Source organism: Acetobacter okinawensis JCM 25146 (genome assembly GCF_000613865.1).
Taxonomy (GTDB): Bacteria; Pseudomonadota; Alphaproteobacteria; order Acetobacterales; family Acetobacteraceae; genus Acetobacter; species Acetobacter okinawensis.
On sequence record NZ_BAJU01000001.1, the window covers coordinates 1 to 115,343 of the forward strand.

Below are 115,343 nucleotides of genomic sequence, written 5' to 3' on the forward strand. Positions count from 1 at the left end.
CCAGAGCCAGAGCCAGAGCCAGAGCCAGAGCCAGAGCCAGAGCCAGAGCCAGAGCCAGAGCCAGAGCCAGAGCCGACTGTTGCTGAAGTGACAGCCGTGCGGGAGGCTGTTGTGGCGCACCCCGCCTCACCCGTAGTGGCTCTGGCTCCGGAGGAGGAGGTGGTTCCCCCCGTATTGGCATCGACCACCACCATGGCCAGTGTAACTCAACCACAAGTGGAAAGCCCGGAGGCGGGTGTACCCCCTCTGGCTGTGCATATTGCCCGTCCCGCTTATCTGCGCACGTCCGGCTCGTTCCTGCAAAGCGTTGTGGCGGGTGGGGTGCGCAAGCTTGCTGCTACAGACGTGCGGGCTCTGCTTGTGAGCGAGCGGTTCTGGCGTGGTGTGTGGGTTGTAAGCCTTGTACTGGCTGTTCTGGTCGTATTGGGGGCGTGGCACTGGTGGGCAGCAGTTGTGCAGGCATGGCCCGCTGCGGCCCGGCTCCACCAGCCGGGGTAATAGGCCGTTTATCCCCCTTTTGTATTCAGGCGGGGGATTACGGTGTCAGTCAGTTAAAGCTTTCGGCCAACCAGCATGGCCAGCGTGGCGCCAGCCGCAGCTACGGCCATAAGCCCCAGACCATCGTAGATCAGCCCGCTGGCTGTCAGTTCATGTCCGGCCAGAGTAATCTGTTCGGGAATGGCATTGGCAACGCTGGCAATAGCGTCATGAGCCTGCGGATCGGCCGATGCGGTGCTGCGGGTCAGGGTTTTGACCAGCGCTGGCAGCGCTGCCCATGCGGCACCCGCAATCAGCAGCAGGGGAGCAAACAGTTCCGCCATCTGCTGGACAAAGTAGAAAACAAAGTAACAGACCGCCCCTATGGCCGTTTGCAGCAGCCGTAACCCGGCAGGGGCTCCCACGGCCCTGCGTGAGGACATGGCAATGGGTTGCTGGGAGGCGGGTAAGGGTGTGCGCGTGTCCATGAACCTGTGTTCCTTCAGGTAATCCGAGGCGGAAATATCAGCCAGTCCGCTATCAGGGCAGAGTGTCGAGAGTAAAGCTTGCTCTTTATACCGTTCTTGCGTGTGTCTTGCCACCATGCTTGCCGGAGGGCAGATACCGGGTGGCTGTGGCGGTAACGCATTCGAGAGCAGACGGGGGCTGTTTTTGTTTGGTATGCCTTTTATAACCGTATGAAGTTAAAGAAGGATGGGCCTTGGGCGTCCAGCTAGAGGCATAATTTATGGATTTTCTTTCCTGCACCATCCTGTTCGCGGGGGTGGATGCCGCGTGCGAACAACGTCTGGTGGCGGAACTGGATAAACGGGGGCTGAGTGGGCGCATAGCCGCAGATGGCCGCACCGTTTTTGCCGGGTTTGATAGTGAACTCCCCAATCTTCTGGTTGTGCAGGACCCCCTGCCAGATATGTCCGCCGCACAGCTATGCCAGCGCCTGCGCCTGACATCGGCCACGCGGGGCATACCTGTGGTTGTGCTGGTCAGCCAGCATGACGCGGTACAGGAGCAGGAAATTCTTGAGCGCGGGGCGGACGCCTGTTTTTGCGTCACCGATGACCCGGTTTTTCTGATCTTCAGGATATGCGCCCTGCTGCGTGAATTTGGGGATGAAACAGCCGAGCGGGAAGGTGCGGTCTTCCGCCAGCCGCGCGTATCTGTTGTGACTGCGCCGGGCGGTATTTTATGGGCATGGCCCGATGGGGCGAGCGTTGGCAAAACCCCTCGCATTGTCAAAATGCTACGCCATAATGGCGAGGACGCAACACTGGTCGAGGACCCGGACAGGCTGGAACTCTCCAATATTGGGGCGGGGCGGATTCAGCCGGACTGTATTGTGGTGGACCTGAGCTGCCCTGCCTTTAACGGGCTGGCGCTGGCCCAGACGGTTGCGGCTTTCAGGCGCCGGAGCCGCCAGTGCACCCGTGTGCTGGGGGTTGTGGAGCGTGGCCAGCTCACGGCAGAAAAAATCCGGCTGGCCTTCAACGCCGGTGTGGATGATCTGACGGATTCGGAAATAGCTCCCGACCTGCTTGTTGCGCGCATAAGCAGCCTTGTACGCCGCAAAACCTTGCAGGACGAAGCCCGGCGCGAGGAAGCGCACATAGAAAGTGCGCGCGCCCGTATGGCGCTGGCCGATGCCCTGCGCCGGGTGAATGCAGACCTTGCTGCGGCTAACCGTAAATTGATCGATGCACAGGTCAAGCTGGTGCAGTCAGCCAAAATGGCGTCTCTGGGGGAGCTGGCGGCAGGGATTGCACATGAGTTCAATAACCCGCTGGCCTTTGTTCTTGCGCATGAAAACACGGTCAAGCGGAGCATGGCGCAGGCTTTGCAGGCGGTAAGGGAGGGCAACACGGTGGTGGCGGAGGCCGCACTGACCAAGGGGTCGGAGCGTCTGGCCTCTTCCCTTGTTGGCCTGTCCAGACTGCGTGAGCTGGTTGCCAGCCTGCGGCGTTTTTCCCGTCTGGAGGAGGGGGAATTCCGGCGGCTGGACGTGCCGGACGCCATTGCCATGGTGCTGACGCTTCTGGCCCCCAAGCTGGGGCAGGAAATAGCCGTGGAGTGCCGTCTGGAGGCTCCGCCGGAACTGGTCTGTCAGGCGGCACTGGTTAATCAGGTGGTCATGAACATTGTCAGCAATGCAGCTGATGCCATTCTGGAAAAGCGCGAGGCAGCCAGAAAACAGGGAGGTCCGGCCCCCACGCGGCGCAAGGACCAGATTTTGATTGCCTCCTATCTGGAACCCAGAGAGGGAACAGGGGCAGAAGAGTACGTGTTGCAGATATCGGATACAGGGCCGGGTGTGCCGCAGGAATTGCAGGAACGCGTTTTTGAACCATTTTTTACAACAAAACCTGTAGGCTCAGGGACCGGGCTTGGTCTGGCTACAGCGTACGGGGTTGTTCAGGCCCACGGCGGCAGTATTGCCATAACAAATTCCGGGGGGCTGGGTGGGGCCTGTTTTACCATTCGAGTACCCTACAAAACAGGGGAGGAGAGGCGCGGTGAGCACGTTATATGAACCAACACAGCGCCCTTTTGTGCTCGTTGTTGATGACGAGCCCGAAATTCTGGTCGCTCTGTCCGATCTGCTGGAGAGTGCCTACACGGTCCTGACCGCCTCTTCGGGGGAGGAAGGGCTGGAGTGCCTGCGCGCCACCCCCGGAGTTGCGGTTATTATCTCCGACCAGCGCATGCCGGGCATGACGGGTGATGTGTTTTTGGCGCATGCGCGCGACCTCTCCGCTGCCGGGGCTATCCTGCTGACCGGGTATGCCGATATTTCCGCCGTGGAAGCCGCTTTGAACCGGGGCCAGATTTCCTTTTTTGCGTACAAACCGTGGGATGATGAAACACTGCTCTCCATGGTTGGGCAGGCGGCTGCGCGGTATTTTCTGGAAAAAGAGCTGGAGTGCGAGCGTCTGCTCCTGCGTGGCCTTCTGGACAATCTGCCCTTCGGGCTGGCGGTCAAGGATCAGGCAGGCTGCTTTGTGCGGATCAACCAGCAGATGGCCAGCCAGATGGGCCATACAATCGAGCAGTGCATCGGCCGCCGCGAGGAAGATCTGGTTGACGGGCAGCGGCTGGAAAGTCTGAAGGAGGCGCAGGAGCCGCTGGCACAAACGGGGCGCGACCAGCAGGTGCTCCAACTCCCCGCCCAGGATGGCCCGGCCCGCTGGCATGACCTGACCCGTGTAAGGCTGGACAGCCTGCGGAATGCTCCTGTGCAGTCGGCCATGCTCTCCGACTATTCCATCCTGATTGATCGGGACGTGAGCGAACTTTTAAGTCTGGAGCAAAGACTGCGGCAGGCGCAGAAAATGCAGGCCATAGGCACGCTTGCTGGCGGCATTGCGCATGACTTCAATAATCTGCTGACCGCCATTCAGGGGTCTTTGGAGCTTGTGCAGGACCTTGAACCCCCGCGGGATGCCTCTGTCGCACGGTTGTATGAGAACGCCATGGAGGCCGCCCGGCGTGGGGCGGTGCTCACCCGCAAGCTGCTGGACTTCAGCCGTCCGCGCCATCTGGTCTGCCAGCGGGTGGACATGCATGACGTGCTGGAGAACCTCCAGAATTTTATGAAACAGGGGAAAGTGCCGGAAGAAATCCGGGGCGCACTGGACACTACCCGACTGGAGGGGCTGAGCCGCTTCAGCAGTGTGCGCTTCAGCATCCCCGATGAGCCTCTGCCCCCGGTCTGGACAGATGCAGTGCAGCTTGAGCTGGCTGTGTTCAGCCTGTGCATTAACGCGCTGGATGCGCAGCCGGAAGGGGGCACCACCTGTGTTTCCGTTCGGCAGGTGGCGCGCCTTCTGGGCCGGCAGGTCGGGCGTGAGCACACGGGGGCATGGCTGGTGGTGCAGGTGAGCGACCGCGGCATTGGCATGACGGAGGATATCCGCGCACGTATTTTTGACCCGTTCTTTACCACCAAGGATACAGGGCAGGGCGTTGGGCTTGGCCTGTCCATGATTTACGGCTTTATCAGCCACTGTGGGGGCGAGGTCCGGGTGGACAGCGCACCCGGTGGCGGCACCTCCGTGGAGCTGTGGTTCCCCGCTATGGATCAGGAAATGGCGGCAGCCATTCCCGCCGTGCCTGCCAATGCAGTGCAGACCATAGCCCGCGTTCTGCCAGAAAACGGCGCAGGCAGCACTATTCTGGTTGTTGATGACGAACCGGGCGTGCGCGCAGTGACAACTGGCTTTTTGCGTCGTGCAGGGTATGCGGTCATGGAGGCAGCGAGCGGTGCAGAAGCCGTGGAAAAAGTCCAGTCTGCGCCGGGTATTGCCCTTGTCGTCATGGACGTGATGATGCCGGGCATGAATGGGGGAGAGGCCGCGCGGCGTATCCACGACGTACGTGCCGACCTGCCGGTTCTGTTTGTCACCGGTTATGCAGATTTTGGCGTGCTCCCCGAAGCGTTGCCATTCTGCACAAGCCATACACGCGTGATGCGTTGCTGGGAGATGTAAGGGCTATGCTCGCAGCATAGCCCGCCCCCTTGTGTCCTGCGCCAGAACGCCTATTTCTTGGTGTTATGGATAGTTTTCATTCTGCTTCGTCTTCGCATGATCCCGTCGGCTGGCACGGGACCACCATTCTTTGTGTGCGCCGTGGCGCGCAGGTTGCCATGGCGGGGGATGGCCAGGTCACACTGGGCAGCACCGTTATCAAGGGTAACGCGCGCAAGGTGCGGCGCATTGGGCCTTCTGGCACCATTCTGGCAGGTTTTGCCGGGGCTACGGCAGATGCCTTTACGCTGCTGGAGCGGCTGGAGGCCAAGCTGGAGCGTTACCCAAACCAGCTAGAGCGCGCCTGCGTGGAATTGGCCAAGGACTGGCGCACGGACCGCTACCTGCGCAGGCTGGAGGCCATGATGGCCGTGGCCGATGCGGAACACTCTTTTACCCTGACCGGCAATGGTGATGTGCTCGAACCCGAGGATGGCATTATCGCCATTGGTTCGGGTGGCAATTACGCCTTGTCCGCCGCCCGTGCCCTGCTGACGGTGGACGGGCTGGATGCAAGGGAGATTGTAACCCGCGCCATGAAGATTGCCGGGGATATCTGCGTCTACACCAACCATTCCGTGCGGATAGAAACACTGGACGCCAGCACTGCGGGAGATCACGCCTGATGCAAGCCCCCCATTTTTCCCCGCGTGATATTGTTGCCGAGCTTGACCGTTACATTGTGGGGCAGGCGGATGCCAAACGTGCCGTTGCCATTGCCATGCGCAACCGCTGGCGGCGGGCACAACTCCCCGAATCCCTGCGTGAGGAGGTGGTGCCCAAGAACATCCTCATGATTGGGCCAACCGGTTGCGGCAAAACCGAGATCGCCCGCAGGCTGGCCAAATTGGCGCAGGCGCCGTTCCTTAAAGTGGAAGCGACCAAATTTACCGAGGTCGGCTATGTCGGCCGGGACGTGGACAGCATTGTGCGCGATCTGGTGGATGCCGCCATTGCCATGCTCAAGGACCTGCGCCGCAAGGATGTGGAGGTGCAGGCTGCTCAGGCGGCGGAAGAGCGCATTATCAATGTTCTGGCCGGGGAAGGGTCTTCGGCAGATACCAAAAGCAAGTTCCGCAGCATGTTGCGCAGCGGGCAGCTTGAGGACAAGGAAATTGATATTGCCGTAACCGACCCCGCTCCGGCTGGGCCGGGCGATATGCCCGGTATGGTGCCGGGGAGCGTGATCAATCTGGGCGAGATGATGAAAGGTTTTATGAACCGCGCGCCCAAGCAGAAAAAACTCCGTATTTCCGTCGCTCGTGAGCAGTTGCAGCGTGAGGAAGCCGAGCGCCTGCTGGACAGTGAAAGCCTGACGCGGGAGGCCGTGGCCCATGTGCAGAACAACGGCATTGTTTTTCTGGACGAAATAGACAAGGTCTGCGCCCGCTCATCTGAAAGTGGGATGAAGGGTGGCGATGTCTCGCGCGAAGGGGTGCAGCGTGACCTGCTCCCCCTGATTGAAGGGACAACCGTCTCCACCAAACATGGGCCGGTCAAGACTGACCACATCCTGTTTATTGCCTCTGGTGCGTTCCATCTGGCCAAACCGTCTGACCTGCTGCCTGAATTGCAGGGCCGACTGCCCATCCGTGTGGAACTGCAACCCCTCTCGCGCGATGATCTGCGCCGTATTCTTACCGACCCGGAGCATTCCCTGCTCAAACAGTATACCGCCTTGATGAAAACAGAAGGCGTGGAGCTGACATTCGCGGATGATGCAGTAGATGCGCTGGCCGAGCTGGCAGCGGATATTAACGAGCGGGTCGAAAATATTGGTGCCCGCAGGCTTGCCACAGTGCTGGAAAAACTGCTGGAGGATATTTCCTTCACCGCATCCGAGCGTGCGGGGGAAGCTGTTGTTGTCGATGGTGCCATGGTGCGTGACAAGGTGGCACCGCTGGCCCGCAAGGGTGATCTGAGCAGGTTTATTTTATAATGGAAGCACCATTTGTTAATCCGCAGGAAGACACTGCGGCAGAAGCGATCGAAGCCATTGGCGACGAGCTGGACGTGTTTGATGACTGGATGGAACGCTACCAGTACATCATAGAAATGGGGCGTAAGCTGCCCCCGTTCCCGCCAGAATGGTGTAACGATGCGCACCGTGTACCCGGCTGCCAGAGTCAGGTCTGGCTGGAAGAAAAAGAGGAGGACGGCAGGCTCTACTTTGCTGGCCTGTCCGATGCCGCCATTGTGTGTGGGCTGGTAGCGCTGCTCCTGCGCGTCTATTCCGGCCGCACGCGGGAGGAAATTCAGGCCACGGACCCCGGCTTTTTGCGTGATCTGGGGTTGGTGCAGGCTCTTTCCACCAATCGTGGTAATGGGGTGGAAGCCATGGCCCGCGCCATTCGTACAGCAGCCACTGTTTCTGCCTGAGCAGAGGGTACTTGTTGGGTTGGGGCGTTCAAAGAGTTCCGGAGCCTATGGTATGCATGGGCTCCGGAGATTTGCAGATGGGCAGGCCTACACTCAATAATCGGCAATGCCCGGGTTAAAACAGCCGACAAGATGTTCAATAATCGGCTTGTAACGGGCTTTTTCCGTTTTGGGGTATATCAGCTTGAAAATGGAAAACTGGTGTTTTTTAAAGACTATTTTTTCATAAAACTCTGATTTTCCACCATCATCTCCAGAAAAAACCGCCCAGTCCTTGTGGACGCTCCTGTAGCTTATCGTTCCTTTTTTTCCGGTCAGGTCTGCCAGCGCATACGAGATTTCCTCACCAAGAGTATTGGGGGAAAAACTGCCAAATACGGTAAGGTCTCCTCCGTCGGGGGCTAAAAAGTGCTGGCCGTCTCTATTGTCAGGCTCACCTTGAGGCACAAAAACATCGGCCGGGTAGCAGATCTGATACCCAAAACGCTCATTTGTGTAGGTTTGCCATGCGGTGGTGGGGCGGAGGATATCTGCGACACGGAGCGGCGCTGCATGGCAAGTATTTCCCGCCGGCAAGGTAGCTAAGAGCAGCCCCGGCAGGAGCAATGTTTGCAAACGACAGAACATTTATAGCCCCCAAACCGTTTTCTTCCGTGAGGACGGTATAAGCGCAAGCGGGTTAGCCAGCCATGCCTGCTTTATAAAAAAGGGGCTGATCCACCTTAAAGATGGATCAGCCCCTTTGCGGAACAGGAGGCCTGTGGGTCAGGCGTTCCCTTTTTCCTTCAGCGCTTTGAGCACATCCGCAGGGCGAATGGGCAGGTGGCGCAGGCGCACACCAACAGCGTTGAAAATGGCATTGCCTACAGCAGGGGCAATGGTGGTCACGCCCGGTTCGCCCAGACCCATGGGTTTTTCCGTGCTGGGCAGGAACTCCACATCCATCTCCGGCACATCGGCAATGCGCAGGGGGGTGTAGGTGTTCAGGTTGCGGTCGCGCACGTTGCCGTCCACAATTTCCGTGCCTTCAAACAGGGCCATGCTCAGCCCCCACAGTGCACCGCCTTCGGTCTGTGCGGCTGCGCCATCGGGGTCGATAATGGTGCCTGCATCAAGCACCAGCCAGATTTTCTGGCAGGTCACAACGCCCGTCTTGCGGTCCACATGCACCTGCACGGCCCCTGCGGTCCATGTGGGCATGGCGCGTTCCTGCCCAAAGGTGGTGGCAATGCCTATGGCCGTATCGGCAGGCAGGGAGACCTTGCCGTACCCACATTTTTCCACCAGATGCCGCAGCACATTGGCCTGACGGCTGGCACCACCGACCGAGTTGGGGCTGCTACCCGCATTGCGGCCTTTGCTGTCCAGCAGGCTCAGGCGGTAGTCTGCGGGGTCCAGTTTGCGCGCATGGGCAATTTCATCCAGAAAACTTTCATGCGCCCATGGTGTCCAGCCGGAACTGACCGAGCGCAGCCAGCCGGGGCGGAAGGTCTCGCTCGCCAGTTCGTTGTCCAGTGCCCGCACCCGCATGGGGCCGACATCGTACCAGTGGTCGGCACCGGCGATGGCAAACTGGTCGTAGGGCTTGCCATCCACGCCTTTTTCCATGAACGCGCTGGCCATAACACGGGTTGGCCAGCCAGCGGAGGCATGGTGCTGCCAGGCGGTAATTGCGCCGTCCTGGCCCAGTGCCGCACGGACCGTCTGCACGGAAGGGGAGCGGATGGAGTCAAACAGCACATCGTCCGAGCGGGTCAGGATCAGCTTGACCGGCTTGCCGCCAATGGCCTTGGAAATAAGGGCCGCAGGCACTGCGTAGTCCCCGTTCAGGCGGCGGCCAAAGCCCCCACCCAGCAGGTAGCTGCGCATGACCACTTCGGATTCAGGGACCTGAAGAGCTTGGCAATAACGGGCAGGAAGAGCGACTGCCACTGGTTGCCGCAATGGACCTCCCACTTGCCCTCGTGCTGGCGGGCCAGCGCGTTCATGGGTTCAAGCTGGTAATGCAGCACGGAGGAGCAGGTGTATGTCTGCTCCACCACCTTGGCGGCTTTGGCGAATGTCTCGTCCACGCCGGGGTCGTTGAACACGCACGAACCACCGGCCTTGTTGGCGATCTGCTTGCGGCCGTAGTCCAGAATGTCCTGCTCGGTCACATTGGCGGTCTTGCCCGGTGTCCACACGACCTTGAGCGCGTCTGTCGCACGGATGGCCGCAGGGTAGGAGGAGGCCAGCACCGCAACCCAGCCCGGAACGGTGTTCGACGGGTCTTCGAGCACAATGTAGCGGATGTAGCCTTTGACCTTTTTGGCCTCGCTGTCATCAACCGAGACAACTTTGGAGCCATAACGCGTGGGTGGCAGCTTGGGGCGGGCATACACCATGCCGTCCAGCTTGGCGTCAATGCCGTAAATGGCCGTGCCATCGGTTTTGGATGGAATATCCAGCGCCTTGACATCCTTGCCGATCAGCCGGTGCTCGGAGGCAGGCTTGAGCGGCAGTTTGGCCATTTCTTCTGGCGTATAGGTTTTGGTCGGGTGTGCACGGCTGACAATATCGCCGTAGCTGATGGAGCGGTTCCCGGCGATTACCTTGCCATTGCGGGCAATACAGGCGGCGGGGGCAACGCCCAGCAGCTTGGCGCCCTGTTCCACCATGACCGTGCGTGCCGCAGCACCAGCCTGACGGAACTGGTCCCACGTCATCCACACGGACCATGACCCACCGGTCACCATCAGGCCCCATTTGGGGTCTGTATCCACGTAGGTAATGCGGACCTTGTCCCAGTCGGCTTCCATTTCATCCGCAATAATACGGGCAAGGGCCGTGCCAATGTGCTGGCCCATTTCCGCACGGATGATGTTGACGTTCACCCACCCATCGGGTGCGATGGAGCACCAGATTGTAGGTTCAAACGCGCCTGCTTCCTTTAAAGCAGCGGGAGCGTTCTGGGGGTAAACCTGTGCAGCGCGGCCCTGACGGGCAAACCCGAACAGAAAGGCAGAGCCTGCGGCAGTCAGCAGAAAGCTGCGGCGTGAAGGCCCAAGACCTGCGGCACGGTCCTGCTGTGCGGCAATACGTTCAAGCTTACCCATGGGATGCCTCCTCCTTGCGCAGGGCGGCAGCTGCTTTTTTAATGGCTTTGCGAATGCGGACATAGGTCATGCAGCGGCACAGGCTGCCGCCCATAACGCCGTCAATTTCCTCATCCGTTGGGTCTGGGTAGTCCTTGAGAAGACTGACCGCCTGCATGATCTGGCCGGACTGGCAGTACCCGCACTGCGGAACCTGAATGTCCTTCCATGCTTCCTGCACGGCGTGCTTGCCGTTGGGGTCCAGCCCTTCAATCGTGGTGACATCTGCCCCTTCCAGCGAACTGAGCGGGGTAATGCACGACCGGGTTGCCCGGCCACCAACCAGAACGGTGCAGGCACCACACTGGCCAACGCCACAGCCAAATTTTGTGCCCGTCAGATCAAGATCATCGCGCAGTGCCCACAGCAGGGGGGTGTCGTCTGGCACATCGACTGTCACGTCACGGCCATTGAGTTTGAATTTTACCATCTCGTGCTCCGTGGTCCGTGCTTAGTGCGATGAATTGACAGGAATGGTGGTAATGGTCTTGCGCACTGCGGCTGCTTTCTTTTCCAGATCAGTCCATGGCGGCAGGGTGGTGCGGGTGCGGCGCAGATACGCTGCAATCCGTGCCATATCCTGGTCGGACAGGGCATTGTAGAAGCTGGGCATGGCAACGCCGGTCTGCCCTTCTTCCGCCGTCAGACCATGCAGGATGACCTGATAGAGGTTGGTCGGCTCGTCTAGCCACAGCGCATTGTTCAGCGCCAGATCGGGGCGGCCAAGCACGGGGGAGGGTGCTGCGTTGTAATGGCAGGCCGCACATGCGCCCTGATAGAGTTTGGCGTCCGGGTCCACAGTGGGGCCGACCAGATCGATCCTGGACTGTTCCATGGCGCGGGCCAGGGCGGCCTTGTCGTGTTTTTCACGCTCGGCAGCGTGGTCCACATCGGCAAAGTAATGCGCAATCGCATGCACGTCCTCTTCCGGTACGGTGGAGAGGAAGCGGTGTGGAACGGGGGACATGGGGCCACCTGCTGGGCCATGCAACGGAGCCACGCCAAAGCGCAGGTACTGGAAGAGTTCGTCTTCGGTCCATGTGGTGGGGGTGGGGTTATGCTCGTTCAGCGGTGGGGCAATCCAGTTGTCCACCACGGCACCATCATAAGGAGCGCTCTTCTTTTCTGCCCCCATAAAGTCACGCGGGGTGTGGCAGGCACCACAATGTGCATTACCTTCGGACAGGTAGGCGCCACGGTTCCACAGTGCGTCATGCCGGGGGTCAGGCTTGTACACACCGGGCGTGAAGTACAGCAGCTTCCACCCGGCCTGCAGCATGCGCAGGCTGAGCGGGAAGGGCAGCTCGTTGGGGCGGCGCGTCATGTGCACGGCGGGGCGTGTCATCAGGTAAGCGTAAAGATCAGACACGTCCTGATCGGTCATTTTGGTGAAATGATCGAACGGGAAGGCCGGAATCAGATGTACGCCTTTGCGCGAAACGCCAAGGTGCATGGCGCGCTGGAAGGCTTCTTCCGACCAGTTGCCAATGCCGGTTTCCGGGTCTGGTGTAATATTAGAGGAGTAGATGGCCCCGAACGGGGTATCCATCTTATAATCCCCGGCCAGTTCCGGGCCGCCACCGTTGTCGGTGCGGGTATGGCACTCCGCGCAGTATCCTTCTGCTGCCACAATGCGGCCGCGTTCAATCTGCTCGGCGGAAAAGCTGCCACGATCGGGGGGCTCAACCGGTTCTATGGGCGGGTACCAGGCATAATAAAGAAAACCCAGCCCACCTATGGCGCCAATGGCGGCGGCTCCTGCTAATAGACGTTTGATCACTCTATCCCCACCTTATGTGTAAACGTCCCGTCTGGCGGGCAGATGGATCAAGTCTGCCCAACACAGCCAGAGGAACAGCATCTGCGGTCTGTCGTTGATTGGGGACCAGTCTTATCTGGATTTGCATCGCAGATAAACGCATAGATGCCGCGTTATTACACGGAAGCGTGTATATGATTTATATATATCGCAAGAATATTACAAAAAAACGGCTTTTTTCTGAGAATTATCTATATTTCATAAGATATAGATAGGCGGATATTTGCATGCACGTCATGCATTTTCTTCAGGGGGTGGATGTGCGCCGGATGGTTCAGGGAGGGGGATGGGGGTAAAGAATCCGACCGGTCGAAGAATCGGGCGCTGGCCGTGTTGCACATTTGTTGCAAGGTAAGGGTTGAAAGCAGCGCACCTTTCTTTTAAGGAAGCGCATTCGCGCACGCGACCGGGCCTGTGGGGCATGCCTGGCCGTGCAGAAGCCGCTCAACCCTGTTTGGGGGCGGGCGGTTATGTCCAGCGTAGTTCAGGAGTAAAGAAATGCCCAAAATGAAGACCAAATCGTCGGTCAAAAAGCGGTTTAAAATCACCGCGACCGGCAAGGTGCTCTCCGGTCCGAGCGGCAAACGTCACGGCATGATCAAGCGTACCCAGAAGATGAAGCGTTCCGCTCGCGGCACGCAGGTTCTTCAGCCGCAGGACGGCCGTACGGTTAAGCAGTGGGCCCCTACGGGCTTTAAGGAGCATCTGAGATATGGCACGTGTCAAACGCGGTGTAACCACACTCGCACGCCACAAAAAAGTTCTGGAACTGTCCAAGGGTTACCGCGGCCGGTCTTCCACCAACTATCGTATTGCTCTGGAACGCGTGGAAAAGGCGCTCCAGTACGCATATCGTGACCGCCGCAACAAGAAGCGTGAATTCCGCGCTCTGTGGATCCAGCGTATTAACGCCGCCGTGCGTGAACACGGTCTGACCTACAGCCGTTTCATCAACGGTCTGGCCAAGGCAGGGATCGAGATCGACCGCAAGGTTCTGGCCGCCATCGCATTTGATGACGCAGCAACCTTTGCCGAAATCGTTAAAAAGGCACAGGCCGCTCTGGCTGCCTGATTGCCGTTTTTGGCTGATACGGTTTACAAGAAAGGTCGTCCATTACCGGGCGGCCTTTTTGTTTTTGGGCGGATGGTTTTTGGCTCTGGGGGGTTTTCTCCCTTCGTGGAAGACTGTATCCGCCCGGTAGCATTTTTTCCTCAGCGCGGGGTTCCATGAGCGACGATCTAGAAACTCTTCGGCAGGACGTCCTGTCGGAACTGGCGGGTGCCACAGACCTGCGGGCATGGGATGCCGTGCGCGTTGGCACTCTGGGCAAATCCGGTCGGCTGACTGGCCTGCTCAAAGCACTGGGGAAAATGCAGCCCGATGAGCGCAAGGCCCGTGGCGTTGCGCTGAACCGGCTGCGTGACGAACTGACACAGGCGGTGGAAGCACGCGGGCGCGAACTGGAAGCAGCCGCCCTGCAGGCCCGCCTGATTGCGGAACGGTTGGATGTTACCGCTCCCCCACCGGCGGAAGTGGCAGGCTATATCCACCCGATCAGCCGCACGATTGAGGAAATGACGGCCATTTTTGGCGTCATGGGTTTTCAGGTGGCAGAAGGGCCGGATATCGAGACCGACTGGCATAACTTTTCGGCTCTGAACACGCCCGACCACCACCCCGCCAGAACCGACCACGACACGTTTTACCTCCCGCCCTCTCCGGGGCTGGACGTGACCCGCGTACTGCGTACCCAGACCTCGGGCGTGCAGATACGCACCATGCTCGGGCAAAAGCCCCCCATCCGTATTATTGCACCCGGCCGCACCTACCGCGCGGACCACGATGCAACGCACTCCCCCATGTTCCACCAGTGCGAAGGTCTGGTTGTGGGGCAGGGGATTACTCTTGGGCACCTCAAAGGCTGCCTGATCGAGTTCCTGCGTGCATTTTTTGGCAAGCCGTCTCTGCCGGTGCGCTTCCGCTCCTCCTACTTCCCGTTTACCGAACCCTCGCTGGAAGTGGATATCGGCTGGTCACGCAAAACGGGTGAGATCGGGGCAGGGGAAGACTGGCTGGAGGTACTGGGGGCAGGCATGGTGCATGCGCGTGTTCTGGCCAACTGTGGTCTGGACCCATGCGTATGGCAGGGCTTTGCCTTTGGTATGGGGGTCGAGCGTCTGGCAATGCTGAAGAACGGCATTCCCGACCTGCGCTCGTTCTATGAAAGCGATATCCGCTGGCTGCGACACTACGGGGCAGACCCGCTCGCACCCGCACTGCTGCACGAAGGGGTGTGAGAGTATGAAGTTCACGCTGTCATGGTTGTATGACCATCTGGAAACACAGGCAACGCTGGCTGAAATCTGTGCAACGCTCAACCAGATCGGTCTGGAGGTGGAAAGCGTTGAGAACAAGGGCGCAGCTCTGGCACCTTTCCTGACGGCCCGCATTCTGGACGCGCAGCCCCACCCCAATGCGGACCGGCTACAGGTTTGCAGGGTCGATGCCGGGCCGGGCTTTTCGGACGTGCAGGTCGTGTGTGGTGCCCCCAATGCGCGCAAGGATCTGGCGGTCATTTTTGCACCACCGGGCGCTTATGTGCCGGGGCTGGATGTGACCATCAAGGCAGGCAAGGTCCGGGGCGAACTGAGCGGGGGCATGCTGTGCTCCCTGCGTGAGCTTGGGATTGGGGAAGAAACCAGCGGTATTGCCGAACTGCCAGCCGACACACAGCCCGGCCAGTCCTACCCCGATTTTGCCGGGCTGGATGATGTGGTGATCGACATTGCCATTACCCCCAACCGGGGTGATGCGCTGGGTGTGCGTGGCATTGCGCGTGACCTGGCGGCTGCAGGCCTTGGCACATTGCGCCCATGGCTGGCCGAAACGGTGGAGGGGACGTTTGCCTCCCCCGTGGAGTGGGCCATTACTTACCCCGAGGCCTGCCCATGGGTGTTGGGGCGGACTATTCGCGGTGTCAAAAACGGCCCCAGCCCGGAATGGCTGCGCAACCGGCTGGAAAGTGTTGGCCTGCGCTCCATTTCCACGCTGGTCGATATTACCAACTACTTCTGCTTTGATCTGGGGCGCCCCCTGCATGTGTTTGATGCGGGCAAAATTGCAGGCGGCAAATTAACCCTGTGCCGTGGCGCGGGTGAGACCTTCCGCACGCTGGACGGGCAGGAATGCACGGTCACGGCCGAAGACTGCGTGATTGCGGACCAGAATGGTGTGCAGTCCCTTGCCGGGATTATGGGGGGGGAGGCAACAGGTGCCACCGAGAGCACGACTGATGTGTTCGTGGAGTGCGCTCTGTTTGACCCCGTGCGTGTGGCTCTAAGCAGCCGCAGGCTCGGCCTGTCGTCCGATTCCAGCTACCGCTTTGAGCGGGGCGTGGATCAGGCCCTGCCCGTGGCGGCTCTTGAGGCCGCAACCCGTATGATTATTGAGTTGTGTGGCGGTCAGGCCAGCGAAGTTGTCTCCGCCGGGCAGCAGCCTGCATGGCAGCGCACGGCAACCCTGCGCTTTAACCGTGTGCGTGACCTCGGCGGGCTTGACGTGCCTGCGGACGAGAGCGTGGCGCTGCTGGAAAAACTGGGTTTTGAGGTACGGGCACGTACCGAAGAACAGGTGGAATGTGCCGTGCCTGCATGGCGTAATGACGTGGCGCAGGCTCCAGTCCTGTCGCAAGGCAAAAGTCTGCCAGACGATGTGGCAGTGCAGGCGGCTCAGGGTGTTGCAACGATTGAGGCCGAAAGTGATCTGGTCGAGGAGGTTCTGCGGCTCAAGGGGCTGGATGCAGTGCCCGCCGTGCCGCTGCCGCCCATCAGTGTGGTGCCGGGGGCTTCCCTTACCCCTGCGCAGGGACGGTTTGCGCTGGCGCGCCGCGTACTGGCCGCGCGTGGGTTAACGGAGACAGTGGGCTTTTCCTTTGTCTCGCACGAGGAGGCCGTGCATTTTGGTGGCGCCCCCGAAAGCCTGCGTCTGCTCAACCCCATTGCGTCCGATCTGGACCAGATGCGGCCTACGCCACTGGTTAATCTTGTGTCCGCCATCCGGCACAACAGTGTGCGGGGCTGGGGTGATATCGGGTTGTTTGAAATTGGTCCGGCCTTTGCGGAGGCGGCACAGCAGACATTGGCCGCAGGTGTGCGTGCGGGTCACACGCAGCGTTACCCCGGCGTGGCCAGCACTGCTGTCTCGCTCTGGGCCGCCAAGGCGGATGCGCTGGAACTGCTGCGCCAGTTTGGCGTCAACCCCGATGCCATAACAACCACGGCGGATGCGCCTGCTTGGTACCACCCCGGTCGCTCCGGTGTGTTGCGGCAGGGGCCCAAGAACATTCTGGCGTATTTTGGCGAACTGCATCCTTATGTGTTGCAGGCGGCCGACATTGATGTGCCGTTGGTGGCGTTTGAAGTGTTTGTGCAGAACGTGCCCCAGCCCAAAAAGAAGAAAAAAAGCGCGCCTGTGCTTTCAGCCTTCCAGCCTGTGCGGCGTGATTTTGCGTTTGTGCTTGCGCAGGATATTCCGGTGGAAAGCGTGCTGCGTGCCGTGCGTGGAGCCGACCGCCAGCTTGTGGCTGATGTCAGCCTGTTTGACATCTACACAGGACCGCACGTGGCCGAAGGCATGCGCTCGGTCGGGGTGGAAGTGACCCTCCAGCCAACCGAAAAAAGCCTGACAGATGCGGAGCTTGAGGCCGTGTCCGAACGTATTGTCACGGCTGTCGGCAAGGCAACGGGTGGCGTTCTGCGCTAACAAGACACCGGCCGCATAAGGAGTAGATCATGGCCTGTTATTCCTCCGCTACCGTGCGTTCCCCGTTCAGGGCCGGGTTTGCCGCCCTGCTGCTGTGTGGTGGGCTGGCCCTGTCCCCGATGGCAGGGGCGGAGGAGGTGACAGGAGCTGGCTCCAGCTTTGCCGCACCCCTTTATCAGGCGTGGTCTGCTGCAGCACCTGCCTCGGTGGATGTGCAGGTCAATTACCAGACCATAGGTTCGGGCGCCGGGCAAAACCAGATTCTGGCAGGGACCGTGGATTTTGGGGCGTCAGATGCCCCCATGGCTCCGGCGCGGCTGAAGGCGGGCAACCTGCTTCAGGTACCAACAGCCATTGGCGGGGTGGTGATTACAGCCAATGTTCCCGGTGTTGCCAGTGGAGACCTGCGCCTGAGCGGGCCTGTGCTGGCGGCAATTTATGCCGGAACCATTACGCAGTGGAATGATCCGCAGATCATGGCCCTTAACCCCGGTCTGCACCTGCCCGATCAGGTCATTGCGCCCTTACACCGTGCAGATGGTTCGGGCACCACGTATGTTTTTACAGACTACCTTGCCCATGTCTCGCTTGAATGGAAGGAGGGCGTGGGTAAAGGGACTTCTGTTGCATGGCCAGCCGGGGCTGGTGCGCGTGGTAATGACGGCATTGCCGCCTACGTGCGCAATACAGCAGGCAGCATTGGCTACCTTGAATATGCCTATGCCGAACGCAATCATCTGGCACTTGTACAGATGCAAAACCACGCGGGAGTTTTTGTCAGCCCGACGGCCACGAGCTTTGCTCAGGCGGCTCAGGCAGCCCAATGGGACGAGAATGACCTGACGGCCGCCCTGAGCGATGCAGCAGGGGAGCAGAGCTGGCCGATTATCACCACAACCTATGTGCTGTTCCCCGCCACGGCCACACAGGAGAATGAAGGGGCTGCGGTGCGGCGCTTTTTCCGGTGGGGGCTGGTGGAGGGAACCGCCGTAACAGGTCAACTCGATTATGTGCCTCTGCCAGAACGGATCAGGGCGCTGGTGCTCAGGCGGCTGGGGGCGGAGTAGGGCGTTGTCGGGATTTATCCCGCGCTCATTCCACACTTGTCCTGTATTTCATCCACAGATTCTGTGGATAACACCGCTTGACCCCATTCAGTGCAACCAGACCTGTGAGAACAGGAGCTGATTGACCTCGGTGTAAAAGAAGTTCCGCATCCGGGCGGATGTCAGCACCACATTGTCTTTTTCAATCACCGGGGCGGCGGGGGCCTGTTCCATGACCAGCCTGTTGGCCTCCTGCCACAGCAGGTTGCGCTGTATGCTGCTCAGGTCAGTATCGGTTTTGGCACGGTCCATCACGGCTTGTGCCTGTGGGTCGCAAAATCCGGGAATATTGATGGAGCTATCGGAATGCGGATGAAAATTTTCACACCCGAACAGCGCATCGACAAAGTTGGAGGGAGACGGGTAATCCGCTGACCAGCTTGTCAGGGATATTTGCACATGGTTGTCCGTGTTCTGGATATACGCCAGATGCAGGCTGCTGCTCAGCGGGCGCAGGGCTGCCTGATACCCAAGGCTCTGGAGCATGTCGCGCACCCATGCACCCATGGCCATTTCCGTGCTGGTATTGGCAACAACCAGCGTGATCTTTTGCCCTATGGTACCACTCTCTTGTACTAGGCGGCGTGCTGTGGGCATGTCGGGGGCACTCCACCGGGGGGCGGGTGCGTGGGGTGAGGCTCCGCGTGTATAAGGGCATTGTGGCTCTCCGCTGTCCACAATGGAGGGAATAAGGCCACACAGGGGGCGCGCAATGCCGGGGCCACCATACAGGATAACCATGGCCTTGCGGTTGAGCGCGTAGTTGACGGCCTGACGCACCCTTATGTCCGTAAAAGGAGGCTCATGCATGTTCATGGGCAGAAAATAGAGCGAGGCATGGCGCATGACGTGCGTTTGCCCGGCAAAGTGCGCACCAAGCTCACCCAGCCGGTCAAGGGGAATGGTGTCGGCCATCCAGTCATACTGGCCATTTTCCACAGCAGTTACAGCAGCCTCTTCGGGTATGCCAAACGTGTATTCAATCCGCTCGGGGTAACCTGCGGGCTGTGCCTGTGGGTTCCAGACATGAAAAGCCGGGTTGCGGTCAAGGGTCAGAAAGCTGTTGGGGTTGTAAGCCTCCAGCCTGTAAGGGCCGGTGCCGGGCAGGGGCGTGTTACCCGTATCACGCGCAGGGGTGTTGGCAGGCAGGATAACGGCGTGGGTAAACGCGAGTTTTTGCAGGAACTCCGCATCGGGGTGGGTTAGGTGGAAGGTTATGCGCCTGCTGGGGGCATCGGCCTCTATCCCGCGTTCCAGTGTACATGTGGCTGGGGTGTGCAGGCACGCATCGGCCCCTGCGATTGCGCCATAAAAAGCCCCCGCCGTTGGAGCACCAATACGGAAAAGCCGCTGGAAGGAGGCCACAACATCCGCCGTGGTTACGCGCTGCCCGTTGGAGAAGTAAATGTCAGGGCGCAGTGTAAAGCTGTAAGTCAGCCCGCCGTCCTGTGGGGTGGGCAGGGCCTCGGCCAGGTCAGGCACAACCTCCTTGCCCGCAGGCCTGTAACTTTGCGGAAGGTGGTCAGCCCATCATACACATTGGCAAACAGGTTGATGTATTTGGCTGTGTAGTTGATCTGGGGGTCCAGCGTGCCGCCGGACGACGTCGCTACCAGCCTGAGTGTGCCGCCGCCATGTTCTGGCTGTGGCAGATCGGCGGGAAGCGGGGAGGACGCGCTGAGCGCAGGGCCAGCCAGCAGGCAGGCGAGCGTACCGCCCGCCATTAAAGCGTGAATGGAGCGCGCTTTAATGGCCGTCATTCTGGCCCATGGTCTGGGCAGGCTGTCCGGGCATGGGTTGTCCGGTCATCAGGGCGGAAAACCCTGAGTACATGGTGCAGAGCACAATAACGCCCACCATTACGGCCCCTGCAACAATGGCAATGCGGACAACTTTTTCGGTCTTGTCTTTATCGGTCATACTGAAGAGCCTGAGGGTTGCTGTCGGGTTGCCGCTGGGTTTTGCTGCGGGAGGTAGAGCCCGCCGGTGTTGCGGGCGGTCTGTACCAGTCGGGGGCAGCCTGCCCCGTATGCCTGTGTGGGCGGTAATAATGCGCATCTGGGTCTTCGGCGCAGGCGCAAAGGCCAGTCAGGGCACATGCAAACAGGGCGAGGCGAACCGGGGAGAGCGTCATCTGTTTCATGCCCGTGAGCATACGCCTAATTTTTTCGGGCGAAAAGTCTTGCCCGGTGTGGTTCATGCTCATGGCTTATGGGGGCTGCCGGTTTGGCAAATGCGGCAGGTATGGGGTGTGTGCATGTTCGTGTCTGGCGTTTGCGGGTGTGGCATGCTCGGCTCTGGCCTGTTACAAGCGGAGGCAGAAAGACGTATTTGCCATTTCCTTGCCTTATCATCGTGTTAGCAAGGGCAGAATCCGGCAGGTTTTGGAAAGAGAGGCATGGGTATGGCGGTAACGGGTCTGGCTGCGATACTACTTGTAATTGCGCTTCTTCTGGTTGTTGTCAGTGCCGTACAGCCCATTGCCCGCAAGCTTGAGCTGTCCGAGACGGTGCTGCTGGCCATTGTGGGTATTATTATTGGCTCTCTGGCCGATTTTGCCCTGCGGACCTCCTATGCCTCCGCCCTGAGTGGTATTGCCGAAACCCTGCTTGATTTTCCCATAAGCAGTGAGTCGTTCCTGCTGATTTTTCTGCCTGTTCTGGTTTTTCAGGGCGCGCTGGCCATTGATGTGCGCCGCCTTGCGCACGAGGCGGCAACCGTGCTGCTGCTGGCCGTGGTGGCGGTGGCCCTGTCCACCGCCCTGATCGGCTTTGCCCTGTTTCCTTTTGCGGGCATGCCGCTTGTTGTCTGCCTGCTGCTGGGTTCCATTGTGGCCACAACGGACCCGTCCGCCGTGGCGGGTATCTTCCGTGATATCGGGGCCTCCACCCGCCTGACCCGGCTGGTCGAAGGTGAGGCGCTGCTGAACGACGCAGCGGCCATTTCCATTTTTTCCATTCTGCTGCCCTCGGTGACACTGCACCGCGCTATCCACCCGGGTGATGCGGTGATCTCGTTTGTGGTCTCCTTTGCGAGTGCGCTGGTGGTCGGGGTAGTGTGCGGGCGGCTTACGCTGGTCATGATGTCAGCGATCGGCAGTTCAGCGGCAGAAATTACGCTCAGTGTTGCCCTACCTTATGTTGTGTACATCCTGTCAGATGAATTTCTGGGGGTGTCGGGCGTGGTGGCAACTGCCGCTGCTGGGCTGACGCTCTCTGTTTACGGGCCATCAACCGTGCGGCCCCAGACATGGCTGTTCCTTAACCAGTTGTGGCAGCAGTTGGTGTTCTGGGCGGGGTCTTTGGTGTTTGTGCTGGCGTCCATGCTGGTGCCACATCTGCTGGTGGGTATGACCCGCTGGGACTGGGTCCTTATTCTGATAGCCAGTGTCGCAGGGCTTACGGCGCGTGCCGCTGTGGTGTTTGGTATGCTGCCACTACTGGCATGGTCGCGCCTGTCCCCCCCTGTGCCCACGCCGTTCAAGGTGACAATGGTGTGGGGGGGGCTGCGTGGTGCCATTACGCTGGCCCTAGCGCTGGCCGTGACAGAAAACGAGCACGTGGCAACACCCATTGCCCATTTTGTAGGTATTATTGCCACAGGCTTTGTGCTGATAACCCTGCTTGTTAACGGCACCACCCTGCGGTCGCTTGTCCTGTTCCTTAAGCTGGACCAGCTTTCTCCTATTGATGAGGCCATGCGCCATCAGGTTCTGGGCATTGGTCTGGGCAATGTGCGCGAACGTGCCAAAAAACTGGGGGGGAGCTGGGTTTTGGTGCGGATGCCACGCGCCCGGTCATTGAGCAGATTGAACGCCGAGCAGTGGAGGAACAGGCTGCCAACGTGTTCGATCAGGCCCTGTCCGATACGCAGCGCGTCAACCTGGCGCTGATCACCATTGCCAGTCAGGAGCGCTCCTTGCTGCTGGACCTGTTCCGCATGCAGGGGCTGTCCCGCAGGGTGATGGAAACCCTGCTGCGTTCGTCCGAAGCGGCTATTGATGGCGCACGGCTGGAGGGGCGCCTGGGGTATGTGCGTGCCCTGCGGCGCAGGCTCAGCCCGTCATTCCGGTTTGATCTGGCCCAGTGGGTGCATAATTACCTGCGTTGGGATAGGCCGTTGATGCTGTGCATGGCTGAACGGTTTGAAATGCTGATGGTCGCGCATTTTATTTCCATCTCGCTCACCCGGTTCATGCGCGAGCGGCTTGAGCCCACACTGGGCAGTCGTATTGGAGAAATTGTGGCCGAGGTGCTCTCACGCCAGCGCAAGCTGCTGGATGAGGCGCTGGAAACCCTGCGTCTGCATTACCATGGTTATGCAGAGGCATTGGAGAACCGCATTTTCCGCCAGATCGCCCTGCGGCTGGAAGGGGAGGAATACGATACCCTGCTCGCTGAATCCCTGATCAGTGATGAACTCAACCGCGAACTGCTCAAGGAACTGGAACGGCGCAGGCACCGTCTGGACAAGCGACTGAGTTTTGACCTGCGCAGCGGGATTGAGGACAGGATTAAAAATGCTGCCGTCTTCCGTGGCTTGCCTGGGGCGGAGTTGCATGACCTTGCGACGACCACATCCCTGCGCTTTGTTGCTCCGCAGGAACTGCTGTGCCGCAAGGGGCAGAAGATGCGCTATGTCTACTTCATCAGTGCAGGGCTGGTGGAAGCGCATGTAGCCGGTGTGGATGAACTGTATGGGGCAGGGGATCTGCTTGGCGCGCAGGAGGCCCTGAACCGCTGGCGGTGCGTGGGCAATGTGCGTGCCGTGCAGTTCGGGCATTTTATGGCCATCAAGGCATCACGCTTCAAGCGTCTGGTGGATGACTACCCGGTTGTGCTGGAAAATATTGAGACCATCCTGCGCAAGAGGGAGGCCGGGGAACGCCCGACATCACTCCTGCCAAAACGCAAGATCGCAGCTATGGATGAGGATGGTCTGGCGGCCCGCGCCCTGCTTGCTCCAGAGCGGGAAGTGCTGGCCCTTATGCCGCCAGACAGTCCACACCAGTCACAGGCGTCTGATGAGCAGGAAGCATCCTTGGGCAAAGATGCAGGCGTGGAGTAAACGTTCCGCGCCTGCCCGTGTGGGCGTGCTGCCCCTGTTCTAGCGCGCGTTGCTCTGGCGCAGGGCCAGACCGAACTGCACCCAGCCAATGCCGCTGGCAATCAGTTCAACGGCAATAAAGGTGCCAATCAGCCACAGACCGGACCACGGCAGGGTGATGTACAGACACACGCCAACCGCAAGGCTGATCAGCCCGCTGGCCAGAATAATGCCCCAGCCCGGCAGACCGCGGTACTGCAATGCCATGACAGCGCGCAGAACACCCACGACAATAAAACAGACAGAAGCAAATACCGTAATGGCAACAGAGCCGGAAACAGGCTCCTTGATCAGCAGCGCGCCGGCAATAATGTAAAGCCCGCCACAGAGCAGGGAGAACAGAAAGCCGCCCCAGTCCTTGACTGCAAGGGCATGCACACCCTGCATGATCCCGGCAAAAATAAGCAGGCCCCCAATAAACATGGTGCTTGCGAGGGTCACGGACACGGCATCAATACAGGCGACAAAGCCGAGTATGACCAATGCAATGCCCAATACAACAAAAAAGGCCCATTTATGTGCGAATGGCATGGAGTTTATCCTTGCAGCCAGAGTAAAGTATGGTGTTCTGATAGTATGGTGCCACAGGTTAATACAAAGCAAAAACGGTCCGTCATGCCTAAATCCATACGAACTGGCGTGGCTTTGGTTGACATGGCGGGAGTGTTCTCGTAAATCCTGCGGCCATTGCCGGGAATGTGGACAGACCGGCCAGCGCCTTTTTGCTGGTAATGCGGTATGCGCCCGCTCCGATCCGTGGTGGACGGAGACTACCGGTGTAATGACGGGCTGTTTCTCCCAGCCCGCCTGTTGAGAGATGAAGAGCGCACTATGAGCAAGCGCCTTGAGAGCAAATATAAAATCAACCGCCGCCTTGGCGTAAACCTGTGGGGCCGTGCAAAGTCCCCCGTTAACCGTCGTGAATACGGTCCGGGTCAGCATGGTCAGCGCCGCAAGGGCAAGCCTTCCGACTTCTCTGTCCAGCTGATGGCCAAGCAGAAGCTCAAAGGCTACTACGGCAACATCACGGAAAAGCAGTTCCGCCGTTACTATCAGGAAGCCGTGCGTCGCAAAGGCGATACGTCTGAAAACCTGATCAACCTGCTCGAACGTCGTCTGGACGCGGTGATCTACCGCATGAAGTTCGCAATCACTCCGTTTGCGGCTCGCCAGTTCATCAGCCATGGCCACATTCTGGTCAACGGCCGCAAGCTGAACATCCCGTCCTACATCGTTAAAGATGGTGACGTGATTGAAGTGCGCGAAAAGTCCAAGCAGCTTGCCATCGTTCTGGATGCAACACAGTCCGCTGAGCGCGACGTGCCGGAATACATGGAAGTCGATCATCGCCAGATGAAGGGCACGTTCCTGCGTGGCCCGCAGCTTTCCGATGTGCCGTATCCGGTGCAGATGGAACCGAACCTGGTGGTCGAATTCTACTCCCGTTAATCGGGAACTCCGGTTCGACCTGTGGACGCCGGGTGGAGGGGTTTTCTCTCCATCCGGCGTTTGCCGTTTTTATTCATGCCAGATGCTCCGGAACTGATTTATGTCTGATACCGCCAATCCTGAACTGGGTAAGGAAATTGTCCGTCGTCGTACGTTTGCGATCATCTCGCACCCTGACGCCGGTAAAACCACACTGACCGAGCGCATCCTGCGTGCCGGTGGTGCCATTCAGCTGGCGGGGAATGTGCGGGCCAAGGGCGAACGCCGCCGCACACGCTCGGACTGGATGGCCATTGAGCGCGATCGCGGGATTTCCGTTGTCAGCTCGGTCATGACGTTTGATTACGGCGGCTGCGTGTTCAACCTGCTGGACACGCCCGGACATGAAGACTTCTCCGAAGATACTTACCGGACCCTGACAGCCGTTGACTCGGCAGTTATGGTGATCGACGCGGCCAAGGGGATAGAAGACCGGACACGCAAACTGTTCGAAATCTGCCGCCTGCGTGATATTCCCATTGTCACCTTCATCAACAAGATGGACCGCGAGGCACAGGACCCCTTTGCCCTGCTGGACGAAATTGCGTCCTCTCTGGCGCTGGACACATGCCCTGCACATGGCCTGTTGGCCGTGCCGCCACCTTTGTGGGCACGTATGACCTGCTCAACGGCAAACTCAACACCCTTACCCCGCTGGCGGAGAGTGATGAGCGGCTGACGCAGATGCGCGAGGAGCTGGAACTGGCAGAGGCTGCCCTGCCGGAGTTTGACCGCGAGTCATTTGATGCGGGCCATCTGACCCCGGTCTTTTTTGGGAGCGCCATTAAGGAAATTGGTGTGACCGACCTGCTGGACGCGCTGGTGGCTTTTGGGCCGTCTCCCCGTGCGCAGGCGGCGGAAAACCGGACAGTAACGGCCGATGAGCCGGGTATGACGGCGCTGGTGTTCAAAATTCAGGCCAACATGGACCCCAACCACCGTGACCGTATTGCTTTTGCCCGTATCTGCTCGGGCAGGCTGACGCGGGGGATGAAGCTCCGGCACACCCGCACGGGCAAGAGCTTTGCCGTCCATACGCCCCAGTTCTTTTTTGCTCAGGACCGGCATCTGGCCGAAGAAGCCTTTGCGGGCGATGTGGTGGGCATTCCCAACCACGGCACCCTGCGCATTGGGGACACGCTGACCGAGGGCGAAGATATCCGCTTTACGGGCGTGCCCCATTTTGCCCCAGAAATCCTGCGCCGGGTGCGGCTGGATGATGCCATGAAGGCCAAAAAGCTCAAGCAGGCTCTGGTACAACTGGCGGAGGAAGGGGTGGTCCAGCTCTTCAGGCCGCAAGATGGCGCGCCCCCCATTGTGGGTGTGGTGGGTACACTCCAGCTTGATGTGTTGCAGGCACGCCTGCGGGCGGAATACGGTGTTGGTATTGGCTTTGATTCCACACCCTTCTCCCTTGCCCGCTGGATTACCGGCCCGCGTGATAAAATTGAGGCGTTTACCGCATCCAACCGCTCGGCCATGGCGGATGATCTGGATGATGACCCGGTTTTTCTGGCGACATCCAACTTCATGATGCGCCGGACCGAGGAGCAGAACCCCGACATCAGGTTCCATGACATCAAACAGATCGGGATTGAAATCGGCTAGGCATATCCGCCTCTGTGCATGTTGGGGCATGAGTTAAAAAACCTTGGGCGGGGCAGGGGGCACACCTGCCACCCATATGTGGGGGAGCGGACGCACAGGTGTTTTTGCGGCAACTCAGTTACCTGATCGCACTGGAGCAGCACCGCCATTTTTCCCGCGCGGCACAGGCATGTGGCGTCTCCCAGCCTGCTCTGTCGTCCGCTATCCGGCAGTTGGAAAATGAGCTGGGCATTACCATCATCAACCGCAACCGTCGCTTTTTCGGGCTGACGGAGGAAGGGCAGCGTGTTCTGATCTGGGCACGCAAAACCTTGGCGGATCTGGACAGCCTGCGTCAGGAGGCCGCTTTTGCGCAGGATGTAGCCGGTGGGTTTGTCTCCATTGGCGTTATGCCGCAGGGGGTGCAGGTTGTGCCTTTGCTGCTGGAGCATTTTCGCAGCGCTGTGCCAGCCCTGCGGGTTGAGGTGACCGTGTACCCCAATGCGGAAATTCTGCACCAGCTCAGGGAACAGCGGATTCAGTTAGGGCTGATGTATCTGGACCAGGTGCCCAAGGATGGACCGTTTGAAGTCCAGCGCCTGTATGCAGAGCAATATGTGCTGATTGCAGCGCCATCCATCCCCCTGCCTGCTGGGCGGGAGTGCGGGTGGCAGCAGGCGGCAGCCCTGCCGCTGGGCCTGCTCAGCCGCAACATGCACAGCAGACAACTGGTGGACGCCTGTTTTGCGCAGGCCGGGGTGGCCCCCCGCGTTATGCTGGAAACAAATGTGCTGGAATTGCTGCATGCGGAAATAATGGCGGGTAAGGTTGCCGGGGTCATGCCTGTTTCTGCCCTGCCAGAACGTGTGGGGGCGCTCGGGCCATTGCAGGTGCGCAGGCTTGACCCTTCTCCCGCGCCAGAAGTCGGCCTGCTGCGCCTGAACCAGCCCAATTCCACCGCGTTGCTTACCCGGCTGTGGCATGTTGCCACTGCTCTGGAGCTGGATAACATTTACGCCACTTAGCAGATGGTGTCTTCATTATAAGCATTGCTTATGATTTTATCAGAACAATCGCTTGGACTTATAGGGGCTGCCTGAACATCGTGCGGCTTTCCTCTGCTGGCTGAGTACAACGCATCATGAGCAATATGGACCCCGATGCCAGTATGCCCCCGGCCCATCGGTTCGGGGGCGCGTACTTGCTTGCTCTTTGGCAAGCGCTGGGCATGCAGTCCTCGGGTAAGCTGAAGTGGCTGCTGGCCCCGTCGTGGGGAGATGTGGCGTTTGCCGTCCGCTCGGCTTTTGCCGCAGGCTTGTCCCTTGTTATTGCTATGGGCATGGAAATGGACAGCCCCCAGTGGGCGCCATTGACCGTGTGGGTCGTTGCGCAGTCCTCCCGGGGGGAGAGCCTGTCCAAGGCGCGCTGGCGTATTGCGGGCACGGTGCTGGGCTGCTGCGTGGCTGTGGGGCTCATAGCCGCTTTGCCGCAAAGTCCGGCCCTGTTTTTTGGTGTGCTGGCATGCTGGATTGGCCTGTGCTGCGGCATGGCCACTTTTTTGGAAGGTTATAAAGCCTACGGGCTGGTGTTGACCGGGTTTACCTCTGCCATCGTGGCGACTGGCGCCATTATGCAACCCGATCAGGTCTTTGATATCGCTCTGTCACGCGGCACCTATATTGTGCTCGGTGTGGTGTGCGAGGCGCTACTGGCGCTGCTGTTCATGCCCGGTTTGCATGCCCGTGCGCGTGCGCGGCTTAAAACCCGGCTGGATGCGGCACAGGCACTGGTGCGCAAACGGGTGGACTGTCTGGTGGAGGGGCACCTCACCACGGAGCTGGACCAGAGCCCGCTCCTGGGCGAACTGACGGCAGCAGGCAGCCGTATTGAATATGATGCGCTGGAGGCAGGCGGCTACGGGCATATGGCTGACCATGCCCGTGCGGCACTCGCAGGCCTGCTGGTCCTGCTGGCTCGGGCGGAAGGGCTGGCGACCCTTAAACTGCTGCCAGCAGACAAGGTGCCAACGTCTATCCGTAAGGATGAATGGGCCGTCCGTGAGCATGTGGAGGCATGCCTGAGCCACAGGCGGGGTGACCGCTTCCGCTTTCGTATCCGCTCCCGCAGGCATGCGCTGGAGGCGGTGGAAAACGGGGTCCGGGCGTGTGCGGGTATTCTGGTCGGCTGGCTGCTGTGGGAGGTCACGGCATGGCCTTCGGGGCCGACCTTCATGTCTTTGCTCGCACTGGTGTATGGGCTGCTGGCCACGCGGGAAAACCCCGTTGTGGCCTCGGCCCCGTTTTTCAGGGGGGCGGTATGGTGCGTGCTGGTAGCCGGGGTGTATGTCACTCTGGTATTGCCCGCGCTGAACACACCGGAAATGCTGGTCCTGCTAATGATGGTGCCTATGGTCATAGGAGGGCTGGCTGCGCGTAACCCGGCTACGGCGGGCTATGCTTTTTCGTTCAACATGTTTCTGCCAGTCCTGATGGGGCCGAATAATCAGGGGCGGTATGACGAGGTTTCGTTCTTTAACGCCTCTCTGGCATTTTTGGGGGCTGTGCTGGTGGCGGGGTGGACGTACCGCACGGTTCTGCCTTTTAGGCCGGATTCCCACATGCTGCGCACTGCGCTCTGGAGCAGCAGGCAGTTGCAGGGGCTGGCATCGGCCAATAGCCGGGTGTCGGTTTACCAGTGGTTATCGGGCAATGCGGATAGTCTGGTGCGCATTATGCGCAATGCGCAGGGTATTGCCCTGCCACGGCGCAATGCTTTTGCCCGCCAGCAGTTCTCGGGCATGGTCAGTGGCATGCATGTCATTCTGCTGCGCGAACTGGCGCTGGCTCCCACGACCCCACCAGCCGTGCAACGCGCCTTACGGGCGTTTTTACGGCACTGGGAGCATGATGACGGCACACTTGTAACCCGTCAGGCGGCTTCTACCGCACGCTGGTTGGAGCGGCAAGTTGCGCATATGCCCCCGCAGCAGCAGGAAATATTCGAGCATGCTCTGGTCAGCCTCCGGCTACTGGCCTGCGCGCAGCCTGTGGACCTGCCATAAAAAAAGGGGTGCCGGAGCACCCCCGCTGCCGCCTTTTTGCCGCCGGACACGCCCGCGGCAAAAGTTGCGTGGACCTTAGGACAGGGCCTGCTTGAGTGCTGCCGTCAGTTCCTTGGAGGTGGTGTTGCCACCCAGATCCTTGGTGCGGACGCCACCATCGGTAATGACTTTTTTAATCGCAGCGTCAATCCGGTCAGCCTGCTTGTCGTGGCCAACGTGGCGCAGCATCATGACCGCAGCCAGCAGCAGAGCCAGCGGGTTGGCAATGCCTTTGCCTGCAATGTCGGGGGCAGAGCCATGAACGGCTTCAAACACGGCAGCTTTTTCGCCAATGTTTGCGCCCGGAGCCATGCCAAGCCCACCCACCAGACCAGCGGTCAGGTCGGACAGGATGTCGCCGAACAGGTTGGTGGTGACAACAACGTCAAACTGCCACGGGTTGATGACAAGCTGCATAGCGCAGGCGTCCACAATCCGTTCGTTAAAGGCGATGCGGCCTTTGTATTCTTCAGCAACCTTGCGGCCTTCTTCAAGGAACAGGCCGGTCAGCAGCTTGAGGATGTTGGCCTTATGCACGATTGTAACCGTTTTACGGTTATTCTTTACTGCATAATCAAAGGCGTATTTGACAATCCGGCGGCATTCCGCACGGGAAGTGAAGCCGGAGCTCAGAGCAATACCTTGGGGTCTTCACCCACGGGAATGTAGTGCTCCATGGCGGCGTAATAACCTTCCAGGTTCTCGCGGAAGAGAACGAGGTCAATGTCATCAAACCGGCCACCGGGGACAATGGTCTTGGTGGGGCGCAGGTTGGCAAACAGCCCGAATTCCTGCCGGAGAGTAACATTGATGGACTTGAAGCCACCACCAACAGGTGTGGTCAGCGGGCCTTTAAGGGCAAGGCCCGTACGGCGGATGCTCTCAATGGTCTGCTTGGGCAGTGGGTCGTTAACCGCATCTACACCAGCCATGCCGGCCAGTTGACGGTCCCATACAAACGGGGCCTCAACCGCGTCCAGAATTTCTATAACCGATTCAACAATTTCAGGGCCAATGCCATCACCGGGAATAAGTGTGGCGGGAATGGTCTTGCTATGTGCTGTCATTCTGAGAAGCTCCCTTTCAACTTCGGTGCCTGTTCTGCGCTTCTTTGCGCGGTCAGGCGATTCCCATTTACGTGACCATTGGTGACAAACGTCTGCTATCACGCCTTGTTGAGGGGCGCGCAGGCCGTTTGCAGCCATTTTTTTGCATCCGCGGGTAGGTGCGGGGCAATCTGTTGCAAGATTTCTGCATGGTAGCCATCCAGCAGGGCGGTATCTGCCTCGCCCAGCAGGGTGGGGTCGATCAGTCTCCGGTCAAACGGTGCCAGTGTCAGCGTTTCAAATTCCAGAAAAGGTCGGTCGGAGTCCGTGTGTGTGGGTTCACGCACCAGCACAAGGGTTTCCAGTCGGATGCCATAGGCACCGGCAGGTAAAACCCCGGTTCGTTGGACAGGACCATGCCTGCACGCAGGGCAATGGTGGATGGTGCTTTGGAAATACGCGCAGGCCCTTCATGCACAGATAAAAAACTGCCTACTCCGTGGCCGGTGCCATGGTCAAAATCCAGCCCGGCCTGCCACAGGTCGTAGCGTGCCAGCGCATCCAGCGCATGGCCCTTGGTCTGCGGGGAAGCGCGCATGGCCAAGGCGTAGGTTGCCCTTGAGCACGCGGGTAAAGGCTGCCTTGAGTGCTGCTGGCGGTGTGCCAGGGCCAGTCCAGAGTGTGCGGGTGACATCGGTCGTGCCATCGGGGTACTGGCCGCCGCTGTCGATCAGGTACACCTCGTCGGGGTTTATGGCGCGGTTGCTCTGCTCGGTCACGCTGTAGTGGATCACAGCGCCATTCGGCCCTGCGCCAGAAATGGCCGTAAACGAATCCTCCACATACTCAGGTGCCTCCCGTCGGAAGGCGGCCAGTTGGCGGGCGGCGTCCAGTTCGGTTGTGGTGGTGGCGTAGGTGTCCATCCAGTGCAAAAAGCGGCATAGGGCGACGCCGTCACGCAGGTGGGCGGCGCGCATGCCCTGCTGTTCAACCGCGTTTTTGCACGCTTTGGGCAGCAGGCACGGGTCGGGGGTAGGGACAACGGTTGCGCTGTGGTGGCTCAGGGCCTGCGTAAACCAGACGGCATTGCTCGCCGGGTCCACGCCCACTGTGCGCCTGCCAAGTGTTGCCAGAACCTGCTCCAGTGCCGGGGGTGCATGTATGCGCACGTCTGCGCCGAGCCACGCCAGCACATCGGCGGGAATTTTGTCGGGCTGAATAATCAGGTCAACGCTTGCATCAGCATGGAGGATGGCAAAAGCCAGCACCACGGGTGTGCAGGGAATATCCGCGCCACGGATGTTGAGCAGCCATGCAATGGAGGCGGAATCGCTCAGCACGGCTGCATCTTGCCCCAGAGTGCGCAGGTCATGGGCAATGCGGCTGCGTTTGCTGGCGGAGCTTTCCCCCGCATGGTGCAGGGGGTGAATAAATGCGGGGCCAGCGGGCAGGGCAGGGCGGTCAAACCACAGCGCATCCACCAGATTGTGCGGTGTGGGGGTGAGGCACAGCTGGCTGTGTTGCAGGTATGGCTCCAGCTCTGCGGCACTCATAATCCGTGGGTCATAGCCGATTGTTGCGCCGGGGTGGGCGTTGGTGGCCAGCCATGTGGCGGGCGGCACCTGCCCGCCATGCACACGTTCCCAGCAGGCACCGTCCACCTGCTGGTCCATCTGGGTGATGTAGCGCCCGTCGGAAAAAACGGCTGCCTTATCCGCCAGAACAATGGCGGTGCCAGCACTGCCTGTAAAACCGCTTATCCATGCCAGTCGCTGTGCGCAGGCGGGGGTATACTCGCCCAAAAACTCATCCCCGTGCGGGATAATCACCCCATCCAGTCCATTCTGGCGCAGCAGGGTGCGAAGAGAGGTCAGTCTGTTCATGGATGAGGAGGCCAAGGTGCTACTCCGTTATTGGGGAAAAAGAGGTGCGGGCATGGCGGCACGTCAGGCAGAAAAAGTCCCGGCGGGGCGGCGCAGGATGAGCGTGGCCCAGTCCCCTTCGGTCAGGACCTGTTCAAGCACCAGCCCCTGCCTGCGGTGGGCAGTGAGCACCATGCGCACCTGTGTTTGCAGCAGCCCTGCCAGAATGACCGTGCCACCGGGGGCGAGTGCCTGTGCCAGGTCCTTGGCCATAAGGCAGAGTGGGCGGGCAAGAATATTGGCAAAAACCAGATCATAGGGGGCATTTTTGCGAATGGCGGGAGTTTGCCAGCCATTGCCAAGGCGACAGGTCAATGCACGGTTCAGCCGGTTGCGCCGCGCGTTCTCGGCGGAGACACGGACAGACCAAGGCTCAATATCCACGGCCAGCACCTTCTGATGCAGCAGGGCTGCTGCGGCCATGGCCAGAATGCCGGTGCCGCAGCCAAGGTCCAGAATACGGCGGGGGTGGCGGTGGGCCACGCGCTCCAGTGCGCGCAGGCAGCCACGGGTGGAACCGTGCTCGCCCGAGCCAAAGGCAACGCCTGCATCCAGCGTTAGCACAATGCGTGTGGCTTCCTCCGCGTCGGGCAGATGGGTGCCACGGACCACAAAGCGCTTGCCAACCTTTTGTTCGGGAAAAGCCTCATACGTGCGGGCAAGCCAGCCCTCGGCCTCGGTTGCGGCCCGCTCAAGGGGGGCGGGTACGCCACTGGTCAACTCGGCCAGCATAAGGGCCAGTCCCAGTTCGTCCTCCATGTGGCCTGTGTCTTTTACCCCTTCCACGCGCCACAGTGTGCCTTCGGGGTTGGCTTCAAAAATACCAACGGTGGTGCAGACGCTGCCGATTGCGTTTTCATACGCTTCTACGGCGGCTTCGGGCACGGTAACGGAAATGGTTTCCAGGCTGGTGGCGTGGCGGCGGGTCGGATGGGCCATTATAATTTCTCGATAAAGGAGGAAAGAAGTCGTTTTGTACCTGCGTTTTCAAACGCGATTTCCAGATGGTTGCGGTCAGCCGCAATCACGATCCCCACACCAAAGCGGGGGTGGCGCACCTGCTCGCCCAGAGCAAAAGCGGGTTCGGCCTCGGGGGTGCGTTTGCGCCGCGCCATAACGGGGCCGTTGTCAAACAGGCTCTCTTCGGCAAACAGACCGCGGCGGGCGGATCCGCCCTCACTCTTGCGGCTGATATGCTCGTCCGGCAGTTCTTCAAGAAAACGGCTGGGCATGGAGGGCTGCCAGTTGGCATAAATGCGGCGGCTCCCCGCATGGAAGATCATGGCCTGCTTGCGCGCGCGCGTAATGCCCACGTAGGCCAGACGCCGCTCTTCTTCCAGTCCTTTAAGCCCGCCTTCATCGAGCGTGCGCTGGGAGGGAAAGACACCTTCCTCCCAGCCGGGCAGGAACACCGTGTCAAACTCCAGCCCCTTGGCGCCGTGGAGTGTCATGATCGAGAGCTTGGCGTCCTGTGCTTTTTCGTCTGTTTCCATCACAAGGGAGACATGCTCCAAAAACTCGCCCAGCGTGCCAAAATCGGCCAGAGCGCGCACCAGTTCCTTCAGGTTTTCCAGCCGTCCGGGGGCTTCGGGCGAGCGGTCCAGACGCCACATTTCAAGGTAGCCGCTCTCTTCCAGCAGATGCTCGACTGCCAGCACATGGCCATCGCGCGCCATAATATCGCGCGTAGTGTTCAGGGCGTTGATGAGCGTGCGCAACTGATCGGCCATTTTGCCCTTGAGCTGGCCGGTGTTGAGCATGCTCTCGGTAGCACTGCTTAGGGGCGTTGCGGCAAAGCGGGCGGCCTCGCGCAGTTTTTGCAGGCTGGAGGGGCCAACGCCGCGTTTGGGCACGTTGATGATCCGCTCAAACGCCAGATCATCCGCAGGCTGGCTGACAACGCGCATGTAGGCCAGAGCATCGCGGATTTCTGCCCGCTCGTAAAAGCGTACACCCCCGACAATGCGGTAGGGCAGGCCGGTCTGGACCAGCCGCTCCTCAAACGCGCGGGTCTGGAAGCCTGCACGGACCAGAATGGCCATTTCCGCCAGAGACTGGCCCTTGTGGTGCAGGCGCTCGGCCATGTCGCAGACGCTGCGGGCCTCTGCATCCGAATCCCATACGCTGGTGACCAGCACCTTCTCCCCATCCGATGGGTCATCACGGCCGGAGCGCAGGGTTTTGCCAAGCCGTTCTCCGTTATGGGCGATCAGGCCCGCAGCGGCTCCCAGAATATGCCGGGTCGAGCGGTAGTTGCGTTCCAGCCGTACGATCTGCGCACCGGGGAAGTCTTTTTCAAACCGCAGGATGTTTTCCACTTCCGCTCCACGCCAGGAGTAGATGGACTGGTCATCATCCCCCACGCAGCAGATGTTGGCCGTGCCATTGGCCTGTTTGGCCAGCAGGCGCAGCCACAGATACTGCACGGTGTTGGTGTCTTGGTATTCATCCACCAAAATGTAGCGGAACAGGCGGTGGTACTGTGCCAGCACATCGGGGCGTGTGCGCAGGATTTCGGTCACATGGAGCATCAGGTCGCCAAAATCGCAGGCGTTCAGTTGCTTCAGGCGGGCCTGATAAGCCTCGTAAATGGCGCGGGCGTGGTGGTTTGCAAAGTCTGTATCTTCCGATGGCGTGACGCGCTCTGGGGTAAGCCCGCGGTCCTTCCAGCGCTGGATAACGCCAAGCAGGCCGGGGGCGGGCCAGCGTTTAGTGTCTATCTGCCACGGCTCCATAACCTGCTTGAGCAGGCGCAACTGGTCGTCCGTATCTAAAATGGTAAAGCTCTGGGTCAGGCCCACATATTCCGCGTGGCGGCGCAGCATGCGCGCACACAGGGCGTGGAAGGTGCCAAGCCACAGCCCTTCAGCCGGTGCGCCAAGGAGTGTTGCCACACGCTCGCGCATTTCCCGCGCGGCCTTGTTGGTAAAGGTCACGGCCAGAATCTGCCATGGCTTTGCGCGCTCTGTGAGCAGAATATGGGCAAAACGTGTGGTAAGCACACGTGTTTTGCCAGTGCCTGCGCCCGCCAGAACCAGCAGGGGGCCATCTGTTGTCTCAATGGCCGCGCGTTGCTCGGGGTTCAGGCGCGCAAGGTAGGAGGTACCGCTCTGGGGGGCGGCATCGGAGGCGGGGTGAGAGGGGGGCTCGAATGTTGTCACCATTCCCTTATATAGTGATGTCCGCCTTAGGCCAATCGGAGCAATGTTGATGGCAAAAGCAAAGCTGCCGCCAGCCCCCCCGGCAACCGCACAGGAGTGCGGGGAGGGGGGAGCTGTTTTTGCTTCCACCGGTCCTGCGGGGCACCGCAAACGCATGCGTCAGAGAGTGCTGGCCCATGGTGCGCAGGGGCTGGCTGATTACGAACTGCTGGAAATGCTGTTGTTTTACGGTGTGCCCCGACGCGATACCAAGCCGATGGCCAAAAACCTGATAAACCAGTTCGGGTCTTTTTCCGCTGTGCTCGAATCCGGTGCTGCGCGCTTGCATTCTGCCGGGGTGCCCAAGGGGGCGGCGGCACTTTGCGCGCATGTGCCCGAGGTTGCGGCCCATCTGGTGCAGGACGGCCGGGCCGGGCGCACCTACATGGGCGACTGGGACAGCCTTGTGCGGCATTGCCATACGGTTTTACAAGCGGAGGAAGCCCCGCAGATGCGCGTGCTGCTGCTGGACAGCCGCAATACCCTGCTGGTGGATGAGTCTTTGGTATGGCCAGCACGTGTGCCCGACCCAGAGGCAGTGCGTCAGGCCGTGGCCCATGTTCTGCAACGTGCGCTGGAGGTGCAGGCCTGCGCGGTTGTTAGCGTGTATCTGGCCGGAAACGGGCAGGATGTGGGGGCAATCCTGCAAGCTGGTATGCCGTTTGTTACGGCCATGCGTCAGGCCGCCCCGCTTTTGGCTGTCAGCCTGCATGACCATCTGGTGGTTGGGCAGGCAGAGTGGGTGAGTGCACGCCAGATGGTAGCGGACTGGTGAGCCGCCCCCCGACCGAGCCGGGCGTGGCCGATGCCTCCACTTTTTTTGCGGGCTCCGGGCAGACAGCGGCTCTGCGTCCCCTACAGCAGGAAGCTACCGCACCGGATAAGATGGACGACGTGCACTGTCTGGCCACGTTGCTGGAGGCCGCGCACGCCCCGCGCGCCCCCACGGCATTGGTGCAGGCGCGTGCCCTTGTCGCGGAATATGGTACGCTCTCGGCTGTGCTGCTGGCTGTTGCGCAGGGCGAAGGGAGCGTGCGCCACCTGCCGAAGGGGTGCGTGTGTTGTTGCTCCTTGTGCGGGAGAGTGCGCACCGCCTGCACCGCGCCCGCTTGCAGCGCGGCAACGTGCTTGCCGAGCGGCCAGCCCTGAACGCCTATTTGCTGGCACTGTTGGGGCGGGAAAAAACCGAGCAGATGCGCGTGCTGTTTCTGGATGGGGCAGGCAGGCTGATAGCAGATGAACTGCTGGGGCGCGGTACGGTGATCATGCCCCGGTTTACCCGCGTGAGATTGTGCGGCGCGCACTGGCCCTGCGGGCTGGGAGTTTTGTGCTTGTGCACAACCACCCAAGCGGGGACGCCATGCCCTCGGCCGAGGATATCAGCATGACAGGGCAGATTGTGGCCGCAGCCCATATTGTTGGCTTACAGGTGGCAGACCATCTGATTGTCGGCCGGGACCATGTCCTGAGCATGAAGGAGGCTGGCCTGCTGTAGCTGCCTGCCTCCCGCATGTTCGGAGGGTGGTTGGTGTGCCTAGTCTTCGTCCGCAGCGGGTGGGGCTGCGCATTTGGTAGCCAGTGGGCCAAGGGCTGCCTGTATGCCCCATTCGCCGGGAAGTGCGCCAAGTGGGAACAGGATGTTCACATGCCCCATCTTGCGGCCCTCGCGGGCGTCTTTTTTACCGTACAGGTGGGGAATATGGCCCGGATTGGCCAAAATGGCAGGCCACAGGGCCATGTCTTCCGGCCCGACCAGATTTTTCATCACCGCATCGGAGTGGCGGCTGGCCGGGGGCAGGGGCAGGCCCGCCACGGCACGGATGTGCATGTCAAACTGGTCCTGCGCGCAGGCATCCATAGTCCAATGGCCTGAATTATGGGGGCGTGGGGCAACTTCGTTCACCATTAGCGAGCCATCGCGCACAAGGAACATTTCCACCCCCATAACCCCGACCAGATCAAACTGTTCGGCAATCAGGGCGGCTAGTCTGCCAGCTTCATGGGCAATGTTCTCCGCCACAGGGGCGGGTGCGAGTGTCAGGTCCAGAATACCGTGCCAATGGTGGTTCAGAACCGTGTCAAAGCAGCGGGTTGTGCCGTCTGTACCGCGTGCGACCATCACGCTCAGTTCGCAGGCAAAATCAACCATGCCTTCGGCTACCAGCGGGTGGGGGGCAAGGGTCGCAAATGCATCCTCCAACTCCGCCTCGGAGTAAACGCGGCGCTGGCCCTTGCCATCGTACCCGTTACGGGTGGTCTTGAGAATGAGCGGAAAACCCAGTTTGCGGGCGCCTCATGCAGCGTGGCATGGTCTGTCACCGCATGCCACGGCGCCAGAGGCACACCAGCGGACGCCAGAAAGCTCTTTTCTGCCAGCCGGTCCTGACTGATACGCAGGATGTGGCCGGAGGGACGAACAGGGCAATGCCTGCTCAGCCGGTCCAGCGCATCGGCACTGATGTTCTCAAATTCGAAGGTGACAACGTCAACCGCTTTGGCAAAGTTGTCCAGTGCTGCGGGGTCATCATACGCGCCAAGAGTTACGGCGTTGCAGACCTGAGCAGCCGGGCCGTGTGCATCCTGTGTGAGAATATGTGTTTTATAGCCCAGTCGTGAGGCTGCCACGGCAGACATGCGGCCAAGCTGCCCCCCGCCCACAATGCCAATAACAGCATTGGGGGGCAGGGCTGCGGGTGTGTGGGTCATTCGTTTTCTGTTACCGGAGTATCTGCAACCGATGCGGTCTGCACCGCGCGCCATGCTTCCAGCCGTGCGGCCAGTTCGGGGTTTTGTAGGGCCATAATGGAGGTTGCCAGCAGGGCAGCGTTTTTGGCCCCGGCAGCGCCAATGGCCAGTGTGCCAACCGGCACTCCGCCGGGCATCTGCACGATTGAGAGCAGGCTATCCATGCCCTTGAGTGCGCGGGATTCCACAGGGACGCCCAGCACAGGCAGGCGGGTCCATGCTGCACACATGCCCGGCAGATGTGCAGCACCACCAGCGCCTGCAATAATCACGCACAACCCGCGCTCTGCCGCCGTGCGGGCATAGTCAGCCAGACGGTCCGGGGTACGGTGGGCGGACACGATACGTGTTTCGTGCGGGATTCCAAATTCGTTCAGAATGGCATCGGCGTGGCGCATGGTTTCCCAGTCAGACTGGCTTCCCATGATAATGCCGACCTTGGGAGCGGCGCTGGCCGTGCTGCTGTCTGTCGTGTGGGTGGTGGTGGTCTGGGGGGCTGTTGTGTTCACAGGGGTAGGGTATCCGGTCTTGCTTGTCTGGTCCTGTTGCAAAGTCAGGCAATATTGTCGGGTATCAGTTGGCTTTCAACCCGTGTTATGCGGTCTTTGAGCAGTAATTTCCGTTTTTTGAGCCGTTGAAGGTACAACTGGTCGATAAAAGTTGTCTCGTTGGTCATCCTGTTGATGACCGTATCCAGATCCCGATGCTCGCTTCGCAGTTCAAGAAGTTGCCCCAGTAGTGACTCGCGGTCTTGCATCATGGCGCTGGTTCTCCCTGTGTGCATCTGACTCGTGCATTCAATCGGATGGTCTGTTGTCGCACTTATGCTGCGGTTTACCAACCATGCATTGCCAAGCCAGTATGCGCAAACAGGAAAAAGTTCCATGTGTGCAGCGCATATCGGTATTCGGTGGAATATGAAAATAGCATGAAATTTTTGGCCGTCTGTACGTTAGCGTAAAAGAGTCACTAACCGAATGGAGGCAGCCATGGCGCGCCTAGCAAGGATAGAGTCCCTCAAACATCGCCATTTCCATATTGACCAGAAAATTGCTTCCGAAGGGGGTAGACCCAGACCGGACGAGCGGGTCCTGATGTGCCTGAAGCTGCAAAAGCTCAGGATCAAGGAAGAAATAGAGCGGCTGGCGGGCTAAAAACGCAACGTGGTTCAGCCTGCCGCATGTGCGCACGCGGCAGGCTGAACCGGCAGGATTTTATTCAGCAGAAAAATCAATATCACCCGTGTCCAGTGCCGGAACCGGGATTTCCGCCCCTTCACGCTCAAGGCGTGCATTGGCATCGGCTACGGCTGCGTTCAGGTCGGTCTGGCTACACAGGCCAACGGTCACCGGATCACGCGGCTTGATGTTGGGCGTATTCCAGTGTTGCTTGTCACGCACCTTGGCAATGGTGTCCTTGGTGGTGCCCAGCAGTTTAACAATCTGTTGCTCGCTCAACTGCGGGTAGTTGCGCAGCAGGAAGGCAATGCCGTCCGGACGGTCATGGCGTTTGGCAACCGGCGTATAGCGCGCTCCCTTGGAGCGGCGACGTACGGGGTTGTTGGTGGCCAGAATTTTCAGCCGTGCGGTGGGCGTGGCCTCACAACGGCGAATTTCTTCAATGGCAAGCTGGTGGTTGGCAACGGGGTCGTACCCGACAATGCCCTGAGCGACCTCACCATCGGCAATGGCCTGCACTTCCAATGGGTGCATCCCGCAAAAAGCGGCAATCTGTTCAAAGCTGAGCGCGGTCTTTTCGATCAGCCACACAGCGGTTGCTTTTGGCATCAAGGGTAAGGTCGTCATTTGGCTTCTATCCTGTCGTCGGGCGGCGCTCACGCAGGCACCGGTAAAATTGACGGCCTGGAACCTCTTCCGAAGCCTGCGTGCCTGCCGACGCGCATCTATGCCCCCGATATGGAGGGAGCAGCCCGCTCAGGTCAAGCCGCAAAAACACAACAAAAGGGGGAGAAAGCTGAGTTCCTCCCCCTTATTGGGTTTATACGGCGGGTTCAGGCCGCATTTGGCACGTGCTGGTTGCGCGTGGTGTCGGCCGTTACAACTGTCGGGTTAGGGGTAAAGGGCGCGCCAGTTAGCCCGGGCTGTCCGGCGGATGGGCTCGTGGGCTGGCCCGTGTTCTGCCCTGCATTGACCGGAATACGCCGTGGTTTGAGTGCCTCGGGCACAATCTGGCGCACACTAATGCGGAGCAGGCCGTTGTTCATGTCTGCCCCCGTGACTTCCACGTGGTCAGCCAGTGCAAAGCGGCGCTCAAAGGCGCGGCGGGCTATGCCGCGATGCAGCACTTCGCCCTCGTCCTGCGGGGCGCTTACACGACCGGACACAACAAGTGTTCCGTCCTGAACCAGCAGTTCAATATCTTCCGGTGCAAAACCCGCGACTGCCATGGTCAGGGCGTAGCTGTCGTTCCCGGTCTTGGCAATGTCGTAGGGGGGTAGCTGGGTGTGCCGGTGTTGCGGGCTGCGGTGTCCATAACCTGTGCCAGACGGTCAAAGCCGATGGCGGTACGGAACAGGGGCGCAAAATCGTAAGTCATGTGGAACCTCCTCGTTCAGCAAGGTTCTGCCGCTGAGCAGGTCCCATAAAGGCGGCCTGCCGGGGCAGTTCTGTCTGGCCGACCCAATGGGGCGTCAACCATGCTCCAAACGTGGAAAGCCCCGCCTCCTTTTTCAAGAGGGCGGGGCCACAGACACACGACAGGACTGAAAAATCAGCCTTGGAACGGGTGCCAATACCTGCAAAGCGCTTGTTGAACTTGGCAACCTGGCCCCCGGTATCCATGATGCGCTGAACGCCGGTCCACGCCGGATGGGACTTGGTGTCAATGTCCAGACGGATGGTGTCACCAGCTTTGCCGTAGCAGGAGCGGGTGGTGTATTCCGTGCCGTCGGTCATGATGACGGTGATTTCGTGGTATTCGGGGTGAATGCCGGACTTCATGGGGCAGGTCTTTCTTTACAGCATACGAAGGCCCGATACCGACCGGGCCGAATTGCCGTGCATATAACGGTATGCGCGAGCCGGATCAACCGTTGATTGCGCATCTTTTGCCCCTGATCGGCGTTCTGCCGTGGCTTTTGCGGAGCATACTGGCAGGATGCAGGTACAGGCAGTGCCGTCTACTGGCCCGTGACACAAAGATTTTTTAATGTTTCGACAAGTAAGACTTGAGAAATAGCAACTCTGGCGGATACAGAGTTGAATATCTTTTGTATAAAATCCGATCAAAACAGGACAATAATTTATGGCTGACCTTAAAACTGACCTCAAGGCGCATGTGCGCGCTCCAAGCTGGGTGGGTGAGTTCCGCGCCTTTATCATGCGTGGCAATGTGGTCGATCTGGCCGTTGGTGTGGTCATTGGTGCCGCGTTTACGGGCATTGTGAACAGTCTGGTCAAGGATGTGTTCAACCCGGTCATCGGTCTGCTGGTCGGCGGGATTGATTTTTCCAACCTGTTCGTCACCCTTAAAGGCCCGCACGAGACAACGCTGGAAGCGGCACAAAAGGCAGGGGCTGTTACCCTTAACCTTGGCCTGTTCGTCAACGCTGTTATCCAGTTCCTGATTGTGGCCATGGCTATTTTCTGGATGGTCAAGGCTTTAACCCGCCTGCATGTGCGTGAAGAGGCAAAGCCCGCGGCACCTCCAGCCCCCAGCCCGACGGAAGTGCTCCTGACCGAAATCCGTGATGAGCTTGTCGCACGGAACAACGCGCAGTCCACCACACAGGGCTGAGGCACAGACAGGCTTGTCAGGTCGGGTTGCGCCCTGGTGGTGTGCAACCCGTGTTTTCGGCTGGTGGAATATGGGCTAGGCTTTACACCATGATGCGTCCCGTATTCCATTTTGCCCGTAAAGCACCGTTTTTTGCTGCCATGGCTGGTTTTGCCGCTCTTGCGGGGTGCCAGAGTGCACCATACCAGCTCCGGGTAGAGCAGACCCCCAGCACGCTGCTTTATAGTTACGCTATAGCCAACGGCATGGCCCGCGGACAGTTGATGAGCGGCACCATGACCTTGCCGCAGATTGTCAATATTGTGACGGCAGACCGTGCGGCTCTGGGAGCTATTCTGGTTTTTCGGGACCACCCCAGCAACAGCACACTCACTGTAGCCGGGCAGAAGGTGGAAGATTTTCTCGCAATGCTTGACCAGCCCGATACACCGGGCCGCAGCGTTGTTATGTTGCCAGCGGGTGCTTCCTCTCCGCCAGTTGGCCGATAGGGTATAAAAAACGGAGCCAGCAGATGGCTCCGTTTTTTGTGTGTTCTGGTCGGTTCGTTATCAGGCGGCGGGGGCTGTGGCCTTGCCGCTTTTGGCACCGCGCTTCAGGCGGCCTTCCCCCATGAACAGCAGCAGCGGTGCTGCAATAAAGATGGAGGAGGACGTACCAACAACAATGCCGAACAGCATGGTCCATGCAAAACCCGACAAGGTTGCCCCGCCCCACAGAGCCAGTGGTAGAGACGCCAGAAAGACCGTGGAGGAGGTCCCCAGTGTACGGTTCAGCGTCTCGTTAATGGACAGGTTTATCAGGTCGATGAGCGGCATGGTGCGGTATTTGCGCAGGTTCTCACGCACGCGGTCGTATACCACCACCTTGTCATTGGTAGAGTAGCCCAGAATCGTCAGGATGGCGGCGACCATGACCAGATCAAACTCAAAGCCGGTAATCACCAGAAAGCCGACTGTCTTGGTCAGGTCGAGCACCAGCGTGATCACAGCACTCAGCGCGAATTCCCATTCGAACCGGAACCAGATGTAGCCCAGAATCATGGCAAGGCTGAGGGCAAGAGCCAGCATGCCGTTGCGGAACAGCTCGGCCGAGACCGAGGCCCCCACTGCATCAGCACGCAGGATGGTGGTGCCGGGCAGGGCCTCTGCCACGGTGTGGCGCACCTTGTCCACAATGGCCTGCGTATCCTGCTCCGAGCCTGCATCCAGGCGGATCAGCACGTCATTGGCCGAACCAAAGGATTGGAAGGAGGCATGCTGCACCCCGTGTTCGGCCAGAGCCGTACGGATTTTGGCAAAGTCTGCCGGGCCGGTGGTCTGGGCTTCCACCACAATCCCGCCCCGAAAATCCAGACCCAGTGTCAGACCGGGGTGGAAGAACAGAATGAGTGATGCCAGCGAGAGCACGGCCGAGACGATCAGCCCCATATAGCGGCCGCGCATGAAGTTGATGTGCGTATCCTTGCGGACAAAACGCAGAAGAGGACGTCCGAACATAAGTAGCGCCTCGTTTCTTCAAACAGGCAGGCTGGTGGGGCGCGTACGCGCGTACCAGCGGGCCATAAGCATGCGGGAGAGCAGCAGGGTGGTGAACAGGGTGGTCACAATGCCAATGGTAATGGTGAGCGCAAACCCACGGACCGGGCCTGTGCCAAACACAAACAGCATCACATGGGCCAGCAGGGCCGTGGCGTTACTGTCCACAATGGTGGAAGTTGCTTTTTCAAACCCTGTCTGCATCGCGGCCAGTGGGGTACGCCCACGGCCGATTTCCTCGCGGATGCGTTCGTTAATAAGGATGTTGGCGTCCACGGCCATGCCGAGTGTGAGCAGCATGCCCGCCATGCCCGGCAGAGTCAGTGTGGCCTCAAAGAGCGAGAGAATGGCCACCATCAGAACAAGGTTGGCCAGCAGGGCAAAGTCCGCGTACCAGCCAAAGCGGCCGTAGAACAGCACCATAAAGACCACGACCATAACAAAGCCGACAGCAAGGCTGATCATCCTGCGCGGATGGAGTCTGCACCAAGGGATGGGCCAATGGAGCGCTGTTCAATAACGCTCAGCGGGGCGGGCAGTGCGCCTGCGCGCAGCATAAGGGCAAGGTCTGTGGCCTTCTGGGCATCAAACCCGCCGGTAATCTGGCCATTGCCCCCGGTTATGGGGCTCATGATCACCGGGGCTTCGATAATCTTGTTATCCAGCACAATGGCGAATCGCTTGCCCACATTGGCCTGCGTCACGGCAGCAAAAGCGTGCGTACCAGTCGAATCGAAAGAGAAGCTGACCGCCCATTTGCCGCTCTGCTGGTCAATGACCGCCCCTGCGTTGGTCAGGTCGGAGCCATCGACATCCACATGGTCAAAAACGGGCAGGGGGCCACCGTCCGCTGGGTCGGCCATCTGGAGCAGGCTTACGCCCTGCGGCGGGTAGGTTGCGTGCAGCGGATTTGCGTCTACCAGATGGAAGCTCATCTTGGCAGTGGTGCCCAGCAGTGCCTTGATCCGGTCCGGATCACTGATGCCGGGGAGTTCCACAACAATGCGGTCATCGCCCTGACGGGTAATTTCGGGGTCAACGGCGCCTGTGCCGTCAATACGGCGGCGCACGATTTCGATCGACTGGGTAACGGCCTCACGCGCACGGGTGCGAATGGATTCGGGTGCCAGCACCAGAGCAATGCTGCCATCTTCACGCTTGCTGACGCTGAACTCGTTTGTAACAGCGCGGGGCAGGGCGTTCAGGGCCGCCACATCCGCATCAGCCTCGGCTGCGGAGCGGGGGGTGAAGGTAATGGTGGCCTTGGCCGCATCGACCGTAATGTTCTGGTAACCCAGATGCGCGCCAAGCAGCGCATCGCGCATGTTTTCGGAGAGGGTCTGCAACCTGTCATGGGTCAGGCTTTGCAGATCAACCTGCATGAGCAGGTAAGAACCGCCCCGCAGATCCAGTCCAAGATGGATCTGTCGCCATGGTATGGAAGGGAGCGGCTTGCGCATGCCGTTGGGCAGGCACAGCAGCAGGCCTAAAAGGCATACGCCCAGTACCGAGGCCAGTTTGAGGCGGCTGTAATACATTCTCACCTGATCGCTTGCAGTTTTGCTGCCCGGAACATGCCGCCCAACCCCAACAGATGCAACCCGTTCGCGCGTTTATGGGTGGATTACCGTGCTTTTTCGTTCATTTCGCGTGGCTCTGGCGCATCACTTGGCGGTAAATGGGGGTGGGCATGGCAGATGTGCCGGAGCGGAGCGGCTTGTTTGCATTCGGGTGTGGGCCTGCTACGCCTTGATGGGGCCAAAAACTGGCCACATCAGGCAAGGGCGGTAACAGATGAGCACAATGCTGCGGGTAGGGGTTATTGGGGCAGGGCATTTTGGGCGGTACCATGCCCTGAAAATACGCGACGTACCGGGCGAGAGCCTGTCCGGCCTGTTTGACCCAGACCCCGCCCGTGCCCAACTTGTTGCGCGGGAGGCAGGCTGCCCTGTTGTTGCGGACGTGGATGCCCTGCTTGCCCAGTCCGATGCTGTGGTGGTGGCGGCGCCTGCGGAATTTCATTTCGATCTGGCCGTGCGCGCATTGCGTGCGGGGCGGCATGTGTTGGTAGAAAAGCCGGTGGCGGCAACGCTTGAGCAGGCGGACATGCTGGTCACGCTTGCGCAGCAGAGCGGGCTTGTCTGTCAGGTCGGGCATCTGCTGCGCTTTTCCGCCGAGCATGAGGCCATAACCCGGCGCATTACCCGGCCACTCTATATAGAGGCCACGCGCATAGCGCCCTACAAGCCGCGTGGGACGGATGTGTCGGTTATTCTGGACCTGATGATCCATGATCTGGATCTGGTTCTAGCCATTGTGGACAGTCCCATTGCGCAGGTGGATGCGCTGGGTGCGGCAGTCAGCTCCGCGCATGAGGATATCGCCAATGCGCGTGTACGCTTTGAAAACGGCTGCGTGGCCACCATTACCGCCAGCCGCATATCGCTCAAAACCGAGCGGCGGATGCGCCTTTTTTCCGAGGAAGGGTATCTGTCGGCCGATTTTGTAAAGCGGGAGTTGAGCATGATCGGGCGCGAGCGTGGCCTGCCGCTACCGGGCACCGATGGCTTCCGGCGTGAGAGCATAAGCTGGAAGGAACATGATTCGCTGTTCGCGGAGCATCAGGCGTTTGTTGCCTCCTGTTTGCATGGGGCCCCCGTTGTGGTGGATGCGCTGGCCGGGCGGCGCGCTCTGGCGGCGGCTCTGGCCGTGGCGGATGGTATTGCCTCCTCGCGCGCTCTGATGGAGCGGTCCGGGCTGATCCGGGGGAGTTGAAAAAAGAGGGCGCTGGGGAAGCGGGAGGAAACAGCCGTTTTTGAAAGAGCAAGTCTAAAATTGGTCAAATCGGACAAAAAAAAATCTAGATATGGGGGCAAAGTAGGGTAAGAAACGCGACATATGGTGTGTCTGGCCAAGCCACGGCACAAGCCCCATCATCGTTCGTAAAAACCGGAGAGCAAGAGCCATGAGTCTGATCGACGTGCATGAGAATGACGTTCGTCGTTCCCATTCAGGAGCATCAGGCTCGGTGGAGGAGCCGGACCTGTTTGGCGCAGAGCAGATGCCGGATATGGTGCAACTGCCCGGCCACCATCAGGTGCGTGTGGATCGCTCGCGTGATGCGCTGCTGACCCTCTTTGGCAAGGCTACGCTGGATAACCGCTACCTGCTGCCTGATGAGGGTTATCAGGACCTGTTCGGGCGTGTAGCGTCCTATTACGGGGCCGATGCAGCTCATGCCCAGCGCATTTATGACTACATCAGCCGCCACTGGTTCATGCCTGCAACGCCTGTGCTCTCCAACGGTGGCACAACGCGCGGCCTGCCCATTTCATGCTTTCTCAACGAAGCGAATGACAGCCTCAAGGGCATTGTCGATCTTTGGAACGAGAATGTGTGGCTGGCCAGCAAGGGCGGTGGCATTGGCTCGTACTGGGGCAACCTGCGCTCCATTGGTGAGAACGTGGGCCGTAATGGCAAAACATCGGGGGTTATTCCCTTTATCCGCGTGATGGACAGCCTGACTCTGGCCATCTCTCAGGGTTCGCTGCGCCGTGGGTCGGCGGCAGTCTATCTGCCGGTCTGGCACCCCGAGATTGAAGAGTTCATAGAAATCCGGCGTCCAACCGGGGGGGACCCCAACCGTAAGGCGCTTAATCTGCACCACGGTATTCTTGTGTCCGACGCGTTCATGCGCGCGGTTGAAACAGATTCGGAATGGGCGCTGCTCTCCCCCAAGGACAATTCGGTTATCCGTAAGATTTCGGCGCGTGGGCTGTGGATTCGTATCCTGACCGCGCGTATGGAGCAGGGCGAGCCCTATATTGTTTACTCCGACCATGTGAACAATGCGCGCCCCGAGCACCACAAGCTGGCCGGGTTGGAGGTCAAGACCTCCAACCTGTGCTCCGAAATTACGCTGCCCACGGGCATAGACCATCACGGCAAGGCGCGTACGGCGGTGTGCTGCCTGTCCTCCCTCAACCTTGAGACATGGGACGAGTGGTCAGATAATCCTCAGTTCATTGAGGATGTCATGCTCTTCCTCGATAATGTGTTGCAGGACTTTATCGACCGCGCACCCGAGGATATGGAGCGGGCCAAATATGCGGCCATGCGCGAACGCTCCGTGGGGCTGGGGGTTATGGGCTTCCACTCCTTCCTTCAGGCCAAGAACGTCCCGTTCGAGAGCGTGATTGCCAAGGTCTGGAACCGCAAGATTTTCAAGCATATCCGTGAGCAGGCAGATGCGGCCTCCCGCCATCTGGCCGAACTGCGTGGTGCTTGCCCCGATGCTGAGGAATATGGCGTAAAGGAACGTTTTTCCAACAAGATGGCCATTGCCCCCACGGCTTCCATCTCCATTATTGCAGGCAATGCCAGCCCGGGGATTGAGCCGATTGCGGCCAATGTGTTCTTGCAAAAAACCCTTTCCGGCTCATTTACGGTGCGCAACCGCCATCTGCAGAAGCTGCTGGAAGAAAAAGGGCAGGACACGCCGGAGGTATGGTCCTCCATCACCACCAGCAAGGGGAGCGTGCAGCATCTGGACTTCCTGACCCAGCAGGAAAAGGATGTGTACAAAACGGCATTTGAGCTGGACCAGCGCTGGGTGGTGGAACATGCCGCCGACCGGCAGCCCTTCATCTGTCAGGCGCAGTCGGTCAACCTGTTCCTGCCTGCCGATGTGCATAAGCGCGACCTGCACCAGATCCACTATCAGGCATGGAAGAAGGGGCTGAAGTCCCTCTACTACTGCCGCAGCCTGTCCATCCAGCGGGCGGATACGGTGAGCAACGTGCTCAGCAAGTCCGAAGTTCTGGGGGCAGGTGTTGCCGAGCAGGCGGCTGCCGAACATGCCGCTGTGGGCAATAATTATGACGAGTGCCTGGCCTGCCAGTAAGGGCTGGCCGGTCGGTATCTGTTTTTTTTTTAGAAGGTGTGCGGCGCCTCCGCTGGGGGCACCCGCCCGATGGAGGCACAATGAGCGAGCACAAAGCCGGACAGCAGGAGCAGCAGGAGCAGCGTTTTGACCTGCTTACAGCCAACCCGGTGTACAAGCCGTTTCGGTACCCGTGGGCTTATGATGCATGGCTGACGCAGCAGCGTGTGCACTGGCTCCCCGAGGAAGTGCCTCTGGCGGATGACGTCAAGGACTGGCACCGCGTGCTCAACGAGAGCGAACGCCACCTTGTAACCCAGATTTTCCGCTTCTTCACCCAGTCGGATGTGGAAGTGAACAACTGCTACATGAAGCACTACAGCCGGGTGTTCAAACCCACTGAAGTGCTGATGATGCTCTCTGCCTTCTCCAATATCGAGACCATCCACATTGCTGCGTACAGCCATCTGCTGGATACGCTGGGCATGCCGGAGGAAGAGTATTCCGCGTTCCTTAAGTACAAGGAAATGAAGGATAAATACGATTACATGCAGTCCTTTAACGTGGACAGTAAGCATGAGATCGCAAAGACTCTGGCAGCTTTTGGCGCGTTTACGGAAGGGCTACAGCTTTTTGCCTCGTTTGCCATCCTGCTCAATTTCCCGCGCTTTAACAAGCTCAAGGGCATGGGGCAGATTGTGTCTTGGTCGGTGCGTGATGAGACCCTGCACTGCCTGTCCATCATCCGTCTGTTCCGGGTGTTTATTCAGGAAAACCCCCATATCTGGACAGCAAAGCTACAGCAGGAGCTGACAGATATCTGCAAAACCATTGTTGAGCACGAGGAGGCCTTTATTGACCTCGCGTTTGAAATGGGGCCGGTGGAAGGGCTGGATGCGGCTCAGGTCAAAACCTACATCCACTTTATTGCCGACCGCCGCCTGACTCAGCTTGGGCTGGACCCGGTTTACAACACAACCACCAACCCGCTGCCGTGGCTGGACGATATGCTGAATGCGGTTGAGCATGCCAATTTCTTTGAAAATCGCTCGACCGAATACAGCCGCGCCTCCACCATGGGAACGTGGGAAGAAGCGTTTGAAAGCTCGGTCTTCGCGTAAAGCGAGGCTGGGCTTCCTTACAGGCCGGGCAGGGCCGTGCCGTTTTCCAGCACGTCGCGTGCCTGCGGCGTAAAGGCTCCGTCCGCCTCATGCAGGGTGAGCCCGGCCAGTACACGGGCCGGGCTTTTAACGCCCAGACGTGCCTGCACAAGCAGGATACGCGCCTCGCGGTCTGTTTTGGGCCAGAAGGGGTAGAGTGTTATCCCACCAAAACCATTGGCGCTTAACTCAGCAACAGCTCTGTCTGTCAGTGCGGTGGGGAGGGCGAGTGTCAGGCTGCCTTTGTGGCGCAGAATGGACGCAGCCCCCTTAACCCATAAAGGCAGGGTGTGCATGCCCATTCTACGGGCAAGGTCGCGCCGGGGTTCGGGCGAGGCTGTGCCCGTGGTGGCGTGCCACGGTGGGTTGGTCATGCAATGGTCAAAGCGCAGGTGTTCTGGCACCCCTTCGGGGAAAGACGCATCAAGAATGCTGACCTGATTTTTTTTGTTAGCCAGCAGGTTGGTGCGGGCCAGTTCGGCTGTTTCAGAGTCTTTTTCTATGCCTGTGCCATGCAGGTCTGGTACGCGGTGCATCAGGCATAACAGCCCTGCACCCGCGCCGCAGCCGACCTCAAGCACATGCTGGCCATGGCGGGCCGGTACGGCAGCGGCCATAAGAATAGGCTCAAGCCCGGTCCTGTAGCCTTGCTGGAACTGGCTATAGGCGATACGGCCACGCAAAAGCGTGCCGTGCGAAGTAGCAGGAAGGTGGCTTGATGGTGCTTGTTGCATCATTGTATCTGGCTGGCTTGAATGTGTTGGTGCTTGACCGTTTTTCAGGTGCCTCGCATATAAGAGAACGTCAACTCATCCCATGGCCGGGGGAATAGCATTTGGGTGTTGCAGTCAGTCTGTCGGAAAAGGACAGCACCGCGAGCCAGGATGGATCTGGAGTTTCTGTGAGTAAACCAGGGGAAGCTGGCCTTAGAGCGCTGGCTGATTATCTTGCTACGGACATGCAGGCCTGCAATCAGGTCATTGTGGACCGTATGCAAAGTTCTGTTGCACTTATTCCGCAGTTGGCGGCCCATCTTGTGGCCGCTGGCGGCAAGCGGCTGCGGCCGCTGCTAACGCTCGCCTCCGCACGTCTGTGTGGCTACAACAATCAGGACGGGCGTATGCGGCATGTGGAAATTGCTGCCTGTGTCGAGTTCATTCATACAGCCACGCTGCTGCATGATGATGTTGTGGACGACAGCCAGCTGCGGCGTGGCCTTGCCAGTGCAAACGCCATTTTTGGCAACAAGGCGTCTGTTCTGGTGGGGGACTTCCTGTTCGCCCGTGCGTTCCAGATTCTGACAGCCGATGCCTCGCTGGATGTTATGGCGATTCTCTCCGCGGCATCTGCAACGCTGGCAGAGGGTGAGGTCATGCAGATGACCACGCAGAATGATCTTTCCACATCTGTTGATCAGTATCTTCAGGTTATTTACGGCAAAACTGCGGCGTTGTTTGCCGCAGCCTGCGAATCCGGTGCCGTTCTTGGGGATGTCGCGCCGCAGGCGCGTGAGGCCCTGCGCGTTTATGGCGCCAATCTGGGCATGGCCTTCCAGCTTGTGGATGACGCGCTTGATTACTCAGCCGATCAGGCTGTGCTGGGTAAGGAAGTGGGGGACGACTTCAAGGAAGGCAAGGTCACTCTGCCGGTTCTGGCGGCCTACGAGGCCGGGAGCGAGGAAGATCGTGTTTTCTGGCGGCGTGTGATCGAGGAGTGCGAACAGCAGCCAGAAGATCTGGACGCTGCATTGCTCCGTATTGCCCAGACCAATGCCATAGGCATTACCCTGAGCAAGGCGGAAGACTACGCAACATTGGCCCGTCAGGCTTTGCAGGATTTTCCTGATAATGACCTCAAGGCCATTCTGCTTGAAACAGCCAGCTACTCCGCAAGCCGCGCTAGCTAGGCTGCGACGGCCATCTTGACTGCTCCCCGAATGTTCCGGTGTTCAGGCCGGGCAGGACGGGTGGCGGCCTGATCATCCCATAAAGAGATGTCATTAAAACCATAGGCCGGGAGCTGCGCTGCCAGCGCCTGTGCATCCTGCGGGCGGGCGGTAAAGAATGCCTGCTCGGAGCGGAGTGCGCTGTCGGCTGCCATTGGCGGCAGGTTTTGCAGGATCGTGCATGTCTGCCGGGCCACGGCACCAGCCGGGTCCAGCCAGCTAATGCCCGGTGGTGCCAGCTTGCGGAGCAGGTCCAGCACAAAGGTGTAATGGGTGCACCCCAGCCCTATTGCATCCAGCCGCGCGGAATCGGGGTGCTGGAACAGCCCCTCAATATCTTGGTAAATGGCGTGCTCAGAGACACTCTGCCCACGAAAAACCTGTTCCGCATAGCTTGCCAGATGGGGGGCAGCGTGGGCGATCAGGGTGCATTGTGGCGCATAAAGCGCATGCAGGCGGGACAGATACGGGCGGCGGATAGTCGCCCGCGTGGCCAGCAGGCCAATAACACCGGTTTTTGTCTGGCGTGCTGCCCAGCGAATGGGGGGGACGCAGCCAATAAACGGAACAGTGGGACATGCTGCGCGCAGGGCATCCAGCGCCAGTGTGCTGGCCGTATTGCAGGCAATAATCACAGCCTGAGGCCGCAGACGGGCAACAGCAAGGCAGATAAGGGAGATAATGCGCTCGGTAAGGAGCGCATCATCCTGTTCGCCGTAAGGAAAAACAGCCGTGTCGGCCAGATAGTCCACCTGGATATGGGGGGAGAGTGCCCGTATGGCCCGCACAATGCCCAGTCCACCAATGCCTGAATCAAACGCCAGAACACGGTAGGGAGCAGACAAGGCGGGGCCAGACGTTTGCACGGTTGTTATTTGTCCTTGCGGGCCTTGAACTCAGCTGCTTCTTCCAGGCTGCCAACACCGCCACGGCGGGCAGACCAGCCACAGGGGTCTTCCAGAAAACGCCGGACTTCAGACGCAGCTTCTTCAGAGAAGTAAGGGCGGCTTGAGCAGGCTTCCAGCACATCCCACCATGTGCACAGGGAGTGCAGGGCCACGTTCATGTCCGTCAGGGTCTGCTGGGCGCCGGGGAAAACGCCGTAGTAGAATACCACAAAGGCATGGTTCACAATGGCACCTGCATTGCGCAGGGCATTGGCGAACTGTACCTTGGAGGCACCATCGGTAGTCAGGTCTTCTACCAGCAGGGTCCGCATGTTTTCAGGCACATCACCTTCAATCTGGGCGTTGCGGCCAAAACCTTTGGGTTTTTTGCGCACGTAGGCCATAGGCAGCAGCATGCGGTCTGCCATCCATGCCGCAAATGGAATACCGGCTGTTTCGCCCCCGACAATGGCCTCAAGGCTTTCGTAGCCTACGTGGCGACCGATTTTTTCCACACCCAGTTCCACAATTTTGGCGCGGGCGCGGGGGAAGAAGATAATCCGGCGGCAGTCAATATAAACAGGGGACTTCCAACCCGATGTCAGGGTGTATGGCTCTTCGGGGCGAAAGTTGACTGCCTTGATTTCAAGCAGCAGGCGTGCGGTGGTGAGGGCGGCATCACGATCCCATTCGCTGGTCTCTCCGGTGGGAGAGGCAATGCCTGCTGGCGACATCATGGCAGATTCCTTGAGGTTAGGGTGGTTGAAGTCGCATTGGCATACCCCTAGCCGTGCCGAAAATCCATGCCTCATCGCCGGGTATGTGTGATTTGCTGTCCGATGTAAGACCCTAAAAAGCCCGATGAGCCAGAACTACGGAAAAATGGCACATATCAGCGGGTTGTGATTTTATGTGTAAAGTAAATTACAACTTAATCCTTGCGTCAGCTAAAGATGTGGCGTCTAATCGCGCAAGTTGAGATTGGTTATCAGTTAAAGGTTAATGTCGTGGCTATAGAAGCAAGTCGGATCGCACGGAAATGCGAGCGGGCCGTCATCACGGCTTACACGGAATTGCGCGAAGTGGGGACGGAAGACGTTACGGCGTTTAATGCCTGCACCACCCTTTACCGCATTCATCACCCCGAATCGTCGTTGAGTGAAGCGCGCATGCTGGTCTCCGAGTGGATTGACCACCATATGGTGCGCAAGGACGATGGCCCCACGGCAGGCTGCAACTGCGCTTGAAAAGCTGAACCTTGCCACTTGTGCGCTGAGTGAACGTGGCAGGTTAAATGATTGGAGCGGATGCCCATGCCGAGCATGAGCATCCGCTTTTTTTATGCTTTATAACGAGTGGAAAGCAGAGGGGTTTGTTAACCCCACAAAAAAACTGGCCCGCATTGCTGCGAGCCAGATTTTTACAGACTACCGGGTGGTCTGATGTTCAGCGTTTGTCAAAGGGTACAAAATTCCGTTCGGTTGCACCCAGATACAACTGGCGTGGGCGGCTGATGCGCTGGCCCGGTTCCTCAATCATTTCTTTCCACTGGCTGACCCAGCCGGTCGTCCGGGCTACGGCAAACAGCACGGTGAACATGCTGGTGGGGATGCCCATGGCCTTGAGGATAATGCCGGAATAGAAGTCCACATTCGGGTAGAGCTTGCGCTGCACAAAGTAATCATCGCTCAGGGCAATGTTTTCCAGCTCTACTGCCAGATCAAGTAGCGGATCATCCTTGATGCCCAGTTCCTTGAGTACTTCATGGCAGGTCTGCTGCATGATTTTGGCGCGTGGGTCAAAGTTCTTGTACACGCGGTGGCCAAAGCCCATGAGCTTGACGCCACTGTTCTTGTCTTTGACCTGAGCAATAAAGCTGGGAATATTTTCCTTTTTGCCAATATGGGCCAGCATTTTCAGCACGGCTTCGTTGGCGCCACCATGGGCAGGTCCCCATAGGGCGGCAATCCCTGCGGCAATGCAGGCAAAGGGGTTGGCCCCGGTGGAGCCCGCCAGACGCACGGTGGAGGTGGAGGCATTCTGCTCATGATCGGCATGCAGGATCAGGATCCGGTTCATGGCGCGGGCCAGAACAGGGTTGACCTTGTAGGGTTCGGACATGCGAGCGAACATCATGGACAAAAAGTTTTCCGCGTAATTCAGGTCATTGCGCGGGTAAACAAAGGCATCGCCCTGCGTATATTTGTACGCCCATGCCGCAATGGTCGGAATTTTGGCAATCAGACGCATGGCCGCGAGTTCGCGGTTTTCGGGAATGGCAATGTCGCTGGCGTCGGGGTAAAAAGCCGAAAGAGCGCCAACCGTGCCACACAGAATGGCCATCGGATGCGCATCACGCCGAAAACCGTTGAAGAAGTTACGGATCTGCTCATGGAGCAGGGTGTGGTTGGTCAGCGTGGAAGAAAACGTATCGTACTGCGCCTTGCTGGGCAGCTCACCATTGAGCAGGAGGTAGATCACCTCTTCGTAGGATGCGTTTTCCGCCAGCTGGGCAATGGGGTAGCCACGGTGCAGCAGAACACCTTTATCGCCGTCAATATAGGTGATCTTGCTGTTGCACGAGGCCGTCTCGCCGTAACCGGGGTCGAACGTGAACACTCCCAACTCTGCGGGCAGTTTACGAATATCGATGACATCCGGCCCAAGTTTGCCAGAAAGTACGGGCATCTCGGCGGTTTTGCCACCGATCGAAATGGTAGCGGTGGACTGCTTACCCTCGTTCTGCGACACGCTCATGGTGTTTCCTTTTGCATAATGGGGTCACGGTCGCGGCTGCGGCCTGCTGTTTGAGTGTTGTCTCCCATTCGAGAGCAAACAAAAAGGTTCATCCCGATAAACCGCGCGTTATCACGCGCTCAAGTCGGCAGAAAACCGGGGTTTTTTATCTCAGGGTCGCGTGAATGTGTGCAAAGTCAGGTTCATGCTAGCACAGTCGGCCCATGCGCTCTGGTCGGGAGTAAGGTCGCTGCCACGCATCTTGAACACGGCAAGTGAGCCGGGTGCGAATCCCTGATCGAGCGTTTCGTTCTGGCTGTCGAGCTCGCGGGCAAACTCGGAAATGCCGGGATTATGGCCGATGAGCAGAACGGTATGTGCCTGCTCTGGCAACTGCTGCACGGCCATGGCCAGTGCGCTAGGTCCGGCCTCGTATATTTCGGGGCACAAATACACTTGGGGCTGCGCGTTGGCTGGCTGGACGTTCTGTATGCCTGCGAGTGTCTGCCGGGTGCGTATGGCCGGGCTGCACAGGACCGTGTCGGGGAGCAGGTTATTGTCCCGCAGCCAGATGCCGCAGCGCCTGGCGGCCTGCTCTCCATCATGCGTCAAAGGGCGGGCCATGTCGGATTCGGGAGAAAAATTGCCCAGATCCGGTTGTGCGGCCTCGGCATGACGGAGGAGAATAAGGCGGCGGGGCGTAGGAACAGCGCACATAAGATCACATGAGGTTATGGTGTGGACGAGGCGGGGGACGCCGACTCAAGGGCTATGGCCTCATGGTGGCGAATAACTTCGTGGATGATGAAGTTGAGAAACTTCTCGGCAAAGTCGGGGTCCAGATGGGCGTCTTCGGCCAGTTGGCGCAGGCGTGCGATCTGCTGTGTCTCACGCGCCGGGTCAGCGGGGGGGAGTTTGTAGAGCGCTTTAAGCGCACCAACGGCTTTGGTGCAGCGGAAGCGCTCGGCCAGCATGGCAACAAGGGCTGCATCAATATTGTCTATGCTGCGGCGGAGGTCCTGCAGGGCTTCCGGGGGGCACGGCTGGTTTGTCACGGTGATCTGGGTCTCTGGCTGCTGGGAAAAAACATTATGGAGGCGTTATAAACGGGTCACGTCCAAACGTTAACAGACATAAGCTTTTTCTTCCACAGGTGGAAAAGGCAGGTCCACCCATGCCAGATGTCCGCCTTTGCCTGCCCCCGTATCCACAAAGATGGCGCGCCCGCCGGCCCGGCCCGGAATGGTCAACGGGCAGCCATTGGTCGAGCGTTGGTCATGCCCGCAGTAAACGGTATAGCCGTTGGGAATATGGTTGACCCAGTTGAGCGTGCGCTCGGGGTAGCCATCGGCCTGCATGCGGTTTGTGGTCTCGCCAAACAATGCGCGGGAGAGCAGGTAGGTCACGCGCGCCAGCGGGGGTGGAGGGGGCTCGTTCAGCATATGTGGCTCAAACGCGCCGTGCACAAAAATGGTCCTGCCCATGACCAGCCATGCCGGGGCCTGCTCAAGTGCTGGCAGTACATCGCGTAGCACATCCGCATTGTCCGGGGCCATGAGCTGGGCCAGCGTGTCGTCCAGATGGGGGGAAGAGCGGAGTTTTTTGCCCATGAGCGCCCGACCGAGCTTGCGGTCGTGGTTGCCAATCAGGAACAGGCCGCGCCCTTCGCGCTGGACCTGCAGCATCAGGCGCAGAACGCCTGCGCTGTCTGGTCCGTAATCCACCAGATCTCCCAGCTGGATGATAAAACGGTCCGTGGCTATGGCATGGCGGAAGGCTTCTATATCCCCATGCACATCGCCCACAATGCGGAGTCCTTTCCGCATTGCGTTCTTCACGTTTTCGTCATGCAGGGTATCCGTGAACATTCCATCCATACCTGTTCTTTTCTTACCTTCATGTAGGCTTTTCGAGCGAAAACAGGAACGGTTCTGGCAAGTTTTTTTTGGAAGGGGCATACGCATGCACAAGTATGTGACGCGCCAGAGGGTTCTGTTTGAGCATAGGGTGCAAGAGCTTTCAGGGGCGGAAACAAGCCTGAAAAATGCGGAAGAGGGTATGGACCACAGCACGGTGGCACGCTGGAGCCGCATGGTGTCTGGTGCAGGAACGCCGTGGAGAATGGCCCTTTTTCGTGTGTTCGGAACAGTTTGAGAAGAAAAACAGGAAGGCCTCTCATGACAGAGCGCATTCGCAACGTCGCGCTGCGTAGCAAGGTTTGCCCGGCAGAGGCCGCGGCAAAGCTGATCCGAAATGGTGACGTAGTCGGCACCAGCGGTTTTACAGGCGCAGGCTACCCCAAGGCGGTGCCTACGGCACTGGCCCAACAGATGGAAGCCGCCCACAATCGTGGGGAAGAGCACCGCATCAGCCTGATTACGGGCGCATCAACCGGCCCGCAGCTTGATGGCGAGCTGGGCAGGGTTGACGGTGTTTACTTCCGGTCTCCGTTCAATACCGATGCCGCCATGCGCAACCGCATCAACTCCGGCGAGACGGATTATTTTGACAACCACCTCGGTCAGGTTGCCCTGCGTGCCCATCAGGGCAACTACGGCAAGTTTGACGTGGCAGTGGTGGAAGCCACGGCCATTACCGAGGAAGGGGGCATTGTACCCACGTCCTCCGTTGGCAACTCGCAGGCTTTCCTCGACCTGGCCGACAAGGTCATTATCGAGGTGAATGAGTGGCAACATCCGGGGCTGGAAGGCACGCACGACGTGTGGGACGGCAACAGCTACGGCAACGCCCCGCGCGATGTGATCCCGCTCTCTCGCGCTGACCAGCGGATTGGCCGCACCTTCCTCAAGGTGGACCCTGCTAAAATTCAGGCCATCGTGCGCACCAATGACAGCGACCGCAATGCCCCCTTTGCTGCCCCCGATGGTACAGCCAAGGCGATTGCGGGCTATTTGCTTGATTTTTTTGAGCATGAAGTCAAACAGAACCGGCTTCCCCCTTCGCTACTGCCCTTGCAGTCTGGCGTTGGCAATGTTGCCAATGCGGTGCTGGACGGCCTGAACGAAGGGCCGTTTGAAAATCTGGTGGGCTTTAGCGAGGTCATTCAGGATGGCATGCTGGCCATGCTGGATTCCGGTCGTATGCGTATTGCCTCGGCAACCTCCTTTTCTCTCAGCCCGGAAGCGGCGGAAGAGATTAACAACCGGATGGATTTTTTCCGTTCCAAGATCATCCTGCGCCAGCAGGACATCAGCAACAGCACTGGTGTAATCCGCCAGCTGGGCTGTATTGCCATGAACGGTATGATCGAGGCGGATATTTACGGCAACGTAAACTCCACCCGCGTCATGGGGTCCAAAATGATGAACGGTATTGGCGGGTCGGGTGATTTTGCCCGTAACGCCTACCTGTCCATCTTTCTGTCGCCGTCCACGGCCAAGGGTGGCAAAATCTCGGCTATTGTGCCTATGGCGGCCCATGTGGACCACATTATGCAGGATACCCAGATTTTTGTGACCGAACAGGGGCTGGCGGATCTGCGTGGCCTGTCACCCGTCAAGCGGGCTCAGGTCATTATCGACAAATGCGCACACCCGGACTACCGCCCGATGTTGCAGGATTATCTGGACCGTGCACGCAGGGATTCTTTTGGCAAGCACACACCGCATCTGCTGAACGAAGCTTTGTCATGGCACCAGCGGTTTATTGAAACCGGGTCCATGCTTCCCGCGTAATAGTTGGCAGGATCGTGCTCAGGCCCCCGCTCTTGCAAACAAGGGTGGGGGCTTTTTTTATGGGGGGTGTTATGGCCCGTTATTCGGGGCGAGTCAGCGCGGTGGACGGCAGCGTCAGGGACGTCGTCATCTGGTAGGGCTGGTGCGTAATGACAATATCGACAGGTCGGTTTGCCAGAAAGTCCGCAGTAGAGACTTTTGCAGGGGGGGTGTCGGTAATAATGGCCTGCGCATCCCGGTGCACCATTGAAAACAGGCTTGGCGCTGCGGAAGGGGAAAGGTAGGCCGCGTAAGGATGATGCCCCGCCATGCGGTGCGCATTATAGGCATCCCGCTCGGAATTGACGGGAATGGCGACCATAACCTTGGAATCGGCCCGAAGAACGGCAGCCGTACTTTTGTAGTCCGCAGGGACAAAAATAACCCGGTCACGCATATGAGCCTTGGTGACCTCAAAGGCGACTTGCAGTGGGTTTGCGTCATGCAGGTCCAGCATGAGCAGTGTGTTGGAGTGGCGGGCCGTATCGAGCACACTGGCCAGAGTGCTGCTGCCCGGCTCCACGTCAACCTGCCCGTTGGCACCACTCGTCAGGCCCAGACGCACCATGCCCGGCTGCCCGATGGAAGATATGGTGGCAGCCTGTGCAACATTCTGCGTGCCACTATTGCTGGCACATACAATAAGCCCATGGTGAATGCGCGCCATAATGCCACTGGTCTTGGTGTGGTGAATGGCCAGCACTGCAACGGATGCCACGCAAAGGGTCGCAGCAAAGGCAATTTTTTTCAAACATCTGTGCGAGGTTGTGGCACCACGGCAGACAGATATGTCAGCTCCTTTTTCAGGATATGACATGAGTGGGTTCCTTGTCCTTCTGACCGACCATGGAGGCCGCTTTAGCCAGATCAACAGAAAGAACGCGGCTTACCCCGCGCTCCTGCATGGTTACACCAAAAAGCTGGTCCATATGGGCCATAGTGAGCTGGTGATGTGTCACAACCAGAAAACGCGTACCGGCTTCTGCCACCATGTCGGCAAGCAGGGCGCTAAAGCGGCCTACATTGGCGTCATCCAGTGGGGCATCCACTTCGTCCAGTACGCATATCGGAGCAGGGTTACAGCGGAAAACGGCAAAAATCAAGGAAAGGGCCGTTAAAGCTTGTTCACCTCCGGAGAGGAGGGAGAGTGTCGCCAGTTTTTTACCTGGCGGCTGGGCATAGATTTCCAGCCCCGCTTCCAGCGGGTCATCACTGCCGACAAGGCCCAGATGTGCACGCCCCCCACCAAACATGCGGGTGAAAAGGGACTGAAAATGCTGGTCAACCTGTGTGAACACGGCCATCAGCCGCTCCCGGCCTTCCTTGTTGAGAGCGCCAATGGAGCCACGCAGCCGGTTTATGGCCTCCTCCAGATCGGTCATTTCAGCCCCAAGGGTCTGGGCCTGGGTGGAGGCTTCCTCCGCCTCCAGTTCGGCGCGCAGGTTGACGGGCCCCATGTCATCACGCTCACGGCTCAGGCGGGCGATCTTGCGGCGTAGGGAGGTCTCGGCCCCTTCCGTCAGGTCCGTAGTGGGTTGTCTGGGCGGGGCGGGGGAATCTACCAGAAGCTGGTCCAGAATGGCCTGCGCCTGCTCGCTTTTGCCTTCGGCCTTGAGCAGGTTTTCACGCGCAGTGGCCAGTTCTCCCTCGGTCTTGCGGCGTTGTTCATGCGCATTGTTCAGGGCCGCTTCGGCCTCGGCACGCAGGCGGTCGGTCTGGGTAAAGTGTTCTTCAGCCTCTTCCAACGCTGCCAGTGTGCTGGTCTTTTGCTGCTGGGCTGCGGTAGGGAGTGCGGAAACCCGGCTATGGTTGGCGCGTGCGCTCTCCAGTCGCTGGAGAGCGTTGGTGTTGTCCGCTTGGGCGACGGATTCACGCGTGTTCCATTCAGCCTGCGCGGTTTCCAGTGTGCTGAGCCGTTCTACCAACGTGCCAGATTCTGCCTGAAGAGCTGCCCGTAGTTCACGCGCCTTATCCAGCTCCGCCAGCAGGTCAGCCCGCTGAGTGTGCAGGTTTTCCAACCGGGCTTGTGCATCTGCGGGAATGGCAGCCAGTGCAGTCTCCAGAGCCGCGTTGGCGGCATGGAGGTGCTGTTCGGCATCCGTATGGTCTGCGTGCAGTTCCGCCTGCCGCGGGGTCAGCCCCGCCAGACGGCCTTGCAGGGTCAGAGCCTGCTCCTGCAAGGCCCGGTAAGCCTGTGCGGTAAGGTTTACCTGCTCATCTGCGGCCGTCGTGACCCGGGTTGCTTCCTGCAGGGCCGTATTGGCTGCATTCAGCTTGTTTTGGGCCTCGCGCAAGGCGTTTTGTGTCTGCTGTACGGACTGGGCAGAAGCCAACCTGCCCTCAAGTTCGGAGACAGAGGTCGCTTCGGTCGCCAGATTATGCCGCAGGCGTTCCAGCTCTGGGGTCAGTGTATCCAGCCGGGTTGTGGCGGAGGCGTGCTGCTGCCGGGTCTGGGCGAGCTTGTCGCGTGCGGTCTGCGCTGCGGTCTGCGCTTGCTTAAAAGCCGCGTGAGCCTGCTGCTCGGCAGCCTGCGCTGCGGTGTTTCTGTCCCGTGTGAGAGCAAGCGCTGACTGGATGTCCTGCAGGGATGGCAGGCCCTCATACGTGCTCAGGGCGTTGGCCAGAGTCGCCTGCGATTCGGTCAGGGCAGATTGCGCGCGCTCATGCTGGGGGAGTATGGCGTCCAGCCGGGCGCGGTAAGAGGCGTGGCGGCGCTCTGCTTCGGTCTCCTGCGCGCGGGCTTTTTGCAGGGCCTGTTCCTGCGTGTTCCGCGTGTTCCGGAGTTCCGCTAACAGGGATTCGTTGGTCTGCACGGCTGTGGTGCAGGTGCTCACACGCTCCTGTGCTGCGGGCAGGTCCGCCTGTAGTGCTGCAATGCGTAGCTGTGTTTCACGCAGGACGCGGCGTTGGGCCAGCCTGCGGGCGGCTGTGCTGGTTCTGCCCGCATGGGCGTAAAAACCATCCCACCGCCACAGATCCCCTGCGATCGAGACAAGGCATTGTCCCTGCACCAGCGCCTGCTGGAGTGCGTGCGCATCTGCGCCTTCAGGCAGTAGCCCGGTGGACAGTAACACCCGGTCCAGCTCCGGTGGGGCTGTTATGTGGGCTTTAAGTGGTTGTGCACCGCCGGGTAGGGGGGGCAGCGGTGTGGAGGGGAGTAGTCTCCAGCCCTGTGTGGCGGCGGGGTCTGCGGGGGCATCCAGCCCTTCGGCCAGCGCGGCGGCCAATGCGCTCTCATACGCCTCGGGCACCGTGATCTGGGCAGAAACCGGGTTTTCCGCCACATCACTGTCCTGTCCCAGTGCCTGATCCAGCCCTTCGGCCTGAGCCTGTAGGCGGGTCAACTCGGTCTGGAGCGTGCTGTGCGCCTCGCGCGCGCTGTTCTGTCGGGCCTTGTGGTCGCTTAGCGTCTGCTCGGCCTGTTCCAGTGCGGTACCCGTCTGGGCCAGTGCATTTTCATGCGCAATGCGGGCCTGCTTGGCCTCCGCTACCACTGTATCGGCAACGGCTTCGGCCCGGACCTTGTCCAACTCGCGCGTCAGGGCCTCAGCTTCAAGCTGGGCACGCTGTTGTGTTGTGCGGGCTGTACGCAGGGCCTCGGCCACGCTGCGCTGGTGTGCCTCGGCCTCCTGCGCGTTCCGGCTGGATTCAGTAAACTCCGTACTGGCTGCGCGGCGTTCGGCCTCCGCTTTTTCCTGTGTGTGGCTGGCCTGTTCCAACGCAGCCGTGGCGCGCTCGCTCTCCGCCTCCAAGGTTGCCAGCATATCCGGGCTGACGAGTGCGGCAAGTGCCTCCGCATGGCGTTTTTCGGCTACGTTCAGCTCGTCTTGCAAGGACTGCATGCGTTGGCGAGCCTGCTGTAGGCTTTTTTGCTGTTCGTCCTGTGCGGCCTGTGCGGCTTGTGCATTGTTTTGGGCAATGGGTAGGTCAATTGCGCACTGCCCGTAAAGGCGCTCGGCCTCCTCCTGCGCAGCCTTTGCTGCCTGCTGGGCAAGGTTTGCCTGCTCGGCGGCGCGCTGCGCCGTGCTCAGTGCCTGTTCGGAGGGAAGTTGTCCTTCCAGTTCCGCCAGTTCGGCCTGAATGGCGCTGAGTGCCTGAGATACCCGCTCATGCCGGGTGCTGGCGCTGCTAAGCCCTTCTTCTGCCCGCTCTTTGCCCGCATGGGCTGCGTTTAATTCGGCTGTCAGCCCGGCTAGCGCCTGTTCGGTCTCCACCTGCCGGGCACTCAGGTCGCGTAACTGCTGCTCGGCATCGGCTGTGCGGCTGGGCAGGGAGTTCTGGGCGGCCAGAACTTCGGCCATGTCTGCCTTCAGGCGCTCCAGCGTGGCCAGCACGTCCTGTAAGCGGGTCTGGGCGGCCTGGGCATCGCTTTCGTGCTGCTGGAGCAGTTCGGCCGAGGCCTGAGCCTGTGCTGCTGCGCGTTCTTCCTCCCGCACGACTCCTTCGGCCAGAACGCGGCACCGTTCGAGTGCTGTGCGGGCCAAATCGGCTTTTTCGCGCAGGGCGGGCAGGGCCTTGGTGGCTTCAAATTCAGCCAGTACGGCGGTTTCTGCGGTTTCTTCGTGTTCGCTCAGGCTTTTGCGCGCCTGTGCTGCCGTGGTGGCTGCACGCTCTACGGCCAGTCTGGCGCGTGCATGCAGGACCGCGAGCAATTCGGTTTCCGCTTCTCTCAGCGCTGCGGAAATTTCGCGGTAGCGTGTGGCCTCGCGCGATTGTTCGGCAAGGCCGTTCAGCCGCTCGGTCAGTTGCACGCGGCGGTCTTCGGCGCGGGTGAGGTTGCCTTCGGTTGCGCGGAGTTTGATCTCGGCTTCATGCCTACGGGCGTGCAGGCCGGTAATGCCTGCGGCTTCTTCCAGAATGCTGCGTCGCTCTTCGGGTCTGGCACCCACCAGCATGGCCACCCGGCCCTGACTGACCATGGCGGAGGAGCGCGCACCCGATGCCAGATCGGCAAAAAGGGTCTGCACATCACGCGCACGCACGGGGCGGCCGTTAATGCGGTAGTCGCTCCCCGACCCGCGCTCGGCTCTGCGGGTAATCTGGAGTTCATCCAGATCAGCAAAGGCCGCCGGGCCAAAGCCCTTTGTGCCTTCCAGTGTTACGGTGACCTCGGCCAGCGAGCGGGCGGGCCGCCCGGCTGTGCCCGCAAAAATAAGGTCATCCATTTCCCCCCCACGCAGGGAGCGGGCGGAGGATTCGCCCATAACCCAGCGCAGTGCTTCCACCACGTTGGATTTGCCGCAACCGTTGGGGCCTACAACGCCGGTCAGTCCGGGGAGCAGCTCCACGGTTATGGGGTCGGCAAAGCTTTTGAACCCCACAATGCGGAGGCGAACAAAACGAACCGTCATACAGATCTGTGTTTTTCTGGTCGGGAGGGCTGACTGTTAAAAAAACAGTCAGCTGGCCTTGTTCAGATATTTGACAAAATCGTCATAGGAGAGGGCGCTGGACACCTGCTCCTTGTTGTTGAAGCGGAAGGTGGGCGTGGACTCTATGTTGTATTTGTCCTGCGCTTCGCTCTGCTCGGTCATGATGAACTGGAGCAGCTTCTGGTCCGCTATGGCTTTTTCAAACGTTGCTGCGGGCATGCCAGCAAAGGCCGCGATTTTTTGGAGTTCGGCCTTGTGGTCCGCCTCGTTATTATAGGCCCAGCGGTCCAGACTGGACAGCACAGCCGAGCAGAACGGTTCGTACCGGTCTTCGGGCAGGGTGCGGGCTACCATGGCGGCAAGGGTTGCAAGCTGGTCGGTGGGGAAGTCATGGAAGACGTAACGGATCTTGCCCGTATCGATCAGGTTTTTCTTGACCTGAGGGAAGGTCTCTTCCGCAAAATGGGCGCAGTGGATGCAGGTCAGGGAGAACCATTCCTCCACCACAATCTTGGCATTCGGGTTGCCCAGAACGCGTGGCGTAAAGAGTGTATCCGGCGCATCGGCTGCAAAAGCTGCGTGCTGGAGTGCACCGGCGCTGAGTGCTGCACCCGTGGCGACAAGAAAAGAGCGACGTGTAAAGGACATGAGAACCAAGCCTTCCCGATCAATGGACCATAATTCTGGGACACAGGGATGGCGGCAGAAAGAACTGCCGTCAACCTGTTGTTGAATACGCAGCGCTTCAGGCCGATGGGTTGGGCGTGTTTTCTCCCTCGCTCACCAGCTTGCGGACCCGTACGCGGCGGATGTGTCGTGCATCGGCGTCCAGCACACGGAACAGATAGCCGTTCTCGTGCGTCAGCACTTCTCCGCGCGTGGGGACATGCCCTGCCATGCGGAAGACAAGGCCGCCAATCGTTTCGATTTCGGCCTCTTTTTCGCTTTCGGTCAGAATCGGGCCAATTTTTTGCTCGAACTCTTCCACCGGGCAGCGGGCATCCACATCAAACGAGCCATCGGGGCGCGGGGTAATCAGCACGGCCTCTGGTTCGTCATGCTCGTCGGAAATATCGCCGACAATGGTTTCAATCAGGTCTTCAATGGTGACCAGACCGTCAATTCCGCCGTATTCATCTATCACCAGCGCCAGATGCATATGGCGCTGGCGCATCTGCAACAACAGGTCCAGCACGGGAATCTGCGGAGCAATGAACAGGGGCTGGCGGAGTAGGGGCTCCAGATTGAACGCCTCGCTGGTGCCAACATAGGCGATCAGGTCTTTAACGTGGATCATGCCCACAATGTCATCAAGCTGGTCGCGGTACACTGGCATGCGCGAGTGGTTTTCGCGCCGCATCATGGCAAGGGCTTCGTCCAGACTGATGGAAACCGGCATGGCCACAATGTCGGCCCTTGGCACCATAACATCATCGGCTGAAATGTTGCGCAGACGTAGGATATTGGCGATGAGTGCGCGTTCCTGACGATCCAGTTCGGGCTTTTCGCCGTCTGGTGCGGTGTCATCTCCGGCTTCGGCAGCCTGCTGTACAAGGGCGGCAATGGAGCTACGCAGCCCCCCCGTAGGTTTTTTGCGCTGAAAAAAAGAAAACAGGCCACGCCCGGAAGGGTCCGCCCGTTCGGCTGAGGTCTCGTGTTCACTCATGACCGGGGCTTCCACGGGTTAGGCACATGCATGCGTGCCAGAAGACGGGATTCCAGCATTTCCATTTCCCGTGCCTCACCGGGGTGGTGGTGGTCATAGCCCGCCAGATGCAGGCTGCCATGCACGACCAGATGCGCCAGATGGTGGCGTACCGGGCGGCCAGCCTTGCGTGCCTCACGCACCACAGTCTCAAGTGCCAGAATAATATCGCCCCCATCATAGCCCGGCGGGGGTTCAAAGGTCAGCACATTGGTGGGTTTGTGTTTGCCCCGGTGCCTGCCATTGAGCGTGCGCACCTCGCGGTCGGTCGCCAGAACAACGCTGCCGGGTGTCAGCCCGTAGTCCGCACAGGCCGACAGAGCGCGGCGAATGGTCTGTTCGGGGGTAGGGACGTGGGAGCGCCAGCGTGCGTCCCGGATCAGTATTTCCGGGACGCCGTGTGTCAGCGCGTCATGAAAACCTTCCGGATACGGGTCTGTATCCACAGGGTCGGCCACCTCTTTGGTCAAGACGGGGCCAAGGCTACTTCGCGGTTCCATTGTTCTCCTGACGACCCTTGTGGCGGGAATGCCCTTTTTTATCAGCCGTCGTCGTTTTGGCATCATAAGCTTCAATAATGCGCGCGACCAGCTTGTGTCGCACAACATCTGCCGCCTCAAAACGGGAAATGGTAATTCCCTTAACGTTTTCAAGCGTATCCACTGCGTCCTGCAAGCCCGATGGTGTGTCATGCGGCAGGTCGATCTGGGTCAGGTCGCCTGTAACAACCATGCGTGAGCCCGGCCCCAGACGGGTCAGGAACATTTTCATCTGCGCGATGGTGGTGTTCTGGGCTTCGTCCAGAATAACAAATGCGTGAGAGAGCGTGCGCCCGCGCATAAAGGCAAGCGGGGCAACCTCGATCTCGCCTGCACTCATGCGGCGCATGACCTGATCGCCGGGGAGCATGTCATGCAGGGCGTCGTAGAGTGGGCGCAGGTAGGGGTCGATCTTGTCTTTCATGTCTCCGGGCAGAAAGCCGAGCCGTTCTCCCGCTTCCACGGCCGGGCGGGAGAGGATGATCCGGTCAATGGAGCCTGCCAGAAGGAGAGAGACGGCCTGTGCCACCGCAAGGTAGGTCTTGCCCGTACCTGCCGGGCCAATGCCAAACACCAGCTCCTTGCTTGCAAGGGCGCGCATGTAGGTGGCCTGTCCGGGGGAGCGTGGCTCTATATTGCCCTGACGGAGCCGGATAACGGGCAATGCCAGATCAGGGTTGGCAAAGGGGGTTGCCGGAGCAACAGACAGGGGGAGGGTGGGTCTGCTTTCATGTACTCTGGACATGCGTATGGCCGCCTCTACTGCGCTGATGTCTATGGTCTCACCTGCTGCAAGTTTCTGGTACAGCAGGCTGAGTGTCGTGCGGGCAAGAGATGTGGCATCGGGCAGACCACGGATGGAAATGCGGTTGCCGCGCCGTGCAACGTCTACCTCCAGTCCTTCTTCCAGGCAGCGCAGGTGCCTGTCATGGTCACCGACCAGCCGGGCAAGAAGCGTGTTGTTTTCAAATTGCAGGGTTACGGGCTGGACCAGCTCCGCAACCGCAGCGGAAGGAGGGGGGGACGTGCGCGTGGTGTTCAAGCGTATACATTCTCCTCTTCCAAAAGACCGCCCAGCGAGTTGGTCAGGCGTTCTGTAATATAGACTGGCACGGTCTGACCGATCAGGTGGTCAGGCCCGATCACATGGACCGGCTGGAGCCAGGGTGAGCGCCCCGTAATCTGTCCGGGCTTGCGCCCTTTGCCAGTAAACAGGACGGGCACGGTCTTGCCAACCATGGATGCGTTGAACGCATCCTGCTGCTCGCGCAGGAGCTTTTGCAGGGCTTGCAGGCGGGCATCCTTGACGTCCTCTGGCACCTGCAGGGGAGCACCTGCCGCAGGAGTGCCCGGACGTGGGGAATATTTGAACGAGTAGGCCAGAGCAAAGCCCACATCGCGCACAAGCTGCATGGTGGCCTCAAAATCCTCTTCCGTTTCACCGGGATGACCGATGATAAAGTCGGAGGACAGGGCAAGGTCCGGCCTTGCCGCGCGCAGGCGGCGCACAAGGTCGCGGTATTCATCTGCCGTGTGGCCACGGTTCATGGCGCGCAGAATACGGTCCGAGCCGGATTGTACGGGCAGGTGGAGGAAGGGCATGAGTGCGGGCAGGTCGCGGTGGGCTGCGATCAGCGCGTCGTTCATGTCCCTTGGGTGGGAGGTGGTGTAGCGGATGCGCGTCAGGCCGGGAATGTCGGCCAGCGCATAGGCAAGGCGTGTCAGGTCCCATACCGTGCCGTCGGGGCCTTCGCCGTGATAGGCGTTTACATTCTGGCCCAGAAGGCTGATTTCGCGCACGCCGCTGTCAGCCATGCGGCGTGCCTCGGCCAGAACGGACTGCACGGTGCGGCTGCTTTCTGCCCCACGGGTGTAGGGCACCACGCAAAAGGAGCAGAACTTGTCGCACCCTTCCTGAATGGTCAGGAACGCGGTGTAGTTGCCCGGTGTCTGCGGGGCTTCGGCCTCGGGCAGAAAGTCGAACTTCTGCTCGGCGGGAAAATCGGTCTCAATCACGGCGCGGCCTGCGCGGGCCGCACGGGCGACCATTTCTGGCAGGCGGTGGTAGGTCTGCGGGCCAAGCACAATATCCACATACGGGGCGCGGGCTAGGATTTCCTGCCCTTCGGCCTGTGCTACGCAGCCTGCTACGGCAATAATGGTCTGCTGGCCTTCCGCCTTGCGGGCTTCCTTGATAAGCCGCAGCCGCCCAAGCTCGGAAAAAACCTTTTCCGCCGCTCGGTCACGGATGTGGCAGGTGTTAAGGATAATCATATCCGCCGTATCGGGCGTGTCCACCGGCTGGTAGCCAAGTGGGCGCAGCACATCCCCCATGCGTGCACTGTCATACACGTTCATCTGGCAGCCCCATGTAATCACATGCAGGGCGCGTGATGGTGCTGTGTGGTCGGGGGTTCGGGTCATGGCTGCCACTCCGCTCTGCCGCAGGCCCATTCCATACGGCGGAAAGAGGACATCAGGCGTGTGGCGGCGCAGGTCAAGCCTCTTTTCTCACGGCTTGCGGGTGAGCGGGGTGCAATTGTGCATAATAGGGGCCATGCCGTGCCTGACAGAGTGGTCTCCTGCCTTGAACAGTTGCCGAACCCGCATGAGTGCGTTTTCGCTGCTTATGTCCTCTTTTTGAATGAAGCAAAAAATGAGGTGGCTCTGTCAAGCAGCAGTTTTGTTTTCTTGATATGTGCTGGCAAAAAATTGGCGGGCAGGGTGGCGGGGTTGAACCGGCCGGGCTGAACACGCGGCTCCCGGTTCTGGCGCAGGTCGGCGCAGCATCGGCAACGGCTTTCCATGCTGCCTGCGCCAGCGCCTTGCGGCTGGGGAACAGGTCAGGGTCCAGCGGTTCATGCAGCACTACGGTTACGTGTGAGCGTTTATGTTGCAGCAGCTGCCACACATGCGGCCCCAGATCCATGTCCCCGTACCATGAGAAAACCGGGCGGCGGAAGCGGGAAACCGGCAAGCCCTCCAGCGTGTCATAAACAAGGGATACAGGCTGGATAAGCGGTGCCATGCCGGGCTTGTAGGTTACGGGCAGCAGGCTCTGGTCCATGCCGTCCTTGAGCTTGGGCAGTTTGGCTATGGCAAAAAAAGCCGACATAAAGGGCAGAACACGTGAGCCGTCGGACGATGTCCCTTCGGGGAAGAGAATCAGGTTGTCCCCTTCCACCATGCGCTGGATCATCAGATCACGTTCACGGCCGGTGGTGCTGCGCTGGCGGCTGACAAAAATGGTGCGGCCAATATGGGAGACCAGCCCCATGACCGGCCATTTTTCAATATCTCCCTTGGCCACAAAAACAGATGGCAGCAGCGTGCCCAGCACAGGCACATCCACCCATGACATGTGGTTGGAAATATAAATGACGGGCCGCTCACCCCGCTTGCGGGCCCGTAGCCCACCTACCGTGCCAGCCCGTTTGCCGTGGACCGTAATGCGCAGGCCAATAATGCGGCACAGCATACCCCAGATAACGCGGGTCCAGCGGATTTTGGCCGTGCCGGGCACAGGCAGCAGGCAGGCCTCAAACCCGACGGACAGGGGGACCCACACCAGCAAACCGGCCAGACGTATGGCCGAGCGGGCTTCCCCCACACGGCGGAACAGCACATCGACCACTGAGGGAGGGGAGAGATCGGGGCGGAGGCAGACGTGCCCGAGGGCAGGGGCTGCGTAGGTTGGTCAGGCTTGGTGCGCATGGTCCTGCTTCTGCCAGGGGCTGGCCGGGCAGGCCAAGGAGCGGGCAGTAATGTGGAAGAAACACATAAACATGCGCTCTCTTACCGCGAAGAGGGGTAGGGGGACAATCCATCGCGTGTGAAGGTTTTTTTGGCAGACAGACCCAAATTTTGTCATGGTAGGGGTATAGGCAGGGTAGATGTATCAAAATCGGGTCTGGGCAACGGGCCACGCAGTGTTTTATTCAGCAACCGAACAGACTGGGAATAGTGGCCGTTTACAACCGTAATATTCTGGGCAGATTTACCGGGGCGGCGAATCGCCTTCTGGCTGGAGCCGCGCTGTGGGGCGCGCTGACATATGGTGTGCATGCGGCGGACCCGCAGCCTTATGTGACCAGCCTTGCTCCCACCGGGCAGAGCGACCTTGATACGGCGCTCAAGGCCTCCTCAGACCTGCTGAGCCTGCAATCCACCCGTGCCGTTGGCCCGTTTGCGCTGGCTGGGCGCGTAAGGAGCGAATACGACCGCCTGCAGGTGGCGCTGGAAAGCTGTGGTTATTATGCAGGCAAGGTGCATATTCTGCTCCGCAGTGCCAAACAGGGCGTGACCATGGATGGCATGTCCACGGCTCTGGCCTCGTGGATAGAGAGTGTTCCCGCGAACGAAAAAGTGGATATCAGCATCAAGGTGGACAAAGGCCCGCTTTTTCATCTAGGTCGGTCAAACTGGTGGAAAGTGCCACGGGCGTTGCCCCCCATCTGAATGACGCGCAGACAAAGGCGTTTGGCCTGCATACCGGCCAGCCGGCAGTGGCGGCAGATGTGCTGGCGGCCGGTGGCCGCCTGCTGGATGCCCTGCGCGAGAGCGGGCACGCGCTGGCGCAGGTGGACAAACCCATGGCATACCTGCGCCCGGCTACCAGAACGCTGGATATTGTTTACCCCGTAGTGCCCGGTCCCGTGCTTGATATTGGCAAGATCAGTCTGGATGGGCTCAAGCGGATGAACGCTTCGTTCGTACGCAGGCGGCTGACGGTGCATGAAGGTCAATTGTACCAGCCATCCAGTATTGAGGCCGCCCGGCTGGACCTGGCTTCGCTGGGTGTTTTCTCCAATGTTACGGTCAGGGATGCATCGGACAAGGCGGTCAATGGCACCATGCCGCTGGACTTTTCCTTTCAGGAAGGTAAGCGGCACGCCATTGGGGCGGAGCTTGGCTATTCCACGGATCTTGGCGCACGCGTGGGAGCCATGTGGACCCACTACAATCTGCTGGGCAATGCCGAACGCCTACGCCTGACGGCCCTGATTACCGGTCTGGGCGGCTCTGCCCAGCAGGGGCTGGGCTACGATGTGTATGCTGATTTTTTCAAACCAGACTTTCTGGAGTCCAAACAGAACCTTAATGCCCGGATTGAGGGGTTACGTCAGTTGTTCTGGTCTTACCGGCAGACAGCACTCCTGCTGCGCGGGGGGATTACCCGCCCGCTGGCCAAGAACTGGACCGGCAACTTTGGTCTGGCCGCCGAGCAGGAACGCATAGAGCAGTTTGATGAAAGCCGCAGCTACACCATTCTGTCTGCCCCGCTTTCGGGCATGTATGACAACACAGGCGTGGGTAACCCCATAGAACCAGCAACACATGGCGTGCGGGCCAGCATCAACATTACCCCCTCGCTCTCTCTGGGCAGCAAGGGAGCCGGTGAGTCCTTTTTTGCCATCATGAACGCAACAGCCTCCACCTATGTGGACCTGCACAAGCTGGGCATAAGCCCGCCGGGGCGCAGTATTCTGGCTTTTCGCGGGACTATTGGCAGTATTCAGGGGGCGAGCACATGGGACATTCCCCCTGACCAGCGCATGTATGCCGGGGGGAGTGCGACCGTGCGTGGCTACCGCTGGCAGGGGGTAGGGCCGCAATACGGCAATACTAAATACGCCATCGGTGGCACGTCGCTGGATGCAGGAACGGTGGAATACAGGCAACGCCTGTTCAAAAGTTTCGGCATGGCTGCCTTTGCCGATGCCGGGCAGGTTGGTAGCAGCAGCATGCCCTTTACCGGCACCCTGCGCGTGGGTGCGGGGGGCGGGGTACGGTATTATACACCCATTGGCCCGGTCCGGCTGGATATTGCGGTGCCATTGAACCGTGCGCCACGTGGGGATACGTGGGACCTATACATAGGGCTGGGGGAAACATTCTGATGCCAGACACAACGTCAGCACCACCCCGCCCGTTCTGGCGGCGCGCCCTACGTCTGGCTCTTGTGGCTGTGGGTGCACTGGTGGGGATGTGCGTGCTGGTGCTGGCCGTACTTCTGGTCGGGGCCAACACGGGTCCGGGGCGGCGTCTGCTGGTCCGGCAGACAGCACTCCAGACCGGAGGAATGGTGACACTCACCGGTCTGTCTGGCCGATTCCCTGATAACCTGCGGGTTGCAGACCTTGCCATCCGCGACAGGCAGGGGGTCTGGCTGACACTGCATGAGGTGCGGCTGGACTGGTCCCCTTTGGCCATGCTGTGGCGTCAGGCGCGGATTTACGCCTTTACTGCGTCGGAACTGGATATTCCGCGGCTGCCTGTGTCCGACACCACGACCAAGCCTGCGCAGCAGACTGCCTCCGCCCCCTCGGCCCTGCGGTTGGGGGTGGACCTGCGCAAGCTGGAAATCGGGCGTATTAATGTGGGCGCTCCCCTTGCCGGGCAGGCTGCCAGTTTCAGGGTCAGTGGCCACGGCAGGCTTGCCAATATTGATCCGCTGATCAACGGCCTGAGCCTGCCCCAACTCCCTTATTCGGATATCGCCCTTCAGGTCACACGGCTGGATGTTGCGGGGCAGGTCAGCCTTGCTACGGCAACGGGTGGGGGTAAGCTCTCTCTCCACCTGAGTGCGGATGAAGGGGCGGGTGGATTTGCCGCAACCCAACTGGGCATGCCGCAGTTGGCCCCTATTGCGCTCAAGTTGGATATGCAGGGACCTGTTAGCGCCTCCACTTTGGGGTTTGATGCATCAGCCGGTGTCATAAATGCGCACGCACATGGCACGCTGGACCTGCTGGGGCAGCAGATGGCTGCGCTGGAAGTCTCTGCTCAGGCGCCACAACTCAGCCTTACGCCGGATGTGGGCTGGCAGTCCGTGCATCTTATGGCGAATCTGAATGGCAAAATGGCGGCACCCCACGGCAGTGCGCAACTGGATGTGGACCAGCTTGCAGCCTCTGGCGTGCAGGTTGGCGCTCTCAAGCTGCATTTTGCCGGAGAGGGCGGGGGGGCTGCTGCGCTAGCCGAGCAACTCCACCTGAGCCTGAGTGCTGCGGGCTTACGTCTACCGGGCAAAGCCCCCACGGTGCTGGCTGGCGCTCCACTGGAGCTGGATGCACTGGCCCGTCCCACCGAGCGTGGCCTGCCGGTAACATTTACGCTCCATCACCCGGTTCTTGCCCTTTCCGGTGCTGTGCAGGCGGCTTCTCCTCAAAAGGGAACACTTACGCTCAGTGTGCCTGATCTGTTGCCTCTGGGCGAGGCGGCAGGTGTTGCCCTGCGCGGCCATGCGGATATGAACGCTCGGTTTGAGCGCCCGCTTAACCCGTTGGATAAAACGCAGCTTTCCGCCACCGGTACGCTGGCCATTACAGGGGGGCAGGCGCAGGCTGCGGGGCTACTTGGAGCAGATGGCCATTTGGCGGTTGATGCGAGCCTGCAACCACTGCCTGCGCAGGGTGGCATGGCGGCAGGCCAGCAGCTTGACCTGTCTTCCCTGACCCTGACCGGGCAGGCGCTGGATGCCAAGGCCAGCGGCAGCCTGCAAACAGGCCGGAGTATGGATTTTAACGCCAGTATTGGTCTGCCCGCGCTGGAAAAACTTGCCCCAGCCCTGCGTGGTGATGCCAATATCGTGCTGGCTCTCAAAGGGCCGTTGCAGGATTTTGTGGCAACGCTGGCAGCCAAGACCAATCTGGGTACAGCTACAATGCCAAAGGGCGCTCTGGCGCTGGATGCATCGGTCACGCACCTACCCGCCACGCCGCAGGGCACACTGGCGCTGGAAGGCACACTGGACCGGGCACCAGCACAGCTGAATGTGGCCTTTGGTCAGGTGGCTGACGGTACGCGTCGTCTCGACCTGCAAAAACTGCTGTGGAACAGCACAAAAGGGCAGGGTGCACTGGCTCTGGCTCCCGGGGAGGTTGTCCCGCGGGGAAGCCTTGACCTGACAATTGGCAAGCTGGCTGAGTACGGCCCGCTGATCGGCCAACGTCTGAGCGGCGCGCTGGCCGCATCGGTCAAGACCAGTACGGTGGCGGACAAGCCTGTTGTTGCACTTGAGCTTAAAGGCAATGTGGCAACACCGCAGCTCCGGGTCGGGACCATTGCGCTGGCGGGCTCAATTACCGATCCTGCGGCCCACCCCACGCCGGACCTGAGCCTGCGCCTTGGTGGTCTTTCGGTCGCCGGGATTGGCGGGCAGGCGCTCCTGAGTGCCAAAGGGCCGGATACAGCTATGGTGCTGAACGCGCAGGTGGGGCCTGCAAGCTGGTCGGGCAGCCCCCTGCTGCTGAATACGCAGGCTGTCCTGAACCTGCCGGACAAACAGCTCAGACTCCAGAAGTTAACAGCCACAGCAAAGCAGGAAACACTGCGCTTGCAGGCACCTGTGCTATTTTCGTTCGGGGATACGCTGGGTATGGACCGGTTGCGCGCGGTGCTGAGCACACCGGGTAGTCAGCCTGCCACACTGGACGTGGCAGGGCGGTTGAAGCCGAGCCTGTCGGTTACGGCTGATATTCGCAATGTGACCCCGGCACTGGCGCATCCGTTTATGCCGGACCTGCACGCCACGGGGGTGGTGTCGCTTGCTGCCAAACTCTCTGGCACGCTGGATAACCCTGAAGGCCGTGTGCAGATCAATGGTAACAACCTGCGTATGGCCGACAGTTCCGCTGTGGCGTCTGTTCCGCCATTGCAGGTGGCGGCCACAGCCAATCTGGCCCATACCCGCGCACAGCTACAGGTGGATGCTACGGCAGGGGAAAGGCTGGGGCTACAACTGCGCGGCAGTGCTCCCCTGTCCCGGACCGGAGCGCTGGACCTGCGCAGCAATGGCCACCTTGACCTGAGCATTGCCAATGGTGTGCTTGGCGCGCAGGCGCGGCAGGCACAGGGGCAGGTGCGGATGCTCGTGCAGGTCAAAGGTACGCCTGCGGCCCCAGCCGTTACCGGCGGAATAGATCTGATCAATGCTGATTTTCAGGACTTTGCTCAGGGTTTGCACATCAGCGCGATCAACGGCCGTGTGGTGGGCGCGCAGGACCGGATTGTTATCCAGAACCTGAGTGCCAAGGCCGGGGCGGGTACACTCGGTGTTACCGGGTTTGTGGGGGTGGCCATGCCGGGTATGCCCATTGACCTGCACGTGGTGGCCAAGGATGCACGCCCCGTGACCAGCGACCTGCTGACCGCCGTGCTCAATGCCGACATTGCCGTGCGCGGGCAGGTGCAGACCCGTATGGACGTAACCGGTGGCATTGACTTGCGGCGGGTAGAAATCAACATCCCCAATTCGCTCCCGGCCTCTGTTGCGCGGCTCGATGTTATTCGACCGGGGGAGGAAAAACAGCGCGCGGAGGAGGCAAAGGCTGCCAGTGCGCATCAGTCTGTGATCGGGCTGGACCTCCGGCTGGTCTCCCCCGGCAAATTTTTTGTGCGTGGGCACGGGCTGGATGCGGAAATGGCAGGCCGCCTGAATGTCACAGGGACTACGCAGGCCCCTGTGATTACGGGAGGGTTTGACCTTAAGCGCGGGAACTTTGATCTGGCGGGCATCTCGCTCAACTTCACCAAGGGGCGGGTGGCCTTTAATGGCTCGGGCGTTGGGCACAAGCTTGATCCAACACTGGATTTTGAGGCCGACCGTGCGGTTGACGGGCAGACGGCCATGCTCAAGGTCGGGGGGTATGCCAGTGCCCCCAAGATCAGTTTTGATTCCATTCCCGCGCTGCCGCAGGATCAGGTTCTAGCCATGCTGCTGTTTGGTACCGATGCGCGCTCCCTGTCCTCCACCCAGATGGTGGAGGTTGGTGCGGCTCTGGCGACCCTGACCGGACTGACCTCCTTTGACCCAATGGGCACCTTACGCAAAACCCTGCATCTGGACAGGCTGGCCGTAGGGGGCGGCTCGGGGGTCGGCAATGGGGGCACCAGTGTGGAAGCGGGCAAATATGTCATGAAAGGGGTTTATGTGGGGGCCAAGCAGGCCACCTCCGGCTCTGGCACGCAAGCACAGGTTCAGGTTGACCTGACCAGCCACCTCAAACTCAACACAACCGTGGGTACGGGTGGCTCTGTGACCGGCTTTACCACGCCGGAAAATGATCCGGGGAGCAGTGTCGGGCTTGTCTGGCAGTATCGCTACTAGCTCTTTGCTGCCAGAGCGTGCTCAACCCTGCGGGCCTATGTCCATGACCACAGGCACATGGTCGGAGGGGGAGGGCCAGTCCCGCACATCTTCCAGCACGGACATGTTGGCAAGGTCAGGTACCAGGTCGGGGGTGACCCATATATGGTCCAGCCTGCGGCCCCGGTTGGACTTGCGCCAGTCCCGGTTACGGTAAGACCACCACGTATAAAGCTTGTCCGCAGGCGGCACAAAATGGCGCATGGCGTCCACAAAGCCGGTCTGCTGCCAGCGGTTCAGGCGCTCGGTTTCTGGTGGTGTGTGGCTGACAATCTTGAGCAGTTGTTTGTGGTTCCACACATCATGCTCAAGAGGTGCGATGTTAAAGTCCCCGACCAGCACCGTTCGCGCGGGTTTCTGCCCGGCAAACCACGTGGTCACTTCTTCCACAAAGGCAAGTTTGTGGGCAAATTTGGGGTTGATTGCAGGGTCTGGCTCGTCCCCCCCGGCGGGGACGTAAAAATCATGCACGGCTATGTCACCCCCCGGAGCATGAATGGTGGCGGCCACATGGCGGCAATCTTCCTGACCATACCAGACTGGAGTATCTGCGGCGGGTGTAAGCGGCAGGCGGGATAGAATGGCCACGCCGTTATAGCCCTTCATCCCCTTGTAGTGCAGGTGCTCAAAACCGAGCGCGCGCACGCCGTCTTGCGGAAAAAGTGCATCAGGCACCTTTGTTTCCTGCAGGCAGACAACGTCTGGCTGCACGGTGGCACACAGCTTTTCCAGCAGTGGCAGACGCAGGCGGAGGGAATTGATGTTCCATGTCACAAGTCGCATGCGCAGGGCATGGCGTATTGCACCGGGCAGAGCAAGTAAAAAGAGGGCCCACTTCCCTGATGGAAACGGGGGAGGAGTCTTGCAATTTTCTGTGCCGCCCCATGATATTAAAAGAATGGATACCCAACGCACCCCGCCCGTCCCACCGCAGGCTGCCATAGACCTGCATCGTGCTCTCCTGACGCTGGATAGCCATATTGATATTCCATGGCCCGACAGCCGATGCGTTTGAAGATACGCCCCTGCGCAAGGTGGATTTACCCAAAATGCAGCGCGGTGGCATGTCTGCTGGCTGCTTTGTGGCTTATACCGCACAGGGGGCGGTTACGGCGCAGGCGCATGCACAGGTCCAGCAGGAGTGTCTGGCCATGCTGGATGCCATTAACACCATGCAGGGGACGCATAACGGGGTAACAGCGGTCGTGTGTTCGCGCGTTGCCGATATCCGTGCAGCCCATGCAAAGGGTGTGATTGCAGTTATTCCCGCAGTGAAAATGGCTATGGTATGGGGGATGACCCGGCCATGCTGGACGCGTTTGCACAACGCGGGGCGCGGTATGTCACACTGACGCATAACGGCCATAATGCGCTGGCCGATGCGGCCATCCATCGCCCCAGTCTTGGGGATACGCCACAAAAGCACGGTGGTCTTTCCGCCCTTGGGCGGGAAGCGGTGCAAAGGATGAACCGGCTGGGCCTGCTGGTGGATGTGTCCCACGCATCCAAACAGACCATGTTGCAGGCGGTTGCAGCATCCGCCACGCCAATTGTCGCCAGCCATTCCTGCGTGCGCACATTGTGCGACCATCCGCGTAATCTGGATGATGAGCAACTGGACGCGTTGGGGGCCAGCGGTGGGCTGATCCAGATTACCGCCATGCCCGCATTTCTCAAGCCAAAACCCGAGGAGGGCAGGCGTTCAGCCGGAGTGGCCGACCTTGTGGACCATATAGACTACGTTGTGCGCAGGCTGGGGCCTGCTTACGTGGGCATATCCTCTGACTTTGATGGTGGTGGCGCTCTGGAGGACTGGCAGGATGCCACGCAGGGGGCGAACATTACGGCCGAGCTGCTCCGACGGGGATATGACAGAAGCGAGATTGCGGCCTTCTGGGGAGAAAATTTTTTGCGGCTTCTGCAAAAGGCGGAGCAGGTTGCAGAACAAAGCGAGATTGCAGCCCATGCCGCGGACTGAAAATTTTGTCCACTATTCCTCTTGACACGCCCTATTTTCAACAAAGAGTTCGAAAAAGCAAAGATGGGTTAAGAGTGCTAAAGAGTAAAACCCTTTTAAATCAAGGGTCTGGATTGTTTGATTAAAAACTATGCAATCCGTTGGAAGGGCTGAAAATCTGCGGTTTGCACCCTTTCGGCCCCCCATCGTCCACAGAGTTATCCACAAAAACGGTGGATGAAATTGATCGCCCCCCACAGAGCGCCAGATGACTGCACAAAATTCGACACAGGATAACACGCCCGCACAGCCCGGCATGCCCTTGGATGCGCCGCTCAAGGGGGTGGAGGTCATACGCCTTGCCCTGCGCACAATGCCTTTTGCCCCCGGTGTTTACCGTATGCTCGGTAGTAAGGGGGAGGTGCTCTACGTAGGCAAGGCGCTCTCGCTCAAAAAGCGGGTGACATCCTACACGCAGGTCGCCCGCCTGCCCGAGCGCTTGCGCCGCATGGTGTCGGAAACGGCTTCCATGGAAATCGTGACCACCCACACAGAGGCCGAGGCCCTGCTGCTGGAGGCCAACTACATCAAGCGGATGAAGCCCCGCTTCAATATTCTACTGCGTGATGACAAGAGCTACCCGTGGCTGATGCTGACCGATGGGCAGGCCTTCCCCCAGATTGCCAAGCATCGGGGCAAAGCAATCAAGGGGGCCAGCCTGTGGGGGCCTTTTGCCTCCGCATGGGCGGTTAACCAGACGCTTAACCTGATCCAGCGCGTGTTTTTGCTCCGCTCGTGCGCGGACTCCGTTTTTAACAGCCGTACGCGCCCGTGCCTTCTGTTCCAGATCAAACGCTGCTCCGCCCCCTGTGTGGAGCGCATAAGCCAGCAGGATTACGGGCAACTGGTTGAACAGGCGCGGGATTTTCTCTCAGGCAAGGATTCGGCCCTGCGGGAGACATTGGGGGCCGATATGAACCGGGCGTCTGAGGCGCTGGATTTTGAGCGCGCGGCTGTCCTGCGTGACCGTATTCGCGCACTGGCGCAAATGCAGGAGTCCAGCGTGATCAACCCGGCCTCTTTGCCCGAGGCAGACGTGTTTGGCCTGTGGCAGGAGGCGGGGCAGACCTGCATTCAGGTCTTTTTTGTGCGTGGCGGGCGTAACAATGGCAGCCGTTCGTTCTTCCCCGCTCATGCGCAGGATGAAACGCCGGAGGATATTCTGGGTGCATTTATTGCCCAGTTCTATGACGATAAACCCTGTCCTGCCCAGATTCTGGTGAACCACGCCCTGACCGAAAGCCCGTTGATGGCCGAAGCACTTACGCTCAGGCGGGGCAGAAAGGTGGAAATTCTCAACCCTCAGCGGGGGGAGAAAAAGCAGGTAGTGGACCACGCCGTAAGTAATGCGCGCGATGCGCTCAACCGCAGGCTGGCCGAAACGGCAGGGCAGGCCAAACTGCTCCAGGGTGTTGCAGATGTGTTGGGTCTGGACCTCCCACCCGAGCGGATAGAAGTTTACGATAACAGCCACATTCAGGGTGCTCACGCCTACGGGGTTATGATTGTGGGTGGGCCAGAGGGCTTTAACCGCAAGGCATACCGTAAATTCCGCATTAAAGGCCCCATTACGCCGGGGGATGACTTTGCCATGATGCGTGAGGTGCTGGAGCGTCGCTTTGGCCGCGCCCTGCGCGAGGCAGAGGAGGGGGATACCTCCAACTGGCCTGATGTGCTGCTTATTGATGGTGGGGCAGGCCAGTACTCCGCTGTGCGGGCGGTTCTGGATGATCTGGGTGTCACCGGCGTCAAGCTTGTGGGGATTGCCAAAGGGCCGGACCGGGACGCAGGGCGGGAATGGTTCCATACTGATCACAGGGAGCCTTTTCAGCTCGAACCGCGCGACCCGGTTCTGTATTACCTGCAAAGACTGCGTGATGAGGCACACCGTTTTGCCATTACCACCCACCGTTCAGGCCGCTCCAAGGCACTGGTTACGTCTGAGCTGGATGATATTCCCGGTATTGGACCAGCACGCAAAAAAATGCTGCTCAATACGTTTGGTTCAGCCCGTGCGGTCAAGCAGGCCGGGCTGGAGGCGCTGGAGGCTGCACCGGGCGTAAGCCGCGAGATTGCACGGGCGGTTTATGGGCATTTTCATCCCGGCTGGACGGCGGACTGAGTGCCGCCATTTTTTGTGTGTTGCAGATGGATGGCAGCCCTGCAGCGGAATTGTGCGCCAGTGACGACTTTGCGATAGGTCAAACCATTTCAGTCTGGCGGGAAATGCGCTAGAATGCGTGGCAATGTTGACAGACCTGCCCAACGTCCTGACCCTTTCGCGTATTGTGGCTATTCCCATTGTGGTTGGATTTGCCGCATGGGGAACGCCGCAAACAGACGCGCTTGCGTGCTTGTTGTTCATACTGGCAGGTATTACCGATTATTTTGATGGCAAGCTGGCCCGCTCACGCCATCAGTTATCCGACTTCGGGCGTATGTTTGACTCCATAGCCGACAAGCTTCTGGTCGGGGCCTGCCTTATGGTGCTGGCGGGCTTTTTACGCCTACCTTATCAGAGTCTGTGGCCCGCCATTATCATCCTGTGCCGGGAAATTCTGGTGTCGGGCATGCGTGAGTATCTGGCCGAGCGGCGTGCAAGCCTGCCCGTAACCCGACTGGCAAAGTGGAAAACCGGGTTCCAGATGACCGCCATCGGCTTTTTGCTGGCAGGGGATGGTACAAGTGCTCTGCTGGGTATTGGCTGGTTGCCCGTTGCCTGATCGGGGCTGTGCTGCTCTGGATTGCGGGTGTGCTGACAATCATTACCGGGTGGGACTACCTGAGCAAGGGTTTGCAGCACGTCGATCTTTAGCCACACCAGCCTTGAGCCGCCCACCCTGCGCGACTGACCGGTTCCGCCGTGCTATGGGCGTACCCATACTGGTGGTGGGGCATGGGGCCAGCGTCATGGCTAGGCTTGCAGCACCTGTGGCGTAATGCGGAGTCTGGGTATGAGAAAAGCCGCTCTTCTTGGAGTGTGCGTGCTGATGAGCGGATGCGCGGGCTTTGAGAAAGTCCTGTCCGATACACACGCCTTCCCCGGAGAAAACCCCAACGCTCCAACTGGTGCGGACCTGAACATGCGGCGCGTACAGGGGCAAGCTGTCAGGGAGGTGCCCATATTGCCCCAAGGTGGCAACATATGGCCCGGCCCGCCCGACCCGCTGCCAACGCTGGAAGATGTGGCCAGAGGCCGCGCTGGCAAACCAGCAGATGCGCAACTCCCCGCCACAGGGCCGCAACTCCCCGATGGGCAGGAAATGAGTATTGGCGAGCGTGCTAACATCCACAAAGGCGTTGTGGGCAACGGCCTGTATGGTGCGCCAGAACCGGGGCACACCAGTACCCTGCCCACAGGGGGAGGCAAGCTTGCTGCCGCACCCATTGAAATTCCCAATGGTGATGGCACCACAACGCTGGTCAATGCGGATGGTTCGCTCAGCACCATAGGCACCCCCAACCGTCGGCCTTTGCCATCGCATTAACATGCGACAGAACCATAAGGCGTATTCTATAAGGCAGGCTCCATAAGGGGCGCGTTAAGTCGGGGGTGATGGGGCGATTATGGCAGAGCAGGTCACAGTCTTGTTTTTTGCAGCATTGCGCGAGCAGATCGGTCAGGAGAGCCTGAGCGTGAGCATTGCTCCGGGCGGTTTGTCCGTTAGGGCTCTGCGCGCGCAGATTGAAGGGGCAAACCCCGCCATAGCGCAGGCGCTGGCTGAACAGCCCCGGTTGCGTGTTGCGGTCAACCAGACGCTCAGCACCTTTGAACATATGCTCAAACCGGGGGACGAAGTGGCTTTTTTCCCTCCCATGACGGGGGGGTGAGCGGGTTATGCCAGTCCATGTCCGTGTACAGGCCGCCCCTTTTGACGTGGGGCAGCAGACTGAACGCCTGAGTGCCCTGTCTCCCCATACCGGCGGGGTGGGGGTGTTTGTGGGGCAGGTCCGTGGCGGGCAGGGGCTCCGGGCCATGACTTTGGAGCACTACCCGGGCATGACCGAGGCCAGCTTGCAGGCTCTGGCGCAGGAGGCCCTTGTTCGTTTTGAACTGACTGGCTGCACCGTTATTCACCGTATCGGGCGGCTGGAGATTGGTGCAGGCATTGTATTTGTCGGGGCTGCGGCAGCACATAGGGGGGCGGCCCTGACAGCAACCACCTTCCTTATCGACAGGCTTAAAACTGGCGCACCGTTCTGGAAGCGTGAGGAGTATGAAGATGGCCGCGCCATCTGGGTTGATGCGCGTGAAACGGACGAGGAAGCAGCACGTGCGTGGTTGACCCGTACCCCATAGGTCTATTGCCCACACACGCGCCATAAAGGCGGGTGCCCCCGCCTAAAACTCCGGCCTTATACAGCGCGCCGCATGGAGCGTGCAGGCAGACTCAGCCTGACTGGCCAGCACGGTGTGGATTGTGCGGCACAAAAAGTCCAGATCGTGCTCGCTTATGGTGAAGGCGGGGGTCAGATACACAATATTGCGGAAAGGCCGTATCCACGCTCCATGAGCTATCAGTTGCTGGCGTAGCGCATCTGGTTTGGCGATGCGGTCCAGTTCCACAACGCCAATGGCACCCAATGTCCGCACATCACGCACACCCGGCAGGGACCGGCATGGCTCCAGCCACGCACTCATGCGCGCATGGATCGTGGCCACCTGCTCCAGCCTTGGTTCTGACTCAAACAGGTCGAGCGATGCATTGGCGCAGGCGCAGGCCAGCGGGTTGGCCATAAAGGTTGGTCCGTGCATGAGCGCATGTTCGGGGTTGTCGGACAAAAAAGCGTCAAAGACGTGTTTGCGCGCAATTGTGGCGGCAAGGGCCATGGTGCCCCCGGTCAGGGCTTTGGACAGGGTGATGATATCCGGCGTAATGCCAGCCTGCTCGCAAGCGAACATGGTCCCTGTGCGGCCAAAACCCGTAAAAATTTCATCCAGAATGAGCAAGGTATCATAGCGGTCGGCTGCGGCGCGGACCGTGCGCAGGACCTCGGGGGCATGGAAGAGCATTCCCCCCGCCCCCTGCACCAGTGGCTCCATGATAATGCCTGCCAGTTCATGGGCATGGCTGGCAAGCAGGGCCAAAAATGCCTGTGTGCTCGCGGCATCCACTGGCAGCGGGGCAATGACATGCTCTGTCAGTGCTGGGCCGTACAGGTGGTGCATGCCTTCTTCTGGGTCGCAAATGGCCATGGTGGCCAGCGTGTCCCCATGGTAACCACCATGGAAAGCCAGCATTTTGGTACGCTGGCGTTCCCCTTTGTTCAGTCGGTACTGGATGGCCATTTTCATGGCGACTTCCACCGCAACCGAACCCGAATCTGTAAAAAAGACGCGCTCCAGATCTCCGGGCAGCAGGGCACACAAACGGCTGGCAAGGCGTAGCGCGGGCTCGTGCACCATGCCGCCAAACATCACATGCGGCATCACCTCAAGCTGGTGCGCAACGGCCTGCCGGATATGGGGGTGGTTATAACCGTGGCAGGCTGTCCACCACGCGGCAACGCCATCAACAAGCGTGCGTCCGTCTGTCAGGGTCAGTTGGCTCCCCTGTGTGCTTTGTGCTGCCAGTGGAGGGGGCGCGCCCTGCATTTGGCTATATGGGAGCCAGATATGGGGCAGACCCTTTTGGTACCAGTCGGGCATGGAGGCCGGTGCGGACATGCGGTGGTGTTCCTGTAGATGATTGACCCGGAGAGCAGGCTCCGGCACCACAGATGTCATGACGCGGTTTGATAATCTTTTCCAGCAAGGACTGGCTGGTTTTGCAGCACAGGGGCGCTTGCGCGCATGCAAACAGTGGCATGCGGCAGGGCCGGGGCTTTTGCAGCACCCCGATACGGGGGCAGTTCTGGTCGATTTTTCGTCCAATGACTATTTGGGGCTACGTACCCATCCCTTGCTGAATGCGCGGGGTATGGCATGGGCGCAGGCAGAGGGCAGTGGGAGTGGAGCCTCGCGGCTGGTCACAGGCACGCCGCCCCAGACCGTGGCGCTGGAGCAGCGGCTGGCGAGCTTGAAAGGGATGGAGGCCGCCCGCATTTTTTCATCCGGCTGGCAGGCCAATGCCTCTGTTGTACCAGCTCTTGCCCGGCTTTCTGCTCAGGTTACAGGAGCGCCTGCCGTTATTGTTGCGGACAGGTTCATCCACGCCAGCCTCTACCACGGGTGTGCTGCGGCAGGCGTGCGGCCAAAGCGCTTCCACCATAATGATCTGGCGCATCTGGATACGCTGTTGGGGCAGGAGAGTGGCAACGGCCTTAAAATCGTGCTGACCGAGAGCGTGTTCAGCATGGATGGTGACCGGGCGGACATAGAGCAGCTGCGCGCCATAACCTTGCGACACAATGCGTTTTTGTGTGTGGACGAGGCACACGCCACAGGCATTCTGGGTACGCAGGGCAAGGGGCTGGTCAACGGGCAGGCGGACCTTGTGGTTGCCACCTTCAGCAAAGCGCTGGGGGGATGGGCGCGTTTGTGGCCGCGTCCGAGGCAGTGTGCCGCTGGCTGGATAATACGGCATCGGGCTTTATCTATTCTACCGCACCCTCACCCATGGTGCTGGGGGCGGTGGACGCAGCACTTGACCTGTTACCCGGTATGGCCGACCAGCGCGCGCATGTGGCAGGCCTTGCCAGTGCGTTCAGGCAGCGCATGGCGCGTGCCGGGCTGGGTGTGGGGCTGTCTGCCACCCAGATTGTGCCTGTGGTGGTCGGGGCCGAGCATACGGCATTGGCGTTGGCGCGGCTTGTGGAGCAGGCGGGCTTTCTGGCTGTTGCCATTCGTCCGCCAACGGTGCCTCCCGGTGGGTGCCGCCTGCGGGTGGTGTTCCACGCGCACCATACTGAGGCGCAGATGGAAGGGCTGGCAGCGGCCATTATTGAGGGCGTTGGGGCCTGTACAGCGGAGATGGAGGGATGAGGCCCGTCCAGCCCGTTTTTGTGCACGGCTGGGGGTTTGGTCCAGACTTCTGGGCGCCGGTGCAGGCTGCGCTAGGGTGGGATGATGCGCTGACGCTGGATTTGGGGTTTGTGGGGCAGGCCCGTCCCGCGTCTTGCGCTCTTGCCGCACAGCAGATGCAGGCTGCGCAGGCGCAGGGTACAGCTATTTTGGGGGTCGGGCACTCGCTGGGCTTTTTATGGCTGGCGCAGCATATGGACCTTTCTTTTGCAAACCGGTTGGTAGGGATTAACGCTTTTGCGGCCTTTGCTGCGCGTGAGACGTTTGCCAGTGGTGTGCCTGTGCGTGTTTTGCAGCGCATGCTCAAAGGGCTTGCCAATGCGCCAGAAAAGGTTCTAGCCGATTTTCGTGGCCTCTGTGGTGCAGAAGAGACCACCCGGTGTGGGCCTAACGTCCCCAACCTGCGTATCGGGCTTGACCTGCTGCTCACGGGCGATGTCCGGAGCAGACTGGTCCATGCAGCGGAACCCTGCCGCGTGCTGGCAGCCCGGCAGGACCCCGTTGTTTCCACCGCCATGACGGAGGACAGTTTTACGCATGGTGCGGACGTCCACTGGATAACAGGGGGGCATCTTCTGCCACAAACCCATGTGCAGGCCTGTGCGGCATTCCTGCAATCGGCACGTAAGACAATGGAACAGGATGCGACATGACTCAAAAGCCGCACAAAGAGCGCATACGCCACAGCTTTGACCGGGCGGCGGGGTACGATGGTGCAGCAACCGTACAGCGCCTTGCGGCCCGCCAACTTGTGACCCGGCTTGCCAAGAGCCTGAATGGTAAAGCCCCCAAGCGGATTCTGGAGATCGGGTGCGGCACGGGTCTGCTGACCGAGCAACTGGCCCGGCGCTGGCCTGACGCGCAGATTGTTGCGACCGATTTTGCGCCGCATATGCTCGAGCGCGCCAAAAAGAACGGTACGCCCAACACAGTGTTTGCATGGATGGATGCGGCCAACCCCACGGTTGAAGGGCCGTTTGATGTGGTCTGCGGCAATCTGGTCATGCAGTGGCTGGAGCAGCCCGCAGCCGTGCTGGAGCGCCTTGGCGGGCTTTTGGCCCCCGGCGGCGTGCTGGCTGTTTCTGCCCTGCTGGATGGGACTTTTGCTGAGTGGAAAGCCGCCTGCGCGCAGGAGGGCGTGCAACCCGCAACCCCACGCTACCCAGAAGCGACAAGCATACAACAGTGGGTGCCGTGGCTCTTTTCCGGCGTGTGGGAGGCGGAACGCTGCGTACAGGTTTTTGACTCCGGTCTGGCATTTGTACGCCACCTCAAAGCCACAGGGGCTTCGGTCCCTCAGCCGGGTAGCCAGCCTATGGGGGCGGGGGCGCTCCAGCGTGTGGCCCGCCGTCTGGAGCAGGCTGGAGGTGCTGTTACGTGGGAACTGGTTTATGGCTGTTTTCGTAAACCTGCCGTGGCGGGTGTGTTTGTAACCGGCACGGATACGGGGGTAGGCAAAACACTGGTTTCGACCTGTCTGGTCCAGCGGTGGCAGGCGGCATACTGGAAGCCCCTGCAAAGCGGACTGGCGGATGAGACCGGGGATACCACAACTGTGACCGATCTGGTGCCACAGGCGGAGTGCTACCCACCTGCGGGGGCGTTTCAGGCGTCACTTTCGCCGCAGGCGGCCGCACTGGCGGAAGGGGTGGTCATTGACCCCGCACACCTTGTCCTGCCCCAAACAGAGGCAGGCCGGGTGCTGGTGGTGGAAGGGGCTGGCGGGCTGATGGTCCCGGCAACAGACAGATTGATGATGCTGGATTTGGCAGCACTCTGGGGCCTGCCCGTGGTGCTGGTGGCCCGCAGCGGGCTTGGCACGCTTAACCACACATTGCTGAGTTTGCAGGCTTTGCGTAGCCGGGGTGTGGCGGTTGCCGGGGTTGTGCTCAATGGCCCGCGTAATCCGGCCAACAGCCAGACCATTGCGCAAAAAGGTGCGGTGCGGATTTTGGCTGAAGTGGAACACCTGCCCCAGATCACACCTGCTACGGTAGCGGAGCAGGCGGCTCTTTTTCCCTCATGGGCCAAGGTATGCGCTCAGGGAACTGAGTGCGAAACGCGATAAAAAACAGGGCAGGTTGTGTGCCTGCGAAAAAAGCAGGCGCACAACTGGACCATGCTTTTAGTAATGGCGGATCAAGCCTGCCAGATGTCCCTGAATTTGCAGGCGTTCGGCAGGGACAATCCGTGTTTCGTACCGAGTGTTTGCAGGCTCAAGTGCGATCATGCTGCCTTTGCGGCGCAGGCGTTTGAGCGTGACTTCCTGCCCGTCAATCAGAGCGACAACAATCTGCCCGTTTTCCGCCTGATCTGTTCTTTTTATAATCACCTGATCTCCGTCCAGAATTCCGGCTTCGATCATGGAATCGCCAGCAACTTCCAGCGCATAGTAATCTCCGCTTCCCAGCATGTCAGCCGGGATGGAGAGGGAGCTGGACGTATCTGCCATTGCTTCAATCGGCAGGCCGGCGGCTATACGACCGTATAGCGGAATTCTGGTCGTGTCCTGCTTTTGCCGTGCGAAGCTGCCACGAATGACGTTGGTGGGGAGTTCCTCTTCCATTTCGGGGAGCTGGATCACCTCCAGCGCACGGGCGCGGTGGTGGTGGCGGCGCAGAAAGCCCCGTTCCTCCAGCCCCGAGATCAGGCGGTGGATACCCGACTTGGAGCGCAGGCCCATGGCCTCACGCATTTCATCAAAAGAGGGGGAAAAGCCGGTCTGCTTGAGGTGCGAATCAATGAAAAGAAGAAGCTTGTGCTGTTTTCTGGTCAGCATGTCGCACCTCGGCCTGTCTGTTCGGAATGGAAGATAAAACTCACGATTTGTTCTATGTAAGTTCTTGTTTTTGTCAATATAAAATTCAGGGCAGGTGGAGGATACGGCAAGGTGTACCCGCTTTTTGGGCACTGGCATGGGGGGCGCGCACGATTAACGCTTGGCTGTGGGCCAGACTGTTCAACTGTCCCGACCCCTGTAGCCCAAAAGGTGTCGCAAACAGGCGTCCTTCTTCGTCGGTATGGAGCGTGGCGCGGAGGAAGTCCTGCCGCTGGTCATTCTCCTCCACATCCGCCCCCAAAAGTGCGGGCTGTGTTTGCAGGGTGTCTGCTACCGGGCGGCCCATGAGTTTATGCAGGGCTGGAAGTACAAACACCATGCCGCAGACCAGTGCCGCAACCGGATTACCCGGTAGGCCGAGCACAGGCATGCCGTTGAGCGTGCCGGACATGAGTGGCTTGCCCGGACGCATGGCTATTTTCCAGAAATTCTGGATAAGCCCCGCCTTCTCCAATGTCGGGCGGACCAGATCGTAGGTGCCGACACTGGCCCCGCCAATAGTGACAAGCATGTCCAGGTCACGAATATGGGCAAATGCAGCGACAGAGATGCCGCGTTGTCGCGTGCAACAGGCAGGATGTGAGCCTCTGCGCCTTCCTGCCCCAGCAGGGCTGCGAGCATGAAGGAGGCGGAATTAAAAATGCCGTCCGGCGGTGCCGTATCCCCCGGGAGCAGAATTTCATCTCCTGTGGCTAAAATACCCACCCGTGGGCGACGGACGACAGGGAGCCAGACCAGCCCGCCTGCTGCTGCCAGCCCGATGTCCCTTGCGCCGAGTCTGCTGCCAGCTCGGAGTAGTACATCCCCTTGGGCAAAGTCCTGCCCCTGTGTGCGGATGTTCTGCCCCACGCTGGCGGTGCGGGTCAGGGTAACCTGCTCGCCCGCCCGCTCTGTGTTCTCCTGTATGACAATGCAGTCCGCCCCGCTTGGTACCTGACTGCCAGTAAAAAGGCGGATACATTCGCCCGCACCTACAGTGCGGCTGGAGGGCCTGCCCGCAGGGGCCTCGTCTATAACCCGCAATATTGCGCCCTGTTGGGCATCCGCCGCCCTTACGGCATAACCATCCATGGCAGAAACATGAACCGGCGGGTTAGCCCTGCGGGCCTGCACGTCCTGTGCCAGAATGCGGCCGCATGCTGCGGTCAGGGCTACGGTTTCCTGCCCGCAGGAGGGCAGGTTTTCCAGAATTCTGGCCCGCGCGGTTGCCACATCCAGCATGAATTCGTCTCCTTTTGGCGTTCGTGGCGCCATATTGATGTAAGAAAGCTTGACCTTTTGCCTTTGTATGCGCATTTTGCCGGCACTTGAACACCGCCGGAGCCGTATGGACCGGCTCTGTAAATATGTTCTGCTGAGGAAGTCATGGCCAAGACCAACGTCATCAAGATCCGTCTCGTCTCGACGGCTGACACGGGTTACTTCTATGTGACCAAGAAAAATGCCCGCGCTCACACGGGTAAAATGGAACTGAAGAAGTACGACCCGGTTGCACGCAAGCACGTCGTATTCCGTGAAGCCAAAATTAAGTAATCCTGGCGGTATCGGTAAAATAAAAAACGGCGCTCTCGGGCGCCGTTTTTTTATGCCTAATGACCAGTATGGGAAGTGTGCCATGCGCAAAACGCATGGGGCAAAGCCTTAAAAAAGAGGGTCGCGCCGGTCGTAGGGAATAACCACGTCGTTGCGGTTGGCCATGTTCAGCATGCGCGGGCGCGTTCATCCAGAATGTCCGTATCCAGCGTATTCTCGCGCAGGCCGTTTACGCGGCGCTTCCATGCATTCTGCTCGGCCAGTGCATCGGTCCGGGCCTGTTTTGCCTGCTCAAGCAACCCAAGCTGCTGCTGGTAGGCCTGCATGCCATGGTCGCCCTGTGTGGCGTTCCAGCCAAAGTAACCGGCAATGCTCAAAAATGCCAACGGTGGCACCACAGCCCGCACCACGCGGCGAAAGAAACGGCCAATCTGCACTTTTGGTCAGCTCCCTGCCAGAGTCCGTGGTTACCAAGAGACATGAATACAGAGTAATGTCTAACCCATATTACCCCGTGTGGGAAAGTACGTTGCTTACAAAAAAAGCCGGTCCCTGCATTTAGGGACCGGCCATGCTCAACACAGCAAAAAGGCGGGCAAAGCTGCCCTGAATGCGGTTTTTAGCTGTTTTTAAGAATCGTGCGCCCGGCATATTGGGCTGCGGTCACCAGTTCCTGTTCAATGCGGATCAGCTGGTTGTATTTGGCCGTCCGGTCAGAGCGGGAGAGCGAGCCGGTTTTGATCTGCCCGCAGTTGGTTGCCACTGCCAGATCGGCAATGGTGGAATCTTCCGTCTCGCCCGAGCGGTGGCTCATCACGCCGTGTAACCGGCGCGGTGGGCCATTTCCACGGCCTGAAGTGTTTCGGTCAGCGTGCCAATCTGGTTGACCTTGACCAGCAGGGAGTTGGCAATGCCGGCTTTGATCCCGCGGTTAAGGCGCTCGGGGTTGGTCACAAACAGGTCGTCGCCAACGAGCTGCACTTTTTTGCCCAGAATCTGGGTCAGCAGGGCCCAGCCTTCCCAGTCATCTTCGGCCATCCCATCTTCAATGGAGACAATTGGATAACGGTTGACCAGGTCTTCCAGGTAGGCAGCCATGCCAGCGGAATCCAGGCTCTTGCCTTCCCCTTCCATGACGTACTGACCGTTCTTGAAGAACTCCGTGCTCGCACAGTCCAGCGCGTACGTGACGTCCAGCCCCGGGCGGTAGCCTGCGGCTTCTACTGCGCGGGTGATAAAGCCCAGTGCCTCATCGGCAGATTTAAGGGCAGGGGCAAAACCGCCTTCATCCCCACATTGGTGTTCAGGCCCGCAGCACTCAGGGCTTTTTTAAGCTGGGCAAAAATTTCCGAACCCCAGCGAATACCGTCCGCAACGGTAGGCGCACCAACCGGCTGGATCATGAATTCCTGAATATCAATCGGGTTGTCCGCGTGCTGCCCACCGTTGACAATGTTCATCATCGGGACGGGCAGGATGTGGGCGAATGCGCCGCCAATATAGCGGTACAGGGGGACTTCCAGCTCAACAGCCGTTGCCTTGGCCACGGCGAGCGAGACCCCCAGAATGGCATTGGCCCCCATGCGGCTTTTATTGGGTGTGCCATCCAGATCGATCATGGCGTTGTCAATGTCGATCTGGTCGGACGATTCTGCACCTTGCAGCGTGGGCAGGATTTCGTTCTCAATGTTTTCAACGGCTTTTAGAACACCTTTGCCGCCATAACGCCGGGCGTCTCCATCCCGCAGTTCAACAGCTTCATGCGCACCGGTTGAAGCACCGGAGGGAACAGCCGCGCGACCTTTGGCGCCAGATGCCAGTTCCACGTCCACTTCCACGGTGGGGTTACCACGACTGTCCAGAATTTCGCGGGCGATGATGTCAACAATGGCGCTCATGGTGTGTTTGTTCCTGCTTGTCCGTGGGCACGGGCTGGGGCCTGTGCCGTCGTTTCTTATTCTTGGTCTGTGACGAAACCCGCATGGGGCCTTTTTCCCATGCGGTTGCTAGTGGCAGCGTCTTGGGCTTTTCTGTCAACACTGCGTGTAAGAAAATACAGAGAAAAGGGTGTCCGTTCCCCTATGAAGAAGCTTCCATTTCTGGGTGTGGTGCTGATGCTGGCGGGGGTTCTGCCCTATGTTTTATGCACATGCGCCATTGTGTTCTACGATTCCCGCGTACCACTCCCCAACCTGCTTATGGCCGAGGTGCTTTACGGGGCAATCTGCCTTGCTTTTATTGGGGCGGTTCATTGGGGGCAGGCGCTGGAGCCCGAGCGCACCATTATTGTGGCATCTGCCGCCCGCACTGACCAGTTGCGCCTTATCCTTGGGGTTATCCCTGCGCTGGCGGGTTGGGTTGCGGCCTGCGTGGGGCAGATATGGCACCCTCTGGGCGGGATTGCGGTGCTGGCTGTTGCCTTCCCTCTGGTCGCACTGGGTGAGCGGGCGGCGTGGCGGCGTGGATGGGTGCCCCCGGGTTATATGGGGGTGCGCTGGATTGTGACTGCGATTACAGAATGTTGTCTGCTTATGGTGTTGCTGGTTCGTTTTTTGTGAATGGCAGGCAAGGAGCCGGTGCGGTAAAGAGTGTACCGGATGTGTTATAACACGCAGGGGCGCGCAAGACGCGCATACCCGTGAGGAAGTGGAAAGCAGGACGCATGAACGGCAAACCCCACATTCTGGTTAAAGGGGCAGGTGTGGCAGGGTTGACCGCCGCCGTAACGCTTGCAGAGCGTGGCGGGGTCGTGACCCTGTATGACTGCGCAGACAGGGTAGGGGCCGGGGCATCGTGGATGGCGGGCGGCATGCTGGCCCCTTGGTGCGAGGCGGAGTCCGCCCCGGCGGAAGTCACGGCTCAGTCGGTCGATTCGGTGGACTGGTGGGCAAGCCACGTGCCCGGCGTTGTGCGTGAGGGCAGCTTAGTGCTGGCCCCCGCGCGTGACGTGGGGGAACTGGCGCGTTTCGGGCGGCGTACCTCTCATTTCCAGAACGTGGGAGAGGCCGATATTGCACGGCTGGAGCCAGATCTTGCAGGGCGGTTTCAAAAAGGTCTGTTTTTTGCGGATGAAGGGCATGTAGACCCGCGCAAGGCACTGCCTGCTCTGGCAGAGTCTCTGGCGCGTTTGGGGGGCAGGTGGTTGTGGCCCCAGCGCAGGCCCCGGATGAGGCGGCATTTGACTGGGTGGTGGATTGCACAGGGCTGAACGTGCGTGACCAGCTTGACCACCTGCGCGGTGTGCGGGGCGAAATGCTCTTGCTGCGCTGCGAGGACGTTATTCTGCACCGGCCCGTGCGCATGCTGCATCCGCGCATTCCGGTTTACATTGTCCCGCGTGATAACCATGTGTTCATGGTCGGTGCCACCATGGTGGAAAGCGAGAATGCAGGCGGCATGACCGTGCGCTCCATGATGGAGCTTCTTAATTCCGCATGGACCTGCACCCCGGTTTTGCCGAGGCCGAAATTCTGGAAATGGGGACAGGTCTGCGCCCCTCCTACCCGGATAATATGCCCCGAGTGGTGCAGCAGGGGCGGCATGTGTATGTTAATGGCATGTACCGTCACGGTTTTTTGCTCTCTCCCGCACGGGCAAGGGAGGCCGCAGACCTTGTTTTCGGGCCATCAAAGCCCAAGGAGTGATGCCCGATGAAAATAACCGTCAATGATGAGGCACAGGAGGTGTCCGCCACGACCCTTGCCGGGTTGATTGATGAGCTGGGGTATGCCGGTGCGCGCATTGCCACCGCGCTTGACGGGCATTTTGTACCCAAGACCGAACGGTTGCAGGCCACGCTGGCAGCTGGTGCACGGGTGGAAATTGTTGCCCCTATGCAGGGGGGATAAGGGATATGGCGGCATTGTTTTACGGGCAGGAACTCTCCTCCGCTCTTATGCTGGGTACGGCGCAGTACCCATCCCCCGAAATTCTGCGTGATGCAGTTCTCGCCGCACAGCCGGGCGTGCTGACCGTCTCGCTCCGCCGCGAATCTGCGGGGGAGCGGGCAGGGCAGGCGTTCTGGTCACTTGTGCAGGAGCTTGGTGTGCCGGTTCTGCCAAACACGGCAGGCTGCCACACAGTCAGGGAGGCTGTAACAACAGCACACATGGCGCGTGAGGTCTTTGGGACGGACTGGATCAAACTGGAAGTGATTGGCGAGCTGGATACGCTCCAGCCCGATGTGTTCGGGCTGGTCGAGGCTGCGCGGATTCTGACGGAGGAAGGGTTCAAGGTGTTCCCTTACACAACGGAGGATCTGGTAGTGGCAGAGCGCCTGCTTGCCGCCGGGTGTGAGGTGCTTATGCCTTGGGGTGCTCCCATAGGGTCAGGCAAGGGGCTGAACAACCTGTTTGGCTTGCGGGCCATGCGCGCGCATTTTCCGTCCGTGCCGTTGGTGGTGGATGCGGGTATTGGTGTGCCCTCCCACGCAGCACAGGCGTTGGAATTGGGGTATGATGCGGTGCTGATCAATACCGCCGTGGCCAAGGCGGGCGACCCCGTTGCTATGGCACGGGCTTTTGGCCTGGCGGTGCAGGCCGGTACGCTCGCACGTCAGGCAGACCCGATGGAGGCGCGGGATATGGCAGCCCCTTCCACCCCCGTTGCGGGAAAGGCATTTTTGGATGAGCGCATTACCGCAAAAATTCTATCCGGTTGTGGATAGTGCTCTGTGGGTTGACCGGCTAGGCGCGGCAGGGGCCCGTTTTATCCAGCTCCGGGTCAAGGACCTGCCAGAAGCCGAGTTGCGTGCACAGGTGCGTCAGGCGCGCGATTATGCGGCGCGGCATGGGGTTTGCCTTGTGCTCAATGACTTCTGGCAACTCGCGCTGGAAGAGGGCGTGTCCTACATCCACCTTGGGCAGGAGGACCTGGATACAGCGGATATGTCTGCCATTCGCAAAGGCGGATTACGCGTTGGCATCAGTACCCATTGTCATGAGGAGCTGGAGCGCGCCCTGAGCTTTAACCCCGATTACGTGGCGCTGGGACCAATATGGGAAACCCGGCTTAAAAAAATGGCCTTTGGTCCGCAAGGCGTGGAAAAACTGCGGGACTGGAAGCAGCGGATCGGGGATATGCCGCTGGTGGCTATTGGTGGCATCACACTCCAGCGCGCACCTTTGTGCCTGAATGCCGGGGCAGATTGCGTATCCGCCGTATCCGCCTTTACCCAGCATGCAGACCCCGAGCAGGTCAGGGCATGGCAGGCGGCAACCGGGGGCTGATCTGCTACGGCTCGCGGGCTTGCCCTGTTAGCCGCCACTAAAAATGCGGGCGGCATCGGCCTTGCCAAAAAAGGTTAAAAGCACGCGGGCAGAGGTGGGCAGGCGGTAGGTGCCCGCAGGGCTTGTCTGCATATCTGGCAGAATACGCTGTGCTTCGGCATGGGCGGTGTCCAGTAGCAGATCAACCAGAATTTCTGGCGCCATACGGTATTCGGGCAGGCCGGACTGCCTGCGTCCCGTAGCCTCCCCGCCACCGCGCAGGCGGAAGTCCTCATCGGCAATCAGAAAACCATCTTCGGTCTCGCGCAGGCAGGCCAGCCGTCTGCGGGCTGTCTGGCCTAGTCCTGCGTCATGGAGCATCAGGCAGAACGATGCCTTGGAGCCACGGCCTACGCGCCCGCGCAACTGGTGGAGCTGGGCCAGACCAAACCGTTCGGCATGCTCAATGACCATAATGGTGGCGCTGGGTACGTCCACGCCAACCTCGATCACGGTCGTGGCGACCAGAATACGGGTCCGGCCTTGGGCAAAGTCCTGCAAGGCCTGCTCACGCGCGTTTGTGTCCTGCCGTCCGTGGGCAAGGCCCACCAGATCACCAAACCGGTCTATGAGCACGGCCTGTCGGGCCTCGGCTGCGGCAATGTCGAGTGCCTCACTCTCAGAGACAAGGGGGCAGACCCAGAATATCTGCGCCCCGGACTCAAGGGCGCGGGCAATCCCGTCGAGAATATCGTCCATGGTGTTCAGGCTGTGCAAGGACGTGCGGATGGGCTTGCGGCCTGATGGTTTGCCCTCCAGCCGGCTGACCTGCATATCCCCGAACTGGGTCAGCAGCAGGGTGCGCGGGATGGGGGTTGCCGTCATGACCAGCATGTCTGCCCGGTGGCCTTTTTCCACCAGTGCCAACCTCTGGTCCACGCCAAAACGGTGTTGTTCATCCACTACCGCCAGTCCCAGATCGGCAAATTTTACGCTCTCCTGCACCAGCGCGTGGGTCCCAACTGCCAGCCGTGCCGTGCCATCCGCCATGTCCGCCAGTGCCTGCTTGCGGGCCTTGCCTTTGACCGAGCTGCACAAAAAGGCCACTGGCACGGGCGAGAGGCGGGTAAATGTTGCAGCATGCTGGCGGGCCAGAATTTCGGTCGGGGCCATAATGGCCGCCTGTGCACCAGCCTCTGCCGCACGGAGCATGGCCAGCAGGGCGACAAGAGTTTTACCAGCCCCCACATCCCCTTGCAGGAGCCTGCTCATACGGTGGGGGGCGGCCATGTCTGCCTCAATCTGGCGCAGCACATGGGTCTGCCCGGGCGTAAGGGGGTGACCAAAGGCGGCCAGAGCCTGTTTTTGCAAGGAGCCGTTGCCTTGCAGGCTGCGCCCGGGGCGTTTGCGGCTGGCCTGTTGGGCTATGCGCATGGCGAGCTGGTCGGCCAGAAGTTCATCACAGGCCAGCCGGGCCTGAGCGCGGGCGCGCGCAGCCTGCCAGTCCTGCCCGGTGTGGCTGTCGGGGATGCTATCTGGCCTGTGCATCCATGCGAGCGCGGTTGCAAAATCTGGCCAGTCTTTTTGTGCAATCAGGGCAGGGTCATGCCATTCGGGCAGGTCGGGGGGCAGCAGCGCCAGCGCTGCTGCCATGGCTTGGCGGACCTGCCCGGCAAACAGCCCCGCCGTTAAGGGCCATACCGGGTCCAGCGATGGAATACGCTCCATCTGGCGGGCGGGGAGCAGGTAGTCGGGGGAGGTCATGCATAGCTTGTCCCCAAACCGTTCTATTTTGCCCGAAACGGCAATCTGTGCCCCGCACGTAGCCTGCTTGGCCTGCCATGGAGAAAAAAAGGCGATCTCCAGCAACCCGCTTTCATCCGAGAGGGTCGCGCGCCATGGCTGGCGGGTGCGTGGCGCGGGGGCGCGTACATCCAGCACCGTGCCGCAAACTGTTGCAATTGTGTCAGCCCTGAGTTGTGCAAGAGAGGGGCGCAGGCGCCGGTCCGTTACACTTTCTGGCAGGCAGAACAACAGGTCCATGACCCGTGACCCACCGGTAACTTTGGCCAAAAGGCGTGCGCGTGCCACATTAACGCAGCCCAGACTGTCCATCGGGGCGAGCAGGGCGGCAAGGGCAGGCGTATTTGCCCATTGCGGAACCGAAGCGGATGTGAAGGATGGGGGGCTGGACACGGACGGTAGACAGGCCTTTGTTTGCAGGCTGACAGACAGGAACAGCACCGGTATAGGACAGCAACGCCATGCAACACAATTTTACAACGCCTTCCGACACGCTTTCTTCCCATGCCTCTGATGGATCGGAAGATACCCTTGCTGCCCGCCGCCGCCGGCTCAAATTCCGCGCCAATCATCGCGGGACGTTTGAGACCGATATCCTGATCGGCGGTTTTGTGGAGGATACGGCGGACAACCTGAGCGCCACGGAACTGGCGGATATGGAATCCATACTCGAAATGCCCGACCCCGACCTGACGGACTGGCTGTTCGGCCGCCTGCCTCTGCCGGAGGAAAAAGCGACCCCCATGCTGCGGCGCATGGTTGAGGCATGCCGCGCAAAGTGCGGAAAATAAACCATTTTTGCATGCTAAAAAAACAGGCAAAACAAGAGAAACAGGGCAGATGACAGCAGACACAGGCGCCGTATCAGATCGTCGGATCGCCACCATTTGGGGTGTGCCGGAGGGGTATGACGCCCTTTTGCTTGCGCGGCGCGCGCGTGAGCACTCAGGGCCCCTGCTGCACATAGCCCGTAATGATGCGTCCATGGCCCGGCTGACGGACATGCTGGCGTTTGTTGCGGCCGATGTGGAGGTGCTGCGTTTTCCCGCATGGGACTGCCTGCCATACGACCGGGTTTCTCCCAACCCCACCATTGTTGCCGAGCGGGTGGCAACCCTGACCCGCCTGCTTGAGGCCTCGGGCGGTAAACCGCGCCTTGTGCTAACCACGGTCAATGCCGCGCTCCAGCGCGTGGCCCCGCGCAAGACGTTTGAGGGGCAATCCCTGAGCATTCGCACAGGGGAGAGCCTTGACCAGTCCCTGCTGATCGACCTGCTGATTGCCAATGGTTACACCCGCACCGATACGGTGATGGAGGCAGGGGAGTTTGCCACCCGTGGGGGTATTTTTGACCTGTACCCCGCAGGTGCGCCCGAGCCCGTGCGCCTCGACCTGTTTGGGGACGAGGTGGAGAATATCCGTGCGTTTGACCCCGGTACACAGCGCTCGACCGATAAGCGCGATGCTGGTGCTTTGCCCCGTGTCCGAGTTTTCGCTCGATAGTGCGAGTATCTCCCTGTTCCGCACAGGCTGGCGCGATGCATTTGGCCCTGCTGCGGCCTCCGACCCGTTGTACGAACATATTTCCGATGGCCGCCGCTACCCCGGTATCGAGCACTGGCTGCCTCTGTTCCATGACCATTTGGAAACACTGTTTGATTACCTGCCCGGTGCCTCTCTCTCGCTCGACTATCAGGTCGAGGAGGTGCTGGCGGCACGACTGGATATGATTGCGGACCATTATCAGGCCCGCAAAATGCCGGTCAGGGAGGGGGAAACACCATACCGCCCCCTGCCGCCGCACCTGCTGTACATGGACCTCAAGGGGTGGGAGGCGGCTGTTGCACGCCTGCCTGCCGTGGCCTTTAGCCCTTACGCACAGCCCGATGGCGCGGGTGGTGTGGATGTTGGTGGCAGACCGGGCAAAATGTTTTCCAAGATCGTGCCCGGAGCCCAGCGCGAGCAGGTGTTCTCCCTGCTAGGTGAGCAGGTGCGTGAGTGGGCGCAGGTCAAGCGCCGTACTTTTGTGGCCGCATGGAGCAAGGGCTCGCGCGAGCGTATTGGGGTTCTGCTACGCGAACACGGCGTGGCGACAGATACGTTCGAGACATGGGAGCAGGCGCGCAAGGCCAAGGCTGGCCCTGTGGGTTTGTTGACCCTTGGGCTGGAGCGCGGCTTTGTGGCGGAGGATCTGGCGCTTGTGTCCGAGCAGGACCTGCTGGGTGAGCGCATTGGTCGCCCGCCGCGCCGCCGCCGCCGTGCGGACGAACTGATTGCCGAGGCCAGCGAACTCTCAGCCGGGGACTGATCGTGCATCAGGATTATGGTATTGGTCGGTATGACGGGTTGGAGACGGTCAGCGTTGGCGTGGCTCCGCATGACTGCCTTCGTCTGCTGTACGACGGTGGGGAAAAACTCTACCTGCCAGTAGAAAACATAGAACTGCTCAGCCGTTTTGGCTCGGATCAGGCCGGTGTGTCGCTCGATAGGCTCGGCGGTGTTGCCTGGCAGAACCGTAAATCCCAGATGAAGAGCCGCATCCGCAATATGGCGGGTGAACTCATTCGCACTGCAGCGGCGCGCGCACTCAAGGAAGCACCGGAGCTGCTGCCGCCCGAAGGCCTGTGGGATGAATTCTGTGCCCGCTTCCCCTTTGTGGAAACAGAGGATCAGTCCCGCGCCATAGTTGACGTGCTGGAGGATATGGCCTCCGGCAGACCCATGGACCGGCTGGTCTGTGGTGATGTGGGCTTTGGCAAAACCGAGGTGGCACTTCGGGCCGCGTTTGTTGCGGCCATGTCTGGTGGTCAGGTGGCGGTTGTTGTGCCCACCACACTGCTGGCCCGCCAGCATTACCGCACGTTTGCTGCCCGTTTTGAGGGTTTTCCCATAAAAGTGGCCCAGCTTTCGCGCATGGTTACCGGCAAAGATGCCACGGAGGTGCGTAAAGGTCTGGCCGATGGCAGCGTGAATGTGGTGATCGGCACCCATGCCCTGCTGGCCAAGACAGTCAGTTTTGCATCACTCGAACTGCTGATTATTGATGAAGAACAGCATTTTGGTGTGTCGCATAAGGAAAAGCTGAAAGCCCTGCGCGAGGATGTGCATGTGCTGACCCTGTCCGCTACTCCCTTGCCCCGTACGCTCCAGCTTTCGCTCTCGGGTGTGCGGGAGATGAGCCTGATTGCAACCCCGCCAACGGACCGTTTGGCCGTGCGGACGTTTATCATGCCGTTTGACAGCGTGGTGATCCGCGAGGCTATCCAGCGTGAGCGCTTCCGGGGGGGGCAGATTTTCTGCGTGGCTCCGCGAATTGAAGATCTGGACCAGATGGCCGAGCGTCTGGCCTCGATTGTACCCGATGCCCGACTGGTGCAGGCACATGGGCGGCTGTCTCCCACGGAGCTTGAGCGGGTCATGACCGAGTTTTCCGATGGTCAGTATGACATCCTGCTCTCCACCAATATTGTGGAAAGCGGGCTGGACATGCCTGCGGTCAACACGATTATCATCCACCGGGCCGACATGTTCGGTCTGGGGCAGCTCTACCAGCTGCGTGGCCGTGTGGGGCGTGGCAAACAGCGTGGTTACGCGTATCTCACCTGGCCACAGACACACGCACTTTCCCCTTCAGCCGAAAAACGGCTGGAGATCATGCAGACACTGGATACGCTGGGGGCGGGCTTTACGCTGGCATCGCACGACCTTGACCTGCGTGGTGCAGGCAACCTGCTGGGCGACCAGCAATCCGGCCATGTGCGTGAGGTAGGGATAGAACTGTACCAGCAGATGCTGGAAGATGCCGTGGCGGACCTGCGCTCCGATACAGGGCGGAATGCGGAGGATGACCGGGGTTGGACTCCCAATATTGTTATGGGCCTGCCAGTCCTTATCCCCGACGCGTACGTGCCGGACCTGCCGGTGCGTCTGGGTCTTTACCGTAGAATCAGCGCACTGGCCTCGGATGCTGAGCTTGAAGCCATGGAGGCGGAACTGGTTGACCGCTTTGGCTCAGTGCCGGATGAGGTCAAAAACCTGCTGAATATCGTTGATCTTAAAAGACTTTGCCGTCAGGCCGGGGTGGAGCGGGTGGAGGCTGGCCCCAAAGGCATGGTGCTCCAGTTCCGCAACAACAGCTTTGCCAACCGGCGGGGCTGGTGCAGTGGATGGGGCGCTGGAAAGATGGCGTGGTCCGCCTGCGCCCGGACCACAAAATGGCCGTTGTGCGGGAGTTGACCAACGTGCAGCGCATAGATCTGGCCCGCAAGGTGCTCCGGGAACTTGCCAATATGTGCACGCGTGAAATGGCCTGAGTAGCAGGCTGCACTACTCTGTTTTTAAAACATAAAAACTCCTGCGCATGTTTGATCTGCATGCGCAGGGAGGGCGGTTATTTTATGGGGAGCGGAAAACCGTTCACGGTCAGTACGCCACCTGTCCATGTGGTGTCCCACGTATTCTGCTCGCCAGAGCGGTGGCTGACCAGCCTGCCCAGAACAAGGCCCGCAGCCAGCTTCATCTGGCGGGCAGTGCGTGCTTTTTCTATCAGCTCTTCCAGATTGGTGATTTCCAAATGTCCGGAGGCGGATGTGGCGGCTACATCCCCGGTCAGTGTTGCCTGACCATGCCCCTGTAGTCGCACTGTGTCCTCAGAGGCTTCAAAATTGCTAATGGTGGCATGCACGGCAGGGGCTGCGGTACTGCGCCCGCCCACGGCGCTGATAAGTGCCGGAATTTCCGCCGTGGGGAGTGAGAAGGTCGCTTGAGCTGCAGAAGGCAGGAGCTGCTGGTTGGCCACGTTGTGGAAGGATAGGCCGCTCATGCTCAGGGAGGCCGAACTGGTGTGTGGGCCTGCCGCGCCCTGCATCTGGTAGCGCGCGGTCGCCACGTTAACATGGGCGGCACCGTGCTCGATGGTCGCGTTGTTCCATGTCAGGTCGTAAGCCGCACCGGACTGCAAACCCGCGACAACCTGCTTGCCCTGTTCCGTAAGCCATTGCGTGCAGGCAGCATTGTGCTGGCCGGTCATGGCGGACACCAGCAGCAGGGATGCGGCCTGCGCCAGGTCCTGTGTGGCCTGTGCGCTGGATGCCCGGCCAGCAAAAACCAGCTTTTTGACATGCAGGCTGGTGATCCCGTTGGGAGCATTCACACTCAGATCATGGTAGATCAGGCCTTTGGGCGTGTCTTCCTCAGAGCTTGCGTGAACAGTCGCGCAGCCCGATGGCGGGGCGGCAAGGGCGGTTTCTGCCGGGGCGATGGCGCACAGACTCACGACCCCGAGAAGATGGAGGGAAAAAGGAGAGTTCTGCTTCATTTCGCAAGGAAGGTGCCGTAAGTAAAAATTGCAGGCAACACAAGATTATCATGGAAGAGCCACAACCGTGCGGTTTTTGAAGATTGACCCCTTTTTGCTGGGGCTGCTGACCTCTGTTCTGCTGGCAACTGTTGTGCCGTGCCATGGGGCGGCGGTACCGGTTTTTCACTGGTTGTCGGTCGGGCTGATTGCCCTGATGTTTTTTTTGCAAGGTGCGCGTCTGTCGCGCAAGGCGGTGCTGGACGGGGTGGTGGCATGGAAGCTGCACCTGCTTATTCTGGCATGCACGTTTGTTTTGTTCCCGCTACTGGGGCTTGCAGCGCACGCCCTGTTCCCCGGCCTGTTGCAGCCTGACATCTGGATGGGGGTGCTCTTCTTGTGCTGCCTGCCTTCCACGGTGCAGTCCTCCATCGCCTTTACCTCCATTGGTGGGGGCAATGTGCCTGCGGCGGTGTGTGCGGCTACCGCCTCCAACGTATTTGGTATTTTTATTACGCCGGTGCTGGTGGGGCTGGTGCTGAGCCAGCATGGCCAGACAACGGGCAACCTGCTGGATATTGTGTACCAGCTTCTGCTCCCCTTCATTCTGGGGCAGGTGTTGCAGCCGTGGCTTGGGGCATGGGCACACCGGAACAAGAAAATCCTTTCTTTTTCCGACCGTGGTTCGGTTCTGGTGGTTGTGTACGCAGCGTTCAGCGATGCGGTTATGCAGGGGTTGTGGCATCGCCTGCCTCTGGCAGAGCTGGGGCTGATCGCGGTGGTTGACAGCGCATTGCTATTTGCTGTGCTGGGGCTGACCATTTTTGGTGGCCGCCTGATTGGCCTGCCGCTCAAGGATGAAATTGCCGTTGTGTTCTGTGGCTCCAAAAAAACGCTGGCCTCTGGGGTACCTATGGCCAATGTCCTGTTCCCGCCTGCCTCTGTGGGGGTTATTGTTCTGCCGCTCATGCTGTATCACCAGATCCAGCTTTTTGTCTGTGCTGTGCTGGCCCGCAGGTTTGCGCGGCTGAGCGCAGCACAGGGAGACGTCCCTGCAATGCCAGCGCGTAAGGTTGGTTAAAGGGGTATCTGTTTTGACTGTATGTAAGAGGGAGTGTGGTTGTGGCGGGTCTGGATCCTGAAGACTGGGAAGAACTGAAAACTCAGGGACACCAGATGCTTGATGAGATGTTGGAGAACATCCGCCACGTATCTCAGGGGCCAGTCTGGCAACCCATGCCTGCTTCGGTGCGGGATGTTTTTAAAACAGCCCCTCTGCCCGATGCAGGGCAGGAACTGGGCGATCTGTACCAGCAGTTCACGACCATGGTGCAACCCTATGCGGTGGGGAACCGGCACCCACGTTTTATGGGGTGGGTGCATGGGGGTGGCACGGCTCAGGGTATGCTGGCTGACATGCTGGCCGCAGGCTGAACGCCAATCTGGGTGGGCGTGACCATGCACCGGTGGAAGTCGAGCGTATGGTTGTCCGCTGGGCAGCAGAAATGTTTGGCTTCCCCCCCGATGCAACCGGGGTGCTGGTAACCGGCTCATCCATGGCCAATTTTATTGCCATACTGACCGCGACCCGTAATGTGGTGGATGGGCAGGATATGCGGCTCCACGGCATTGGGGGGCGCAGGCTGGTCGGATATGCGGGCGAGAGTGCACATGGCTGCGTGGCACGTGCGTTTGATATGGCCGGGCTGGGTGAGCACGCCCTGCGCCGCGTCCCGCTGAATGCGGCGTACCAGATGGATACCCTGGCCCTTGAACGCCTGATCGCACAGGACAGGACAGATGGCTTTGAGCCTTTTCTGGTCGTAGGCACGGCAGGCACCGTGGATACCGGCAGCATTGACCCGCTAAACGCGCTGGCTGACCTGGCTGAGCGTGAGGGGCTGTGGTTCCATGTTGATGGTGCGTTTGGTGCGCTGGCAAGGTTGGCGCCTGATCTGGCTCCGCTGCTTGCGGGCCTTGAGCGGGCCAACAGTCTGGCCTTTGATTTCCATAAATGGGCGCAGGTCCCCTACGATGCGGGCTGTGTGCTGGTGCGCGAGCCGGGCAGGCAGGCCGCAGCGTTTGCGCAATCGCTGGCCTACCTCTCGCGCGAGGACAGGGGCCTTGCCGCTGGGGCTCCTTGGTTTTGTGACCTTGGGCCAGACCTCTCCCGCGGGTTCCGTGCTCTCAAGGTCTGGTTTGCACTGGCCGGATTCGGAACGGAAAAGCTGGGGCAGGTTGTTACCCACAGTTGTGCGCTGGCACGTGGGCTGGCCGGGCAGGTGCAGACCAGCGCGCACCTGCAACTGCTTGCCCCCGTTACGCTGAATGTCGTGTGCTTCCGGGTGGTTACGTCCGAAGTGGAGGATCTGGACTGGCTGAATGGCGAACTGGTGAAGGATCTACAGGTCAGCGGCATTGTTGCTCCATCTACCACCCGGATCGGTGGTGTGCTGGCAATCCGCGTTGCTTTGGTCAACCATCGCACGACCGAGGCTGATGTGACCATTCTGCTCGATGCCCTGCACTCCTTCATGGAAGTGCGTCTGGCGCAGGTGAGGATGTTGAAGCTGGTGGAAGAACAGGCGCAGGCTTAAGCGCGCCTGCGCGTACGTTTTTCATCAAACAGGGCGGAAAGGGACTGGAGCATGGTCCCGCCCAGTTCCTCTGCATCGGTAATGGTCACTGCGCGCTGGTAATAGCGGGTCACGTCATGACCAATGCCAATGGCTGTCAGTTCCACCGGGCTGCGGTTTTCAATCATATGGATGACCTCGCGCAGGTGGTCTTCCAGATATGAGGCGGGATTGACCGACAGCGTACTGTCATCCACCGGAGCGCCATCCGAGATAACCATCAGAATCTTGCGGGCCTCGGGGCGGCTCTTAACCCTGCGCCATGCCCAGAGCAGGGCCTCGCCATCTATGTTTTCTTTCAGCAGGCCCTCGCGCAGCATCAGGCCCAGATTGGTGCGTGCGCGCCGCCATGGCGTGTCTGCACCCTTGTAAACAATATGGCGCAGGTCATTCAGGCGGCCGGGGTTTTCGGGTTTGTTGTTCTGCACCCAGAGTTCGCGGCTTTGGCCACCTTTCCATGCGCGGGTGGTAAAGCCCAGAATTTCCACCTTGACGCCACAGCGCTCCAGCGTGCGGGCCAGAATATCGCCGCAGGATGCAGCAACGGAAATGGGGCGCCCGCGCATGGAGCCGGAATTGTCGATCAGCAGGGTGACAACCGTGTCGCGGAACTCCGTGTCTTTCTCCTGCTTGTAGGAGAGGGAGAGGCGGGGGTTGACCACAATGCGTGACAGCCTGCCAGCATCTAGCATGCCCTCTTCAAGGTCAAACGACCACGAGCGGGTCTGCTGTGCCATCAGGCGGCGCTGGAGCCGGTTGGCAAGGCGAGAGACAACCCCGTGCAGTGTTGCAAGCTGAAGGTCCAGCTGGTGCCGTAGGCGCGAAAGTTCGTCAGGGTCACACAGGTTTTCGGCCAGAATTTCTTCATCAAAACTGGTGGTGTAGGCGTGGTAGCCCTTTGCTGTCTGCCCTGCTTCGATATCCTTGCGGTTGCCCGGTCCTGCGGCGTCCCCCGTTCCTTCGGCCGAACCCGATTCCTGCTCTACTTCTGGAGTGTTGTCAGCCGCATCTGCGCTCCCTGCCATAAGCTGGGGCTCGGAGACTGCGTCCGACAGGTCGGGGGCGGCACCAGATGTGTCATCTTGCTGCTCGGGTGGGGGCTGGTCGCTTTCGTCATCATTGGAATCAGGGGCTGTGCCGGATGTGTCCTCCTCGTCCTCCTGATCGGAGAGGGAGTCGTCATCGGTCAGGGCGCAGGCCGCCAGCAGTTTGCGTGCTGCGCGGGAATAGGCTTTCTGGCTGTCCTGGTCGGCGGCCAGTGTGTCCAATGCGTCCAGCGCGTCCTGCGGTAATGTGCGCTTCCACTGCTCCAAAATGGTGCGTGCGGAGTCGGGCAGAGGGATGCCGGTCAGCTTTTCACGCGCAAGCAGTTCAAGCCCGACAATGGGAGAAAGCTGGGCCGCATCGGTCATGTGTTCCAGACCGGCGGCATGGATTTCCTGCTCAAGCCTCTGGCGCAGGTTGGCGGCAACGCCCTTCATGTGGCGTGCCCCTACGGCCTCCACGCGGGCCTGCTCCAGTGCGTCATACACCTCGCGCGCAATGGTGTCTGCCGGACGGCGGGCTGCATGCAGGTCAAAGTCATGGTGCTTCAGGCGCAGGGCCTGTGCATCGGCAGCCCCGCGCAGGCGCTGGGCTTCTTCCTCGTTCAAATTCAGGGAGGGGGAGGAGAGGCGGATTTTCTCTCCCAGACTGATCGGGGCCATGGGCATGTTGCCGCTATGGAACGAGACATCCGCCTCTTTGCGGCCACCAAGGGCGCGCAGGGTTGCCTCCGTTGCCTGTTTGAAGGCATCGGCCGTTTTTCCGCCTCCTCGCGTGAGAGGCGGATGGGGCTGTTGCCCCTGTCTTTTGCCGGATCAGCCATAACGCCCCCAGTCTGTTCTTACTGTTTTTTTCAGGCAGCGTGTTTGGGCAGGGGGCTGCTGTTGAAGCAGCGCTGATAATACTCGGCCACCATGCCGCGCTCTGCCTCGTCACATTTATTGAGGAATGTAACGCGGAAGGCGAAGGCGATGTCTTTGAAAATACGGTCATTTTCGGCCCACGCAATAACAGAGCGCGGGGACATGACAGTGGACAGGTCACCGGCCATAAACCCGGCCCGTGTCAGCCCGGCCAGTGCAACCATGTTGTCAATCTTTTCGCGTCCGGCCTTGTCATCCTCAGCAATGCCCAGACGGGAGCAGACAATGCCCACCTCCTGTTTGTGGGGCAGGTAGTTGAGCGAGGTTACAATGTTCCACCGGTCCATCTGCCCCTGATTGATCTGCTGGGTGCCATGGTACAGGCCGGTCGTGTCCCCCAGACCGACCGTGTTGGCGGTGGAAAACAGACGGAACCACGGGTTGGGGGTAATGACGCGGTTCTGGTCCAGCAGGGTCAGCTTGCCTTCCACTTCCAGAATACGCTGGATGACGAACATAACATCCGGGCGCCCTGCATCATATTCATCAAACACCAGCGCGCAGGGGCGTTGCAGGCACCATGGCAGCAACCCTTCCTGAAACTCGGTAACCTGCTGGCCGTCCTTGACCACAATGGCGTCCTTGCCCACCAGATCAATGCGCGAGACATGGCTGTCCAGATTGATGCGGATGCACGGCCAGTTCAGGCGTGCGGCAACCTGCTCCACATGGGAGGATTTGCCCGTGCCATGGAAGCCCTGCACCATAACGCGGCGGTTAAAGGCAAAGCCTGCCAGAATGGCCAGTGTTGTATCATGGTCAAACAGATAGGCCGTATCAACCGGGGGCACATGCTCGGTACGGAGGGAGAAGGCAGGCACCATCAGATCGGATTCGATCCCGAACACGTCGCGGACGCTGACTTGCACATCCGGTACGGAAACCGCCGAAATGGGCGGAAGATCAAGAGCTGCTGTCTGGGGGCTGGAATCCGTCATGATTATCCGTCTGATCGTAAGGGGTTCAAAACAAAACCGGCAGGGCGTACCGGAGCAGGATACATGATCAGCCTGCTTTTTCGAGTTCTTCTGTCTGTAGGTGTGTCTTCACAATAGTGAAGGCAACATTGATCTTTTTCAGCCGTTCCTCGGATGCCAGATCGCCCTGATTGGTGTCCGGGTGGTGTTTGCGGGCTAGTGCGCGGTAATGCGCCTTGGCGTCCACCATTGTTACGGGCCAGTCCAGCCCAAGAATGGCCAGCGGCTCGCGCAGATGTGCGGGTATGCGTGGTTCAGCCTGTGCGCGGGCTCGCTCTGCACGGGCGCGGCGATTCTGACCCAGAATGTCCAACGGGTCCAGAATGTCTTCCTCGTTTGGCATAGTGCGCTTGCCCGGACCGGGGCCCTGCCCGAACGTCCATGTCGGCCGGTCCCAGCTGATGTCTGCGCGCAGGTGGGCCTCGATCTGGCCGGGGGACATGCCTTTGTAGTAGTCCCAGCGCGCATTATATTCACGGACATGCTCAAGGCAGAACCAATAATACTGGTTCAGGCTATCGCGCGAACGAGGCGCACGGTATCCTGCCGGCTTTGTGCAGTCCGGCATGTCGCAGCAGCGCTGCGGCGCGTTGGGATCGGGATCAAACGCGCGGGGACGGGTGTTCCTTCGCTTCATCATTCATCGTTATTTGCGTTGCAAATGCTTTGGTCGCAAGAGGTGAGTTGCCATATGAGCAGTCTTTCGCAGTCCGCATCAGCCCCGGTATCGGCCGCTCCACGCGCGCAGCGGGTGCGCAAAGTGCTGGAAACAGCGCTTTTTCCCACCCGACTGGACATTCAGGACGAGAGCGCACGCCATGCCCACCATGTGGAGCAGACACGTGGCCCCAGCGCCGGAGCAACGGAGACCCACTTCCGTCTTTATATTGTATCGCCCGTTTTTGAGGGCATGAATCGCGTTGCGCGTTCGCGCAAGGTGCATGACCTGCTGGCGGCCGAACTGGCGGATGGCCTGCATGCTCTGGCACTGACCCTGCGAACCCCGGCGGAAGAAGAGGCTGTTGTATGAGTGCGGGTCTGCTCCGGCGGCGTAACCTGCTTGCTCTGGCACCTTTGCTACTGGCGGCCTGCGCCACCACGGCGGGGGTGGAGAGCCCCCCCAATGCTGCGGCAGTCAGCCGGGTAGAGGCTTATTTTAGAACCGTTAACCTGCACGATGCGCCGTTTACGCAGGTCTGGCCCAATGGCTCTGTAGGGAGCGGGCTGATTACCTACCGCCCCGGCGCGCTGGATATGCGCTTTACCACCCCGCATGAGATGGAACTCAGGGCATCTGAACGCTCTGCCGTGTTCACGGATGCGCAGAATGGGTCCGAGACCCATATAGGTCTGGCACACAGCGCGCTGGGCCTGCTGCTGGGTAACCCTGTGCGCCTGTCCGGTCCTGTTATGGTTACGGATGTGCAGCAGCCCCCCGGTATGCTCCAGCTCTCGCTCACCAGAGCGGAAAACCCCTCCCAGGAGCTGGTGACCCTGCGTTTTAAGGACGCGGGAGGGCGTTTAACACTTTATGATGTGCGCATTCTGGATGCGCAGCGCAAACTTACGCAAATTCGACTGGACCCGGCGTAAGCTCTACGGGACTTAGGGCGGAGGGCGTGCTGCCAAACACGGTGCGCCACGCTGCCTCCAGCGCATGGTCCAGATCAGCCATGCTGGCGTTGATGCCCAGCTTTGCAAAGCTGGTCACGCCGTATTCCCGAATCCCGCAAGGGACGATTCCGTCAAAGTCCGGGAGGCAGGGGCCAGATTGATCGCCACCCCGTGCCAGCTCACCCAGCGTGAGACACGCACGCCAATGGCGGCAATTTTTTCCTCCCCCCCGTTTGCGGGTTGATGACCCAGACACCCACCCTGCCTTCGCGGACCTCCCCACGCAGACCAAAACTGGCGAGTGCGGTAATAATCCATGCCTCAAGGGCCTGCACATATGCGCGCAGGTCGCGCGCTGGCGCAGAGCCGTGCTGGCGTTGCAGGTCAAGCATGACATAGGCCGTACGCTGGCCCGGACCATGATAGGTCCATTGTCCGCCCCGCCCCGCATGGTAGGTGGGGTAGCCTGACGGGTTGAACAGGTCCTCCGCTCTGGCTGATGTACCGGACGTATAAAGGGGGGGGTGCTCAAGCAGCCATACGCGCTCCGCCGCCTCACCTGCGCGTATGGATTTGGCAATCTGCTCCATTCTGCTCAGTGCGGCAGGGTAGGGCACCAGTTTTTTGCTTATTTCCCATAAAATTTGTTCTTTGGTCATTGCCGCCTGCTCATGGTTCGGTTATAGGGCTTCCTAACACACGGTATCGCCTTTTTTGATACCGTTTGTCACGTGCGGTCGTGGCGGAATGGTAGACGCGCAAGCTTGAGGTGCTTGTGGGGGAAACCTCGTGGAAGTTCGAGTCTTCTCGACCGCACCATTTTTTTTCATGACAAAATATACTGTTATGAACGGCAAAAGGCTGGTGCCTTGAGCCGTTTTTTTTGTTCATAGCTGATTTTCTGTAATTTGGGCGTGCTTTGTCATATTCGCGCCGTTCTTTTGCTGTCTGTTACAGTGTAGAAGCATGGTTGTTGTTATGTAAAAAAAGACCATGCCCGTCGGCTGTGGATGTAAGGCAGACTGCCAGATAACACTGGTTGTCGCCCCAGTCTTTTTCCGGCGCTGGTGCATGGGGCTTATGACCTTGTGTTTGGGGTAAACCAGCTCGGATGGTCGTAGGTTTAACTTGATTTAAAGGTGTTTCATTCGTGTCCAATCCCAAGCCTTTACGTAAAGCAGTCCTGCCAGTTGCGGGGCTGGGAACGCGCTTTTTGCCAGCGACCAAGGCCATGCCAAAAGAAATGCTGCCGGTCGTGGACAAACCCCTTATTCAATACGCCATTGATGAAGCACGTGCCGCAGGTATTGAGGAATTCTGCCTGATTACCGGCCGTGGCAAAGACTCCCTGATCGATTATTTTGATATTGCCTATGAGCTGGAAAGCACGCTCAAGGAGCGCAATAAAGTGGACTGTCTGGAGGCGCTGGAGCCGAGCAGCATTCAGGCTGGCTCGCTTATGGCTGTACGCCAGCAGGAACCCCTTGGGCTTGGCCATGCCATCTGGTGTGCGCGTGCATTTATCGGGAATGACCCGTTCGCCATCCTGCTGCCAGATGACATGGTGATGTCGCAGAAAGGCTGCCTGAAGCAGCTGGCTGAGGCGTATTACGAAACCGGGGGCAACGTGGTTGCCGTGTCCGAAGTGCCGCGTGAGCATACCAACCGTTACGGTATTCTCGATACCGGCAAGGATGATGGCCGCCTTGTGGAAGTCAAGGGGCTGGTCGAAAAGCCCAAACCAGAGGAAGCTCCCTCCAATCTGTCCATCATCGGTCGTTATATCCTTACGCCCGACGTGATGCCGCACCTTGCCAAGCTGGAAAAAGGCGCTGGGGGCGAAGTGCAGCTGACGGATGCCATGGCCAAAACCATCGGCAATGTGCCTTTCCATGGCCTGCGTTATGAAGGCACGCGCTACGATTGCGGCAACAAGCTGGGCTTCCTTGAGGCACAGATCGCCTTTGCGCTGGAACGGCCGGAACTGGCTGATGGTGTGCGTGCATTCCTCAAAAAATATGAGGGGCTGAACTGATGTCTTTTACGCATGATTTTGATGCCACAAGCCTGCGTGAGTACGATATTCGCGGTATTGTTGGGACAACCCTGAGTGCGGAAGACGCGTTTGCCATTGGCCGCACATTTGGTAGCCTTGTCCGCCGTAATGGCGGCAAAACGCTGGTTGTGGGCTACGATGGACGTCTGTCTTCCCCCATGCTGGAAGAAGCCCTTGTAAAGGGTGCGCTTGAGTGCGGGCTGCGCGTCACCCGTGTCGGCCGTGGGCCAACGCCCATGCTGTATTACGCCTCTGCAACGCTCAATGCAGATGGGGCCATTATGGTAACGGGGAGCCACAACCCGCCCAATTACAATGGCTTTAAAATGATGCTGGCCGGCAAGCCGTTCTTTGGCGCGCAGATCCGCGAACTGGGTGACCTTGCTGCCAGAGGCGATGTGGTCGCGGCGGAAGAAGGGACCGTCCGCACGATTGATCTGCGCGATGATTACGTCAAACGTCTTGTCAAAGATTACGACGGCGGGACGCGCAAGCTCAAGATCGTCTGGGACAACGGCAATAGTTCCGCAGGCGAAGTGCTTGAAAAAATGGTGGCGCTGCTGCCGGGTGAGCACATTGTGCTTAATGCGGCCATTGATGGCACATTCCCCGCTCATCACCCTGACCCCACGGTCGCCAAAAACCTTGAGCAGCTGATTGCCGCCGTCAAGGATAACCATGCCGACCTTGGTATCGCCTTTGATGGTGATGCAGACCGGATCGGGCTGGTTGATAACAAGGGCGAAATTCTCTGGGGTGACCAGATTCTCGTTCTGCTCGCGCGTGATGTGCTTAAAAGCCATTCCGCCGCCACTATTATTGCGGACGTAAAAGCCAGTCAGGTGCTGTTTGACGAGGTGGCGCGCGCAGGTGGCAAGCCGTTGATGTGGCGGACAGGGCATTCTCTCATCAAATCCAAGATGGCGGAAACCGGCTCCCCGCTGGCGGGGGAAATGTCGGGCCACATCTTCTTTGCCGATAAATGGTACGGCTTTGATGATGCACTTTACGCCGGTGTGCGCGTGCTGGGCATTGTCGCCCGCTCGGACGAGACGCTCTCTGCTTTCCGTGAGGCGTTGCCGGCAACCCTGTCTACTCCCGAAGTGCGCTTTGATTGCGATGACCACCGTAAGTTCAAGGTGATCGAGGAGGTGGCCGAACGCCTGCGCAAATCCGGGGCCGATGTGTCCGAAATTGACGGTGTGCGCGTGAACACGACTGATGGCTGGTGGCTGCTGCGCGCCTCCAACACTCAGGCCGTGCTGGTTGCGCGTGCCGAAGGGCGTGATGATGCCGGGCTTGAGCGGCTTAAAGGTGCTCTGGTGGAGCAGCTTGAGTTGTCTGGCCTGTCCCGTCCGGATTTTTCGGGCAATAACGCCGGACATTAAAATCTGGTTTTTCAGCTTGTCTGTTGCATGCGGCCCGCCTAAAGCGGGCCGTATGTTTTTGCAGGGTAGGCGTTACGTCTTCTGTGCCGGGGCGTTTTTACATTTTGATGCCACACGGGTTTCTGATATAAAGTGTACCTATGCTGTCCTCTTTAACGGACCCCGCCGGAAGGCGGATTTCCTACCTCCGCCTTTCTGTGACTGACAGGTGCGACATGCGTGCGTGTACTGCATGTCCGAACACATGTCGTTTTTACCACGCGCGGATGTGCTGGACTTTGAGGAGCTTTTGCGCCTGAGCCGGGTTTTTGTGCGCCATGGTGTGCGCAGGTTGCGTATTACCGGGGGCGAGCCACTGGTCCGGCGCGATATCGGTTTTTTTTTCAAGGAGTTGGGGGCGTGGCTTCGCCTGCCAGAGCAGTCTGGCAGACTGGATGAGCTCACGCTGACAACTAACGGCAGCCGTCTGGCCCATTATGCGCCCATTCTGGCGCAGGCGGGGGTCCGGCGCGTTAACGTCAGTCTGGACTCGCTGGATGAGGCACGCTTTACCCGTTTGACCCGGCGGGGCAAGCTCGCCACCACGCTGGAAGGCATACGTGCCGCTCGCGCGGAGGGCTTGGCCGTCCGCATAAACACCGTGGCCATGGCGGGGGTCAATGATGATGAATTTGATGCTCTGCTGGCATGGTGTGGTGAAATTGGCGCGGACCTGTGCCTGATTGAGACCATGCCTATGGGTGATACGGGGGAGGACCGTGCGGCGCAGTATCTTTCGCTTGATGCGGTGCGCAGGACATTGGCCCAGCGTTGGACGCTGGAGCCGTTGACCTACCAGACCAGTGGTCCTGCACGCTATGTACGTGTGGCGCAAACGGGCAGACGTCTGGGCTTTATTACGCCCATGAGTCACAATTTCTGCTCCACCTGCAACCGCGTGCGCCTTTCCTGCACCGGGCAGCTCTATACCTGTCTGGGGCAGGAGGATGGGGTTGATCTGCGCCACCTTATGCGGGGGGGCGCAACAGACGCCGCGTTGGAGGTGGCCATACAGCAGGCCATAGCCCGCAAACCAACCGGGCATGATTTTTTGCTGGATGCGCAGGCAGGCATTATCTCCGGCCCGCAAAGACATATGAGTGTAACCGGAGGCTGACCCGGTTCTTTGGTGCGCAAAAGCCCGGCAGCTTTACTCGGTCACATCCGGCTGGTGCAGTGCGTCATGCAAGGAGTGCTGGAACTGCCCCGGTTGCAAGGGTACGGGCTGGGTTGGTGCCGGTGCCCAGCCAGATAAAACAGCTATGTGCAGGGGCATGGCAAAACTCTCCTGTCCCGGTTTTTCCAGTTCTGCTGCTGCGGCGGGGATTAGCATGCGTGGGAGTGTGGTGCGTGTACGCTGGTGCAGTGCGTTGGTCTCCCCTGCGGCGCGCAGGTCGGTCAGGAGTGCTCCAAGGGAGCGGTAGCGCAGGTCCAGTCGCTCGGTATCAACCACAGGTAGGGCAAAACCGGCACGCTGCATGAGTTGCGCACAGCTCTGCTGGGTTGGAAATGGTGATACGCGGGGGGAGACCCCATCACACACTGCCAGTTCAGCTGCCTCCAGCGCCGTGCGCAGGGGGCGCAGCGTAGGCAGAATGGGCATGCTGGCCAGAAACAGCCCATCTGGCTGGAGCGCATGCCTGATCTGGCTGAACACGCCGGGCAGGTCATTGACCCAGTGCAGGGACAGGTTGGCAATGACCAGATCAAAGCTGTGCGGCGCAAAGGGCAGCCACTCCTCATCAGCGCAGACGCGCAGCCCGGTTGAGTGGGCAAGCTGCCCGGCGGACAGGTCGGTACTGACGGTACGGATACCCCGTGCGGCAAGGTGCTGGCTGGTTATGCCCCGCCCACCAATGTCCAGCGCCAGAGAAAAATTTCGGACCATGTCATCCAGGCGGTCGAGCAGAAGGTCCGTGGCAATGCTCAGGACCGGCATCACCTCATCTTGCAGGCGCGCTGCGCGCTCTCGGTGGTGTCTGACGGCTTTGCGGTCAAAAATAACAGGTGTATCCATAAAGGCAGATGTGCGCGTATCCATGCTTTTTGCCAAGCGTTTGGCCATGACAAACCTGTGTTTGCACTAGCCGTGCGGGCTATGGCACGGGTGGGTTCGCTCGGGCGGCTGGCTCTTGGTGTGCTGTATCCGCCCGCATGCCTGCATTGTGGGGCAGATGTTGCGCGGCATGGGTTG

General features: G+C 59.8%; 79 protein-coding genes, 1 tRNA gene and 26 pseudogenes (1 of these 106 running past the window's edge). 57 read left to right on the forward strand and 49 right to left on the reverse strand.

Translation table 11 applies throughout. The annotated features are described in order from the left end of the window. Positions 1 to 498: pseudogene (locus JCM25146_RS00010) on the forward strand (hypothetical protein); the annotation flags it as partial. 53 nt (positions 499 to 551) lie between these two features. Here the strand turns inward: JCM25146_RS00010 and JCM25146_RS00015 are convergent. Further along, positions 552 to 920 carry a hypothetical protein gene (locus JCM25146_RS00015; protein ID WP_148298922.1) on the reverse strand — a complete coding sequence of 123 codons (369 nt, stop codon included), beginning with the start codon at positions 918 to 920 and terminating at the stop codon, positions 552 to 554. Between the two features lie 305 nt (positions 921 to 1,225). Here JCM25146_RS00015 and JCM25146_RS00020 point away from each other — a divergent pair, with 305 nt between their 5' ends. From JCM25146_RS00020 to JCM25146_RS00040, 5 genes and pseudogenes are all read left to right on the forward strand, one after another. Then, positions 1,226 to 3,022 carry an ATP-binding protein gene (locus JCM25146_RS00020; RefSeq protein ID WP_025824920.1) on the forward strand — a complete coding sequence of 599 codons (1,797 nt, stop codon included), beginning with the start codon at positions 1,226 to 1,228 and terminating at the stop codon, positions 3,020 to 3,022. Further along, a pseudogene (locus JCM25146_RS16070) lies at positions 3,006 to 4,999 on the forward strand (response regulator). Before JCM25146_RS00020 ends, JCM25146_RS16070 begins: the two are co-directional and overlap by 17 nt. 45 nt (positions 5,000 to 5,044) lie before the next feature. Continuing rightward, entirely contained in the window at positions 5,045 to 5,644 is a 600-nt protein-coding gene (hslV, locus tag JCM25146_RS00030; protein WP_025824921.1) for an ATP-dependent protease subunit HslV, read from the forward strand. After that, positions 5,644 to 6,957, forward strand: a complete 1,314-nt coding sequence (gene hslU / locus JCM25146_RS00035; protein ID WP_025824922.1) for an ATP-dependent protease ATPase subunit HslU — start codon at positions 5,644 to 5,646, stop codon at positions 6,955 to 6,957. The genes hslV and hslU overlap by 1 nt, the downstream gene beginning before the upstream one ends. Further along, positions 6,957 to 7,397, forward strand: a complete 441-nt coding sequence (locus tag JCM25146_RS00040; RefSeq protein ID WP_025824923.1) for a SufE family protein — start codon at positions 6,957 to 6,959, stop codon at positions 7,395 to 7,397. The genes hslU and JCM25146_RS00040 overlap by 1 nt, the downstream gene beginning before the upstream one ends. A gap of 93 nt (positions 7,398 to 7,490) precedes the next feature. Here JCM25146_RS00040 and JCM25146_RS20375 read toward each other — a convergent pair whose 3' ends face one another. The 4 genes and pseudogenes from JCM25146_RS20375 to JCM25146_RS00060 form a co-directional block, all read right to left on the reverse strand. Continuing rightward, positions 7,491 to 8,024: a hypothetical protein gene (locus JCM25146_RS20375; RefSeq protein ID WP_025824924.1), complete on the reverse strand. Its 534-nt coding sequence runs from the start codon at positions 8,022 to 8,024 to the stop codon at positions 7,491 to 7,493. Positions 8,025 to 8,162: 138 nt separating this feature from the next. Then, positions 8,163 to 10,492: pseudogene (locus JCM25146_RS16080) on the reverse strand (molybdopterin cofactor-binding domain-containing protein). Then, positions 10,485 to 10,961, reverse strand: coding sequence for a (2Fe-2S)-binding protein (locus tag JCM25146_RS00055; protein ID WP_025824926.1), 477 nt, complete (start codon positions 10,959 to 10,961; stop codon positions 10,485 to 10,487). Before JCM25146_RS00055 ends, JCM25146_RS16080 begins: the two are co-directional and overlap by 8 nt. Positions 10,962 to 10,982: 21 nt before the next feature. After that, entirely contained in the window at positions 10,983 to 12,311 is a 1,329-nt protein-coding gene (locus JCM25146_RS00060; protein ID WP_025824928.1) for a c-type cytochrome, read from the reverse strand. 537 nt (positions 12,312 to 12,848) lie between these two features. Here JCM25146_RS00060 and rpmI point away from each other — a divergent pair. The 5 genes and pseudogenes from rpmI to pstS form a co-directional block, all read left to right on the forward strand. Further along, positions 12,849 to 13,043: pseudogene (rpmI, locus tag JCM25146_RS21020) on the forward strand (50S ribosomal protein L35); the annotation flags it as partial. A 19-nt stretch (positions 13,044 to 13,062) separates the two neighbouring features. Then, complete coding sequence (rplT, locus tag JCM25146_RS00065) at positions 13,063 to 13,422, forward strand: 50S ribosomal protein L20 (RefSeq protein ID WP_025824929.1); 360 nt, start codon at positions 13,063 to 13,065, stop codon at positions 13,420 to 13,422. A gap of 155 nt (positions 13,423 to 13,577) precedes the next feature. Further along, on the forward strand, positions 13,578 to 14,648 hold the full coding sequence (gene pheS, locus JCM25146_RS00075) for a phenylalanine--tRNA ligase subunit alpha (protein WP_025824931.1): 1,071 nt from the start codon (positions 13,578 to 13,580) through the stop codon (positions 14,646 to 14,648). Between the two features lie 4 nt (positions 14,649 to 14,652). Then, the gene (gene pheT / locus JCM25146_RS00080) at positions 14,653 to 17,112 is read left to right on the forward strand and encodes a phenylalanine--tRNA ligase subunit beta (RefSeq protein ID WP_025824933.1); all 2,460 of its coding nucleotides are present in this window, start codon (positions 14,653 to 14,655) and stop codon (positions 17,110 to 17,112) included. 29 nt (positions 17,113 to 17,141) lie between these two features. Continuing rightward, positions 17,142 to 18,179, forward strand: a complete 1,038-nt coding sequence (pstS, locus tag JCM25146_RS00085) for a phosphate ABC transporter substrate-binding protein PstS (RefSeq protein ID WP_051543836.1) — start codon at positions 17,142 to 17,144, stop codon at positions 18,177 to 18,179. A gap of 87 nt (positions 18,180 to 18,266) precedes the next feature. Here the strand turns inward: pstS and JCM25146_RS16085 are convergent. The 3 genes and pseudogenes from JCM25146_RS16085 to JCM25146_RS00100 all read right to left on the reverse strand — a co-directional run bounded on the left by JCM25146_RS16085 (position 18,267) and on the right by JCM25146_RS00100 (position 20,361). Beyond that, a pseudogene (locus JCM25146_RS16085) lies at positions 18,267 to 19,942 on the reverse strand (ABC transporter substrate-binding protein). Positions 19,943 to 19,964: 22 nt separating this feature from the next. Next, a complete protein-coding gene (locus JCM25146_RS22325) occupies positions 19,965 to 20,138 on the reverse strand; it encodes a hypothetical protein (RefSeq protein WP_159101937.1) in 174 nt (57 codons plus the stop codon). Further along, a complete protein-coding gene (locus JCM25146_RS00100) occupies positions 20,128 to 20,361 on the reverse strand; it encodes a hypothetical protein (protein WP_148298913.1) in 234 nt (77 codons plus the stop codon). The genes JCM25146_RS22325 and JCM25146_RS00100 overlap by 11 nt, the downstream gene beginning before the upstream one ends. 261 nt (positions 20,362 to 20,622) lie before the next feature. Between JCM25146_RS00100 and JCM25146_RS16090 the strand changes: the two are divergent. Further along, positions 20,623 to 23,285 (forward strand): annotated as a pseudogene (locus JCM25146_RS16090) (cation:proton antiporter). Positions 23,286 to 23,324: 39 nt separating this feature from the next. On the opposite strand, the gene JCM25146_RS00110 reads toward JCM25146_RS16090, so the two are convergent. After that, positions 23,325 to 23,855: an HdeD family acid-resistance protein gene (locus JCM25146_RS00110; RefSeq protein ID WP_025824939.1), complete on the reverse strand. Its 531-nt coding sequence runs from the start codon at positions 23,853 to 23,855 to the stop codon at positions 23,325 to 23,327. Between the two features lie 300 nt (positions 23,856 to 24,155). Between JCM25146_RS00110 and rpsD the strand changes: the two genes are divergently transcribed. The 4 genes and pseudogenes from rpsD to JCM25146_RS00130 all read left to right on the forward strand — a co-directional run bounded on the left by rpsD (position 24,156) and on the right by JCM25146_RS00130 (position 29,460). After that, positions 24,156 to 24,773 (forward strand): 30S ribosomal protein S4, encoded by a 618-nt coding sequence (gene rpsD, locus JCM25146_RS00115; RefSeq protein WP_025824941.1) that lies wholly within the window; start codon positions 24,156 to 24,158, stop codon positions 24,771 to 24,773. 100 nt (positions 24,774 to 24,873) lie between these two features. Continuing rightward, positions 24,874 to 26,420: pseudogene (locus tag JCM25146_RS16095) on the forward strand (peptide chain release factor 3). Positions 26,421 to 26,518: 98 nt separating this feature from the next. Further along, a complete protein-coding gene (locus JCM25146_RS00125; RefSeq protein WP_025824943.1) occupies positions 26,519 to 27,424 on the forward strand; it encodes a LysR family transcriptional regulator in 906 nt (301 codons plus the stop codon). A gap of 116 nt (positions 27,425 to 27,540) precedes the next feature. Beyond that, positions 27,541 to 29,460 carry an FUSC family protein gene (locus tag JCM25146_RS00130; protein WP_148298914.1) on the forward strand — a complete coding sequence of 640 codons (1,920 nt, stop codon included), beginning with the start codon at positions 27,541 to 27,543 and terminating at the stop codon, positions 29,458 to 29,460. A 75-nt stretch (positions 29,461 to 29,535) separates the two neighbouring features. On the opposite strand, the pseudogene JCM25146_RS16100 reads toward JCM25146_RS00130, so the two are convergent. The 4 genes and pseudogenes from JCM25146_RS16100 to JCM25146_RS00150 all read right to left on the reverse strand — a co-directional run bounded on the left by JCM25146_RS16100 (position 29,536) and on the right by JCM25146_RS00150 (position 35,631). Then, positions 29,536 to 30,566, reverse strand: a pseudogene (locus tag JCM25146_RS16100) (isocitrate/isopropylmalate dehydrogenase family protein). Between the two features lie 98 nt (positions 30,567 to 30,664). Further along, a pseudogene (locus JCM25146_RS16105) lies at positions 30,665 to 32,443 on the reverse strand (aminopeptidase P family protein). A gap of 48 nt (positions 32,444 to 32,491) precedes the next feature. Continuing rightward, entirely contained in the window at positions 32,492 to 33,406 is a 915-nt protein-coding gene (locus JCM25146_RS00145; protein WP_025824947.1) for a 50S ribosomal protein L11 methyltransferase, read from the reverse strand. After that, complete coding sequence (locus tag JCM25146_RS00150; protein WP_025824949.1) at positions 33,406 to 35,631, reverse strand: ATP-dependent helicase; 2,226 nt, start codon at positions 35,629 to 35,631, stop codon at positions 33,406 to 33,408. Before JCM25146_RS00150 ends, JCM25146_RS00145 begins: the two co-directional genes overlap by 1 nt. Before the next feature lie 46 nt (positions 35,632 to 35,677). Here JCM25146_RS00150 and JCM25146_RS00155 point away from each other — a divergent pair, with 46 nt between their 5' ends. The 3 genes from JCM25146_RS00155 to JCM25146_RS20385 all read left to right on the forward strand — a co-directional run bounded on the left by JCM25146_RS00155 (position 35,678) and on the right by JCM25146_RS20385 (position 37,162). Next, the gene (locus tag JCM25146_RS00155) at positions 35,678 to 36,442 is read left to right on the forward strand and encodes a JAB domain-containing protein (protein ID WP_081774699.1); all 765 of its coding nucleotides are present in this window, start codon (positions 35,678 to 35,680) and stop codon (positions 36,440 to 36,442) included. Next, positions 36,439 to 36,816 carry a hypothetical protein gene (locus JCM25146_RS20380; RefSeq protein ID WP_025824954.1) on the forward strand — a complete coding sequence of 126 codons (378 nt, stop codon included), beginning with the start codon at positions 36,439 to 36,441 and terminating at the stop codon, positions 36,814 to 36,816. The genes JCM25146_RS00155 and JCM25146_RS20380 overlap by 4 nt, the downstream gene beginning before the upstream one ends. 142 nt (positions 36,817 to 36,958) lie before the next feature. After that, positions 36,959 to 37,162: a JAB domain-containing protein gene (locus JCM25146_RS20385; RefSeq protein WP_025824956.1), complete on the forward strand. Its 204-nt coding sequence runs from the start codon at positions 36,959 to 36,961 to the stop codon at positions 37,160 to 37,162. A gap of 39 nt (positions 37,163 to 37,201) precedes the next feature. Here the strand turns inward: JCM25146_RS20385 and JCM25146_RS16115 are convergent. From JCM25146_RS16115 to JCM25146_RS00180, 3 genes and pseudogenes are all read right to left on the reverse strand, one after another. Beyond that, positions 37,202 to 38,373 (reverse strand): annotated as a pseudogene (locus JCM25146_RS16115) (5-(carboxyamino)imidazole ribonucleotide synthase). Next, a complete protein-coding gene (purE, locus tag JCM25146_RS00175) occupies positions 38,370 to 38,921 on the reverse strand; it encodes a 5-(carboxyamino)imidazole ribonucleotide mutase (protein ID WP_025824959.1) in 552 nt (183 codons plus the stop codon). Before purE ends, JCM25146_RS16115 begins: the two are co-directional and overlap by 4 nt. Before the next feature lie 44 nt (positions 38,922 to 38,965). Beyond that, a complete protein-coding gene (locus JCM25146_RS00180; RefSeq protein ID WP_025824960.1) occupies positions 38,966 to 39,172 on the reverse strand; it encodes a YdcH family protein in 207 nt (68 codons plus the stop codon). A 229-nt stretch (positions 39,173 to 39,401) separates the two neighbouring features. Here JCM25146_RS00180 and JCM25146_RS21025 point away from each other — a divergent pair, with 229 nt between their 5' ends. Next, complete coding sequence (locus tag JCM25146_RS21025; protein WP_081774700.1) at positions 39,402 to 39,566, forward strand: YdcH family protein; 165 nt, start codon at positions 39,402 to 39,404, stop codon at positions 39,564 to 39,566. Positions 39,567 to 39,626: 60 nt separating this feature from the next. Here JCM25146_RS21025 and JCM25146_RS00190 read toward each other — a convergent pair whose 3' ends face one another. The 3 genes and pseudogenes from JCM25146_RS00190 to rpmE form a co-directional block, all read right to left on the reverse strand. Further along, complete coding sequence (locus JCM25146_RS00190; protein ID WP_025824962.1) at positions 39,627 to 40,217, reverse strand: DUF1013 domain-containing protein; 591 nt, start codon at positions 40,215 to 40,217, stop codon at positions 39,627 to 39,629. Between the two features lie 206 nt (positions 40,218 to 40,423). Continuing rightward, positions 40,424 to 40,968: pseudogene (locus JCM25146_RS16120) on the reverse strand (Hsp20 family protein). Between the two features lie 179 nt (positions 40,969 to 41,147). Beyond that, positions 41,148 to 41,372, reverse strand: a pseudogene (gene rpmE / locus JCM25146_RS16125) (50S ribosomal protein L31); the annotation flags it as partial. A gap of 304 nt (positions 41,373 to 41,676) precedes the next feature. Here rpmE and mscL point away from each other — a divergent pair. Together mscL and JCM25146_RS20390 are read left to right on the forward strand one after the other, a co-directional pair. Next, positions 41,677 to 42,168 carry a large-conductance mechanosensitive channel protein MscL gene (mscL, locus tag JCM25146_RS00205; protein WP_025824966.1) on the forward strand — a complete coding sequence of 164 codons (492 nt, stop codon included), beginning with the start codon at positions 41,677 to 41,679 and terminating at the stop codon, positions 42,166 to 42,168. 89 nt (positions 42,169 to 42,257) lie between these two features. Then, positions 42,258 to 42,656, forward strand: a complete 399-nt coding sequence (locus JCM25146_RS20390) for a hypothetical protein (protein ID WP_025824968.1) — start codon at positions 42,258 to 42,260, stop codon at positions 42,654 to 42,656. A gap of 60 nt (positions 42,657 to 42,716) precedes the next feature. Here the strand turns inward: JCM25146_RS20390 and secF are convergent, their stop codons facing one another. Together secF and secD are read right to left on the reverse strand one after the other, a co-directional pair. Then, positions 42,717 to 43,664 carry a protein translocase subunit SecF gene (gene secF, locus JCM25146_RS00215; RefSeq protein WP_025824971.1) on the reverse strand — a complete coding sequence of 316 codons (948 nt, stop codon included), beginning with the start codon at positions 43,662 to 43,664 and terminating at the stop codon, positions 42,717 to 42,719. Positions 43,665 to 43,682: 18 nt separating this feature from the next. Next, positions 43,683 to 45,247, reverse strand: a pseudogene (secD, locus tag JCM25146_RS16135) (protein translocase subunit SecD). Positions 45,248 to 45,497: 250 nt separating this feature from the next. Between secD and JCM25146_RS00225 the strand changes: the two are divergent. From JCM25146_RS00225 to JCM25146_RS00235, 3 genes are all read left to right on the forward strand, one after another. Then, on the forward strand, positions 45,498 to 46,478 hold the full coding sequence (locus tag JCM25146_RS00225) for a Gfo/Idh/MocA family protein (protein WP_025824973.1): 981 nt from the start codon (positions 45,498 to 45,500) through the stop codon (positions 46,476 to 46,478). 190 nt (positions 46,479 to 46,668) lie between these two features. Then, on the forward strand, positions 46,669 to 48,606 hold the full coding sequence (locus JCM25146_RS00230; RefSeq protein WP_025824975.1) for a ribonucleoside-diphosphate reductase subunit alpha: 1,938 nt from the start codon (positions 46,669 to 46,671) through the stop codon (positions 48,604 to 48,606). Positions 48,607 to 48,686: 80 nt separating this feature from the next. Continuing rightward, positions 48,687 to 49,706 (forward strand): ribonucleotide-diphosphate reductase subunit beta, encoded by a 1,020-nt coding sequence (locus tag JCM25146_RS00235; RefSeq protein ID WP_025824977.1) that lies wholly within the window; start codon positions 48,687 to 48,689, stop codon positions 49,704 to 49,706. A 17-nt stretch (positions 49,707 to 49,723) separates the two neighbouring features. Here JCM25146_RS00235 and JCM25146_RS00240 read toward each other — a convergent pair whose 3' ends face one another. After that, positions 49,724 to 50,482: a tRNA1(Val) (adenine(37)-N6)-methyltransferase gene (locus JCM25146_RS00240; RefSeq protein WP_242400804.1), complete on the reverse strand. Its 759-nt coding sequence runs from the start codon at positions 50,480 to 50,482 to the stop codon at positions 49,724 to 49,726. A 98-nt stretch (positions 50,483 to 50,580) separates the two neighbouring features. On the opposite strand from JCM25146_RS00240, the gene JCM25146_RS00250 reads away from it, so the two are divergent. Next, complete coding sequence (locus JCM25146_RS00250; RefSeq protein ID WP_025824981.1) at positions 50,581 to 51,651, forward strand: polyprenyl synthetase family protein; 1,071 nt, start codon at positions 50,581 to 50,583, stop codon at positions 51,649 to 51,651. Here JCM25146_RS00250 and JCM25146_RS00255 read toward each other — a convergent pair. Together JCM25146_RS00255 and JCM25146_RS00260 are read right to left on the reverse strand one after the other, a co-directional pair. Continuing rightward, the gene (locus JCM25146_RS00255; RefSeq protein ID WP_025824983.1) at positions 51,648 to 52,556 is read right to left on the reverse strand and encodes a glutamate racemase; all 909 of its coding nucleotides are present in this window, start codon (positions 52,554 to 52,556) and stop codon (positions 51,648 to 51,650) included. The two genes, JCM25146_RS00250 and JCM25146_RS00255, sit on opposite strands and share 4 nt — an antisense overlap. Before the next feature lie 5 nt (positions 52,557 to 52,561). Next, positions 52,562 to 53,314 (reverse strand): orotate phosphoribosyltransferase, encoded by a 753-nt coding sequence (locus JCM25146_RS00260; RefSeq protein WP_025824985.1) that lies wholly within the window; start codon positions 53,312 to 53,314, stop codon positions 52,562 to 52,564. A gap of 270 nt (positions 53,315 to 53,584) precedes the next feature. On the opposite strand from JCM25146_RS00260, the gene JCM25146_RS00265 reads away from it, so the two are divergent. Next, positions 53,585 to 53,824: a hypothetical protein gene (locus tag JCM25146_RS00265; RefSeq protein WP_025824987.1), complete on the forward strand. Its 240-nt coding sequence runs from the start codon at positions 53,585 to 53,587 to the stop codon at positions 53,822 to 53,824. A 199-nt stretch (positions 53,825 to 54,023) separates the two neighbouring features. On the opposite strand, the gene gltA is transcribed toward JCM25146_RS00265, so the two are convergent. From gltA to JCM25146_RS00290, 4 genes are all read right to left on the reverse strand, one after another. Then, positions 54,024 to 55,334, reverse strand: coding sequence for a citrate synthase (gene gltA / locus JCM25146_RS00275; protein ID WP_025824989.1), 1,311 nt, complete (start codon positions 55,332 to 55,334; stop codon positions 54,024 to 54,026). Positions 55,335 to 55,484: 150 nt separating this feature from the next. Then, a complete protein-coding gene (locus JCM25146_RS00280; protein WP_025824991.1) occupies positions 55,485 to 56,030 on the reverse strand; it encodes a SixA phosphatase family protein in 546 nt (181 codons plus the stop codon). Between the two features lie 14 nt (positions 56,031 to 56,044). After that, positions 56,045 to 56,368 carry a chorismate mutase gene (locus JCM25146_RS00285; protein ID WP_408734897.1) on the reverse strand — a complete coding sequence of 108 codons (324 nt, stop codon included), beginning with the start codon at positions 56,366 to 56,368 and terminating at the stop codon, positions 56,045 to 56,047. 69 nt (positions 56,369 to 56,437) lie between these two features. Then, positions 56,438 to 57,181 (reverse strand): metallophosphoesterase, encoded by a 744-nt coding sequence (locus tag JCM25146_RS00290; RefSeq protein WP_035371698.1) that lies wholly within the window; start codon positions 57,179 to 57,181, stop codon positions 56,438 to 56,440. A 94-nt stretch (positions 57,182 to 57,275) separates the two neighbouring features. Here JCM25146_RS00290 and JCM25146_RS00295 point away from each other — a divergent pair, with 94 nt between their 5' ends. Continuing rightward, entirely contained in the window at positions 57,276 to 57,467 is a 192-nt protein-coding gene (locus JCM25146_RS00295) for a hypothetical protein (protein ID WP_025824997.1), read from the forward strand. 23 nt (positions 57,468 to 57,490) lie between these two features. Then, complete coding sequence (locus JCM25146_RS00300; protein ID WP_025824999.1) at positions 57,491 to 59,008, forward strand: succinate CoA transferase; 1,518 nt, start codon at positions 57,491 to 57,493, stop codon at positions 59,006 to 59,008. A gap of 79 nt (positions 59,009 to 59,087) precedes the next feature. Here JCM25146_RS00300 and JCM25146_RS00305 read toward each other — a convergent pair whose 3' ends face one another. The 8 genes from JCM25146_RS00305 to JCM25146_RS00340 form a co-directional block, all read right to left on the reverse strand. Beyond that, positions 59,088 to 59,765: a hypothetical protein gene (locus JCM25146_RS00305; protein WP_242400805.1), complete on the reverse strand. Its 678-nt coding sequence runs from the start codon at positions 59,763 to 59,765 to the stop codon at positions 59,088 to 59,090. Between the two features lie 85 nt (positions 59,766 to 59,850). Beyond that, positions 59,851 to 64,398, reverse strand: coding sequence for a coiled-coil domain-containing protein (locus JCM25146_RS00310; protein WP_025825002.1), 4,548 nt, complete (start codon positions 64,396 to 64,398; stop codon positions 59,851 to 59,853). 48 nt (positions 64,399 to 64,446) lie between these two features. Further along, on the reverse strand, positions 64,447 to 65,067 hold the full coding sequence (locus JCM25146_RS00315; protein WP_025825005.1) for a DsbA family protein: 621 nt from the start codon (positions 65,065 to 65,067) through the stop codon (positions 64,447 to 64,449). A 97-nt stretch (positions 65,068 to 65,164) separates the two neighbouring features. Then, on the reverse strand, positions 65,165 to 66,085 hold the full coding sequence (locus tag JCM25146_RS00320; RefSeq protein WP_025825007.1) for a hemolysin family protein: 921 nt from the start codon (positions 66,083 to 66,085) through the stop codon (positions 65,165 to 65,167). Then, positions 66,082 to 66,624: an rRNA maturation RNase YbeY gene (gene ybeY / locus JCM25146_RS00325; protein ID WP_025825009.1), complete on the reverse strand. Its 543-nt coding sequence runs from the start codon at positions 66,622 to 66,624 to the stop codon at positions 66,082 to 66,084. The genes JCM25146_RS00320 and ybeY overlap by 4 nt, the downstream gene beginning before the upstream one ends. Next, positions 66,608 to 67,705: a PhoH family protein gene (locus JCM25146_RS00330; RefSeq protein WP_025825011.1), complete on the reverse strand. Its 1,098-nt coding sequence runs from the start codon at positions 67,703 to 67,705 to the stop codon at positions 66,608 to 66,610. Before JCM25146_RS00330 ends, ybeY begins: the two co-directional genes overlap by 17 nt. Further along, a complete protein-coding gene (gene miaB, locus JCM25146_RS00335; protein ID WP_025825013.1) occupies positions 67,702 to 69,117 on the reverse strand; it encodes a tRNA (N6-isopentenyl adenosine(37)-C2)-methylthiotransferase MiaB in 1,416 nt (471 codons plus the stop codon). Before miaB ends, JCM25146_RS00330 begins: the two co-directional genes overlap by 4 nt. 43 nt (positions 69,118 to 69,160) lie before the next feature. Then, a complete protein-coding gene (locus tag JCM25146_RS00340) occupies positions 69,161 to 70,288 on the reverse strand; it encodes a lysophospholipid acyltransferase family protein (RefSeq protein WP_242400806.1) in 1,128 nt (375 codons plus the stop codon). Between the two features lie 359 nt (positions 70,289 to 70,647). Between JCM25146_RS00340 and JCM25146_RS16140 the strand changes: the two are divergent. Together JCM25146_RS16140 and JCM25146_RS00355 are read left to right on the forward strand one after the other, a co-directional pair. Continuing rightward, positions 70,648 to 72,563: pseudogene (locus tag JCM25146_RS16140) on the forward strand (autotransporter assembly complex protein TamA). Continuing rightward, positions 72,563 to 76,774, forward strand: coding sequence for a translocation/assembly module TamB domain-containing protein (locus tag JCM25146_RS00355; protein ID WP_025825017.1), 4,212 nt, complete (start codon positions 72,563 to 72,565; stop codon positions 76,772 to 76,774). Before JCM25146_RS16140 ends, JCM25146_RS00355 begins: the two are co-directional and overlap by 1 nt. Positions 76,775 to 76,795: 21 nt before the next feature. On the opposite strand, the gene JCM25146_RS00360 is transcribed toward JCM25146_RS00355, so the two are convergent. Next, positions 76,796 to 77,596: an exodeoxyribonuclease III gene (locus JCM25146_RS00360; RefSeq protein WP_025825019.1), complete on the reverse strand. Its 801-nt coding sequence runs from the start codon at positions 77,594 to 77,596 to the stop codon at positions 76,796 to 76,798. A gap of 115 nt (positions 77,597 to 77,711) precedes the next feature. Between JCM25146_RS00360 and JCM25146_RS16145 the strand changes: the two are divergent. From JCM25146_RS16145 to JCM25146_RS00390, 6 genes and pseudogenes are all read left to right on the forward strand, one after another. Continuing rightward, positions 77,712 to 78,791: pseudogene (locus JCM25146_RS16145) on the forward strand (dipeptidase). 295 nt (positions 78,792 to 79,086) lie between these two features. Continuing rightward, complete coding sequence (gene uvrC / locus JCM25146_RS00370) at positions 79,087 to 80,952, forward strand: excinuclease ABC subunit UvrC (RefSeq protein ID WP_035371652.1); 1,866 nt, start codon at positions 79,087 to 79,089, stop codon at positions 80,950 to 80,952. Between the two features lie 124 nt (positions 80,953 to 81,076). Further along, positions 81,077 to 81,645, forward strand: a pseudogene (gene pgsA, locus JCM25146_RS16150) (CDP-diacylglycerol--glycerol-3-phosphate 3-phosphatidyltransferase). A 139-nt stretch (positions 81,646 to 81,784) separates the two neighbouring features. Then, positions 81,785 to 82,318, forward strand: a complete 534-nt coding sequence (locus JCM25146_RS00380) for a hypothetical protein (RefSeq protein WP_025825023.1) — start codon at positions 81,785 to 81,787, stop codon at positions 82,316 to 82,318. Positions 82,319 to 82,397: 79 nt separating this feature from the next. Next, positions 82,398 to 82,661, forward strand: coding sequence for a molybdopterin converting factor subunit 1 (gene moaD / locus JCM25146_RS00385; RefSeq protein ID WP_025825025.1), 264 nt, complete (start codon positions 82,398 to 82,400; stop codon positions 82,659 to 82,661). 7 nt (positions 82,662 to 82,668) lie between these two features. Then, positions 82,669 to 83,130 carry a molybdenum cofactor biosynthesis protein MoaE gene (locus JCM25146_RS00390; protein ID WP_025825028.1) on the forward strand — a complete coding sequence of 154 codons (462 nt, stop codon included), beginning with the start codon at positions 82,669 to 82,671 and terminating at the stop codon, positions 83,128 to 83,130. Between the two features lie 42 nt (positions 83,131 to 83,172). On the opposite strand, the gene JCM25146_RS00395 is transcribed toward JCM25146_RS00390, so the two are convergent. Next, positions 83,173 to 84,498, reverse strand: a complete 1,326-nt coding sequence (locus tag JCM25146_RS00395) for an adenosylmethionine--8-amino-7-oxononanoate transaminase (RefSeq protein ID WP_025825030.1) — start codon at positions 84,496 to 84,498, stop codon at positions 83,173 to 83,175. A gap of 58 nt (positions 84,499 to 84,556) precedes the next feature. Here JCM25146_RS00395 and JCM25146_RS16155 point away from each other — a divergent pair. From JCM25146_RS16155 to bioD, 3 genes and pseudogenes are all read left to right on the forward strand, one after another. Beyond that, positions 84,557 to 85,755: pseudogene (locus tag JCM25146_RS16155) on the forward strand (aminotransferase class I/II-fold pyridoxal phosphate-dependent enzyme). Beyond that, positions 85,752 to 86,447, forward strand: coding sequence for an alpha/beta fold hydrolase (locus JCM25146_RS00415; RefSeq protein WP_025825038.1), 696 nt, complete (start codon positions 85,752 to 85,754; stop codon positions 86,445 to 86,447). The pseudogene JCM25146_RS16155 and the gene JCM25146_RS00415 overlap by 4 nt, the downstream one beginning before the upstream one ends. Further along, positions 86,444 to 87,862, forward strand: coding sequence for a dethiobiotin synthase (gene bioD / locus JCM25146_RS00420; RefSeq protein WP_025825041.1), 1,419 nt, complete (start codon positions 86,444 to 86,446; stop codon positions 87,860 to 87,862). Before JCM25146_RS00415 ends, bioD begins: the two co-directional genes overlap by 4 nt. Positions 87,863 to 87,919: 57 nt before the next feature. On the opposite strand, the gene lexA is transcribed toward bioD, so the two are convergent. Both lexA and JCM25146_RS16160 read right to left on the reverse strand, forming a co-directional pair. After that, positions 87,920 to 88,573, reverse strand: a complete 654-nt coding sequence (gene lexA, locus JCM25146_RS00425) for a transcriptional repressor LexA (protein ID WP_025825042.1) — start codon at positions 88,571 to 88,573, stop codon at positions 87,920 to 87,922. Between the two features lie 85 nt (positions 88,574 to 88,658). Then, positions 88,659 to 89,929 (reverse strand): annotated as a pseudogene (locus JCM25146_RS16160) (molybdopterin molybdotransferase MoeA). 69 nt (positions 89,930 to 89,998) lie between these two features. On the opposite strand from JCM25146_RS16160, the gene rpmG reads away from it, so the two are divergent. Further along, positions 89,999 to 90,166 carry a 50S ribosomal protein L33 gene (gene rpmG, locus JCM25146_RS00435; RefSeq protein WP_003623017.1) on the forward strand — a complete coding sequence of 56 codons (168 nt, stop codon included), beginning with the start codon at positions 89,999 to 90,001 and terminating at the stop codon, positions 90,164 to 90,166. Positions 90,167 to 90,274: 108 nt separating this feature from the next. On the opposite strand, the pseudogene JCM25146_RS16165 reads toward rpmG, so the two are convergent. Both JCM25146_RS16165 and eno read right to left on the reverse strand, forming a co-directional pair. Beyond that, a pseudogene (locus JCM25146_RS16165) lies at positions 90,275 to 90,603 on the reverse strand (FtsB family cell division protein). Positions 90,604 to 90,785: 182 nt separating this feature from the next. Beyond that, positions 90,786 to 92,064 (reverse strand): annotated as a pseudogene (gene eno, locus JCM25146_RS16170) (phosphopyruvate hydratase). Positions 92,065 to 92,247: 183 nt separating this feature from the next. Here eno and JCM25146_RS00455 point away from each other — a divergent pair. The 5 genes and pseudogenes from JCM25146_RS00455 (at position 92,248) to JCM25146_RS00475 (ending at position 95,394) form a co-directional block, all read left to right on the forward strand. Next, complete coding sequence (locus JCM25146_RS00455; protein ID WP_025825049.1) at positions 92,248 to 92,724, forward strand: DUF3429 domain-containing protein; 477 nt, start codon at positions 92,248 to 92,250, stop codon at positions 92,722 to 92,724. 104 nt (positions 92,725 to 92,828) lie between these two features. Beyond that, positions 92,829 to 93,810: pseudogene (locus JCM25146_RS16175) on the forward strand (FAD-dependent oxidoreductase). A 6-nt stretch (positions 93,811 to 93,816) separates the two neighbouring features. Beyond that, positions 93,817 to 94,014, forward strand: a complete 198-nt coding sequence (gene thiS, locus JCM25146_RS00465) for a sulfur carrier protein ThiS (RefSeq protein WP_025825051.1) — start codon at positions 93,817 to 93,819, stop codon at positions 94,012 to 94,014. A 5-nt stretch (positions 94,015 to 94,019) separates the two neighbouring features. Continuing rightward, positions 94,020 to 94,832, forward strand: a complete 813-nt coding sequence (locus tag JCM25146_RS00470) for a thiazole synthase (protein WP_025825052.1) — start codon at positions 94,020 to 94,022, stop codon at positions 94,830 to 94,832. Next, entirely contained in the window at positions 94,792 to 95,394 is a 603-nt protein-coding gene (locus JCM25146_RS00475) for a thiamine phosphate synthase (RefSeq protein WP_025825055.1), read from the forward strand. The genes JCM25146_RS00470 and JCM25146_RS00475 overlap by 41 nt, the downstream gene beginning before the upstream one ends. 27 nt (positions 95,395 to 95,421) lie before the next feature. Here the strand turns inward: JCM25146_RS00475 and recG are convergent, their stop codons facing one another. Further along, complete coding sequence (recG, locus tag JCM25146_RS00480; RefSeq protein WP_025825057.1) at positions 95,422 to 97,569, reverse strand: ATP-dependent DNA helicase RecG; 2,148 nt, start codon at positions 97,567 to 97,569, stop codon at positions 95,422 to 95,424. Positions 97,570 to 97,637: 68 nt separating this feature from the next. On the opposite strand from recG, the gene JCM25146_RS00485 reads away from it, so the two are divergent. Together JCM25146_RS00485 and mfd are read left to right on the forward strand one after the other, a co-directional pair. Continuing rightward, positions 97,638 to 97,967, forward strand: coding sequence for an FAD assembly factor SdhE (locus JCM25146_RS00485; RefSeq protein ID WP_025825059.1), 330 nt, complete (start codon positions 97,638 to 97,640; stop codon positions 97,965 to 97,967). Between the two features lie 49 nt (positions 97,968 to 98,016). Next, positions 98,017 to 101,489 (forward strand): annotated as a pseudogene (mfd, locus tag JCM25146_RS16180) (transcription-repair coupling factor). Between the two features lie 77 nt (positions 101,490 to 101,566). Here mfd and JCM25146_RS00495 read toward each other — a convergent pair. Continuing rightward, positions 101,567 to 102,493 (reverse strand): hypothetical protein, encoded by a 927-nt coding sequence (locus JCM25146_RS00495; RefSeq protein ID WP_199897664.1) that lies wholly within the window; start codon positions 102,491 to 102,493, stop codon positions 101,567 to 101,569. A gap of 67 nt (positions 102,494 to 102,560) precedes the next feature. On the opposite strand from JCM25146_RS00495, the gene JCM25146_RS00500 reads away from it, so the two are divergent. Both JCM25146_RS00500 and JCM25146_RS16185 read left to right on the forward strand, forming a co-directional pair. Continuing rightward, positions 102,561 to 103,553, forward strand: a complete 993-nt coding sequence (locus JCM25146_RS00500) for a bile acid:sodium symporter family protein (protein ID WP_025825061.1) — start codon at positions 102,561 to 102,563, stop codon at positions 103,551 to 103,553. Positions 103,554 to 103,594: 41 nt separating this feature from the next. Beyond that, positions 103,595 to 105,069: pseudogene (locus tag JCM25146_RS16185) on the forward strand (pyridoxal phosphate-dependent decarboxylase family protein). On the opposite strand, the pseudogene JCM25146_RS00510 reads toward JCM25146_RS16185, so the two are convergent. From JCM25146_RS00510 to JCM25146_RS00520, 3 genes and pseudogenes are all read right to left on the reverse strand, one after another. Then, positions 105,066 to 106,949: pseudogene (locus JCM25146_RS00510) on the reverse strand (cobaltochelatase CobT-related protein); the annotation flags it as partial. The pseudogenes JCM25146_RS16185 and JCM25146_RS00510 sit on opposite strands and share 4 nt — an antisense overlap. Before the next feature lie 56 nt (positions 106,950 to 107,005). Next, on the reverse strand, positions 107,006 to 108,013 hold the full coding sequence (locus JCM25146_RS00515; protein WP_025825065.1) for an AAA family ATPase: 1,008 nt from the start codon (positions 108,011 to 108,013) through the stop codon (positions 107,006 to 107,008). Between the two features lie 67 nt (positions 108,014 to 108,080). Then, complete coding sequence (locus JCM25146_RS00520; RefSeq protein ID WP_025825067.1) at positions 108,081 to 108,692, reverse strand: J domain-containing protein; 612 nt, start codon at positions 108,690 to 108,692, stop codon at positions 108,081 to 108,083. Between the two features lie 51 nt (positions 108,693 to 108,743). On the opposite strand from JCM25146_RS00520, the gene JCM25146_RS00525 reads away from it, so the two are divergent. Further along, the gene (locus JCM25146_RS00525) at positions 108,744 to 109,082 is read left to right on the forward strand and encodes a BolA family protein (protein WP_025825069.1); all 339 of its coding nucleotides are present in this window, start codon (positions 108,744 to 108,746) and stop codon (positions 109,080 to 109,082) included. Next, positions 109,079 to 109,645 (forward strand): LolA family protein, encoded by a 567-nt coding sequence (locus JCM25146_RS00530; protein ID WP_025825072.1) that lies wholly within the window; start codon positions 109,079 to 109,081, stop codon positions 109,643 to 109,645. Before JCM25146_RS00525 ends, JCM25146_RS00530 begins: the two co-directional genes overlap by 4 nt. On the opposite strand, the pseudogene lipB reads toward JCM25146_RS00530, so the two are convergent. Beyond that, positions 109,617 to 110,325 (reverse strand): annotated as a pseudogene (gene lipB, locus JCM25146_RS16190) (lipoyl(octanoyl) transferase LipB). The gene JCM25146_RS00530 and the pseudogene lipB overlap by 29 nt on opposite strands. Before the next feature lie 74 nt (positions 110,326 to 110,399). On the opposite strand from lipB, the gene JCM25146_RS00540 reads away from it, so the two are divergent. The 4 genes and pseudogenes from JCM25146_RS00540 (at position 110,400) to moaA (ending at position 114,266) form a co-directional block, all read left to right on the forward strand. Further along, positions 110,400 to 110,485, forward strand: a tRNA-Leu gene (locus tag JCM25146_RS00540). A gap of 331 nt (positions 110,486 to 110,816) precedes the next feature. Then, positions 110,817 to 111,701 (forward strand): UTP--glucose-1-phosphate uridylyltransferase GalU, encoded by an 885-nt coding sequence (gene galU, locus JCM25146_RS00545; protein ID WP_025825074.1) that lies wholly within the window; start codon positions 110,817 to 110,819, stop codon positions 111,699 to 111,701. Further along, complete coding sequence (pgmG, locus tag JCM25146_RS00550; protein ID WP_025825076.1) at positions 111,701 to 113,110, forward strand: phosphoglucomutase/phosphomannomutase PgmG; 1,410 nt, start codon at positions 111,701 to 111,703, stop codon at positions 113,108 to 113,110. The genes galU and pgmG overlap by 1 nt, the downstream gene beginning before the upstream one ends. A 140-nt stretch (positions 113,111 to 113,250) precedes the next feature. Further along, positions 113,251 to 114,266, forward strand: a pseudogene (gene moaA, locus JCM25146_RS16195) (GTP 3',8-cyclase MoaA). Positions 114,267 to 114,299: 33 nt separating this feature from the next. Here moaA and JCM25146_RS00560 read toward each other — a convergent pair. Continuing rightward, positions 114,300 to 115,166, reverse strand: coding sequence for a methyltransferase domain-containing protein (locus JCM25146_RS00560; RefSeq protein WP_025825078.1), 867 nt, complete (start codon positions 115,164 to 115,166; stop codon positions 114,300 to 114,302). A gap of 57 nt (positions 115,167 to 115,223) precedes the next feature. Between JCM25146_RS00560 and JCM25146_RS00565 the strand changes: the two genes are divergently transcribed. Further along, on the forward strand, positions 115,224 to 115,343 hold the beginning of the coding sequence (locus tag JCM25146_RS00565) for a ComF family protein (protein WP_242400807.1). Its footprint extends 669 nt past the window's final position; the window shows 120 of its 789 coding nt (coding positions 1–120); the start codon lies at positions 115,224 to 115,226; its stop codon lies beyond the right edge, outside the window.

Coding starts and splice junctions, on each gene's coding strand:
- JCM25146_RS00495 (WP_199897664.1), bottom strand. CDS start 102,493: ATGAAGCAGAACTCTCCTTTTTCCCTCCATCTTCTCGGGGTCGTGAGT.
- JCM25146_RS00180 (WP_025824960.1), bottom strand. CDS start 39,172: ATGATGCAAGACCGCGAGTCACTACTGGGGCAACTTCTTGAACTGCGA.
- JCM25146_RS00235 (WP_025824977.1), top strand. CDS start 48,687: ATGAGCGAGCACAAAGCCGGACAGCAGGAGCAGCAGGAGCAGCGTTTT.
- JCM25146_RS00040 (WP_025824923.1), top strand. CDS start 6,957: ATGGAAGCACCATTTGTTAATCCGCAGGAAGACACTGCGGCAGAAGCG.
- JCM25146_RS00485 (WP_025825059.1), top strand. CDS start 97,638: ATGCAACACAATTTTACAACGCCTTCCGACACGCTTTCTTCCCATGCC.
- JCM25146_RS21025 (WP_081774700.1), top strand. CDS start 39,402: ATGGCGCGCCTAGCAAGGATAGAGTCCCTCAAACATCGCCATTTCCAT.
- rpmG (WP_003623017.1), top strand. CDS start 89,999: ATGGCCAAGACCAACGTCATCAAGATCCGTCTCGTCTCGACGGCTGAC.
- JCM25146_RS00415 (WP_025825038.1), top strand. CDS start 85,752: ATGAGGCCCGTCCAGCCCGTTTTTGTGCACGGCTGGGGGTTTGGTCCA.
- JCM25146_RS00015 (WP_148298922.1), bottom strand. CDS start 920: ATGTCCTCACGCAGGGCCGTGGGAGCCCCTGCCGGGTTACGGCTGCTG.
- pheS (WP_025824931.1), top strand. CDS start 13,578: ATGAGCGACGATCTAGAAACTCTTCGGCAGGACGTCCTGTCGGAACTG.
- JCM25146_RS00190 (WP_025824962.1), bottom strand. CDS start 40,217: ATGACGACCTTACCCTTGATGCCAAAAGCAACCGCTGTGTGGCTGATC.
- rplT (WP_025824929.1), top strand. CDS start 13,063: ATGGCACGTGTCAAACGCGGTGTAACCACACTCGCACGCCACAAAAAA.
- JCM25146_RS00520 (WP_025825067.1), bottom strand. CDS start 108,692: ATGATGAAGCGAAGGAACACCCGTCCCCGCGCGTTTGATCCCGATCCC.
- mscL (WP_025824966.1), top strand. CDS start 41,677: ATGGCTGACCTTAAAACTGACCTCAAGGCGCATGTGCGCGCTCCAAGC.
- JCM25146_RS00020 (WP_025824920.1), top strand. CDS start 1,226: ATGGATTTTCTTTCCTGCACCATCCTGTTCGCGGGGGTGGATGCCGCG.
- JCM25146_RS00295 (WP_025824997.1), top strand. CDS start 57,276: ATGCACAAGTATGTGACGCGCCAGAGGGTTCTGTTTGAGCATAGGGTG.
- gltA (WP_025824989.1), bottom strand. CDS start 55,334: ATGAGCGTGTCGCAGAACGAGGGTAAGCAGTCCACCGCTACCATTTCG.
- JCM25146_RS00470 (WP_025825052.1), top strand. CDS start 94,020: ATGGCGGCATTGTTTTACGGGCAGGAACTCTCCTCCGCTCTTATGCTG.
- JCM25146_RS00310 (WP_025825002.1), bottom strand. CDS start 64,398: ATGACGGTTCGTTTTGTTCGCCTCCGCATTGTGGGGTTCAAAAGCTTT.
- JCM25146_RS00055 (WP_025824926.1), bottom strand. CDS start 10,961: ATGGTAAAATTCAAACTCAATGGCCGTGACGTGACAGTCGATGTGCCA.
- JCM25146_RS00260 (WP_025824985.1), bottom strand. CDS start 53,314: ATGATGTCGCCAGCAGGCATTGCCTCTCCCACCGGAGAGACCAGCGAA.
- JCM25146_RS20375 (WP_025824924.1), bottom strand. CDS start 8,024: ATGTTCTGTCGTTTGCAAACATTGCTCCTGCCGGGGCTGCTCTTAGCT.
- ybeY (WP_025825009.1), bottom strand. CDS start 66,624: ATGGAACCGCGAAGTAGCCTTGGCCCCGTCTTGACCAAAGAGGTGGCC.
- JCM25146_RS00475 (WP_025825055.1), top strand. CDS start 94,792: ATGAGCGCATTACCGCAAAAATTCTATCCGGTTGTGGATAGTGCTCTG.
- moaD (WP_025825025.1), top strand. CDS start 82,398: ATGGCAGAGCAGGTCACAGTCTTGTTTTTTGCAGCATTGCGCGAGCAG.
- uvrC (WP_035371652.1), top strand. CDS start 79,087: ATGCCCTTGGATGCGCCGCTCAAGGGGGTGGAGGTCATACGCCTTGCC.
- JCM25146_RS00100 (WP_148298913.1), bottom strand. CDS start 20,361: ATGAAACAGATGACGCTCTCCCCGGTTCGCCTCGCCCTGTTTGCATGT.
- JCM25146_RS00380 (WP_025825023.1), top strand. CDS start 81,785: ATGAGAAAAGCCGCTCTTCTTGGAGTGTGCGTGCTGATGAGCGGATGC.
- pstS (WP_051543836.1), top strand. CDS start 17,142: ATGGCCTGTTATTCCTCCGCTACCGTGCGTTCCCCGTTCAGGGCCGGG.
- secF (WP_025824971.1), bottom strand. CDS start 43,664: ATGTTCGGACGTCCTCTTCTGCGTTTTGTCCGCAAGGATACGCACATC.
- JCM25146_RS00300 (WP_025824999.1), top strand. CDS start 57,491: ATGACAGAGCGCATTCGCAACGTCGCGCTGCGTAGCAAGGTTTGCCCG.
- JCM25146_RS00525 (WP_025825069.1), top strand. CDS start 108,744: ATGAGCAGTCTTTCGCAGTCCGCATCAGCCCCGGTATCGGCCGCTCCA.
- JCM25146_RS22325 (WP_159101937.1), bottom strand. CDS start 20,138: ATGACCGATAAAGACAAGACCGAAAAAGTTGTCCGCATTGCCATTGTT.
- JCM25146_RS00560 (WP_025825078.1), bottom strand. CDS start 115,166: ATGGATACACCTGTTATTTTTGACCGCAAAGCCGTCAGACACCACCGA.
- thiS (WP_025825051.1), top strand. CDS start 93,817: ATGAAAATAACCGTCAATGATGAGGCACAGGAGGTGTCCGCCACGACC.
- JCM25146_RS00355 (WP_025825017.1), top strand. CDS start 72,563: ATGCCAGACACAACGTCAGCACCACCCCGCCCGTTCTGGCGGCGCGCC.
- JCM25146_RS00145 (WP_025824947.1), bottom strand. CDS start 33,406: ATGGCCCATCCGACCCGCCGCCACGCCACCAGCCTGGAAACCATTTCC.
- JCM25146_RS00130 (WP_148298914.1), top strand. CDS start 27,541: ATGAGCAATATGGACCCCGATGCCAGTATGCCCCCGGCCCATCGGTTC.
- JCM25146_RS00155 (WP_081774699.1), top strand. CDS start 35,678: ATGGCAAAAGCAAAGCTGCCGCCAGCCCCCCCGGCAACCGCACAGGAG.
- JCM25146_RS00290 (WP_035371698.1), bottom strand. CDS start 57,181: ATGTTCACGGATACCCTGCATGACGAAAACGTGAAGAACGCAATGCGG.
- bioD (WP_025825041.1), top strand. CDS start 86,444: ATGACTCAAAAGCCGCACAAAGAGCGCATACGCCACAGCTTTGACCGG.
- hslU (WP_025824922.1), top strand. CDS start 5,644: ATGCAAGCCCCCCATTTTTCCCCGCGTGATATTGTTGCCGAGCTTGAC.
- miaB (WP_025825013.1), bottom strand. CDS start 69,117: ATGGGCCTGCGGCAGAGCGGAGTGGCAGCCATGACCCGAACCCCCGAC.
- JCM25146_RS20390 (WP_025824968.1), top strand. CDS start 42,258: ATGATGCGTCCCGTATTCCATTTTGCCCGTAAAGCACCGTTTTTTGCT.
- JCM25146_RS00320 (WP_025825007.1), bottom strand. CDS start 66,085: ATGAGTGAACACGAGACCTCAGCCGAACGGGCGGACCCTTCCGGGCGT.
- JCM25146_RS00360 (WP_025825019.1), bottom strand. CDS start 77,596: ATGCGACTTGTGACATGGAACATCAATTCCCTCCGCCTGCGTCTGCCA.
- hslV (WP_025824921.1), top strand. CDS start 5,045: ATGGATAGTTTTCATTCTGCTTCGTCTTCGCATGATCCCGTCGGCTGG.
- JCM25146_RS00395 (WP_025825030.1), bottom strand. CDS start 84,498: ATGTCCGCACCGGCCTCCATGCCCGACTGGTACCAAAAGGGTCTGCCC.
- JCM25146_RS00515 (WP_025825065.1), bottom strand. CDS start 108,013: ATGACGGATTCCAGCCCCCAGACAGCAGCTCTTGATCTTCCGCCCATT.
- JCM25146_RS00530 (WP_025825072.1), top strand. CDS start 109,079: ATGAGTGCGGGTCTGCTCCGGCGGCGTAACCTGCTTGCTCTGGCACCT.
- pheT (WP_025824933.1), top strand. CDS start 14,653: ATGAAGTTCACGCTGTCATGGTTGTATGACCATCTGGAAACACAGGCA.
- pgmG (WP_025825076.1), top strand. CDS start 111,701: ATGTCTTTTACGCATGATTTTGATGCCACAAGCCTGCGTGAGTACGAT.
- JCM25146_RS00455 (WP_025825049.1), top strand. CDS start 92,248: ATGAAGAAGCTTCCATTTCTGGGTGTGGTGCTGATGCTGGCGGGGGTT.
- JCM25146_RS00315 (WP_025825005.1), bottom strand. CDS start 65,067: ATGTCCTTTACACGTCGCTCTTTTCTTGTCGCCACGGGTGCAGCACTC.
- JCM25146_RS00110 (WP_025824939.1), bottom strand. CDS start 23,855: ATGCCATTCGCACATAAATGGGCCTTTTTTGTTGTATTGGGCATTGCA.
- JCM25146_RS00240 (WP_242400804.1), bottom strand. CDS start 50,482: ATGATGCAACAAGCACCATCAAGCCACCTTCCTGCTACTTCGCACGGC.
- JCM25146_RS00225 (WP_025824973.1), top strand. CDS start 45,498: ATGAGCACAATGCTGCGGGTAGGGGTTATTGGGGCAGGGCATTTTGGG.
- lexA (WP_025825042.1), bottom strand. CDS start 88,573: ATGCTGACCAGAAAACAGCACAAGCTTCTTCTTTTCATTGATTCGCAC.
- JCM25146_RS00390 (WP_025825028.1), top strand. CDS start 82,669: ATGCCAGTCCATGTCCGTGTACAGGCCGCCCCTTTTGACGTGGGGCAG.
- JCM25146_RS00230 (WP_025824975.1), top strand. CDS start 46,669: ATGAGTCTGATCGACGTGCATGAGAATGACGTTCGTCGTTCCCATTCA.
- JCM25146_RS00280 (WP_025824991.1), bottom strand. CDS start 56,030: ATGTGCGCTGTTCCTACGCCCCGCCGCCTTATTCTCCTCCGTCATGCC.
- rpsD (WP_025824941.1), top strand. CDS start 24,156: ATGAGCAAGCGCCTTGAGAGCAAATATAAAATCAACCGCCGCCTTGGC.
- JCM25146_RS00150 (WP_025824949.1), bottom strand. CDS start 35,631: ATGGTGACAACATTCGAGCCCCCCTCTCACCCCGCCTCCGATGCCGCC.